Raw genomic sequence first — 82,372 nt, 5'->3', positions numbered from 1 at the left:
GTACGCATTGGCTGGAAAGATGTCAAAGACAATATTATTCATCTCAAAACAGAGAAAAGTAAATTCCAAACAGATGTTTTTCTTCCCATTTTACCGGAATTAGCTAAAACGCTTGAAACTGGTCCTATTGGAGAAGAAACATTTATCTGTAGTAAAGTGAATCAAAAATTCACCAAAGAAAGCTTTGGGAATGGATTTAGAGACGCTTGTAATGCGGCTGGCATTAAAAAATCGGCGCATGGATTAAGAAAATTAGCCGCAACACGTGCAGCTAATTCTGGAGCAACAGTATCACAACTCAAAGCAATTTTTGGCTGGACAGAAGATCAGATGGCATCCCTTTATACAAAGAGTGCAGATCGTAAAAGACTAGCTCTTGAAGCTATAAAAAAGCTCCAAAAAAGTTAGGGGCAGAGACAAAAAAACGTAATAGAATCAAAATTCATTAATTCCCTTATATTCTATATAATTCTTTGATTTTATTTACTCTATACCCGCCCCTTGGGCGTACCATGTTTCTTTTTTATATGTGTAATATATTCATTTTATTTGTGTTTTTAAAAATGAGGAATGCATAAATAAAAATGAGGGAATAAGATTTTAAAAGGTATCTCTTCGTAAAAAGGATACAAGAATCATTAGGTAACTAATTTCTTTGTTGCATTTCGAGGATAGTGCTTTACAGCACACAGTTAATAACAATAAGAATCGATAAAACATAAGAATTAGAAGATTCTAGCTCGCGATACGGTAATTTATAAGTCATATTTTCGCGTCTGCTGTTAATTTTTAAATTAAAACCAGCCGCATCATTTATACGTTTTTTCCAACCTTCAAAACTGAAGTTTATCCCAAACGCATTTTATATGAAGCATTTCTAATTACAGTGCCTTTGTTATCACATTAAACTTTTTATAAACAAACAGACCATAATCTTAGAATTGGAATAGCAATATAAAAATAGTTTCTTATTCACCTAACACAAAAAATCAAGAAACTATAATTCAGAATACGATCAACTTATTAAATGGAATCTCTGATAATAAAAATGCACAATCCCTGTCCCCCGGTGATCTAACTACCTTATCCATTAAACAGATTCTTCATCAATCATAGAATAATTATAGATTTGCAACACATCACTTCTTTTCAAAGATTAAACCCTCCACCAAAATTTTACACTCTATTGATAATATATTCTAAAAGCTCATATTTGAATGCTTTTTTCCCTTGTTTTTACTTTTCATTATAAACTTGAAAGTGTTATACAAGTAGTATTGCTTAAAAGAAAAAGGATTTCTAATGGTAAAGATCAAAGTAGAAAACCCCGTTGTTGAACTTGATGGGGATGAGATGACCCGCATCATCTGGAAATATATCAAAGATAAATTAATCCATCCCTACCTCGACATTGATCTAAAATATTATGATCTTTCCGTCGAAAATCGTGATGCAACCAATGATCAGGTAACTATAGATTCTGCCAATGCTATCAAAAAATATGGGGTTGGTATAAAATGCGCAACCATTACACCTGATGAGGCACGCGTTAAAGAATTTAACCTAAAAAAAATGTGGAAATCACCTAATGGTACAATCCGCAATATTTTAGGAGGAGTCATTTTTCGCGAACCCATTATCTGTAAAAATGTCCCTCGCCTTATTCCTAACTGGACAAAGCCAATTATTATCGGACGTCACGCTTTTGGCGATCAATACAAGGCAACAGATTTTAAATTTCCAGGCAAAGGGAAATTAAGTATTAAATTTGTAGGTGATGACAATCAAGTTATTGAACATGATGTTTTTGATGCTCCAAGCGCAGGGGTTGCCATGGCTATGTATAACCTTGATGAGTCAATTCGTGATTTTGCCCGCGCATCCTTTAATTATGGACTACAACGGAATGTTCCAGTTTATCTTTCAACAAAAAATACCATTCTAAAAACTTACGATGGTCGTTTTAAAGATATCTTTCAAGAAATATTCGATACGGAATTTAAAACTGAATTTGAAAACCGTAAATTATATTACGAACACCGTCTTATTGATGATATGGTTGCTTCTGCATTAAAGTGGTCAGGTGGATACGTATGGGCATGTAAAAACTATGATGGTGATGTCCAATCTGATATTGTTGCCCAAGGCTTTGGTTCTCTGGGTCTCATGACTTCTGTTCTCATGACACCTGACGGCAAAATTGTTGAAGCAGAGGCAGCACACGGCACCGTAACACGCCATTATCGTCAACATCAAAAGAATGAAGAAACATCAACGAACTCTATTGCATCTATTTTTGCATGGACGCGTGGACTAGCGCACCGTGCTAAACTAGATAACAATGAGAAGTTAAAAAACTTTTCCACGACATTGGAAGAAGTTTGTATTAAAACCGTCGAAGAAGGTTTTATGACCAAAGATCTCGCACTTTTGATTGGGCCTAAACAAAAGTGGCTTTCTACAACAGGTTTCCTCGATAAAATTGATGAGAATCTCAAAAAAGCAATGGGCAGTTAAGTTATTACTTAAATTAAAATTCAAAGCTCTAAACAGAGCTTTGAATTTCTCTTGGCAAATTCAAAGAAGTACCTTATAAGTAAAAAGAGGATAGATTTTTATTAAATAGCAAAAAACAGTGAAAAAACAGGGCTGGTCTGCGCTTTTATTGGGTAAAAATGGTCTTTGCTTTTTAACGTTTACAGGTGGAGTTGTGTTACACGCCACCAACGTTTATATTGTTATTACTATTTTACCCTCTCTTATGAATCATATTGGCAGTGAAATATATTATTCTTGGGTGGCTACTGTCTTTATTACAGCTTCACTCGTGGGTACTTCACTTGCAACAAAAATATTAGGGAAATTAGGTCCTCGCAATGCGTATGTTATTTCTGGACTTATCTTCACCCTAGGCACTTTTATGTGCAGCATTTCTTCATCTATGCCATTGTTTTTAATAGGACGCTTTATCCAAGGATTTGGAAGTGGTTCTTTGTTATCCCTATCCTATTCCATGGTACGGATTGTTTTCAGCCCATCTTTATGGTCACATGCATTAAGTATTATCTCTGGAATGTGGGGAATATCAACCTTGTTAGGACCAGCAATCGGGGGGCTTTCTGTATATTATGGGCTATGGCGAGCATCCTTTTTGATCATTGGCGTATTAGCTATATTTTTCTCACTCATCGCCTTTAAATTTTTACCAAAAAAGAATGAAAACGATGTTCCAACACCCCCTCTTCCTCTTCTCCAGCTTTTCACACTCTCCTTATTGATTTTTATTATTTCTGTTGGAGGGGCTATGGAGTCTACAATAGCAAAAATTTGCGGATTAGTTATCGGACTTAGTCTTCTCTTTGTTCTAGCAAAAATCGAATCATCTACCCCTCATCCTATGTTGCCCCGCAAATCCTTTTCTTTCTCTTCTGAAATCTTTTCTGTTTACGCATTGATACTTGTTATGACAACAGTCGTATACAGTATAGAACTTTATTTTCCACTTTTTCTTCAAGAGCTTCATGGGCAAGCTCCACTTGTTGCTGGTTATATAGCAGCACTTATGAGCATAGGGTGGACATGTGGAGCCATCTCAAGTGCTGGTGTCTCCACAAAAAAAATTCGCAACATCATTGTATACTCGCCCCTATTAAAACTGTTAGGCATAATGATTCTTTTATGGCTCATCCCAACAGAAGTTTCCGCGCTTGAATATATTTTTATTATTTGCTTAGCACTGTTTTCTATTGGAATCAGTGCGGGCATAGCATGGCCACATTTGCTCACAAGGATCTTACAATGTGCAAATGATGAAGATGCTCTCCGTGCCAGTGAATCCCTTACCTCTGTACAACTATTTTCAGCAGCCTTAAGTGCAACTCTAGCAGGAGTCATCACCAATCTTGCAGGCCTCTTTAATCCTGGAGGAACAATAGGAATGATCTTAGCAGCAAAAACTCTTCTTATAGTGCTCATGGGTCTTTTATTTTGTCTTGCTATTCCATTAGCACTGCGCATTTCTTACTTCATATTGAAAAACCCAACAGGACATTCCAATAACTAAAAATAAATATAAAAATTCCTTCTTCATTAAAAAAATGAAAAATATTAAGCATGCTTCTCCATATACCATGAGATGCAAAAAACCATTAATCCACACAAAGTTAGAACACTTCCTAAAACAGCTGTATATTCATAACTATAGCCCAATTTTAAAACTAATGCTCCAGATTCAGCACCAAGAGCGTTGGCAATATTAAAAGCAGACTGCATTAATGCTCCTGCCAAAATCTGTCCCTGTAGTGCAACATCCATAATTTTTGTTTGTATAGAAGGCATAGCAGCAAAAGAAGTTCCAACAAAAAAGCATCCTATTGCCGCTGTTAACGGAGCATAGGATAAAAAGAAAAAAAGAAAAAAAACAAATACGCTCCAAAGCATAGAGAAAAATATCATCGGTGAAATGCCAATTTTAACAGCTAATTTAGGCCCCAAGAGATTTCCTATCACCATTCCCAATCCAACTAACGGCATAATAAATGGTACCCACTCAAGTGAAACACCAGAAATATGCATTAATGTTGGCTTGATATAAGTGAAAACAGAAAATAATCCTGACGCTCCCACCGACACCATCAACAAAAGAAGCCACACCTGCTTTTGCTTTAATACACCCATTTCTTGCAAAGGATTCGTTTTTGGAAAACTTGAATCACAAGGAAAAAAATTCCAAACAAGCAAACAACATAATAAAGCGATCATCCCCACAAGGACAAAAGCAATCTGCCAACCAATAAGTTGACCAATCCAAGTAGCACTGGGTGCTCCCAAAACGGTTGCAATTGTTAAGCCAAGCATAACATATCCAACAGCTTTAGAACGTTCTTTCATTTCTACCATTGAAGAGGCAACCATAGCCGCAAGTCCAAAATAGATTCCATGAGGAAGTCCACTGAGAAAGCGTAATACTACTAATATGCTAAAATCAGAAACAAAGGCACTAGCAATATTTGCTAAGGCATAAAAAAGCATCAAGCCTATCAAAACAGTTTTGCGTGATACCTGAGCTGTTGCCACAGCTAAAAGAGGTGCTCCAATCACAACTCCTAATGCATAAGCAGAAATATATTGACCAGCGGTAGGAATATCAACATAGGAACTTCGTGCCATCTCTGGCAGTAGCCCCATTGCAACAAACTCTGCAGTACCAATAGCAAAACTGCCCACGGCAAGAGCTAAAATTATTAAACGTCGTATTCTCGAATCAATTCCCAATACAAGAACCTTTTGTTGATAAGAATCCCTCATATCATCACTTCTGAATAGGAGTTTTAACTGTAAATATCTGTAATACACACAAATAAAAATTCAAAACATTGTTATACGCATGCCCAATAGTCCCCAATAAAGTTTTAGAAATATTTTGATATATAAAGCATTTTATGGAGTTTTAAGTAAGATTCTTTAATGGAAAATCTTTGAAAACCTCAAGATCATAGACGTATTCACCTATTTCTATCAGATCTACCAGATAATAAACTTTGTCTCCTCTTTTCAGCCGTTGAAATTTACAGTGAAAACTTTATTTACAACGGTATACTATACCCTATAAATAATTCTAAAATTTGCCGAAGAATGCATTTCAAACAAGTGAATAATATCTCATCATTATCTTGATACAAAGATAAAACTTCTCCCCCAAAATTATTGTTGCTTTATTTTGCTACCTGAATACAGATCCCCCAAATCGATAAGCTATAATTTCAACTTTAGGCCATTCTTATAAATTATTATAGAGTCTTTTAAAAATTCTCATGATAATAGTGCTTGGTTTCTAGATTTATTAAATACCCTCTTTTAGACATCTTTACCCCTCCCTCATCTAACAGAGGAATCGCATCAAATATCTAACTCACTATCTGTAAATTAAAATATTCACGTAAATATATTATGATTATTTTCAGATAAATTCTATAAACAAAGCAAAAAACAAATATAATAAATTTTGTATAAGTATATTTATTTATATTTTATAAATATGACAATTACCGTGATTAATATTTAAATTTATATATAAAAACTTAAAAAATAAAATTATAACATTTTAAATGTTGTAATTTTATTTTAGTTTTATTTTAATTTTTCTAAAAATTTATCTGTTCGATTGTATATAATCCATTCTTTACCTTTAGTAATAAAAAACACAAAGTAGCTCATAAAAGTACAATTTTCATACTTCTTTAAGAGTTCGCTAACGCCTCATTAACATTGTTGCTGTAAACAGTCATCAGAAACAGAAAAACTGTTTTTCTCCGGATCAGGTAGCGCGTACCGGAGTAACAGTTTCTGTTTTATATAGTAATTAGAAAAGAATATGTACCCTATAAAACCGCACTGTTATATCTTAAGATAGTGGAATTTTATAATTTTGGAAGATGTTTCTAATTTCATATTTTTAGCTAAATTTGTAAGTGCGAGAATAAATTCAATAAAAAAATGAGGTGCTATATTACGATTAATATTTTAGCGTCCTTGTGCCCATAGAGCACGCGTTTCAGCGCAAAAATCGGCATAACAGCCTTCCTCAATGGCATCACGAATTCCCTGCATAAGTTGTTGATAATAAAAAAGATTATTCCACGTCAACAACATCCCCCCAAGAGATTCACCAGATTTAATCAAATGATGCAAATAAGCACAACTATAATCATGTGCTGCTGGACAAAGTGACTGTGGATCAAGAGAAAGTGGATCTTCTGCATAACGCGCATTACGCAAATTAATTCTACCAAAGCGGGTAAAAGCTAAACCATGACGTCCTGCACGCGTCGGCATAACACAATCAAACATATCAACACCACGAGCAACACTTTGTAAAATATCATCAGGTGTCCCTACTCCCATAAGATAGCGTGGTTTATCCTCTGGTAAAATCGGACAAGTAGTATCCAATACTGCTGTCATAACACTCTGCGGCTCACCAACAGCAAGCCCTCCAATAGCATAACCTTTTAAATCTATTTCTTTTAATGCTTGAGCAGAACGTTCACGCAGTTTCATATTATCACCACCTTGAACAATCCCAAACAATGCTTTATCTGGCTGATCTCCAAAAGCTGTTTTACAACGCAGCGCCCACCGCAATGAAAGTTCCATAGCTTCTTCCATTTCTTTTTCAGTTGCGGGTAATGCAATACATTGATCCAACTGCATCTGGATATCCGCACCAAGAAGTTCTTGAATTTCGATAGAACGCTCTGGACTCATTTCATAGTAGGCTCCATTAATGTAAGAACGAAAAATCACACCTTGTTCAGTAATTTTACGGATTCCCGCCAATGACATAACCTGAAAGCCACCAGAATCGGTTAAAATAGGTCCGCTCCAGCGTGAAAATTCATGTAATCCTCCTAAACGCGCAACACGTTCAGCTCCTGGACGTAACATTAAATGATAAGTATTCCCCAAAATGATATCTGCACCAAGATCACGAATTTGATCCATATACATAGCCTTAACGGTTCCTGCCGTCCCAACAGGCATAAATGCGGGTGTACGAACACATCCTCGCCCCGTTATAATTTCGCCTCGACGTGCATACCCATCTTGAGCAATTTTTCTATAATGAAATGTCTTTATCATAACTCTCGTCTTTTTGATTCCATCAATGCATATCTCTATAGAAAGAAAAAAGATATCCCCTTACGAGCATTGTCAAAAGCTTTATGAATTAATTTTTGATTCGCTCAATATTGTAATCAGCATCAAAAATTAAACGAGATAAAAGAACATTTCTTGTTAAGAAACCACCATAATAAAAGTGATAATCTAGCTCCCAAAAAATAGTAAAATCCTTGTAATACCATACCTCAAAATACCTACGCTTATCCTTAACAGAACTGCAAAATTATTATCACAATAATTTCATCTTCACATACTTCCATAAGCAGTAACTTTGTACCCATAGAAGAAAATTTTGAACGCATTGTACAGCTTACATATTCTTTAACTTTTACAGATAAAAATTTTTCATCTACTGGGCACAGCGATCCTCACGCTTAATAAAAGCGCAAATGAGCATAATCATTTATCCACTCACAATATTGAGATAGCTCTTGGCATTAGAGATAATTCACAAAAGAAATTAACGTGTAAATAAAAATACTTTAAAAAACTAAAAATGCTTTTTGTAAAGATTCTCAAATACCAAAGCTCTATCGTAACATTGGAGGCTGAAAAAGCGTATGATGGTACCCGTTTGCTCCTTCACAAGCTTTAAAGATGGTGGTGCATAATATTTTATACTATTTATAGCTTTAAAACTATACATGCCATGAATGTCATCGTGGAAGTGAATGTTGATATGTACTGAGAAATGCTTCTTAAAAAAACACGTAAATATGCAACACAAGTGTATTCTGTTTGGAGCGTTCCTCTATAAAAAAACGAGAAAAATAAAAGCGTAAGTCCATACATAATCTTCATTATTTAAAAGATATTGCGTTAGATACTTAAAAAAGTAAAGTTGAATTAAAAAGGAGATGGCAAGACTAGCCATTTATTTCACTTCTGCGCCTTTATTATATTCTTCTAAGATTAAACTGTCTTCTTATTTTAAAGATTACGCCAATATATATATAAATGCTGGTTTTCCACCTTGCTAAGAAAACTGGATGAGCGAGTAAAGCTCTTATCCGTCTTAATATGTGTTTCAAACATGCTTCTGCATTAGGATTGGATGTTGATTTACGAGCAGAAACAAAAGCACACGCTCTCTTAAGAAAGTAACATCATAAAACCATTAAGACCGACAATGGATTGAAGAGAAATGCCGAATTTTTTATAAAACACTTTGCCAAACAACAACCATAATACAACAGACTTTGCGTTTTCTTATTCTGACAGGTGTTTGTACAAATCCGTTGCGTTATATTCTTCAGGAAGATCCGATTGAAGAAAATATATGGACAATGCTTAGCTCGAAATTATAAAAGGTAAGCGTGATACTACAAAAGAGTTTCGTGTGCCTTTATTGATCAGAAAAGAGTATTTTTTCTTAGAAACTTACAATTGAAATCAGTATAGTTTATACTATTCTACATCCGCAGCAATAATGGCTTTGGTAATTGAATCTGGATCTGCAACAGGTTCACCACGTTTAATTTTATCAACATTTTCCATACCTTCAACAACCTGCCCCCATATGGAATATTGACGATCAAGCCACGGAGCATCTGCAAAACAAATAAAAAACTGAGAGTTAGCAGAATTTGGATTCTGACTCCGTGCCATAGAAACTGTACCACGCTTATGAGAAAGATTTGAAAACTCTGCTGTTAAATTTGGTTTTTCTGCCCCCCCCATACCAGCACGTGATAAATTGAATTTTTCACTATCCTTCTTTCCAAATTGCACATCCCCTGTTTGCGCCATAAAACCATCAATAACGCGATGGAAAATAACATTATCATAAGCACCTTCCCGTACCAGTTCTTTAATACGTGCAACATGACAAGGTGCCAAATCAGCAAAAAGCTCAATAACAACTCTGCCCTTTGTTGTTTCAAGAATTAAAGTATTCTCTGGATTTTTATTCTCAGCCATATGGAAAGCTCCCTTGATTCATTTCTCAACTTGTAAAATAGCAGCATTAATAACATCAGGATTTTTTACAGATCCATTATTACTTGTCGTACCTTTTTTTATTTTATCAACAACATCCATCCCCTTTATAACCTCTCCAACAACCGTATACTGACCGTTTAAAAAAGCAGCATCATCAAAACAAATGAAGAATTGAGAATTCGCGGAATCCGGATCTTGTGATCGTGCCATCCCAACTGTACCACGCTTAAACGGCTGTTTTGAAAACTCTGCCGGTATATTGGGATAATTTGAGCCACCCATACCAACGCGTTTCAGATCAAAATCTCTACTGCCTTTTTTTCCAAATTCTACATCACCAGTTTGTGCCATGAAATTAGGAATAACGCGATGAAACACAACATTATTATAGGCCCCCTCCTCTGTTAATCTTTTGATTTGCGCAACATGCTTTGGCGCCAAATCAGGACGCAGACGAATAATGACATCACCATCTTTGAGAGATAAAACAAGAAGGCTTGCATCGCTTGCTGGTCTAGGATTACCAGCGACAGCGGACAATGAAAAAAAACAAAACACACATATCAAAACAGCAAAAATTCTACGAGACACACTTATTCTCCCCTAAAAGATTGGTATTTCGAGCTTAAAGCTTGTGCAACATTGGGCGGTACAAATGGTGTCACATCACCTCCCATAGAGGCAATTTGACGTACCAATGTAGACGTTATCGCACGCCCAGAAACACTTGCCGGCAAAAAAACAGTTTGCAATTCAGGAGCCATAACACCATTCATTCCTGCCATTTGCATTTCATAATCAAGATCAGTACCATCACGCAATCCACGAACGAGAAATGAAGCACCAACTTCACGTGCCTTCTCAATGAGAAGGTTATTAAATGAAAGAACCTGCAATCGATTAGAATCTGCACCGAAAAAGTCTTTCCCTACCTGCGTAATGAAATCAACACGCTCTTCGAAGCTAAAGAGTGTTTTTTTGTCAGCCTGTATCCCTATAGCGACGACCACCTTATCAGCTAACACAAAACACCCTTTCAAAACATCAAGATGACCATTTGTAAGAGGATCAAAAGAACCCGCGTAAAGAGCAATTTTCATGACTTTACTCCTTCCTCTTAAAAATTATTTTTCTTCGCTCATATCAACTGTATCAGAATGCTTCTCACCTTCATCATCTAATGAACTCGTATCATCTTCAGGTTCAGAAATACGTTCAACCGATACGACTCTTTCACCTTTGGCTGTATTAAAAATTGTGACTCCCTTAGTTGAGCGCCCAGCAGTACGAATTCCCTCAACAGGGACACGAATAAGCTGCCCCCCATCTGATACCAACATAATTTGATCTTGCGCCTTCACCGGAAAAGCCGCTACTAATTTACCAATTTCAGCTGTTTTAGATGGATCTGTTGCGCGAATCCCCTTTCCGCCACGTCCCGAAATCCGGAACTCATAGGAAGAAGAACGTTTACCATAACCAAACTCACTCACTGTCAAAAGCATTTGTTCACGTGCATGAAGTTCTGCATAACGTTCATCTGTTAACTCTGTTTCAGCACCCCCATCTTCATCATCCAGAATGACAATATCTTCAACATCAGCATCTGCACCAGAAGCACGCCGTTCATTCATTACACGTTTAATATAAGCAGAACGCTCAATGGACGTCGCCTCGACATGCTCTAAAATTGTCATCGAAATGACTTTATCGCCTTTAGCTAAATTGATACCACGAACTCCCACAGAATTACGCCCAGCAAAGACCCGAACATCAACAACTGGAAAACGGATACACTGTCCATTCGCTGTTGTTAGAACGACATCGTGATGTTCTGTACAAGTTTCGACAGAAAGAATTTCATCTTCCTCATCAAGTTTCATTGCAATTTTACCATTACGGTTAACCTGAACAAAATCTGACAACTTATTACGACGTACAGTTCCACGTGTTGTCGCAAACATGACATCCAATGCGCTCCAGCTTGCTTCATCTTCAGGCAAAGGCATAATTGTTGTAATGCGCTCACCTTGTTGTAAGGGAAGCATATTGATCAAAGCCCGCCCACGCGATTGGGGTGTCCCCAGCGGCAGTCGCCAAACTTTTTCCTTATAAACAATCCCACGTGATGAAAAGAAAAGAACCGGAGTATGCGTATTAGCAACAAACAACCGCGTTACAAAATCCTCATCCTTCGTGGACATACCAGAACGCCCCTTACCACCACGTCGCTGTGCACGATAGGTATTAAGAGGCACACGCTTAATATAGCCACTATGGCTTACCGTTACCACCATATCCTCTGGTGCGATCAGATCTTCACTCTCCATCTCAGCGCTACCAAAACCAAATACGGTACGTCGCGGTGTTGCAAATTCCTCACGAAGAGCACTCAACTCATCCTTAACAATAGACATAATGCGTACGCGTGATGCCAAGATCTCAAGATAGTCAGCGATATCCACACCAATTTTATTCAATTCATCAGCGATTTCATCACGTCCAAGGGCTGTCAATCGTTGCAAACGCAATTCTAAAATAGCACGCGCCTGTTCTTCAGAGAGATTATAAGTACCATCCTCATGAATAATATGACGAGGATCATCAATAAGTTTAATCAAAGGCGCGACATCCATCGCTGGCCAGCGTCGCTCCATTAATTGTGTACGTGCTGTCTGTGGATCAGGAGCTTTGCGAATAAGCGCTATAATTTCATCAATATTGGCAACAGCAAGGGCAAGGCCAACCAAAACATGTGCTCGCTCACGCGCTTTACGCAAAAGATATTTTGTTCGCCGACTGACAACTTCTTCCCGAAAAGAAACAAATGCACGAAGCATATCAAGCAACGTCATCTGTTCGGGTTTTCCCCCATTCAAAGCAACCATATTACAACCAAAGGAAGTTTGTAGCGGCGTATACCGATATAATTGGTTTAAAACAATTTCCGCAACAACATCTTTCTTCAGCTCAATAACAACCCGATATCCATCACGATCAGATTCGTCACGCAAATCAGAGATTCCCTCAATGCGTTTATCGCGCACCAATTCGGCCATCTTCTCAATCATTGTGGCCTTATTAACTTGATAAGGGATCTCACTCACAATAATTGCCTGCCGACCACTACGAATTTCTTCAATATCAACTTTAGCACGCATAATAATTGAACCCCGCCCTGTTTCATAAGCTGAACGGACACCAGAGTGGCCAAGGATAATACCCCCTGTAGGAAAATCCGGACCAGGAATAATTTCAATTATTTTATCGAGTGTGATATCGGGATTATCAATCAAAGCGATACAACCATCAACGACTTCACCAAGATTATGGGGAGGAATATTGGTTGCCATTCCCACAGCAATCCCCCCTGACCCATTAACCAAAAGATTGGGAAAACGCGCTGGCAAGACAACCGGTTCACGCTCACGCCCATCGTAATTATCCTGAAAATCAACAGTATCTTTATCAATATCAGCTAAAAGTTCTTCTGAAACTTTTTCTAAACGACACTCAGTATAGCGCATAGCCGCGGGTGGATCACCATCAACGGAACCAAAATTTCCCTGACCATCAATTAATGGATTTCTTAAAGAAAAGTCCTGCGCCATACGCACTAATGCATCGTAAATTGAAGCATCACCATGGGGATGAAATTTCCCCATAACCTCACCAACAACACCAGCAGATTTACGATACGACTTATTGAAAGAAAGCCCCATCTCATTCATAGCATGAAGGATACGTCGATGAACAGGCTTAAGACCATCACGGACATCAGGGAGTGCACGTGAAACAATCACGCTCATCGCATAATCGAGATAGGAGCGTTGCATTTCATCAATAATACTGATTGGTTCAATACCGGTCAGCACATCACGTTCTGGGTGTGGAGTAAGATCGGTCACAATTTAAAAACTTTCAAAAAAGAATCATTTCACTTTATTTATATCGGTTTATATCGAAAAATACACAAAAATGCTAATTTCTCTCCCATAACAAAAAAGAAATTTAACAATATTTTTCAAGATGTTATTAATTTATATTTTAAATTACCAATAATAATTAACAACTTTCACTTTGCTAAACTTCAAAAATCTAAAACAAACAAACCATAAAGCAATCATAATACTGCAACTTTAAAGCCTCTTAAAAAGGAACATCATCATCTAATTTGTGTGAAAAACTTTCTCCTAATTGGTTATTATTTTGACCAAAAGTATTTCTTTGATTTGAACTACTATTAGCAAAGTCACCACTGTAACTCCCCCCTTGACTTGCTCCCTGCTCTCCACCCGCTGCTCCGCGCCCATCAAGCATTTGTAATTCACCACGGTATTTTTGCAAAACAACCTCTGTCGTATAACGGTCATTTCCATTTTGATCTTGCCATTTTCGTGTCTGTAACTGCCCCTCAATATAAATTTTGCTCCCCTTTTTTAAATATTGCTCTGCAACTTTGACAAGGTTTTCATTAAAAATAACAATACTATGCCACTCAGTGCGTTCTTTTCGCTCATTTGTATTCCGATCGCGCCAACTTTCTGAAGTAGCAATACGCAGATTTGCCACTTGATCACCAGAATTCAAACGGCGGATTTCAGGATCCGCACCAAGATTACCAATTAAAATAACTTTATTAAGGCTACCAGCCATCGCATAAACTCCAAAATTTTAATTTGTAAAATACTCTGTTCTATAACAGTTATAACCATCTTGACCTTCAATTTACATGTCGCAATTGACCATCAATATAGGTATTGCTATCCTTTACCAATATTGTATTCAGTGTAATTATAACAAAAGATGATAAAAACGCATAGTTTATTCCACCACGAGAGAATAAAAAGCTACTCATTTGTATTTTTTTCACAAAACTTATACCTTCCTTTTGCATTAAAGCAGTTAAACACATTGTAATTCTAAAAAAACAGTTTTATTCCATTTTAGGTGCTCAATTTTTGCCACATATGCCAAGGATAAAGTATGACTCATCAAAAATATATCTCCATTCGCGGTGCACGTGAGCATAACCTTAAAAATATTGATCTCGATCTGCCTCGTGATAAACTCATTGTTATAACAGGACTTTCTGGATCAGGGAAATCATCCTTAGCGTTTGATACAATTTACGCTGAAGGACAACGTCGCTATGTCGAAAGCCTTTCAGCCTATGCACGCCAATTTTTGGAAGTCATGCAAAAACCCGATGTCGACCGCATAGACGGTCTCTCTCCCGCTATCTCCATTGAACAAAAAACAACCAGTCGCAATCCTCGTTCAACGGTAGGGACCGTTACTGAAATCCACGACTACATGCGCCTTCTCTTTGCCCGTATTGGCATTCCTCATTCTCCTGTGACAGGACTTCCTATTGAAAGCCAGACAGTAAGCCAAATGGTGGATCAAATTATGTCCTTACCAGAAGGAACGCGAATTTTTATTATGGCCCCTTTGGTGCGAGGACGAAAGGGAGAATATAAAAAAGAGCTAACAGATCTTTTAAAAAGAGGATTTCAACGCGCTAAAGTTGATGGAAAATTCTATGAAATCGCTGATATTCCACCTCTTGATAAAAAATATAAACACGACATCGATGTCGTGGTAGACCGCATTGTTGTACAAAAGGATATCACCTCTCGCTTGGCTGATAGTATAGAAACCTGTTTACAGCTAGCAAATGGGCTTGCCATTGCTGAAATGGCAGACCAACCCTTAGCACAAAAAGAAACGACAAAGGAATCTGCTCATAAATCAAAAAATGATACACATAAACGGCTCATTTTTTCAGAAAAGTTTTCCTGCCCTGTATCGGGTTTTTCTATTCCTGAAATTGAACCACGCCTTTTTTCGTTCAATAATCCTTTTGGCGCCTGTCCTCTCTGCGATGGACTGGGCATAAAAAAAGCAATGGATCCACTGAAAATTGTGCCCAATAAAAATATTACCCTCAAGAATGGCGCCATTGCCCCTTGGGCTAAGTCAGATTCACTTTACTATAAACAAACCTTAGAAGCATTAGGAAAAGCTTACGGTTTCAAACTCACAGATCAATGGTGTGAACTCTCTAATGAAGCACAACAGGCTATTCTTTACGGTACAAAAAGAGATGAAATTTCTTTTATCTATAAAAATAATTCTGGTTCGCATAAAACGGCCCAACCTTTTGAAGGAATCATCCCTAATATGGAGAGACGCTGGAAAGAAACCGATTCTGCTTGGTCTCGAGAAGAAATCGAACGTTATATGTCTTCTTCGCCCTGTTCGGCTTGTCACGGTTATCGTTTAAAACCAGAGGCACTTGCTGTAAAAATAAACGGAATGCATATTGGGCAAATATCAGATCTTTCTATTCTAAAGGCAGATGATTGGTTTGCCAATGTTCATCAATATCTCACAAAAAAACAACGTAATATCGCCGTACGTATTTTAAAAGAAATTCGTGAACGCTTGGCTTTTTTAAATCATGTAGGATTGGAATATCTTACCTTGTCTCGAAATTCAGGAACGCTTTCAGGGGGAGAAAGCCAACGCATTCGGTTGGCATCCCAAATTGGTTCTGGTCTTACAGGCGTTCTTTATATTTTAGATGAACCATCTATCGGTTTACACCAACGCGATAATGAACGCCTGTTGGAAATGCTGCGCCACTTGCGTAATCTTGGCAATACAGTTATTGTTGTTGAACATGATGAAGATGCTATTCTCACAGCAGACTATGTTGTCGATATGGGGCCTGCCGCAGGCGTTCATGGTGGAGAAATCATAGCGCAAGGAACACCGCAGGAAATTATAGAAAATTCAGCCTCTCTCACAGGCCAATACCTTTCAGGAAAAATGGCTGTTAAAATGCCTACAGAGCGACGCAAAATATCAAAAACGAAAACACTTAAAATCATCGGCGCCAAAGGCAATAACCTCAAAAATATCAATGCGAATATTCCTCTTGGAACCTTCACATGCATAACTGGTGTTTCTGGAGGAGGAAAATCAACATTTCTTATTGAAACGCTTTTCAAAGCAGCATCACATCATATCATGGGCTCTCATCACAGCCCTGCCAGCTATGACAAAATTGAAGGATTAGAATTTCTTGATAAAGTCATCGATATCAACCAGTCTCCTATTGGACGCACCCCACGCTCTAATCCCGCAACCTATACAGGTGCTTTTACACCGATTCGTGAGTGGTTTGCCGATCTTCCAGAATCAAAAGCCCGCGGTTACAAAGCTGGGCGTTTTTCATTTAATGTTAAAGGAGGACGGTGCGAAGCATGTCAAGGTGATGGAGTCATCAAAATTGAAATGCACTTTTTACCTGATGTCTATGTTACTTGCGATGTCTGTAAAGGAAAACGCTATAACCGAGAAACACTAGAAATAAAATTCAAAGGACAGTCTATAGCCGATATTTTGGATATGACAATTGAAAAGGCAGAGGAATTTTTCCAAGCTATTCCCGCTATTCATAATAAAATGGAAACTCTCATTAAAGTAGGATTGGGTTACATAAAAGTAGGACAGCAAGCAACCACACTTTCTGGTGGGGAAGCACAACGTGTAAAACTTGCGAAAGAACTTTCTCGTAAAACAACGGGACGTACACTCTATATTTTGGATGAACCGACAACAGGTTTACATTTTCATGATATTTCCAAACTTCTTGAAGTGCTTCACGAACTAGTCGAGCAAGGCAACACAGTTATAGTCATTGAACATAACCTTGATGTTATAAAGACAGCCGACTGGATTATTGATTTAGGACCAGAAGGTGGAGATCGCGGTGGTAAAATTGTTGCAATTGGACGCCCTGAAGACATCATTAAGGTTCCCGCTTCCTATACGGGAAAATTTCTAAAAGATGTTTTACTGCGCCCATCTCTCTATAATTCCAATTCTTAGAAACGCTTTCTATTGTAAAATACAGCATACTAACAAAGCCTGTACTTTTATTATTACCTGTAAACCAACACCTAATTCCAGTGGTGCAACACGTTTGAAGCAAAGACTAAAAACAATTTAGCGCTTTATAAGCTGTTTCAGTTGTCGTATTGCCAAATAGGAACGCGCACATAATTGCGTATTTATTCTCTGTTTTGTTTATACCTGAAACGACCAGACAACCTAAACTGGGAAGAATATGAAGTTTTAAGGGTATAAATAAATTTCTATATTTCCATTTCCTTTTAATTTATCTTTATGATTTTCCAAGGCATCCACAGCAATATCTTATAATGAAGATTGCCATTGCTTCACACTTTTATTTATCGTGTTCCTTAATGAAGATCACATTCCTCACGAAGGAACAAAACGCCCCAAACGGAATATATTTGCGTTGCCAATTCCCACATCTGTTTTAAAGAAACATTTCTCAATGCTCTCAAGCCCATTTCACGACGGCTCCTATGAATGCTATAATGATAAACTCATTATTGTACACCACCATCTTTACATTTATGAATCGGCATCATCACACTCTTTTCCAATATTTGTCTTCCCTACTCCCTAATATTGTAAAGCCTTTAATTATCGAAAGCTTTCATAAAAAGCATTTTATTTCTTTTTTCAAATGTTGTTATCCACACACTCATAACTATTTATGATATATAAAGGTATCGTTTTGATTGGTTGACGATAAAAGGATCTAAAATGAGAAAATCTTACGCTATTAGAGTTTCTCATTCAATGTGGAGAGCGTCTAATTATCCTTATAAGTCAAGATATTATCTAATAAAAAAGAAACAAAACTCTTTTATTATATTATTTGAATTCTTGTATAAGAATTGTAAGTTTTTTTCTCAAAAAACAGTATTTGGCTGTATTCTACAAAAGAAACTCTCCTAACAGAGCATAGAGTGTCATTATTTTCGACTTTTTGTGCACAAAGTATCTGTTGGACATCTTACAGTTGTCAATATAATGTGATGCAGTCTAAAAAGACAAAATAACGTTGGAGATAATTTCAGCATGAAAAAAATTGAAGCCATTATAAAACCTTTCAAACTTGATGAAGTGAAAGAAGCGCTTCAAAAAATTGGGTTACATGGTATTACAGTAACAGAAGCGAAAGGTTTTGGTCGTCAAAGGGAACATACAGAACTTTATCGTGGTACGAAATATGTTGTTGACTTTCTACCTAAAGTAAAGATTGAAATTGTTGTGTCCGATGAAAAACTGGAACAAACTGTTGATGCAATACGTAAAGCAGCTCAAACCAAACATATAGGGGATGGAAAGATATTTGTCTTTTCCATTGATGATGCAATTCGTATAGGCACGGACGAAACCGGTATCGATGCCCTTTAATAAATAACGAGAAAATTCACTTTTTTATCCACCTCAACGCCATATTAAGGAAATTGAATATGACAACCGCATCAGATATTATCAAACAGATTACAGACAACGAAATCCGTTTTGTTGATTTACGTTTTACTGATCCACGAGGAAAATTGCATCACATTACAATGGATATCGCAGAGATCAGCGAGGATACTTTTAGTGATGGTGTCATGTTTGATGGTTCTTCAATTGCTGGTTGGAAAACAATTAATGAATCTGACATGGTTTTAATGCCAGATCCAGCAACAGCACATATTGATCCTTTTTTTGCTCAATCTACTTTGGTCATATTTTGTGATGTACTTGATCCTGTCTCTGGTGAGTTTTATCGTAGAGATCCTCGTTCTATCGCCAAAAGGGCTGAGGTGTATATGAAATCTTTAAACATTGGAGATACAATCAATGTGGGTCCAGAAGCAGAGTTTTTTATCTTTGATGATGTGCGCTATAAAACGGACCCTTACAACACAGGGTTTAAACTCGATTCAAGTGAACTTCCCTCTAATGATGATACGGAATATGAAACAGGAAATCTAGGGCATCGCCCACGAATAAAGGGAGGCTACCTTCCTGTTCCGCCGATTGATTCCTGCCAAGATATGCGTTCTGAAATGCTCACAGCACTCAAGGATATGGGCGTACAGGTCGAAAAACACCATCACGAAGTAGCAGCAGGCCAACATGAATTGGGTATTCGTTTTGATACACTTGTTCGCGAGGCTGACAAGATGCAAATTTTTAAATATGTTGTACATCAAATAGCAAATAGTTATGGGAAAACAGCAACCTTCATGCCAAAACCAGTTTTTGGTGATAACGGCTCTGGAATGCATGTCCACATTTCCATTTGGAAAGATGGCAAACCCATTTTTGCAGGAAATGAATATGCTGGACTATCAGAAACCTGTCTGTTTTTTATCGGTGGTGTTATTAAGCACGCAAAAGCAATAAATGCTTTTACAAACCCATCCACAAACTCCTATAAACGTTTGGTTCCTGGTTATGAAGCTCCTGTTCTTCTTGCCTATTCAGCACGTAATCGTTCTGCATCTTGCCGTATTCCTATGAGCTCCTCACCAAATTCAAAACGCGTAGAAGTTCGTTTTCCAGACCCAACAGCAAATCCCTATTTGGCATTTGCAGCCCTTTTAATGGCTGGTCTTGACGGTATTAAAAACAAAATTCATCCCGGACATGCTATGGATAAAGATCTTTATGATCTTCCCTTAAAGGAACTTAAAGAAATCCCTACTGTTTCAGGAAGCCTGCGTGAAGCGCTTGAAGCACTTGACAAAGATCGTGGCTTTCTTAAAGCTGGCGACGTTTTTGATGATGATCAGATTAATTCCTTCATTCAAGTAAAGATGCAAGAAGTCTTGCGTTACGAAACAACACCCCATCCTGTTGAATTTGATATGTACTATTCTGTTTAAACAATCAATACGCATTCTTTTGATTTTTAAAGTGGAGGCAAAAGCCTCCATTTTTGTGGATATTCTTCTCATGCAAAAGCGCAAGAGGCTTTTTGCTCGTCCGCTTTTCCTTTATAATGTATTGAATCTCTTCAAATGAATTAACAAAGGTTTCTAATGCCGCGAATTTGTTTTCTCGTTCCCGTTCTTTTATGCATTGTCTTTATCACATCAACAACTAAAGCACATACAATAACCAACCAAAAACTTACAACTCTTGAGAAAGCAACATCTGCTTATAGTAAAGCACTTAAAAATGCCGATGCAAATGCCATCTTAAATGCTATTCCTCCCCAAGTCATCAACCGCTTAACCGCCAAAAAAAATCTTAATCAATCACAATTTCTACAAATCATGAAAAGCCAAATAGAACGGTTGGCAGAAAGTTACAAGATTGAAACGATCAACATTGATCAAAAACAAAAACGTGAAGGTACTCTTGATAATGGTACCCCTTATTTTGTTATACCCGTGGAGCTTGTAACCACAACAAATGCTGGGAAAAAATGCTCTATTCAAACTGAAATTATTGCCCTACTTCACGATAACCAATGGTATTTTATCCGTGGCAATGACGAAGCGCTCTTAACCATAACTAATGAACTATTTCCTGGACTTGATAAAGTAAAAACCAATCCTCAAAAAGTCACAAAAATACTCTGAGCCAAAAGAATGCACGTAAATAAAAGATTTTCCCCTATAAACAAGTTGTAACAATTGTAGCAGCAGCATTAAATTCAACTTTTTTATGAGCACGGCGTGCTATTGTTTCTTTATCTATTCCCCATTGTTCCATCATCCAATCTTCATCTAAATGGGCAATAGACCAAGCATGATCAGCATCAATGTTTCCCGCAGCAACGGCAAGAGCAATGAGAGCAGATCCCGTTAAGGTTGTCATCATATGAAGTGCAGCAAGCATATAAGCAGACTCAACGCTTCGTAAATAATGACTCACAGCTTGAAGTGCTTCTGGTGATTGTTCCACATGCATCAGCCCTTCTGTCAAATAAAACCTTGCACCCAGTTTTTTTTCTGCCCAATCTAATAAAGGATCCCATTGCTCAGATTGTTTTTGCACCAACTCTTTAGGTGTCTGTGCACGATAAAAGATCATATCACATGCAACGAAACGCAATAAATCTTCAAAAACCACCTGCATATCATCAGCGATACCATCAATAACAGTATTAACCAAACGCGTCATCGGCATTTTTGCAGGATCAACAACGTGCTTTTGGTTCTCAAATTCCTGAGCAACATATTCAGCAAACACTTCTGATGGCACATGAAAATGACGCCTTGCGGGCGTTTTTACGGGACGTTCATCCAACAAAATCGTAAAGCCGACCTCCTCACAAGCGATCTTCACTTGCTTATAAAACCGTTTTGGGTGTGATTGGCATGAAAGATTTTGAATCTTTTGAACAGAACTCTTCTTATTCAATGGCATATCAAAATGATCCAAAATCTCACGCATATTTGTTTACCTCTGATCTTTTCAAAAAAACGACTGTTTCTTTAGGTTCTGTAGCTTCAATAAGGTTTAATCTGACCTTCTTAACAATTCCAAAGAAGAAAAAAATCTTGCCAATCTCAATCTGATTTAAGAGTTATATTTCATGTTTCTTTTACAAACAAGACAATGATGATTGCCTTTTATATATTTAATACAATCATAATAGTAAAACAATTTCTAAAAGTATTATCTTAATTAAGAAGTTAAATATATTGAGTTTTATGGCAAAGATGTTCACGCCTTACCAATTTGCTTATTATTCACCTATAATAGTATTATCAATATGAACAGATTCAAAAACGCTGCTCATCCAAAAAATGATAGAGCAGTGCGGTTTACGTGTCATTCACCTTCGCTTAACCATTCCAATAATTCTCTAACATATCCAATAAATACCCTGCATAGAATTTTTCCTGCTCAATTACTCCCCTAAACGACGATGTTTTACGGCATGATAGAATAATGAACAGACAAAATTATAATTGTAAATTTTCTTTCATATATACATTATTTTATAAAGCACTAAATTATTTAACGCATTGTGCTTGATATACTCTACATATTACACTATTTTAAATTTAGGCATATTTTTATAAAGAATAGAGATCATGCAATCTGAAAATAATGCTTTTATCTATACACTTGGCCCTGCAGATACTAACTGTGCAGCAGCAGAACAATAGTGGCTTAACAATCACAATAAAAATATTTTGTCCACTGACTCGAGATCCCGTATTATCTTATACGCAACTCTTGAAGAAGCATTTAATGAACTTGCTCAAAAAAAAGATGCTTATCTCTTAAGTTGTGCCGCTTCCCCTGATTTGCATACACTCATATTTACCCGTTTAGGTGATATGCAATTATTTGACAGCTTTATCATGCCTACTCACTCTATGGTTTTAGCTAAACGCAATAACATTGATGAAATTAAAACCATAGCGCCTCATCCTGCCCCGCAATCTCTGGTAGCTCATCAATATGACAAAGTATTTGCCAACAGCAATGCTGATGCAGCCGTTCTTTGTAAGGCTGAAAAAGCCGATGCTTGTATCACAACATCGGTTGCGGCAAATCGCTATAAGCTGAATATTATCGAAAATTTTGAACAAATGCCAATGACCTTTTTGCTCCACTCACTAAAGTCAACTAATCATGAAAAAATCTGAAGTGCTTCTTTCCATTGTTAACTTAGTTGACAAATTCCGTATGCGCCAAGAACGAAATGGGAGCATTAAGGAACCAACTTCAGCAGATAGTAATATGATCAATGAATTGATCACTCTGCTGAACCACCATGCTAATATTCTTGATGGATTATCTCCAAAACTTTTAGCGATCATTTCTGATGATCTTCTTCAGTGGATGCTCAGCGGTTTAACGCCCCCTCCTCAATTTGATAACACTTTGGCTGCTTTCAAAGCCCCATTACCAGATGCTCCCTTGTTTTTCTTGGCTCCAATGCGTGCAACAAATGGACCTGATCCAGAAGGATTCCAGCTGGAATTAGTTACAGGATATCGTCATGAAACAGCCTATCTTTCTGACGCCTCGAAATATACAAAGAATTATCTATCACCATTTCAATGTATAAAAATGGGAATAGCATCAAAGGGATTTTTAGAAGGCAAGTTCTATTCCCAGAATCTGTAGCGGCTGCTCAAAAAATTGATAAGCAAGCATTTGCTTTGTTTTTTTTCAGTAAATTCTTTGATATTTACAACAAGCAAACAATTGTGGAAGCTGAACGTTTACTCGGTCGAGATAGTAAATTCCTGTTCGGTCAATTGCATAGTCGTAACTTATCTAAAGAAGACATTTACGATGCTCGCTGTTTGTGGGGCTATTATCATGACTATGCACATCATACCGGACCGCGGCCATTGGATAAAAATCTGTATATAAAATTAAATTGGTTTACAGGTCTTCTAGAAGAAACTAAAGTTGATTTAATTACAGTGCGTATTATGCTACAAAATCATCCAAAATTTTGGAAAGAAATAACTGAATTTGTCCTATTAGAACGCATATTCCGTTATCCACAAGATTCTGATCAGCATATGACATTCGATGCTGGTACAGGGATCTTGCTTTTTGAAATATTGATGCGGAACAAAGCATTGATTGAAACAAATCAAAGTTATCTTCAATTTGATTTGGAGCGTCTTGAAAAAGTAATAGTATTGATGATAGCAGATATAGAAGCACTTGAAGCATTAGATGATGACGCTTATTTGGCAGGAGCTAAGGATTATATCCAAAATAATCTTGGTAAGCCGCAAACTTCACAGTCACGATTTAATTTTTCAACATCATATTATGCACAGCGAGTGATTAGAGGATTAAATCATTGAGTTTCATAAAAGGACGGTTATTATTATTTACTTTTACTATTCTAGCATTGTTTTCCATAAGTTGGTTATTATCTAAGAATTTGGTTAGCAATATACCCGTCATGCATGCGGTTGGACTTAGGTTGTTTGCCACCGCTGCCACCTTATGGCTGATTGCAGTATTTCGTGAGAAAGCTGTTTTCAGATCCATACCATTACTTTCCATGATACCTTCTTTTTTAATTCTCTCAGTGTTAGGATTCTCGTTATATTTTGTATGCAGCTTTGGTGCATTAAAATCACTCAAAGCCAGTGATTTAACCATGGTGCTCGCTACTATTCCAGGAATTACTTATATATTAGGTGCATTGACAAATATCCTTAAATTCTCATGGCTGAAGCTTAGTGGAGTGATAATTGTCAGTGTAGCAGCTGTAGCATTCAATATAAACAGTGGAGAAAGTGGATACAACCTAATAGGAATAGCTCTTGCTTTAACAGCAGCCCTTTCTTACTCTGCTTATGGCTTATTGTCTAAACGTTATCTTAAAAATTTACCTTTGCTCACCTCACTGGCTTGGATCACGACAATTTCTGCAGCATCATTTATGCCATTATTTATTTTTGATCCTGCCCCACTCTTATATCTTAAGTTAGAAGATATATTTAAAATATTGATTTTAGGAACTGTTTGCTCGGCACCAGTTTACGTATTATACCAAAAAGTTTTAGCCGAAGGAGGCGTATTATACGCCAACACTATCGGCGTATTATCCCCTTTTGCAGTGGTTGTATGTGAATGGATAATCGGCTCGAGCCCTTCTCTCAATATGATCAAAATAATTGCTATGATTGTAGTTGTTATAGGGATGACACTCTTATTTATAGATGCATCAAAGGTATCTACATGGCAACATAAACGCCATTCTCAAAACTCCAAATTTAATGAGGAAACAAAATGAAAAAACTCGCGTTAGTTTGCCAGCGCAATGCAAAATTACCATTTATATTTGAAGCAGCACAAGCAGCTAATATCGAATTAGTAATGATCTATGATACCGCTGAAAGCGTTCCCTCTCAACACCCCGCAGCAGTCACTTCAACTTGGCAACTTCCTGTTTTTGATAACCCAGAGGCAGCTCTAGACACTTTTGCAACAGGAGCAAAAGAACGCAATATTGCTGGGGTTATGACCCTTCGCGAAGAAGCCATCCTATGGACAGCTTTGGCTGCAAAAAAAATCAATACTCCAAGTATTGAACCAGAAGTAGCAGCATTAACCAGAAATAAATATCTCATGCGTCAAACTTTCGCTAAAGCAGGCTTAAGAACACCAGGATTCTTTTATATAGATCATCCAGAAGACCTATCAAAAACACAAGCCTTGGATTATCCAGTCGTTATTAAACCCGTCTCTGGATGGGCAAGTGCAGGCGTCATGTTAGCTAAAAATTCCGCTGAACTTCCTGATCTCATTAAAGCCGTATGGAATGTTCAGCATAAAGACATGGCACGTTTTAATGATAAAAGTAAACCTGTAGGCTTAGTCGTAGAACAGTATTTGCCAGGAAAAGAGTTTGTCGTAGAATGCTTTGTTGATACAGCAGGTGTACACGTTCTATCCGTTGGAGACAAGGGACAGCCTGAGGGACCATGGTTTGAAGAAACAATTTATCGTCAACGATGTGATATAGATGATCCTTTAATTATTGCTTTATGTGAGGCTGCATGCTCTGGAGTTAAAGCTCTTGGTATAAATATGGGTGCTGCCCATGTAGAGCTACGCCTAGATGCTAATAATTTACCTTATATCATTGAGATAGGCGCTCGTATAGGTGGATCAGGTGTTTCCCATTTTATTGTTGAGCAAGGCACAGGAATTTCATTTGCAAAACTATGTATGAATGCCGCTTTAGCTGAAAAAAACTTAGACCTTCCCGATATACTCCCAGCTAAAAAAGTGGCGGCAAATTATATTATTCCTCTTCATGGGTATGGACGGTTTTCTGGATTTTCAGGTCTAGATAAGGTTGCACAGCATCCTCAAACCGCCAGAACTATCATTTTCTTTGAAACCAATCACATTTCACCACCTCCACCAGCATTTGGTGGATATCCTGGTTTTATTTTCTCTGTTCATAACTCAAACGAAGAAGCACGCAATTACCACAAATGGCTCGATGACACCTTAAGCATCATATGGAAACACCATGTTTATCAATAGTCCGATAAAGATATTTTTACTGCCCCTGAACTTTAATATAAATCTTATCGATACAAACGAACTCACAATGCGAATGCGATTGCCTAAAACTTTGCAAACATCTTCCATTAAAGGTACATATTTCAAAAAACAGGAATTGAGGAAGATATAATCTACTTTTACACCCCATTTTAATAAAAGCTCTTCAATGTTTCTATATTTGAAACAATAATAAAAACTTCTAAACGACTTTTTTGATACGATCAACCTCTTCTCCCCACGTCTTAAAAGAAGAAAAAAAGATCTTACCTCCCCCACTTTGATTTAAAACTTATATTTCATATCTATTTAACAAAGAAGACATGATCTTGTTCATATATTCAATACAGCCATTAGAACAATTTTTTTAAAGGATTTATCTTTATTAAGAACTGAAGATATTGAATTTGATGTTAAAAGTGTTCAAGCTTTACCACTTTTCTCATTATCCATCGACAATAATGCGATCGATACGAACAGCTTCAAAAACGCTTTTTGCAAAATTTTAAAGCATAAAAATACGCATCATCCACGAAACGATCGAGCTGTATATTGTACATATCTCCTCCTTTGCTTAACAGCAAAAGCTTTTAATCAACAGTCAATATCTCCCTACCTTTCATGATTGATATCAGCGACCTCAAACGCCAGTACTTTACAGCATGATCGGATAATAAGGCTACTATTTTAAAAAGCTGATGACAAACACATCCCCAATATTTATAGCCAAAATAACACAAATAGATTTACAGTCTCATTATCATTTTTTTTGAAGCATTTAAGCTCCCCTATCAATCAGATAAAAAATAAATCAACGTGATCCTTCCATACCTATTAAAACACATGATACCATTATTAAAAGAAGCAATTAAAATTCTGCATCATCAATGGTTTAAATCACGACAATAAAACAAAACTTTAAAAATCACATTTATTATTTTTAAAAAGATTTATTAAAAATGATAGCGCAAACCACCAGAAAAATGAACTCCAGAAAAACCAGCCTTGGTTAACCTATGCTGATAGCTAAGATCACTGTGAAGTGTAACTTTAGAAGAAAACTGCGCATTGATACCCAAACCTGTTTCTAAGGAAGAACCGAAAGAACCCAACTGGAAAACATCTTTAAAATGAACAAATTGTTCTTTATCAAAACAATGAGCAAAATGAATATTGCCATAAAAAGAAGTGATCCAATCCTTATCAGAGGCTGTAAATGTTTTACTTAAACGCCCACCAACACGCACAAACCATTGATCTATTTTTTTCATCTCAACATCAAATCCATCAATATCACGAAACTTATCAAATTGAAGATGTTGATAAATAAGCTGAAGTTGTGGATCAAAAATAAGATCTTTATATCCTGTCATAGACACTTTACCAGCAGAAAACGACACGTTCAAAGGATTTGCTTTGAATGTCGCCGTCTTACCCCAAACACGGCTACGCACATCCCCTTTAAACAAACCATAAGATAAAAGACCGTCTACGTAAAAATCAGTGTAATGTTTCACACTAGCATATGCCGTAAATGACCATTTATTAAATGTACTCTTTTGACTTTGTTCCACGTTATGAGGTTGTAAGGAAAGCTTTCCATAGGTTCCCATAATCCCAAAAGATGTCGTACTATATGCACCCTCTATTGTTTTGAGCAAAATATCTGTTTTTATAGCGTTATAATCAACATGACCATCGTACCCATATTTAAGTGTAGAAAAATCTGAGACATAACGATAACTCCCACCATAACCGTGGACAGATAAAGCAAAGTTCCCTTCAACTTTTAATAATTTACGAGGAATAGACCGCCTAACTTGCAACTGCTTTTGTTGATGACTAATATCCATGAGCCCAACATGAAACAAAGCATTTGGTACCAGAAGGTAAGTGGGAACCTGTGGAACAACCTCCCTGATCTTTAACTCAGAAGGGGGAATAGCAGACACCTCTAAAACAGGCTGAATATATTTACTTTCAAGGCGAAAATCCCAAAAATCTCCATCTCCTTCAACCAATCTTTGAGAAGTTTGTGCATTTCCAAGAGCAGAAGCTGGACCATACGCATGAAGATAATATTGGTAAGGCAAACCCTCTAATGCGATATAAGCACGATTTAACTGAAAAGAATCCTCTGCCGCTTTTCCAGAAACCTGAATAAGTGAAATACTATGAGCATTTTCACCGGTTGCTATCTCACCCTGATTTCCTGCAACAAATTGCACATAAACTGTTGTTTTTCCAGAAACATCACCATGTATTAAAAGCCGATCAGTTTTTGTATTATCGAGCAAACCATCACTACTGAGATACGTATTGAGATAAATATCTGCCCTATCTTGCGCACTATAAACTTCTTTTTCTCCCTTCCCAATATGAAGTGTCTGATACTCCTGAAACATTGGAGTCTCAAAAGCAATAAAACTATCAGAAACTTTCACAAATGAAATAGACGAACTTGTACGGTTTGCAACTTGCAAATCGATCTCTCTTCTTTTTGTCAAAAACCATTTTGATCCCCTTGTTAAATAAAGCTCAGCAATAGAATCACCGGCAACACGAGTCCCTCCTATCAATGAAGAAGAATTAGCCAAAATCGCTACACTTCCCCCTTTTTCAGCTGTTAATAATAAGTCACCAAAAATTTTTGTACCTTCTGTTACTCCAATATAAATACGACTGTTATGGCTATGAACAGCTGTCCCATCTGGAACCTCAAAAATCGTCCTTTTCAAAAAGACAAGCCCCTGTTCATACGCATCATTTTCCCCATCCCTCTCAAAATACATACCTTGTTTGTTACCTATTGCTTTAATTGTTGAATCTTCAATATTAACCCGCGAAATTAAAATATTTCCTTCCCTGCCGTTATTGGATGGCGTGTTAGAATCTTGTCCAACTGTTAAAATATGAACATCCGTAGAAATAATATTCGTATTTTTTACATAAACAGAACCCTGATGTTTTACATTGAAAACTGTATGTATAATTTTTTCATTTGTATTTTCTTTGTCTTCTGTTTTTTGATATTTTGAAGCAATGGTAACACCATCTAAAGTCGCACTCCCCCCTCTCCCCACATAAAGTGCAGCAGCATCATTCACATCAATAAATCCACTTTTCATCTGAATACCCGCATCAGCACTAACGAAAAGAGCACTCTCTTGACCGATACCCAAACCTTCCACTTTAATTTTTGTATTCGTTAACGTAACAGATGCTCCTCGCTTCTCTGCATAAGCAGCAATCTGAGAAGCCTCAATTGTTCCACGATTAACCTCAATCATTCCACTATCAGCTTTAAGACCTATTGATACATTTTTAAAAGCTGAATCGCTCAAAACAATTTTTCCCCCTTGTGATACAAAAACACCATAAATATCTTCTATACTTGCAGTCCCTTCAACCTCTACACGCATTGCCTCAATAACTGTATTTGGCTCCTGTACTACTATAGCAGCAGGTAACATGAGAGAACGATCCTCCCCATTCTTTTTTTTAACAGGCGCCGTGAATTTATATACTTTATCACTAATTGTATGCTTTGAACCATCACTGCATTCATAAGGTAATTTGTTTTTGTCACATGACAGTGATGTATATGAATGAGAATGTGCCTCAATATTTATATTTAACAAAAAAGAAAAAATAGCTGCTGTAAAAACGCACGAATACAAGTGATTGTTAGATACCTTGACTATCATTGTTTTTCAAAACTTTCTTTTTTCAACAAAAACAAAAAATGCTGGCAAAAAAATAAACCACAAATTAAACACAACAAGAATAAAACGAACAAAATTATTTTATTTTTATGATAAATTACAGCATTCAATAATATGTTTTGTGTTTTATGTAAAGAAAGAACAAAAAGTTTAAAAATACCATTTAGGAGGACAATCCCTCTAAAGAAGGCATCTCAAAAACCGCTGAAAACTGCAATTACAAAAGGCCCAAAAACCAATCTTAAAAAAACGTGAAAAAATGCGAATTTTGAAGAGATATAATATTCAATTTATCTCACCACCGAAAAATAAAAATACAACAAAATGAGAATAACTTCTAAGATTAAACGATTAAAACGTTTTAATAAAACACAGCACAAAAAGATACAGTATACGAAATCTATAACCGCATCATCTCTTCAACTACAACAAAAAAACAAGAAATTGCACACTAATGTATAAGCTGATGTACACAATTTCTATATTAAAAATGCTAGATATCTAACAAAGAAATTTGAATAAATAAAAAACTTCTCCTAATACCCTATCATCAATGATTTGAATTAATAAATGTAATATTTTAGATCTTTTGATAAAATCTAAAACACAGTAAAACACTCACCATTCTGAACTTAAAAAACACCAAAATAAAATTTCATCAAAATTAGCTCTATGAAAGCTATCTGTTTATTATCGTTAAGGAAGATATTTTAGCAAAGCTATTATTTGCCATTCTTTATATTGAATAAATTTCTCTAAACAACAACTCACTCTCCTCCGCTAGCATCATCTGACAACAACACTATTGCCAATCTCGTAGCTGATGAATATAACTACATTAGAGACAAAAGAGCTATATTTCTCTCTTCTCCCGTTTAATATGTTTATTTAATTATTGCTTTAAAAATTAACGTTCTACTGTTGATGATCACTTGTGCAAAGCTTTGTTTATTTTCTGGCGCTTTTTATCATTTTCAAAACGTAACATCAAATCTCGCTCTTGTTTTGTCGAATTGGTTACACCAAAAGTATCATTGTCCATAACCTGCTGATACCCTGCTACCATTAAATTGACTAAAAATGAATCACTTCGCGGCGTTGATAAAAAATAGATTCCCTTTGAATCTTGTAATTTGTACCGATAACCTGCTTTAGTCATGCACTCATAAACTGCTGCAAAATCACTTGCACGCGAATCCATATTTTTAGAAGAAGCGTAGATTGGTTTCCAACCACATTTTGACAGTGCTTGTTGGACCATAGACTTACTGACACCAGACTTTTCCCATAATTCTAACGTCGATGGGGGAGGTTTGCTAATACACCCAGCAGAGCTTAATAAAATTATAGCAATCAATAATTTCAATGTTTTTTTCATTTCCCCCTCCGTCAATATTTACGATAGAAAGACTGATAAGTCTTCTAATATTTTCTCACACGCAAGATGACTTCTGTTAGCATATAGATATTGAAGAAACAATCCCACCCCCCATGCAAAAACAAGAATGGAAGGATTTTTGATTACAGCAGCCTCAATACTTAAGGTTGACATTCAGGTTGTTCTTTATGCTCTTCACAATGAGGACTATTCAAACGCCTCTCTACACTTCGCTGAGGAATAACTGCATCAGGCTGACAAATTGGAAGATTTTTATATTTCTCACACCACTTCATTCTTCCCAATTTATCTTGGAAACCTGCTTGGATCATACATGCATTCACAGACTCCTCAGCATTGAATTTCTCATCAGTACTTGTTTCTGTATCAAGACGACCATCAAGATGCTGTATTCCACATTCTAACAGAGCTTTTTTGATCTCAAGCTGATCAGCACCGGATTTTTCCCATGCATCTACAGCTGTTCGAGAAGGCTGCTCAGGGTAGCATCCAGCCATAACAAATAAGGTTATCCCGCTTAATAATTTTAAAATCTGCTTCATTTTCCTATCCTTGAGTAATTTTGATATTACGAAACAATCTATAAATTATTTTACATACTGTTTTTTATTTCCAAAACAATGATGAACATTATCAACCTATATTATTTTATCTTTCCGAAGATTATGCCATAATTATTATATCAAAAATACGGTAAAATTATTACTAAAATCATCTATCTATCAACGATATGCTTATAATTATTATCAATATTTTGATTACAACCAAAATAGATATTTTATATTATTGCGCCAACAGTTGTGGTACCCATAAATAAATAGCATTGACATGCTGAATTAAGCCCCCCCGCGTACGGGTATGAGAAACATGAAGGTAGGGATTGTGATCGTCACAAACAGCAAGACTTAAGGTTTGCATTCAGGTGCATTTTTATATTTTTTACAAAAAGGGCTGTTCAAGCGCTTCTTGACACTGCGCCTCGGGATGACAGCGCCTGAACGACAAATCGGGAGATCTTCGGCTTTATGATTCTCGCACCAAGTCCCTCCCCCCACTTTATCACGAAATCCCGATTGAACCATACAGGCATCAATAGTTGCCCATGCATTGTAGCTGAGTTTTCTGTTTTCTGGATCGGCATCAATAAGGCTTGGCATACCACATTCTAACAAAGCTTTTCCTACCTCAGTAAAATCAGTAACACCATTTTTCTCCCACGTAGCCACCTCTCCTGGAGGAGGTTTATTAAACTGGCACCCAGCTATACCCAATAGAATTATCGCACTTAATAATTTTAAAGTTTGTTTCATTTTTTACTCCATGATTTAATTCAAGGCTTTTGTTCTAAATGAAATGTGCCATAAAACTTTTGGCATTTATAATCCACATCTCCAAGACAGGTATGGGAATTTATGGGATTTGTAGCCACTCTCTACCATTCTATCAAAAAGTTACTACCAGCAGGTATTGTCTCGTAGGTATAGCCATTACCGCCAATCCATCGGCTTACAAAGTCATATCTATACCCATCAAAAACCTGTTTCATGCGTCTGTGAATGGCTGCTATGATGGTCTGTCATGCCAACAATCGTCATACTTTCCCCCATTACATTGATATCTTGACCAGAAATCATATGAGAAGCAATAATCGTAGCATCTCATTGTACATCCATATCAAATTTGCCTGTTACCTCAAGGATAAACGGAATCGTTGTTGTGTGTGTTTCAGAGCTATTGGAAGACTTCTCGTGTAAAAAGCCACTTTCCGATGATTGTTTTTTCTGGTCGTAGTGTTCTTGAGCGCCTTTTATGATAATATTGAATAATTTTGCACCGAAATACAGTTGCAGAATGCATTTTGTCCGCCTCCACTTGTAATAAAAACTACTCTCGTATCGATATTATAAAAAATAAGTTTAATCCTTCCTCTTGTGAGAGCAATAACAATAAGAATCGTAAAACTTTCACACGTTCATTGTTCTTTTTAATTTACTCTTCTATGAGATTTTATTGTGATACCTTGCTGCTGTTTATTAAAGTTTTTATAAAAACAATGATACAATGCCTCATGTAACTTTGTTATCCACTATTTTCTACCAACGCCAATCCTCTTTGAGAAAAAATACATAAAGAACTTTATCTTCGCTTCTAAAAGCAATAGTAATTTTCTAAACAACAAAATTTAAGCAACCAATTTTTTAAAGAGCTTAAAAAACAATTCTTACAATAACTTCTCTTGTAAAACAGAACTTCATTAATACGTTTAGAAAAAGATATCTGCCTATAATCTTGTATCTGGTAAAATCTATTTGCGCTGTTAGGCATTTTAACCTGAAAGACTTATATTGATGGCACAGCTCACCATCAAAAAACGTCTAATATTTATATGATTTGGTCGTTACCGTAAGCAATGGCTCACAAAAACTTCCAAAGCAAAATAATAACGAGCAGATTTTTTCAATCTAGATTGTTCTAATCTTTAGAGAAAACAATCAAACACCTGTTCTCCTGATGACATCAGCTATTTGTTTTGAGTTTTTTCTCTATTCACATTTTATTCAGCTTCTTTTGCTTAAAATTATAAAGTTTAAGTGCATAGAAACAAATAACAAGCCAAGCAATCCAAATAACACCTATAATTAAAACTGGTCGTGTCTCATCAAAATACCATAGGAGAATAAAAATAAAAACCATAAATAAAATAGAAAAAATCGATCCTATTGGCCAAAATGGAATGGGAAATTTTAAACCATTCTGAGCTTCTTTAGGCATCTTAATTCGCATAAAAAATTGTGACAGTAGAATCATCATCCAAACAAAAACTGTCGCAAATGTTGCCATTGCGGCAATAAGAAAAAAAAGCTTTTCATGATAAAAATAATTAAGGACAGCACCAAGAAGAAAGATACCGAAGATCATCAAAATAACAAAAACTGGTATACCATTTTTTGATAAATATTGAAACTTTTTTAAAGCATAACCTTCCTGCGATAAACCATGGATCATACGACAAGCACCATACATTCCACTATTCATTGCTGAAATAGCCGCTGTAACAACAACAATATTTAAAATATTTGCTGCATACGAAATCCCAAGATTTTCAAAAATGGATACAAAAGGGCTATCCATAAGACCAATCTCATTCCAAGGATAAAGAGACATTAAAATAGCTAACGTCATGACATAAAAAAGCAAAATACGAACTGGAGTAGAATTAATTGCCTTTGAAATCGTTTGATGAGGGTTTTGAACTTCCATAACTGCCATGCCAATGATTTCTATGCCACCAAAAGCAAAAACAACAACACTAAAGCAAGCTAAAAAACCAAACCAACCATTGGGAAAAAGTCCACCATTTTTCCATAAATTATGAACAGTAACAGTAGAAAAATCTGCACCTTCACCCCACCCCCAAAAAATAATTGCTATTCCTAAAATAATCATCGCAATGATAGCGATAACTTTAATAGAAGATAGCCAAAACTCTAGTTCACCATAGACTTCTACAGCCGCTAAATTAATACCTGTGATGATTAATGTAATACTCAGTGCCCATACCCAAGGAGCAACATCAGGATACCAAAACCCCATATAAGTCGCAAAAGCTGTAATATCAGCCAAACCAACAAGAATCATCTCAAATACATATGTCCATCCCGTTAAAAAACCTGCTAATGGTGATATGTAATTTGCCGCATAACGAGCAAAAGAACCAGGCAATGGATTATGAAGTATCATCTCTCCTAGAGCCCGCATAACCATAAAAATAGCTAAACCAGCAATACAATAGGCAATCAAAACACTGGGACCCGCAAGCTTAATTGCCTGTGCAGACCCATAAAAAAGACCTGTTCCAATAGCAGAACCAAGAGCTAAAAAAATAACTTGGCGCTTACTCATACCCCGTTTCAGTTCATTTATTGCCATTTCTTTCCTTACTTTTTGAAATGCTGACAATCCACACCACGATAACAGCCCTATGATAAATAAAGCCTCATGTTTCTTTCACAAATATATTTCAAAAAACATCGAAGACCAGCCAGTCCAACACTTTGCTCTAAACAATGAAAAAATACTTTTATTGCGAATTATTCAGCTTTTATAGCCTACAATTTCGTATTATTTTATTCAAATAAAGTGATAATGAATTTTTTCACAATTGTCATTTAATTCATTTCGTATTCTATAGTTTTTTACAGAGAAAATTAACCTTAATGTAAGCTAAACTTTTAGGCTTCTATTTCGGTGCACTGAAATAGAAGCCTAAAAATTCATAACAAACACATTAACTACGCATAAAATTAATTTTTTGTTACTTTAAGCAAACTTTCTTTAAGCCCATAAAACAAACTTTTTATGCCAATTGAATAGCTCAATCAATGATAATACGAATCTCGCAATTCTTCAAAAGCATGAGAAAATTTATCTACAACCCATCTTTTAAGGACTCCAGCTGCCTTAACGACAAGCTTTCCAATGAAAAAAAAATATACGATAAAAAGAGCATCTTTGATTGTTGGTCCGATGATAGCGTTCTCATTACCTCTGGGAATTTGCCCTGAGATAGCAATAAAATCTTTGTTTTTCGCTGAAATAAGAGGCTCTTTCTCTTGAGCCACTATCATAATGAAAACTTCCTCTGGAAAGCTAGCTCTCCTAAAATTTGCATGAATCTCAAGAATTTGAGAGAAAAAAAGAACTGTTATTGAAACACATAATTTAGCACTTTTAAACATTCTTTTCTCCTTTTTTATTTTAAATATCAAAAATGAACTATAAAATTCATAAAGTATTAAAAATAAGAAGAATATAAAATAAAAATTTTATTTTTACTTGATACAATACATATATCATAATTTATATTTATAAAAATACAATATCACGAATATATAATTCGTATATATTATTTAACTTATATTAAAATTTCTGATATAAATCAGAAAATATAGGTGCTTTAATTTTATAGTTTCTATAAAATAACAAAATATCTAGTTAACTACAAAAATCAGATATATACAGTAATAAATATATAATTTATTAAATAATTCAAATATAGTATTGCTCCTCTATATTTTCATATGAGGAAGTTTCAAAATTCAATATCCTCCCTTCAGCATTGACCTTAAAACAAATACTATTGAAAACTTAATGAAGGAAAAATTGTTTCTGGTAAAACAGATAATAAGTGCCCTTCACGCACAAGTATATGTCCTTGATGAAGATCTGGAGCCAGATAGCGATCTTCCTTAAGAGAAGCAACATTTTTTCGTAAACATTCCATAACAGATTGCAAAAAAGTACTTGTTTTTAAAGGTGCACGATATTCAATTCCTTGTGCCGCAACAAGCGTTTCAATGCCAATAAGTGTAAAAAGGTTTTCACTCATGACCAATAACCGACGCGCTCCATGGCAAGCCATTGAAACATGATCTTCTTGATTAGCTGAAGTAGGTGTTGAATCAACGGAAGCAGGATAGGCCATTTGCTTATTTTCAGACATTAAAGCTGCTGCTGTTACTTCAGCGATCATAAAACCTGAATGAAGACCTGGATTATGCGCTAAAAAAGCTGGAAGTCCATAAGAAACTGCTGGATCAACCATAAGAGCAATACGCCGCTGAGAAATAGATCCTATTTCACATAAAGCAAGAGCGATCTGATCAGCAGCAAATGCTACAGGTTCTGCATGGAAATTCCCACCTGATACAACTTCACCATTCCTTAAAATCAAAGGATTATCTGTAACAGCATTTGCTTCAATAATCAGTGTTTTTGCTGCTGCCAGCAAAATATCAAAACATGCCCCCATCACCTGTGGCTGGCAACGTATACAGTAAGGATCTTGTACACGCTCATCACCCCGTAGATGTGCTGCACGAATTTCTGAATTCTCTACAAGTTTTTCTAATGTTTTCGATACGGCAATCTGCCCATAATGTCCTCGTAAAATATGGATATCAGGATGAAATGGCGCCGTTGACCCCATGAGGGCATCTGTTGTCAAAGCTCCTGCCAGCAATCCACCACACAATGCCCGATAACCTCGAAAAAGACCGGCAAGTGCAAGGGCTGTTGAGGTTTGAGTCCCATTAATAAGAGCGAGACCTTCCTTTGCCTTTAAAATAATAGGGGACAATCCCGCTTTTTCTAACGCAGCTGCTCCACTCATACGAATATTTTTAAAAAATGCTTCTCCCTCTCCCATCATAACAGCCGCCATGTGAGCAAGTGGGGCGAGATCACCGGAAGCGCCAACAGACCCTTTTTCAGGGATGACAGGAATGACGCCTTTTGCAAGCATATTTTCCAGCAAATTTACCAATTCTAGACGAACTCCTGAAGCCCCTCTTCCTAAAGAGATAAGCTTTAAGCTCATTATCAAACGCACAATATTTTCAGCTAAAGGCTCTCCTACCCCACAACAATGGGACAAAATAAGGTTTCTCTGTAAAACAGCGACATCGTCCGCATCAATTTTAATGGAAGCCAACTTCCCAAAACCAGTATTAATACCGTACACAGGCTCACTTCCAGCAGCAATTTCAGCAATGCGCTGAGCCCCTTTCTCGATAGCTAAATGCGTGTCATTATGAAGTTTACTTACTTCACCATTAAAATAAATAGCTGCAAGCTCACTAAGCGTCACCTCGCTCGGTTTCAGTATAATAGTCATAATTTACTTTCTTTTTTTTTATCAAAGTATAACGTTTAGCATTATTGATCCTTCTATAAAACAAAAAAAACTATAACGACTCTTTAAAGCGAGAATGCTTTCTTAAAGGTATTCCTTACAATGGAGTTATTATCCAAAAGTAGAATAGTTGACGATAAATGAAAATGAAATATTGACAAACACAACCAAGGTCATGGATTTTAAAAATAGATAACGCATTAATTTATAATTATAATCTAGCATGATTCATATTAAATGAGAGAGCGGAATATCTTTAGACTCTCTCATTCCAAATCTGTGTATGTTGAATCAATCAAAACCATTCGCTTGCACGTCATAAGCGAAATTGGCGTATGGATAAACTGTACAAAAAAGGACTACTCCTCTTATGAGCCGTGTCAAGAGCTGTCACAACATTGGGAAATGACAAAGTGTGTGATGGTGCAGGCTTATTCTTTTATGAAGCGTAAAGATGGAGAACTCAATGGATTTATCATCAAGCTATTCCTACTAAACTTATAAAAATCTTAAATAGATAGCTGTCACAATCTATCATGATTGCAAAAATTAAACTCTATAGAAAATTAAAAAAACTTATTCAACACATCACAACAGAGAAGAAATTGAGCTTATTTGCCACTTCTAAAATTGTATTTAAAGCGCCAGATTAAATCTTGAAAAACACATCTTCAATAAAACCACATAAGAATCGGCCTAACCCGTTATTTAAAATAGAAAATAAAAGAAGTTTTCTTATATCAAAAAAAATAATTAATATATTGTTTTATATTATATCTTTTAAACAGAGAAATGCTTCATATAGCATATTTATATTTTACTTTTTTGTTATACTGAATCTAAATTTAGAGATAATTTCAAAATGAGTTGTTTTTTTAAGGTTCTTCCAAGCCATTACCTTTTTTACTACAAATTTCTGATTATGATAATTTTTTGTACTTTTTCAGTTATTTTTGTCAAAATTTATTAAAAACACTCTCATTTAATAATAAAAAGCAATCATAAAAACAAAGAATTATCAAACATTTCTATTCAATCTACCTCTTTCCATTTTATAAAATAATCTGTTGTTAAACTGCAGTAAAAAAAGCGCTTCGATGCTATAATGCAGAGCATAAGTTTTCTATTTAAACTCTCTCATATTAAATGAACAATGAAAATCAGCGGTAATAAGATGTCAATGTGAATGCTGAAGAAGAAAAAACCTTTCTCTCTCAAAGTCTGACTTAATAAGGCGTTAATTTTCTGAATACCGCCCACTCTGATGTGTTAAAAGAGCAAAAGCAATCATCGATATCGGATTATCCTGCATACATATAGAGCTCACTTTGATACAAAAGCTCCAAATTGCCTTGCACTTCATATTTCTTTATCAATGCGACCAATTGCCGCAAATATTCTTCCCCATAGCAAGCAATAGCGCGTTGCACTTGCGTTGAAGAGCGGCTCATTCCAATAAAAGCTTCAGATGGGATCATCATCGTCCAATTGTGCGTATGAAAAGAAATCTTTTCTGGATCTACCCCAAAGCCATCACTCATTTCCTGTAAAAAATCAAAATTACGATAATAACGGGAATAATTTGGACTCATCTTCTCTAACAATGTCTCATAAGCCTCTAGAAATTCGCTATGCTTGAAATCACGATTATTTTGAATAACCGCCATGACACCATTGACCCGAAGTTGATCTGAAATAACGCAAAGCAATTTAGGGCGATCCATCCATTGAAATGCCTGCGCTGCAACGATAAGATCTACCTTGCCTATTTGAGGCAATAGATCTTCGGCTCGGCCCTGATACCACCGCACGTTCGGAAATTTTCTTCGTCCCTGCTTAATCATATCTTCCGATACATCAATAGCATGATATTGGTGCTCGTTGCCTAAAAATTTAACAATCCCCTCTAATGCGATGCCTGTCCCAGCGCCTATATCCACGATGGACAAATTCTTTTTGTTCTTAAAAGGAAAGAGCATGGTTTTAAATAAAGTAAGGGGATAGCGAGGACGATAACGATCATAATCATTAGCCAATCCATCAAACTTTTCACTTTGCCGCTGAACACTTTCTATCATAGGACTTTGTCTCTCCTTACAGTTGCTGATATACATAATTAAAAAGTCTTTTTATCCAATACGTTAAGCATAACTTCTAAAGGAAGAAAATAGGAACTGCCCTTACCTTCTATTTTTCTATAAAATTGATCCTTACATTTTTCTCTTTTCCAGTTATTATCTGCACATTTTGAAACCCAAAACTCCTACGAAAATAATATAATTTTCTGTAATAATAAATAATATTAATATTATTGATCTTTTATAAGATGACATCTATATTACTATTATTATTTTAATATCAACAAGTCACTTAAGCGTACCTAAAACGCAGAGAGATATCAATTTATTGATAAATACGCCTGTTTATAAATTTCAAAATACTTTCCACCAAGAAAAAAAACTCTATATAATACATAAAATATCTGTGGAGACATCTTTATGTTAAATGTACAAACTTCTTCAATGTTTAGAATATTAAAACGATTTTCAATTATTATTTTTTTGGTATGGTTAGTGCCATTTTTAAGTGGGTGCGGATTTAATACGATACCAACAAATGAAGAAAAAGCACATGCAGCATGGAGTGAAGTGCTCAATCAATATCAACGTCGTATAGATCTCATCCCCAATCTTGTAGAAACAGTTAAAGCTTACGCAGCTCATGAACAAAGTGTTTTCACAAATGTAATTGAAGCACGTGCTAAAGCAACACAAGTCAACATTAATGCAGATATGTTGAATAATCCAGAAATTATGCAGCAATATCTCAAAAATCAAGCAAATTTATCAAGTGCACTTTCGCGACTTATGGCTGTTGTTGAAAACTATCCGGATCTTAAAGCAAACCAAAACTTTCTTGCTCTTCAATCACAATTAGAAGGAACAGAAAACCGTATTTCCGTTGCGCGCCGCGATTATATTGAAACAGTACGTGCCTACAATACTGCACTCAAAACAATGCCGACGATGATTTGGGCAAAGTTATGGTTTCGCGATGCTAAACCCATGCCAACTTTTACCATCGATACAGATAGCCAACAAACACCAAAGGTTAATTTTAATTAATGAAATCATTTCGATACTCTTTGCAACGTATTGTATTTCCAAAATTATGGGCTTTTATCTGCTCTCTGTATTTAGTTGCTGCATTGGGAAGTATCGCTTGTTCGCAAATAAAATTTCCTCATTTAACAGGTTATGTTAATGATGTGGCTCATTTGCTCGATAATGCAACCAAGGAAGACTTAACAAAAAAACTGGCAGCACTCGAAGAGAAAACGGGAGATCAAATTGTTCTTGTAACACTCCCTACTCTTTCGGGCAACGATATAGAAACGTACAGCAATTCTCTTTTTCGTACATGGGGATTAGGCCAAAAGAAGATCAATAATGGTGTATTACTGGTCATTGCACCGAATGAACGCACAGCACGTATCGAAGTTGGATATGGTTTGGAAGGAGAGCTAACAGATGCCATTTCTTCTGTCATTATTAATAGCTTCATGATTCCTAATTTTCGCGAAGGAAATTATCAAAAAGGAATTGCTGAAGCAGTTGATGCAATTATCAAAGTTATTACAGAAAGTGATTCTGATTTTACTTTTCGCATCACAGAAAAAGCTAAAATCGTTGAAGAACAACGTAAACAAGCTGAAAAAGAAGAAATAGTAATCAATGCAATTATGTTTTTAGCCTTTTCTATAATGTTTGGTCTTCCTATTCTTGCAATGATTTTTGGTAAAAAAGTGGGTCCACAAAAGTATCTCTGGCTGGGGATCATCTTCACACCTTGGTTTCTTAACTTAAGTGCCGGTGGCAGATATCTTGGTGGAAGGTTCGGTGGTCCTCGAGGTGGAGGGGGATTTAGGGGTGGTGGTGGATCATCTGGTGGTGGTGGTGCAACAGGAAGATGGTAAAAGGAACGTGGATTTTTAAGCGTAGCAAATCTTCTTAAGATAAAATTTATGAACGTATTCTCTTTTATTCAACAATTCTATACCTTACTCTGTAACCACTTTTATTGATTACAAAATAAACTCAAACATCAAGATAAATATTACCCATGACATGTGAATTGAAACATACAGATCGTAATCACTTATCACATCATTTTAATGCAATTCTAGAAAATCCACCCGTCGAATGGAAAATAAGCGATCATCTGATTGAGTATCCTGAAGCTCTGCGTTATATGCAAGAACGTGTAGAAAAAATTCTTGCAAAAACCGCGCATGAACAAGTTTGGCTTCTTGAACACCCTTCCCTTTATACAGCGGGAACGAGTGCAAATAAAAAAGATCTTTTGGCACCTAATTTATTCCCTGTTTATGAAGCAGGACGTGGAGGTGAATTTACATATCACGGTCCAGGACAGCGTATTGCTTATATCATGCTTGATCTTAAACGCCGAAAACAAGACATTCGTGCTTTCATTAGTGCATTAGAAGAATGGATCATACAGATGCTTGCAAATTTTAATATTAAAGGCGAACGACGAGAAGATCGCGTTGGTGTCTGGATTAAACAGCCTCATTGCCCATCAAAACAAAATGATCTTTCTTCTGAAAATAAAATTGCAGCTATTGGCATTCGAGTGCGCAAATGGATAAGTTTTCATGGAGTTTCTATCAATGTTAATCCTAATTTAGCCCATTATTCAGGAATTGTTCCTTGTGGAATTACAAACCACGGTGTAACAAGCTTTCTTGATCTAGGGTACTCTGTAGCAATGCATGATATTGATATTGCTCTCAAACACGCTTTTGAAAAAATTTTTGGTCCAACAATCGATGTTTCCTAAGTGCATTGATTTTTAAATAAAAAACAGGCATAAAATTTATTTTAATGAAATATTTTATGAGGTGGATAGTTAAACGCTATGAGCGATAACAAAAAGGATCTTTTTAGTGTTTTAAATAAAGCCCAATCTCGGGTAAATACAAAAGAAAACACTCTGCAGTCTCCAATGAAATCAAACGCGATGATTTCAAGAAAAAGTGCAAAAGATACGCAAGAAGATGACTATAATGCTCTCTCTATTCGAGTTCTTGAGGGGTTAGAGCCCGTACGTTTACGCCCTGGAATGTATATTGGTGGAACAGACAGTAAAGCGCTTCATCATTTATTTGCCGAAATTATTGATAACGCGATGGATGAAGCTGTTGCGGGTTACGCAGATTCTATTGAGGTCTCATTAGATAGGAACGGTTATATAACCGTTACAGATAATGGACGCGGTATTCCTGTCGAAAATCATCCTCAAATGCCCGAGAAATCTACTCTTGAAGTTATTATGACACAACTCCACTCAGGCGGAAAATTTGATGGAAAAGCTTATCAAACTGCTGGTGGACTTCATGGAGTAGGAATTTCTGTCGTCAATGCTCTTTCTGATGATATGGAAGTTGAAGTTGCACGAGAACGAAAACTGTACCGCCAACGTTTCTCACGCGGTATTCCTCAATCTGGATTGGAAGATCTGGGAGATGTTTATAATCGTCGTGGTACGCGCGTTCGTTTTCATCCTGATCATGAAATTTTTGGTGAAAAAGCAACTTTTGATCCAGAAAAAATCTATAAGATGACATGCTCCAAAGCCTATCTTTTTGGTGGCGTAAAAATTCGCTGGTCTTGTGATCCCGTCATACTTGAAGGCGCAAAAAATATTCCTGAAAAAGCTGTTTTTCATTTTCCCGATGGGCTTAAAGACTATTTACTTTCGTCACTAAAAGATGAATATCGAGTAACGTCAGAAATTTTTTCTGGCAAAACACAACACAATAATGGCCATGGCTCCGTTGAGTGGGCTATCGCTTGGCATGGTGGTGATTCTTGTGTGCAATCTTACTGCAATACGATTCCTACAGGAGAAGGCGGAACACATGAAATAGGATTACGTCAAGCTCTTTTGCGTGGATTGAAATCCTACGCTGAGTTAATAGGAAACAAGCGCGCAACGATTATTACGTCTGACGATATTATGATTTCAACAGCCGCAATACTTTCAGTCTTTATCAGTAACCCTGAATTTGTTGGACAAACAAAAGATCGATTAGCAACCATTGAAGCACAGCGTATCGTTGAGAATGCAATCCGCGATCCTTTTGATCATTGGTTAGCAAATTCCCCACAAGAAGCAACAAAACTTCTCGATTGGGTTATCGAACGTGCTGAAGAACGTGTTAGACGACGCCAAGATAGAGAAATAAGTCGAAAAACTGCTGTCCGTAAATTACGTCTGCCCGGTAAACTTGCAGATTGTAGCCAGAACCATGCTTTGGGTGCTGAACTATTCATTGTTGAAGGGGATTCTGCAGGAGGATCTGCTAAACAAGCAAGAAATAGAGCAAACCAAGCAATTTTACCTCTTCGTGGTAAAATCTTAAATGTCGCCAGTGCTGCACATGAAAAAATGAACTCAAGCCAAACAATTAGCGATCTTATCCTTGCTCTTGGATGTGGAACACGCTCCAAGTATCGTGAAAAAGATCTCAGATATGAACGTATTATCATCATGACAGATGCTGATGTTGATGGTGCTCATATTGCGTCACTGCTCATTACCTTCTTCTTTCAAGAAATGCCTGACCTTATTCATCAGGGACATTTATATCTTGCCGTCCCTCCCCTTTATAGAATATCGCAAGGAGGAAAAGTTGCTTATGCTCGTGACGACATTCATAAGGATGAATTGCTCAAAACTGAATTTACTGGAAAAGCTAAAATCGAAATCGGGCGTTTTAAAGGGCTGGGTGAAATGCGCGCAGAACAACTTAAAGAAACGACTATGCATCCTCAAAAACGTACATTGCTTCGTGTTTCTATTGATGCCGTGGAAATGCAAGAAACAAAAAAGACTGTAGAAAGTCTCATGGGAACAAAACCAGAAGCACGATTTCGTTTCATACAAGAAAACTCTACTTTTGCTTCTAATCTAGACATCTAATATAAAAAATATCCCTTTCAAACCACTGCAGCTGCGTCAATCACGCGCAGTTGCGGATTGATCGTTCCATTCCAATAATTCAAACTAAGATGACCAGCTAAATGAATCATTTCACCAATATTTTCAAAAAGAAAATCACCTAGCGATGTCCCTACAGCACGAAAAGCTATTCCTTGTAGTTTTTTTCCTTCAACATTAGATACAATGAGGCGAAGATGTCCTTTACCAACTTCAGATAGATTCACCAGTCGATGAGAGGGAAGAACAAAAACAGGTGTTGCATTCCCTGCCCCAAATGGCCCTGCTTTTTCAAGCAATTCAAACAGCGCTTCATTAACACCAGAAGCAGAAAGAGAACCATCTATACTAAGAGATTTTTTTGCACGCAACTGTGAAACCATTAAAGAAACTTTTTCTTCTAGCCATTTTCGAAAAATTTCAATTTTTGTTGATTGAATTGTAATTCCTGCTGCCATACTATGTCCCCCTCCTTTTTCTAATAAATTTAATATAACAGCTTCACGAACGAGTGCTCCTAAATCTATACCATTAATTGAGCGTCCCGACCCTACGCCATTTCCATCTTCTTTCAAAGCAATAGCAAAAACAGGACAAAAAAAACGCTCTTTGAGACGGGAAGCAAGAATACCAATAATTCCCGGATGCCATTCTTTATGAGAAATTACAAGCGACAATGGTATTTCTTGATCTTGATAAAGAGAAGTAATATAAGATTCCGCTTGTGCTAATTGAATGTTCTCCATTTCTTGGCGTTCTTGATTAAGCCGATCTAATTGTTCTGCTATTCTGTCCGCTTCATCTTTATTCTCACAGCTAAGCAAACGTGCTCCCAAAGCTTGATCACCAATGCGCCCTCCTGCATTAATTCTAGGACCTAATAAAAAGCCTAAATGAAAACTATTAAGCGGCTCCCCTATTCGTGCAACCTTTGTTAAAGCTGTTATTCCTAGATTATGCATAGAACGAGCAACTTGAAGCCCTTTTAACACAAAAGCACGGTTAACCCCCTGTAATGGAACGACATCACATATGGTTGCCAATGCAACAAGATCAAGCATACTTAAAAGATCAGGCAGCGGTCCTTGGAATTGTTTTTTCCGCAGCAAATGATGAACCCAAGCTAACGTAACAAAAACAACGCCAGCTGCACATAAATGCCCCTGTTTAGAAAAATCATCAGGACGATTAGGATTGACAAGAGCAACAGCTTCTTGATGAATCTCTGACATTTGATGATGATCTAAAATCACAACATCAGCACCAGCAAGCCTCGCTGCTTTTACGGCATCAGGACTGTTTGCACCACAATCAACAGTGATGATTAACCGAGCGCCTTCTTGCACAAGCATCCTCATTGCTTGTTCATTCGGACCATAACCTTCAACAATACGATCAGGAATATAAATTTTGACTTCAATACCAAAATAACGAAAAAAACGTGCTATGAGTGCCGATGAACAAGCACCATCAACATCATAATCACCAAACACAGCAACCTGTTCTTGATTGAGAAGAGCCTTAACAATGCGCTCTGCAGCGCATTGCATATCCCTAAAACTTTCTGGATCAGGCATAAGCGTACGTAATGTTGGATTAATAAAAGCAACAGCCTCAGCTTCATCCACATCTCTTGCTGAAAGTACTCGAGCTAACTGATCTGGAAAGCCAAATTTTTGAGAAATAGCGCGCGCGTTATTTATCCCTTGAACATCAAGGGCATCTAACCAAGCTTGACCACAAGCAGAAGATTCAACATTGAGAAAATAACGAGACCACTGCATTATTTCTTATTTTATAATGAAGAACGATAAAATACAATCATGCGTTAAAGATAAAATAGTCTTTTGCAACATTCATTTTAAGTTTAAATGGTCTACAAACTTCTTTTAATGGGGTATTATAATACCTTTCTTGTAACATATTGTTTTATAAAGTTTTTATTTTCTCTTGACGTCAATCAAAAGACATTATATCAGAGTAAGTAGTATGCGTTAAATATTTCGCTATGGTAACAATTTTCAACGCAAAACAGTAAAAATTCCCTTATATTAAAAGGGTTCGAATAAAGGATACTTCTATGGCAACTTTTTCACAAAAGCCAACTGAAGTGGTGAAAAAATGGGTTATTATTGACGCAGAAAACCTTGTTTTAGGTCGTCTTGCCACATTTGTTGCTAACCGCTTACGTGGCAAACATAAAGCTACATTTACTCCACATGTTGATGATGGTGACAACGTTATTGTCATTAATGCAGATAAAATAGCTCTCACTGGCAAAAAATATACGGATAAAAAATATTATTGGCATACCGGCTATATTGGTGGAATCAAACAACGTACAGCACGTCAACTTCTTGAGGGGCGTTTTCCCGAACGCGTTATTGAAAAAGCGGTAGAGCGTATGATTCCTCGAGGGCCCCTTGGTCGCCGTCAATTGAAGAATCTACGTGTTTACGCTGGAAGCCAACATCCACATGAAGCACAACAGCCTGAATCTCTTGACGTTGGTGCTTTAAACCGCAAAAACAAAAGGATTGCTTGATTATGGCTGAAATTAATTCTCTTTCTGAGCTTAGCATAGTAACAAGTATTACAGAAACACATGAAAATGTTGTTCCTGTTCACATGCAGAAGCTTGATTCACAAGGACGTGCTTACGCAACAGGAAAGCGTAAAGACGCTGTTGCGCGTGTATGGATTAAACCAGGTTCTGGAAAAATCACGATCAACAATAAGGAATTTGACAAATATTTTGCTCGTCCTGTTCTTAGAATGATTCTTCGTCAACCAATTGTTGCAACAAATAGGGATACCCAATTTGATATTATTGCAACCGTTGCAGGCGGTGGTCTTTCTGGACAAGCCGGCGCAGTACGCCATGGCATTTCCAAAGCTTTAACCTATTACGAACCAGAACTTCGCTCAATCTTGAAAAAAGGTGGGTTTCTTACCCGTGATAGTCGTGTTGTTGAACGTAAAAAATACGGTAAAGCAAAAGCACGTCGTTCTTTCCAATTCTCAAAGCGTTAATTTCAATTTTTGCAATGCATAAAGCCTCGGACAAAAACGGGGCTTTTTTAAACTGCTAAAACAGACTTTTAGATGAATGTAGGAACAAATCTATACCGATTAGAAAAAACAAGAATGCAAAACAACCTCTTCTCTTAAGATAAAAGGCAAAAAAAATAGACCGAAAAAATTCAAAACTTCAGTTTCAATTTTTTAAATCTGTTTTACTAACTTGTAATATATCGACGTGCTAAAGCACAAAAATATTTACGCGACGACTTTAGCAATCTTATAAGCTTTTCAATATTTTTGCTATCATTACTTAACAAGCTTTAGTCCAAGAAATGCTTTACCATTGTGATAAAATGAGGGACAGAAATAGGCTTTGACATATATTCTTCACACCCACTGGCACGAATTCGCTCCTCATCGCCTTTCATAGCAAAAGCTGTTACAGCAACAACGGGGATTGATCGAAGTTCTTCATCTTCTTTTAATTGTTTAATAACATCTATTCCAGAGACCTCTGGCAACTGGATATCCACAAGGATAAGAGATGGCATTGATGAACGCGCCAAATCTAATGCCATAAGACCATTACGCGTTTCAACGGTTTCATAACCACTCGCTTCTACAAGATCGCGAAACAACTTCATATTAAGCTCATTATCTTCCACGATCATGACTTTTTTTGACATTCGTATAACTCCACCCTTCTCAGATAAAATAGAGAAATAGAAATGAATCCACATTCTCTTTGCTTAAGATAAAATGATAAAATGAATTGTAAACCACAAAGAGATTAAAAGATTCCAATAAAAGCATTTTTGCAAATATTTGTAAGACGCATCGCTATACTTATTCAGTTCATCAACATAAAACCCACAAATAGTCGTAAGATTGTGTGACCTTGTATTTTTTGAGTTGATATACAAAGTTTATGGATATCTCAATTAATGCATTCGCGTTTTCATCATAAAAAAATATCAACCACAAACTTAGCTCAAACGCGTATTTTGAAGAGGAAAAAATTTAAGTAAATTTAAAAAGCAACTGATTAGCTGAATTTAATGCGCCATATACTGGCATCCACAAAACAATATCTTGATGATATAAAAAGATAAACTTATCAATGTCATTAAGAGTAAAAAATAAATAAACCGTGATTAAATAACACGGTTTATTTAATATAAACATTCAATAACAGAATAATTCAAAGTTTATCAAGGATAATATCTTTTAATTCAAAGCCCATGAACTATGAGCAAAAGCATCGAATGTTCTTCCACCTGTCTCTCTGTTAGGACTCGGCGGCTTTCTAGTAAAGAAATATACAAAATATGCGATTAAAGCAAAAATCGCTGTCTCCATCCCCATTAAACCCGCGACTTTTTGGACATTTTTCTCACCCCCTTGTCCTCCAAACTGGCTAATAACCATATCAACAGCTTTAATAACTCTATTTTCCTGTGTCATTACAGAAATAAAACCAGCATTTTGAAATCTACCATTTAAAGAATCAGCATTGGCTCTTAAAATCTGTGAAAAGAAAATCGCTACTGCAACAAAACATACTATACAATACTTGAATATTTTCATCATAACCACCTAATTACAATATTTAGTAAAATAAATTTTCTTTACCGCCCCCTCTAAATAGAAAACATTCCGTTATCTATATATAAAGTATATTTATCTTCTTATAATAAAAATATAATACAAAATTCAATTAATAATTTTATTTTAATTGTTATTTTTATATTATATTACACCTACAATATATCCGTTACATGTTTATTTAAGGATTGTCAATTATTTTATTTGTAATTTACATTGAGTAATTTAAAGATAAAAATATATTAAAAAAAGTTATTTTATTGTTTTTATTATAAATTTAGCTTTATTGTCATAACTATTATTATGATTTTATAATATAAAAAATATCAATATGTTGTTTTTTTAGTTACATGCAATGTTTTTATTTTTTTGTATAATATATTAAAATAAATATTTTTCTTTAGTATAGATTGAGAAAAAATATTTGCCCCAGCTACAATTAGCGTAAGAACCAGCTTAACTCTTTGATTGAAAAAGCTAAATTAGATAAGATAAGGGATAACTTTGGTGAATGCGCTAAATCTAATACCATAAGCTATTACACATTTCAACGTTTTCACAGCCATGCGTTTCTACCAGAACATGGAATAATTTTAATAAAGTTCATTGTCTTCCACAATTATAACTTTCTAACATTAATATAATTCCACGATTTTAAGATAAAATAGAGAAATAAAAATGAGTCCACCTTCTTTCTAACCAAGATAAAATGATTAAAATATAAATCATAAAAAATTTAATAATGTCCAATAAAAGCATTTTTGCACAAACCTTTGTAATGCTAATCGTTATACTTCTTCAGTTTATCAAAATGATAATCTAGAATAGCCATAAAATTATATGATCGTATATTTTTTGAGTTGATACGAAAAATTTATCGATATTCAAATCAGCTCATGCCCCTTTTCATCTTAGAAAAGATATCAATCACGAAAATTAGCGTAGATATATATTTTGAAAAAAATTTAAATAACGTTGATATGGATAGATTATTTGCTAGCAAACAATCTTCTCTATTAAATCAGAGTGTTCACTATTGTGATATTTTAATCTCAATCACTACAACACTTCAATAACAGAAAAAAATATAGATTCACTATAAGCTTAAAATAAAAATTTTGGAATTGATCATATATACAATGAATGAACCGTAAAATACAAAAGTAATCATAACACTAGAAAATGAAAAAGCTTATCACTCTTGTTCACTATTCCTTCCTCTCTCATTTTTTCTGTGTTATTTTTAAAGTCTTGTAAAAGATATGAATTACATGAAAAAAATTTAGCCCTTTGTAATCTCTACGCCATCAATCACATTAGTTTTATTAATGATAAGAAATAACATCTGTATAGCTCTAAGCTTAAAGAGTAACACAAGATTAAAGTATCATTTTTATTTATTGTAAAAGAGGATGTAAAACTTCATTTTTCTCTTATCCTTGTTAAGAAAAATTGAAAAATGATCTTATTAATAATTAAAAAATAGAAAATATTTTTTTACAAAATAATATATTATTTAATTACTTTTTAAAATAACCTATTTAAAATAATATAAATATATTATGTTTATATTGTATATATTTAAATTGTATATTTTCAATTAAATAATAATGTTTATAATAATAATAAAAATATTACATAATAATTATCTTTCTATTAAATAAAATCATAACATGAAATAAGAAATTCATAATAAAATTAAGTATAATTTTATTGGTTTATAAGTGCAACAAAGAAATATATTTAATTATGTTATTGAGCTCAGTTGCGTTGCCATCGTTTTTGCCTGCTTGGATTGGTGAATCCTTTTATTTCCAAGCAATTATTAACTGAACTTTGACTGCTCAGCATGCTGAAAAATCTCTATGTGATTGTTTTCTTGATAATTGCTATTATGTTGTTTAGCGCAGCTCTTAGCTTTCTATCAGGCAACTTAAAAGCTTTATTCTGTCAATTTTCTTATTGTTTAAGCAAAAACTCATCCACGTAATAATATATTGAATGCACCAACAAAATCCGCACGAATAACCACATTCTACACATCTAAAAATTACCCATCTTTGACAGTTTTTTAGCACTATAAACGCAACAAAAGTAAATTTTGCTCGGAGGAAAAAGCACTACTAATATTGTATACCATCTTACAATTGGCTTGTGTCATCAAGCAGCCATCCAAACTCAAACTAAAACTGATCTAAAACCAAGAAATTTAACTCTATGATTTCTGTTGTAAATTCTTTGCTCATAGCTATAGAAATACAACCGATTTTATGCATGAATATGTCTAATAAAAATCCTCATGTGTAAATTTTACATACCCTATACCGCCAGCATAAATAACGATATTTTACAGTACGATAGAATTTTCACTCAATTTTTTATTTTTATAATCATGCTGACTTTCATCTCATCCCCCTAATCCATTAAATTTACGCATTGTTTTCTTATAACTTATGAAAGTCATGACCATGGAAAGAAAAGCGCTCAACAGAAGATATCCAATATTCCATTCGCCTTTACCAAGCAACAATGACACAGGCAAGGAAGCAGAAAAAGCCATAGGAAGCATAAACAAAAGCCATTTTACGATGCTTAAAGGATAAATTCCTATTGGTACAAATGAAAGCTCGTAAATCATTTCATGAAAATATTCGACAGGCATCTTACGGCTAATAATAAATGTTATAAAATTGAACATCAGAAAAAAACAAATATTGACAATAAAAACACAAAATATTGCAACAACAAAAGAGATCCATCTGAGCTTAAGATCAGAAATATCCGGTAATGATACAAATAAATAGGCACTAACATAAAGAACAAAGAGCTTGATCAAATTAAGAGATTTACACCAACCAAACAACATCAACAACCAGCTTGAAACAGGCTTTATCAAGTATGGTTCAATTTTACCATCCGCTACTTTTTCAAAAAACGTTTCAATAGAATTAGTAAAAATATTCAAAAATATTCCAAGTAGAACAAAGACAACAAAGATAAAATGGATTTCATCTCTGCTATAGTTACCGATCTTTCCTGAAAAAGAAGATATTCTATCAATAAATATGAATTGAATAAAATAATAGCATAGAGAAAGAATAAACTCCCCAGCCAAATTCTTACCATAAACAATCTGTCGGCGGATATTCAAAATGATAAAATGAAGGATTATTTTCATCTCAACCACCTGCTCCATTATATGCTTTCATCCCTTTATTCCAAGCAATATAAATTAAGAATAAAAAACACAAAATAGAAGTAAAACTTCCGAAAATAAACTGCTGAAACAACGCTAAATTTTGCGTCGCGAAAAACTCGGCAGGAGCTGATATCATGAAACGATAGGGATTAAATTGCATAAGCGGAATAAGCCACACCGGCCAAAAAGATGGTGGTAAAAGAACACCCCCAAGAAGCGTTGAACTGAGAATACTGAAAGAGAGTAATATATTGTACTCAATCACCCAAAAGCTTAATAAGGCAATTCCAAAAGAGAGTAAAAAACAAAGCAATTGTGATAGAATAACAACCAGAAAAAAGAACAGAAAAGCGATGACCAATCCCAGAATATTTTCATAGGATAAAACAAGCTTAACAACAAAAAAAGCCAATAACGGGATGCTATATAATACACTCTCCCCTAAAAAAGTAAAAAGCATTTGTGTCATATAACTAAAGGGCTTTGTAAGATATACTTCTAATTGACCTTCTTTAACATGATGAGAGAAAAACTTAATCACATTATAACCATTATTTAAGCGACCTAGGACTAAAGCAAAAGCATAATAATACATCATATCATAAAAGCTAAAGCCATTGATGGTGTTGCCCGTATCAGAGAAAAGTGCATTCCATAATAGAAATTGAATAACAAATGGCGAAAGTGTCCCAATGATAATATCGGTAAAAAACATAGCTCTATCACTTAGAACAGTGAGTAATCCATTCTTGGCAAAAAGAAACATACCAAAGCAGTGGTTAGATAAATTCTTTAAATTTAACACGGAGCATCTCTTCAAGCGAGGGAGTGGATACAGAGAACGTACAGTTCAATTCGGTTGTAATTTCGCGTACAAAACGCACAAAATCCTCACGGGGCAGCGAAACCTCCAGCGAGCATTCTTCAGCGTTAAAGTGCTTATCTTTTAAAGGAGTAGATAATTTCAACGCAATCTCATCAATTTTTTCTACAACAGCTGAAGGTGCAGCCATATGTTCACAAAAAAGTGTCATTCTCACCAAAGAAGGAATGACACTTTTAAGCGCATGAAGATTACCATGAAACTGTTTCTTTCCTTTATGCAAAAGAATAATATCATCGACGTATCCATCAATATCTCCCATATCATGACTTGTGATGATATACCCAGTGCCACGCTCCTTTTTCAGTTTTTTAAGAAGCTCCCTGATTTCATGCTTAGATGTAATATCAAGACCAATACTTGGCTCATCGAGAAACAACAGTTTAGGTTTAAAGGAGAGATTAAATGCCAATTCACTTTTCACTCTCTCACCCAGACTAAGCATCCGCACTGGCTTATCCATAATATGCTCAAGACCCAGCAACTCAGCGATCTCTTTAAGATCACGGGTAAAAGAGGCGCGTTCAAGACCATATAATGGTTGAACCATATCCAAACTGTAGCGTAAGGGCAAATCCCACCATAAACAATTCTTGTGACCAAAGACCACACCCAAAGACTTGAACAGATTTTTCTTCGCTTTATAAGGATCAACACCAAGGACTTTAACACACCCCTCATCAGCGTATTGTATACCAGAAAGTATTTTAATCAGTGTCGATTTACCCGCTCCGTTAGGGCCAAGAATTGCTAACGATTGCCCTGAAAAGAGGGTAAAACTCATATCTTTTAACACATGATGATTTGTATAAACCGGCTTGAAGAGAGAAAAGACCTTGTTTTTAAAACCAATTCCTCTGTCAATGTTGCGATATATTTTTGAGACGTTATTAACGTCAATCAATAATGATCCCATCAGTCACTCCTCATTTCAACTTATCCCCCCTTTGAATGTTTCCATAATAAATATCTGTTTTTGTTCACTAGAAAAAACAAAAGTGTTCAAGCCCTCCCTAGAGCAATAAAACGCGCCTGACGTTTTATCTCCAATTTTTTGTCTAGATATTTTTTCAATGTGATGAGTTCACTTCAATGCAGCATTAAGATACTAAAAACTTATTTCTTCTTTTATGAACGATAGTCTTTTGGATAAACTAAGTAAGTAGAAAAATAATTGCTCATTGAAAGGAGAACTTTGCTAAGAAAGCTTCATTGTGTAAGCAAAGATACAAAGCATAAATCTATACTATAAGCATATCAAACCACATTGATAATAAAACAAACTTCCTTGACAACAGGAATTTTTGAGAGGCTACTTTTCCTCAGCATTACTATAAAATGCCTCCATTATTCCCCATAAAAAAACTAAAATCGCTTTCTCTATTTTAGTAAATATCTTTCAGATTTTATCTAACTCATCTCCCTCAACAGACACGCCTTCCCAATATATGACCTCTATAGATAATTCAAAGAATCTGCTTCATAAACTCAGATTATTAAATGATACACCATATCCAAAAATAACAATACAATCAATTATGGATAAAGAACTGTAGAAAGAAAGCCATGATATTCGAAAATTTCATCACTCAAAAACACAATTTTCTCATAGCGATTGACTTATCAAAAACTTTCTTCAAATAGATGCCCTATTCATCTTATCAAATTTATAGACAAAATTTGTATCAATCAAAAAGAACAAATGAAGTTTGTTTAGTCGGTTTCAGCATCACTCTCATTAAAAGATAAAAGATTAAAACTTTGGACCATATGAGGTGGTAAAGGTGCAACAATGTCCAATATTCCTCCTGAAGGATGCGGAATACGAATACGACGTGCATGAAGATGAAGACGATTTTGAATTCCTCCTGGTAATGTCCAATTACTATCAGAAAAAAAATACTTTGTATCGCCAATGATAGGATGATCCATATGGGCTGCATGCACACGAAGCTGATGTGTTCTCCCTGTATAGGGTTCCATTTCAAGCCACGAAAGAGCCCGCCCTCGCGTATCTAAAACGCGATAGTAGGAAACCGCATGATGTGAATCTGGCTCCCCATGTTCACAAACACGCATTTTGTCACCTTGTGCAGTCATTTCCTTAACCATCCACGTTGAAATTTTGTCTTGCTTTTTTTTAGGCACACCCCGAACCAACGCCCAATAAGTCTTTTTTGTTTCTCGCGCTCTAAAAGCAGCAGTTAAGAACTGAGCAGCTCCCCTTGATCGCGCAACAATAAGCACACCCGACGTCTCACGATCAAGACGATGAACCAAACGCGGCTTTTCACCTTTTTTATTGCGCCATACCTCAAGCATACTATCCATATGACGAGTTAAACCAGAGCCTCCTTGTACAGCCAACCCAGCTGGTTTATTAAAAACAAATACCTTTGGATCTTCATAAAGCAGCATTTTTTTCAAAACGGTCCCATCATCCTGCCCACGAAGTGTTTTATCCGTTATTGAAAGACTTTCCTTGTCATTAATAGGGAGAGGTGGAATACGAACAGCCTGTCCTATACAAAGACGCGTATCGGCTTTAACACGTCCACTATCAACCCGTATCTGACCAGAACGCAACAATTTTTGCAAAGCTCCAAAACCAAGTCCTGGATAATGCACTTTAAACCAGCGATCTAAGCGCATTCCATTTTCATCTGCCTCAACTTTTTTTATTTCTATGCCTGCCATGAAAATTCCCTTACCTGATAATTTTATTGATCTATTTTTGCGCCTTTATAAACACAAAAATTCATATTTTAGTTGGTTTTATCACACCATATTACAGTTAGTATCCAAAATTGCCTTTTCTTAACGTCCAAATTTTATTAGCTAAAAACTAAGCGTTGTAAAAAACAACAGCCTTTACGCTTAATAGCGAATGGAGATAATTAACCGTGTCCTTATTTAAAACCTATGCACGTGTTCTCACTTACCTAAATAGAGAAAAAAATGCATCCCTTTTAATCTGTACCGCTAATGTTATGTTAGCTATTATCACTATTGCAGAACCTATTTTATTCGGACGTGTTATTGATTCTATTTCAGAAAAATCAGCTATCATTCCTACTCTTACCATTTGGGTTTGTTTTGGACTTTCACATATTATTGCTTATGTCCTTGTTGCTCGCGGTGCTGACCGCTTAGCCCATAGACGCCGCTTAACGGTTTTAACGGAATCTTTCGAACGTATCATTGCTATGCCTTTAATTTGGCATCAACAACGTGGAACTTCCAACGCACTCCATACACTTTTGCGCGCAATAGATTCCATGTCAACCATATGGCTTGATTTTATGCGCCAACATCTCTCAACGCTTGTCGCCTTATTGGTTCTCATCCCCATAGCGTTTAATATGAATTGGCGTCTTTCAATAGTCTTGGTTGTGCTTGCCATCACCTATGTATTAATTGCACGTTTAGTGATGCGAAAAACAAAAGACGGACAAGCCGCTGTAGAATGCTATCATCATAACCTTTTTAAACATGTCAGTGATTCAATCTCTAATGTTTCCATTGTACAAAGTTATAACCGAATAAAAGAAGAAGCTTCTACACTACATCAACATACAAATGCTCTGCTTAAAGCACAAAATCCTGTTCTCAATTGGTGGGCGCTCGCCAGTGGCTTAAATCGAATGGCTTCAACAATTTCAATCGTTTGTGTTCTTCTCCTTGGAGCTTTTTTTGTTGCAAAAGATCAATTACGAGTAGGTGAAGTCGTTGCTTTTGTTGGATTTGCACAACTCATGATTAGCCGCCTAGACCAAATGAGCAATTTTATTAATTGTGCAATATCCTCACAAGCAAAACTGCAAGAATTTTTTGAAATGGAAGACTCAACCTTTCATATTAACGAACCGCAAAATCTTCCTTCCCTCCAAAATGTTAAAGGCGCCATACAATTTCATCACGTGACCTATCAATTCCCAAATTCTTCTCAAGGTGTTTTTGATATTTCCTTTGAGGTTAAAGCAGGACAAACTGTTGCAATTGTAGGACCAACAGGAGCTGGAAAAACAACATTGATCAATCTGTTACAGCGCGTATACGACCCTACCCTTGGGCATATCTCCATTGATGGAATAAATATATGCTCAATCAATCGCGAATCTTTACGCAAATCTCTAGCAACAGTATTTCAAGACTCGGGTCTTTTTAACCGTACTATTCATGACAATATTTCAATAGGAAAAGCGAGCGCAACGAATGAAGAACTTTATGAAGCAGCAAAAATAGCAGAAGCTCACGATTTTATTCTAAAAAAAGCTGATTGTTATAACACAATGGTGGGCGAACGAGGATCTCAATTATCCGGTGGAGAAAAACAGCGACTAGCAATTGCACGCGCTGTTTTAAAAAATGCCCCTATTCTCATTCTAGATGAAGCAACAAGCGCTCTTGATGTTGAAACAGAAGCACGTGTCAAAGATGCTCTCGATTGCATAAGCCATAACCGTACTACTTTTATTATAGCACATCGCCTCTCAACAGTACGCAATGCTGATGTGATACTCTTTCTGGATCATGGTCACTTAATGGAAAAAGGAAACTTTCAAGAATTGATCGATAAAGGGGGACGTTTCTCTAATTTTTTAAAGGCAAGTGGTTTAACAATCAAACCACCAGAAAGAGAAGGAGAAAATGTTATTCCCTTACATGAAGCCATAGCTTCATAAAAACGATACTCTTCATAGATCTTATGCAAAAAATGCCTCTTCAATACAATAAGAGTTCTTATATATGATACAAGTAAAAAGATTTCTAAAAATGCCACAATCCATTTTAGGTATTTAAGAAAAATATTAAAACAGTTTAGTCTTTTCTCTGCTATTGCAATTTTACTAGATTAGAACAAAAATATTTTCCTATATCTGTGCATACTGACGAGTATACATTCTCATTTAGGGAAAATGTAAAGATGTAAAGGTAAAAACAATTTCCAGTTTTACCGTCTTCCTTTCACTCAGCTTTACGAATTTCAAAACGAACTAAAGTAATATCTTTTAAATAATGAATATTATGTATTGCGTTGCACTTTTGTTTATCACTTTCTTTATAGTCCTCTCATAAAGAACAGAACATCATTGTTTTGCACATTCATATAACTTTTTTTAAGAAACATTTCTCAATGCTCTTAAGCCCATTTCACAACGACATTCGTGAGTGGTTTTGATTAATTTAACATACACAGAATTTGAAATAATAAAACCCTACGAATATTCGTAGCTCTTATTCAAAAGATAAAACGATAAATTATCATTATAATTCAATATATTAAAGCAATTTTATCATAAATAAATTAGATGTTAATCTAAATCTTTAGATTTATGTGATATTCATTTGATTTATATTGATAATTCATTACTTTATAACTTGAAATAAAGATTTATAAAGATAGGAGAATATTCTTTTCCAAACCTTTTAATAATAAACCAAAAAACTGTTTTCTTGTACATAACAAGCAAAATAAAAACAACACAATAGCTCTAAGATACAACAACTCTTTTATAAGCCTTTTCAAGAAAAGAGATTTTATTCATTTGAAAACTAATAGAATAATGATAGCTTATAACTTTATAAGGATAATCGTATGCAATAAATCTTGTATTTTTCCTTTCATAAAAAGAGATGTTTCTTCAAAAAATCTATAAGAGCAACACAATAACTAGTCTTCCTAGTAAAAGAATACACAGTAAAGCATGAAGTGCTGCATAATCTATCTTATCTTAAAAAGGTGACTCCTGAAACGCTTGGAAGCTATAAAGCCAAATGATAAAGTGGTGATAAAGACAAACACTGTCTTTATCTTTACAATTGTATTTTCCCCAATTACGCTGTATCTGCATTTCAGAAATACACCAGACAGATATTCATGATACATAGATGCCAACCAAATATAACAATGTGAAAAATACCTATGCAGAATAATTTCATTCTTTAATTTTTTTCAAGAAAATCTTTTAGTGCCGCAAATGCCTCATCAGCTTTGTTCCCCTCAGGACCACCAGCCTGCGCCATATCAGGACGGCCACCTCCACCTTTACCACCAAGCATCGCTGAAAGAATACGAACGAGATCTACAGCATTTAATTTATCCGTTAAATCATCCGTAACACCGACAACAGCACTCCCTTTTCCATCCTCCGAGACACTAATAAAAGCAACCACTCCAGATCCAATTTGTTTTTTCTCAGAATCGACGAGCGCCTTAAGATCCCGTGGTAAAATATTTTTAACAACGCGTCCGGTAAAAGAAAACCCATTGATGATGATAATATCATCTTGGCTCCTTTCTGTTACTCCACCACTCAACATCATTTTCTTGCGTACATCATTCAATTCTTTTTCAAGTTTACGACGATCATCAAGCAAAATTCGCACCCGTTCTTCCACACCAGCAGAAGAAGTTTTTAAAAGATCAGCGATTTCATGAATACGTTCATCTTGGCGGCTAAGATAAAGACGTGCTTCTTTGCCTGTTAAAGCTTCAATACGCCGCACTCCAGCTGAAACAGAACTTTCAGAAACAATATGAATTAAACCAATATCACCTGTTCGCTCCACATGTGTCCCTCCACAAAGCTCAATTGACCAACGCTTTTTTAATCTTTCCTGTTCAAGTGGCTCCCCCATAGAAACAACGCGAACTTCATCACCATATTTTTCACCAAACAATGCCATGGCTCCTTCAGAAATGGCATCATCTACAGCCATGAGGCGCGTTATTACTTTACTATTTTGCAAAATAATCTCATTTGCTAAATCTTCTATTTTTTTCAACTCTTTTGGTGAAACGGATTTTGGATGGGAAAAATCAAAACGCAACCGATCTGGCGATACAAGAGAACCCTTTTGAGTAACATGATCCCCCAATGTTTGGCGTAAAGCTTCGTGTAACAAATGAGTAGCAGAGTGATTCGCGCGAATTTTCTTACGACGAACAATATCAACCGTTAATTCTACACAATCAGACCTCGATGCCTGACCAGATTTCACCTCCCCAATATGGATAAAAACACCATCACCCTTTCTTTGGGTATCATGCACCTTAAAAATAAAATTTTCACCAGAAATGATACCGCTATCACCAATTTGCCCACCAGATTCACCATAAAAAGGTGTCTGATTAACAACAAGCATAGCTTTCTGATCTGAAGAAATATGATCAACAATTTTACCATCACATACAAGAGCTGTAAGAATACCTTTCGCTGTCTCAGTTTCATAACCTAAAAACTCTGTGGCCCCCACTTGATCACGAACAGAAAACCAGATTTTCTCTGCTACAGCTTCTCCAGAACCAGACCAATTGGCACGTGCTTCCTCTTTTTGGCGTTCCATCGCTTTATCAAAAGCACCAACGTCAACAGATATTCCGCGACGACGAAGAACATCTTGCGTCAAATCAAGCGGAAAACCATAGGTATCATAAAGTTTGAAAGCAACTTCACCATTCAAATAGTCTCCTTCTTTAAGATCGGTACTTGCTTCGTTCAACAAACCAAGTCCTCGTTCAAGCGTTTTACGAAAACGTATTTCTTCTAACCTTAAAGTTTCTGAAATCAAAGATTCAGCACGTGTCAACTCAGGATAAGCTTGTCCCATTTCGCGAATTAAAGCAGTCAAAAGTCGCCACATTAAGGGCTCTTTAGCACCAAGAAGATGCGCATGACGCATAGCACGACGCATAATACGACGTAAAACATATCCTCTTCCTTCATTAGAAGGAAGCACACCATCAGCAATCAAAAATGCAGATGAGCGAAGATGATCAGCAATGACACGATGGCTGGCAATAAAATCACCCTTTGCCTCAATCCCTGTAATTTCTTCTGATGCAGCAATTAATGCACGAAAAAGATCAATGTCATAATTATCATGAACGCCCTGTAAAACAGCAGCAATACGCTCTAATCCCATGCCTGTATCAATAGAAGGGTGAGGTAAGTTAACACGTTCTTCCTTGGAAACTTGCTCATACTGCATAAAAACAAGATTCCAAATCTCAATAAAGCGATCCCCATCTTCATTAGCACTTCCAGGAGGACCGCCCCATATTTCATCACCATGATCATAAAAAATCTCCGAACAAGGCCCACAAGGTCCTGTTTCTCCCATCGACCAAAAATTATCAGCCGTCGCAATACGAACAATTTTTTCATCTGGAAGACCTGAAATTTTACGCCACAGTTCAGCAGCAACATCATCACTCTGATAAACTGTCACCAACAATTTATCTTTTGGCAGGCAAAATTCCTTTGTTAAAAGATTCCATGATAAAAAAATGGCTTCTTCTTTGAAATAATCACCGAAAGAAAAATTACCCAACATTTCAAAAAATGTATGATGGCGCGCCGTATAACCAACATTATCAAGATCATTATGCTTTCCACCCGCACGAACACATTTTTGTGCCGTTGTTGCCTGCGTATAAGAAGGTTGTTCAAGTCCAGTAAAAACATTTTTAAACTGCACCATCCCTGCATTTGTAAACATAAGTGTAGGATCATTCCGCGGAACAAGCGGACTAGAAGAAAGAACTTTATGCCCATTACGATGAAAATAATCCAAAAATGTTGACCGAATATTATTAACACTATTCATGTTGACACCTGCTCAATACAGCACAAAACCATAAAAGAAAAATCCCCCTCATTAAATCCTCTTCGCCACGCATGGAGTCAATTTAATCAAAAATGGAATATTTGTTTTAAAAAATTGAGAAAAAAATGACTGCGTATTTAAAAACTCAAACAAAAAAACAGGAAAATCTTAAAGAAAAAAAATTATAGACGAAAAAAACGCCCCATCAAATGGCTTCATCACTTTCTATATTTTCTGACCCTGCATTTTCTAACAATTCAATCGCAATCAAACCAGCATTTTGGCGCAAAGCTGCTTCAATCTCTGTAGCTATTTCCACATGTTCACGTAAAAACTGCTTTGCATTCTCACGCCCCTGCCCTAAACGCTGAGAATTATAAGAAAACCATGCACCAGATTTTTCCACAACACCAACCTTGACACCCAAATCAATCAACTCACCTACTTTGGAAATACCTTCACCATAAATAATATCAAACTCAACCTGTTTGAATGGAGGTGCCAATTTATTTTTCACCACTTTAACGCGCGTCTGATTACCAACGATTGAATCCCTATCTTTAATGGATCCAATGCGACGAATATCTAAACGAACAGAAGCATAAAACTTTAAAGCGTTTCCACCCGTTGTCGTTTCAGGAGAACCAAACATCACACCAATTTTCATGCGAATTTGATTAATAAAAACAACCATACAGTTAGAGCGAAAAATTGCTGCGGTTAATTTTCGTAACGCTTTACTCATTAACCGAGCTTGCAATCCGGGCAAAGCATCACCCATTTCACCGTCAATTTCTGCTCGCGGTGTTAAAGCTGCAACAGAATCCACAACAAGCACATCAACGGCACCAGAACGAACCAACGTTTCTGTAATTTCCAATGCCTGTTCACCGGTATCTGGCTGAGAAATGAACAAGTTTTCTAAATCAACACCAAGCTTACGCGCATAAATAGGATCAAGCGCATGCTCTGCATCAATAAAAGCACAAATCCCACCACCTTTCTGTGCCTCAGCAATAGCATGGAGAGCCAATGTTGTTTTCCCAGAACTTTCTGGTCCATAAATCTCAACAATACGCCCCTTCGGTAATCCACCAATCCCTAAAGCAATATCCAAGGATAACGATCCTGTTGGAATTGTTTCAATTTCAACAACTTGCTCTTTTTGCCCAAGACGCATAATCGAGCCTTTACCAAAAGAACGTTCAATTTGTGAGAGAGCAGCATCGAGAGCTTTTGTTTTATCCACGATTATATCCTTGACCGAATTCATAATAACCTAAAACTTTAGTGTACACTGTACTTTTAATTTAACTAAAGGTTTGAGTTTAGAGTTTCACAGACTATTTCCATTCCTATCTCCACATTATGTCCATAAACATTCATGACCATCACAATAAAGAATTGGCATTGCTTATCTTATGACACATAATAAACTCCAATAAAGTAATATCTCTATGGGAGCATAGTTAACATATTTATATCTCTCTAGAAAAGGAACAATTTAATTTTAAACACAATGTTCTACAACCCTTCTGCTTATCCCTTTGATTAAATACTTGAGAGACTAAGAATTCTCCCGCTATTGATCACACAAAAAACGCATCATCAATCAACCTCATACCCTATTGCATCGAAGAACAAAACGCTATTGTGTTGCATATTCATGCACTTGATTTAAGAAACATCTCTCAAAACTTCCAAGCTCATTTTGTGACAACACCTATGAATGTGGTATACTGCAAAACCCTTTAGGCACCACCATCTTTACTCTATAGAAGGAGCAAGCCGGCACCATCACACTATTTATCATCCTCCAATATTGCAACAACTCTCGGCACTTGAGACAATTCATAAGAGGGATTTTTAGTCTTTTCTTGTACAGTTTTTATCACACGCTAATCCTGCTTGTAACATGCAAGCGAATAACTTGATTGCTTCAACAAATAACAGACTTGGGATGAGAGAAATTTACGGTATTTGAAACTTTCATTCAACTTACGAAACAGTCAATCATCATTATAAGTCAATATATTATTTAATAAAAACCAAAAAAAATACAGCAGCTTAAAAGTTGAATGACATATTTAAATTTGAAAAAACATGCACTTTTGAAAATATCAAAAAAAATCTCTACAAGCAATGCAATAAATGTTTAAAATATAAGCTAAATTTCTCATACAATAACATAAGAGATAAAATAATAAATCCAAGATCAATAAAAAACGTATTTCAACTCAAATTTTATTTTGATCTTTACGTTTTTTGCGCAACTGTTGCCACCACTCAAGACGTTTCACAATTTCACGCTCAAAACCACGCTCAACTGGTTTATAATAACTCTGACGCCCAAGTTTTTCGGGAAAATATTCTTGTCCTGAAAAAGCGTCTGGTTCATCATGGTCATAACAATAACCACTTCCATACCCTTCTTCCTTCATAAATTTCGTAGGCGCATTAAGAATATGCTTAGGAGGTGGTAAAGAGCCATTTTTGCGCGCACAACGCAGTGCTGCTTTATACGCAAGATATGCTGCATTTGACTTTGGCGCAGTTGCAACATAAAGACATGCTTGCGCCAAGGCCAATTCTCCTTCTGGTGATCCTAAATAATCATAGGCATCTTTTGCTGCATTACAAATGACAAGAGCTTGAGGATCCGCCAAACCAACATCTTCAACGGCCATACGAACCAATCTTCGCCCAATATAGAGAGGATCTTCACCAGCATCCAACATACGTGCCAAATAATAAAGCGCAGCATCAGGATCAGATCCACGAACGGATTTATGCAACGCTGAAATGAGATTATAATGCCCATCTCGTCCTTTATCATAAATAGGCGCACGACGCTGAATAACTTTTTGCAAAGCAACAACATCAAGAATCTCTCCCAATGGTGCAATAGACCAAACTTCCTCTGCCAATGTTAACGCAACCCGCGCATCACCATCAGACATCTCTATCAAAACGTCTCTGGCATCATTATCCAAGGGAAGAGTTTTTCCCTCCACTTCTTCAGCACGCCTCAAAAGCATGTCCAAACTTTCATGATCATGAGAAAGAAATGTTAAAACACGTGCACGCGAAAGAAGGGCAGCATTCAGCTCAAAAGAAGGATTTTCGGTTGTTGCACCTATAAGTACCACAGTACCCTCTTCCATTACAGAAAGAAAACTATCCTGCTGTGCACGATTAAACCGATGAATTTCATCAACAAAGAGAAGTGTTTTATCCCCAGATATAAAACGCCTCTGCGCAACTTCAAAAATCTTTTTAAGTTCAGAAACTCCTGTAAAAATAGCAGAAACCTGTTCAAACACGAAATTTGTTTCAAGGGCTAACAAACGTGCAACAGTCGTTTTTCCCGTCCCTGGAGGTCCCCAAAAAATCATCGATCCAATTGAGCCTGTTGCCGCCATACGTGAAAGCAAACCATCCTCTCCAATCAAATGCTTTTGTCCCACAACATCATTGAGAGAACAAGGACGCATTCTTTCTGCAAGTGGCTGATTTTTATTAACTTGAAAATCAAACGACGAAGTAAAAAAATCTTTCTTCAAAAAAAACCTCAACGAATAAATTGGCGAATATACATACCATCACGTTCATATTCCAATTGCCACATATTTGAGCGACCTTGCATAAGAACCTTTTTCAACTGATGAACTGTTTGAATTTTATGGCCATTTACAACACGTAGAATATCTCCTGACTGAAAAATTCCAGCTGCATTGCTCATTTTATCAAGATTGGTAATCACAACCCCTTTTGCAGATATAGGAAGATGAAAACGTCGACTATTTTGCGGTGTCAAATCTAACACTTCAGCACCAGCAAGAGGACTGTCACCCGTAATTTTTTCAGATTTTAAAAATGCAGTTTCTGATATCGATGAAACTGTTATTTGTGTTTTTAAAGTTTTTCCACTTCGTAAATATTCCAAAGCAAGACTATGCTCAACGTCAGCTGTCATCAAACGATAACCAAGACTATCTGGACTGTCAACGCGTACCCCCTGCACACTCAAAATAACATCACCTACTTTCAATCCAGCTTTTTCAGCAGGACTATCTTTGATAACTTCAATAATCAGAGCACCATAGGGACGTTCTAAACCTAAACCACCAGCAATATCAGCTGTAACATTTTGAAAAGAAGCCCCAATATAAGGCGGCACAAAATATTTTCCACCGCGTTTAACAGTATCAAGCATCACTTTTACAAGATTAACTGGAATAGCAAAACCAATCCCTACAGAACCACCGGAACGCGAATAAATAGCCGTATTAATTCCGATTAACTGACCTTTCATATCAATTAAAGCGCCACCAGAATTCCCTGGATTAATGGCTGCGTCTGTTTGAATAAAAAAGTCAAAATCAGAAACCCCAACACGTGTACGCGCTTGCGCTGAAACAATACCACTTGTAACTGTTTGACCAACACCAAAAGGATTACCAATAGCAAGAACAAGATCACCAACTTCAACAGCATCAGAATTTCCCAAAGAAAGAACCGGAAATTGAGCATCTTTTTCCTTAACTTCAAGAATGGCAATATCAGTTGCTTCATCTTTGAGCACGACCTTACTCTCAAACTCCCGTCCATCAGAAAAAGCCACTTTAATTTCGCTTGCATCTTTAATGACGTGGTAATTTGTAACGATCAAACCACGTGCATCAACAATCACCCCTGATCCTAATGACGATTGCTTACGAACAGGAAATTTATTTTGAAAACGACCAAAAAATTGCTCAAAAAATGGATCGCCTTCAAAAGGTGATCGAGCTCTAATTTGTCGAGCTGCATAAATATTTACAACAGATGGAACTGTCTTTTTAACTAAAGGAGCAAATGAAAGAGTGATTTCTGTTTGTGTTTGAGGAACATGAGCATATACATGATCAAATGATATCTGCATCATAATTGCAAAAAAAATCCGCACCCAAAAAGAATACCTCATAATCCACTCCTTATAAAATCAGCACATTCTGTTGAAGATTAATAGAATAAAAAAACGTATCCCCGCAAATTAAGGACCTCTATTAATATTTCATAATAGAGAATAAAAACAACCTATTTGAACAATAAATATTATAAAAATAAGATAATTCAATATTCTATAATTTTCTCTCTGCACCTATTTCTCAACTAAAACAAACTTAAAAATGCTCACAAAAAAACCGCCCAAGACAAGGCGGCCTTTAAAAACCCAACAGAATAAAAAACTCTACGAAGATGTTCCCTTTTCATTCTCAGAAGCTTCCATGCGAGCACGATCCCCAGCACCCTTCGCTTCAACATCACGATCAACAAATTCTATAACAGCCATGGGCGCATTATCACCGGTACGAAACCCCGCTTTCATAATACGCAAATACCCACCGTTGCGTGATGCATAACGTGGCGCAAGCGTATCAAATAATTTTGCAACCTTTCCTGCATCACGAAGTGCTGCAATAGCTTGCCGACGCGCATGCAAACCACCACGCTTACCAAGAGTAACGAGTTTTTCAACAATAGGACGAATTTCTTTAGCCTTTGGAAGCGTTGTCACAATCTGCTCATGCTCGATCAACGAAGTTGCCATATTTGCAAACATCGCTTTACGGTGACTGGCAGTACGGTTCAACTTGCGTCCTGACTTACTATGGCGCATAAGCCCTCTCCTTAAATTCTAATTTTAATATTGATCTTCATAACGTTTTGCAAGATCATCAATGTTTTCAGGCGGCCACGCAGGAATCTCCATCCCAAGATGTAAACCCATACACGCCAAAACTTCTTTAATCTCATTCAACGATTTGCGACCAAAATTCGGTGTCCGAAGCATTTCAGATTCTGTTTTTTGAATCAGATCACCAATATAAACAATATTATCATTCTTAAGACAGTTTGCCGAACGAACTGAAAGTTCTAATTCATCCACTTTTTTGAGAAGTGCAGGATTAAAAGAAAGCTCAGAATCAGCCTCTTCAACAGGCTCCTTCTGTGGCTCTTCAAAGTTAATAAATAACGATAATTGATCCTGAAGAATGCGTGCTGCAAAAGCAACAGCATCCTCACCATTAACAGCACCGTTTGTTTCAATCGTGAGCGTTAATTTATCATAATCGAGAACTTGACCTTCGCGTGTATTTTCTACTTTATAAGATACCTTACGGATCGGTGAATAAAGACTATCAATTGGAATAAGCCCTATACGTGCATCATCAACACAATTACGATCAGATGGAACATACCCCTTTCCTGTGTTGACAATAAATTCCATACGAATTTCAGCTTCTTCATCAAGAGTACAAATAACATGATCTGGATTTAGAATTTCCATATCTCCAACTGTACTGATATCTCCCGCTTTCACGACACCAGGCCCCTCTTTATAAACGACGACACGTTTAGGCCCTTCTTCTTCCATACGAAGCGCAATTTCTTTTATATTCAGAATAATATCCGTAACATCCTCACGCACACCTGGAATCGATGAAAATTCATGCAAGACACCGTCAATCTGCACAGCAGTAATAGCAGCACCACGAAGCGAAGATAACAAAACGCGACGAAGCGCATTTCCTAACGTTAAACCAAAACCACGCTCAAGAGGTTCAGCAATCACACTTATAATATTTGGATTATCATGTGCACATGATTCAACCTTATTGGGTTTAATAAGTTCCTGCCAGTTTTTCTGGATCATATTTTTATTCCCGTTCTTTAGTTCCGTTACCATTCAATCGTAACGACCAATGTGAACATCAGAGAAATCTCCGACAACAAAAAACAACACCCAATTAAACACGCCGCCTTTTCCGCGGACGACATCCATTATGAGGAATTGGTGTTACATCGCGAATAGAAGTAATGACAAAACCAACAGATTGCAATGCACGTAAAGCAGATTCACGCCCTGATCCAGGTCCACAAACTTCAACTTCCAAAGAACGCATACCATGCTCTTGCGCTTTTCTTGCACAATCCTCCGCAGCAACTTGAGCAGCAAAAGGTGTCGATTTACGCGCACCTTTAAACCCCTGAGCTCCCGCAGATGACCAAGCAATTGCATTACCCTGAGCATCAGTAATAGTAATCATTGTGTTATTAAATGTTGAATTAATATGCACAACACCCGATGAAATATTTTTACGTTCGCGACGACGAACACGTGTGGCTTCCTTGGCCATAATTTCCCTTTCAACGATCTCATCACTGCCGTAACATCAGCAGCTCCACCTTTTTTCCTTGTCAAAAAAATCAAACAAGAAAAAGAATATATAAAAAACCTTCCACAAAGGCCCTTATTTCTTCTTACCGGCGATTGCCTTAGCCGGACCTTTACGTGTACGGGCATTCGTATGTGTACGCTGTCCTCGGACAGGCAAAGACCGGCGATGACGCAATCCTCGATAACAACCAAGATCCATCAAACGCTTAACATTCATAGCAACCTCACGACGAAGATCACCTTCAACTTGATACCCCTGATCTATTGCCTCACGAATCTGCAGCACCTCAGCATCTGAAAGCTCATGCACACGACGCCCCAAAGGAATGCCAACTCTTTCAATAATTTCTTGAGCAAATTTTGGTCCAATCCCGTGGATATATTGAAGCGCAATAATTACACGCTTATTTGTCGGGATATTGACGCCAGCAATACGAGCCACGCCTACTCTCCTTAGTTATTTTGACAAATTGTTATAAAATACCTGATATACCTTACAGAAAAAAATAGACTCAGAAAAAAATTCTTCCGAATCCTATTATTTCACTAAAATAAATTAAATTCACTTTTGATAGATTTCATCTCAAAAGTCAACTCTTTTCATTTATTTCTAAAAAAAAATCTCATGAAAGAAACCCTCTAATCATACGTGTCACTTCAGCAACACCAATCATTCCATCAATAACCTTCAACATTCCCCTCTCTGAATAAAATTTTGATAAGGGAGCTGTTTTTTCACGATATTCTACTAATCTTTTTGCAAAAGCAACAGGATTGTCATCTAAACGAACCTGTCCACCAATCGCTATTGTTTCCTCAACGCGCTTCTTCATACGTTCAATCAACACGTCTTCATCAACACACAATTCAATAACAGCATTAAGCCGCATATTTTTTGAATCCAGTATCTGTTGCAACGCTTCTGCTTGCCCCACAGTTCGCGGATATCCATCCAAAACAAAACCGTTTACACAATCAGCTTCATCAATCCGATCTGATACGATTTGATTAACAATACTATCAGGTACCAAAGTACCAGAACTTATAATAGCTTTAGCTTTTTTACCAATCTCCGTTTCTTTGGCAATCACCTCACGCAACATATCCCCTGTTGATAAATGAGGAATGTTATATTCCTCAGTCAACATTTTTGCTTGCGTACCTTTTCCCGCTCCAGGAGGACCTAAAAGAATAACTCTCATCGATTCCTTTTACCTCCACGAAGTTTTGATTTTTTTATCAACCCTTCATATTGGTGGGCAACAAGATGCCCCTGAATTTGAGCAACCGTATCAAGTGTAACAGTAACAACAATCAACAAGGATGTTCCCCCAAGATAAAAAGGAACCTGTAATGCAGATATCATAAATTCAGGTAACAAACAAACCAAGATAATATAAATAGCGCCCACAACAGTAATACGCGTCAAAACGTAATCAATATATTCGGCTGTACGCTCACCTGGACGAATCCCTGGAATAAAACCAGAATGTTTTTTCAACTGATCTGCAGTATCACTTGGATTAAACACAATAGCTGTATAAAAAAAGCAAAAAAACGCCATTAAAAATGCATAAACAATCATATAAAGTGGCTGTCCATGACCAAGAGCATAAGAAATCTCCTGAACCCATTGTGGCATTTTATCAGAAAAATTATTAATAGTGGCAGGTAATAATAATAAAGATGAAGCAAAAATAGGTGGAATAACACCAGCAGTATTCAACTTTAAAGGAAGATGCGACATATCTCCTTGAAACATTTGATTACCGACCTGACGTTTCGGGTATTGGATAAGAATTCGCCGTTGCGCACGCTCTATAAAAACAATAAGCCCAATAACCAAAACAGCAATAAGAACGATTCCTATTAAAAGAAAAGTTGATAAATCAGCCTGACTATGAGCTGTCAAAAGCTGAGCAAAAGTAGAAGGAAAGTTGGCTACAATCCCTGTAAAAATGATAAGAGAAACCCCATTACCAATACCACGTGACGTAATTTGCTCGCCAAGCCACATAAGAAACATCGTTCCGCCAACAAGCGTAATAACAGAAGAAATACGAAACATAAGACCTGGTTCTAAAACAATTTGAAGCCCCGACCCTATACCGCTTTCAAGCGCAACCGCAATACCAAAAGCTTGTAGAATTGCCAATACGACTGTTACATAACGCGTATATTGATTGATAATCTTACGACCTAAATCCCCTTCTTTTTTAAGAGTTTCCAAAGAAGGAATAATAGATGTTAACAATTGCACAATAATAGATGCCGATATATAAGGCATGATACCCAGCGCAAAAATAGCCATACGCCCAACGGCACCTCCAGCAAACATATTAAAGAGTCCTAATACACCCGACGCGTGATGTTCAAATGTTTGCCGCAAAGCATCGATATTGATACCTGGAAGAGAGATGTAAGTGCCAAAACGATATACAAGAAGCGCCAACAGAGTAAACCAGATGCGTTTCTTTAATTCAGTTGCACGCGAAAAAGTGCCGAAATTTATATTGGAAGCAAATTGCTCTGCTGCTGATGCCATAAAACGTCTCCACTTTACACTTCAGTTCTTCAAATCACAGAAGTATAATCCTAAAATTCATATATGCATACACAAACAAATGCAGAACTTAAACAATTCTCCACAAAAGATCCCACAAAACAGATATTATTCTTCTTTAGGTCTCTATTCATATTAAAAAATTATCGAGCAATATCAGGAAGAATAACCTGACCACCCACTTTTTCAATCTTAACACAAGCAGCTTGTGAAGCACCAGAAACATGAAAGGTAATCTTAGCCTTCAAATCACCATCAGAAAGAAGACGAACCCCATCTTTTTCACGACGAATAATACCAGCCTCTTTCAAAGAAACCATATCAACAGGCTTTTCAATATTCAACTTACCTGCATCAACTGCCAACTGAATACGTCCTAGTGAAACTTCATTGTAGGTTTTAGCAAAGAAATTCCTAAATCCACGTTTTGGCAAACGACGATAGATGGGCATTTGCCCACCTTCAAAACCATTAAGGGAAACACCAGAACGTGACTTTTGCCCTTTTACACCACGACCACCAGTCTTACCCGTACCGGAACCAATACCACGCCCAACACGCTTACGATTTTTTGTTGCGCCTTCGCAATCACGTAGTTCATTGAGTTTCATATCTAATACTCCCGCAACCCTTAACCTTCATCTATAACGCGAACAAGATGCCGAACCCGAGCAATCATACCCCGCACACAAAGTGTATCATCTAAAACGCGCCGACGACGCATTTTATTTAGTCCAAGCCCCTTTAAGGTTGCACGCTGAATCTGTGAGTTTCGAATAGGGCTTCCAATTTGTTCCACCGTCACAGTTTTACTACTCTGAGATTTTTTCTGAACCATTTCCTAATTCCTTTTCTGATAATCTCAGAAACTACCCTTCTAGGTCGACTAAATGGCGACGACGCGCCTGCAAAGTCGAATACTTTATACCACGTTGAGCAGCAATATCTCTAGGATGCATTTGATGTTTCAATGCATCAAATGTTGCACGAACCATGTTATAAGGATTCGACGATCCTAGTGATTTTGCAACGACATCCTGCATACCAAGAGCTTCAAAAATAGCACGCATCGGCCCCCCAGCAATAATACCAGTACCAGCAGAAGCCGAGCGTAGCAAAACACGCCCAGCTCCGTGACGACCTTCAAGATCATGATGCAATGTACGCCCAGACCGAAGTGGAACATAAATCATCCCACGCTTTGCAGATTCCGTTGCTTTACGAACGGCTTCTGGAACTTCACGGGCTTTACCATGTCCAAAACCCACACGCCCTTTTTGATCTCCAACGACAACAAGAGCAGCAAAACCAAAACGCCGACCACCCTTTACAACTTTAGCAACACGATTGATATGAACGAGCCTATCGACAAATTCATTATCGCGTTCTTCTCTCTCACCACGTTCTTTTTGTGCCATTCCTCATTCCTTTTTCTTTTCCGGAAGCACGATAACAAAGTCCCTCATCAAACTGGAAGAACTTAAACGAAATACTCTAAACTCTCCTTACTCATTCATAAATAAGAAATTTTAGAAATTCAAACCACCTTCACGAGCAGCTTCAGCTAAAGCTTTGACGCGACCATGGTACACATACGCTCCACGATCAAAAACCACCTCATTAACACCCGCTTTCTTCGCACGCTCAGCAATTAACTTACCAACAGCAAAGGCCGCCTTTTTATCAGCACCACTCTTTAACGATTTTTTCAAATCACTTTCAAGAGTAGAGGCTGAAACAAGTGTACATCCCCGCAAATCATCGATAACTTGAGCATAAATGTTCTGATTTGAACGATAAACACTAAGGCGAGGACGATCATGAGAAACCATTTTAATTCTACGACGAACGCGCCTTGCACGACGTTGGATAATGTCCTTAGATGAAACCATAATACAAAATCCTTATTTCTTTTTACCTTCTTTACGGAAGATACGTTCATCTGCATGCTTAACACCTTTACCTTTATAAGGCTCAGGCTTACGATACTCACGAATCTCCGCTGCAACTTGTCCAACTTGCTGTTTATCAATTCCAGAAACAACAATTTCCGTTGGCTTAGGAACAGTCACAGTAACACCCGACGGAACTTTATAAACCACATCATGCGAAAAGCCCAGAGATAGTTGAACATCCTTACCCTGCAAAGCAGCACGATAACCAACCCCATTAATCTCCAACCTCTTTTCAAAACCATCTTTCACACCACAAAAAATGTTCTCAATCATTGAGCGCGACATACCCCATTTAGAACGCGCATCTTTTGACTGATCCCGCGGCATAACTGATATGATATTCTCCTCAAGTTTGACTAAGACTTCATCATTGACGACGTAACTCAGCTCACCTTTTGGACCTTTTGCCTTAACCAGCTGTCCTTCAACAGTAGCAGTAACTCCAGAAGGAATTGAAATGGGTTTCTTTCCAATACGAGACATTGTTCTAACCTACTTTTTCTTCCGTTTTCTTGACATAACTTAGAAAACACGACAAAGGAGTTCTCCACCAACATTCTGTTCACGCGCCTCATGATCTGCCATGACGCCTTTAGGAGTCGATAAAATCGAAATACCAAGGCCATTTGCCACCTGAGGAAGTGACTTAGCAGAAACATACACACGACGCCCTGGCTTTGATACACGTGAAATCTCACGAATAGCAGCCAGCCCTTCAAAATACTTCAATTCGATTTCAATCTCCGCTTTCCCATCACCTAAATCAATTCGATTATATCCGCGAATATAACCCTCCGACTGAAGAACATCAAGAACGTGCGCACGAAGCTTCGAATCTGGAGTAACTACTTTACCTTTTTTACGACCAAGTGCATTACGAATACGTGTTAACATATCACCAAGAGGATCTGACATAGACATTAAATAATCTCCTCTTACCAACTAGACTTTACAATACCAGGAATATAGCCAATAGAGCCAAGCTCACGCAACGCAATTCGCGACATTTTTAATTTACGATAATAAGCCCGCGGACGACCTGAAACCTCACAGCGATTACGAATACGAACTTTCGAAGAATTACGCGGCAACTCTGCCAACTGAACAGAAGCTTTAAAACGTTCCTCAAGAGAAACCTTCTGATCCATAACTATTGCTTTCAAACGTGCACGACGGGCAGCATAGCGCTTTACCATCACCTCACGACGCTTATTTTTTTCAACGGCACTTACTTTGGCCATAATTTCACCTCACTACGTTTGCCGTTACGAACGAAAAGGAAAATTAAAAGCGCGCAATAACTCACGAGCTTCATCATCCGTTTTTGCTGTCGTACAAACGATAATATCCATGCCCCAAATTTGATCAACTTTATCATAGTTGATTTCTGGAAACACAATGTGTTCTTTAATACCCATAGCAAAATTGCCACGACCATCAAAACTCTTTGGATTTAAACCACGAAAGTCACGAACCCGCGGAAGAGCAATCGTCACAAGACGATCTAAAAACTCAAACATACGATCTTTACGTAATGTAACTTTAGCCCCAAGAGGCATTCCTTCACGAACCTTAAAGGTCGCAATAGAATTACGCGCACGCGTAACAACAGCCTTCTGACCCGTTATTAGCCCTAAATCCTCAGCGGCAAGGGAAGGCTTCTTCGAATCAGCAGTTGCTTCACCTATCCCCATATTTATTACAACTTTATCAATCCGCGGAATTTGCATCGCATTTCTGTAATTAAACTTCTCTTGAAGCACTTTACGAATCACTTCAAAATAATGCGCTTTCATACGCGGTATTTGTCTTTCCTCAGCCATTAATCAACTCTCCCGAACGCTTGGCAAAACGAACTTTATTACCATCTGCATTCATACGAAAGCCTACACGTGTAGGCTTACCATCTTTAGGATCAGCAATCGCCAAATTAGACAGATGAATCGGAGCTTCTTTAGAAATAATTCCAGCTTCTTGCTTCTGCGTTTGACGTTGATGACGTTTAATCATATTAATCCCACGAACAAAAGCCTTATTCTCTTTTGGATTAACCTTAATTACTTCACCACTACATCCTTTATCCTTACCGGACAAAACAACAACTTTATCACCTTTTCGAATCTTTTGCATAACATTTACTCCTTACAGAACTTCAGGAGCAAGCGAGATGATCTTCATATGATTCCTACCACGCAATTCACGGGGAACAGGTCCAAAGATACGAGTACCGATCGGCTCTTTTTTGTTATCCACTAAAACCGCAGCATTACTATCAAAACGAATGACACTACCATCTGCGCGACGAATATCCTTAGCAGTACGAACCACAACAGCTTTCATAACATCACCTTTTTTAACACGGCCACGAGGAATTGCATCCTTAACCGAAACAACAATAATGTCACCGACCGAAGCATATTTCCGCTTTGAACCGCCTAACACTTTGATGCACATGACACGACGCGCTCCAGAATTATCAGCAACGTCGAGGTTTGTTTGCATCTGAATCATGACTGGCCACCTTCTCTTAATACATATATCCGATTGTATCTTTTACACACTCGGATTTGCCTGCCAAATAACGATAAAGTTATCGTCTTCAAATTTATCAATGATAACCACACTGTTAAATTCTAAAACAATAAGCTTAACTCTTTACGCTACATTGTCTTTTACAACAATCCAACATTTATCTTTCGAAATTGGTCTAGATTCTTGAATAGAAACTTGATCCCCAATCTTGAATTGGTTGTTTTCGTCATGCGCTTTATAATTTTTAGACTGCCGAACAGTCTTCTTAAGAAGCGGATGAGAATAACGGCGTTCAACTTTGACAACAACAGTCTTATCACTTTTGTCGCTAATAACAACACCCTGCAAAACGCGTTTAGGCATCTCTTATTTCCTTAAACCTTACTTTCACTTATCTTTTGACGAAGAAAAGTTTTAATACGCGCAATATCACGACGAACTTGTCTAACGCGCGCTGTCTTTTCTAATTGACCTGTTGCTTTTTGAAAACGCAAATTAAATTGCTCTTTCTTTAACTTAGCCAATTCATCTTTCATTTGGTCGAGCGTTTGCGCCCGTAATTCTGTGGCTCTCATCGCTTAACCTCATTATTCAGCAATACGCTGGATGAAACGCGTTTTTATAGGCAACTTTGCAGCACCCAATCTTAGTGCTTCACGTGCAACATCCTCCGGAACTCCATCAAGCTCAAACATGACGCGACCAGGAGCAACACGTGCAGCCCAATAATCAACACTTCCCTTACCTTTACCCATACGAACTTCAGTCGGTTTAGATGTAACCGGAAGATCTGGAAAAATGCGAATCCACACACGACCAGAACGCTTCATATAACGTGTAATCGCACGACGCGCCGCTTCAATTTGACGAGCAGTAACCCGCTCCGGCTCAACAGCCTTCAAACCGTAGGCACCGAAATTCAAATCCGTACCACCCTTCGCAAAACCGTGAATACGGCCTTTGAACTGTTTACGGAACTTTGTGCGCTTTGGCTGCAACATTGTTCTCTACTCCAAATTTTAGTTCAATCTCAAAAACTAAGCATTTTCGCGGCGACGATTCGATGAAGAACCAGATTGATCAGCTTCCGTAGCACGACGTTCTGAAGCCATCGGATCATGCTCAAGAATCTCACCCTTAAAGACCCAAACTTTAATACCACAAATACCATAAGCGGTCTTAGCTTCTGCTGTACCGTAATCAACATCAGAACGCAAGGTATGAAGTGGAACACGACCTTCACGATACCATTCCATACGAGCAATTTCAGCACCACCAAGACGGCCAGAACAATTGATACGAATACCTTCCGCACCAAGACGCATAGCAGACTGAACAGCACGCTTCATTGCACGACGAAAAGCAACACGACGCTCTAACTGTTGAGCAATTGATTGCGCAATAATTGTCGCATCAATCTCCGGTTTACGAATCTCCACAATATTCAATGAAGTTTCAGCATCCGTCATTTCTGAGAGCTTACGACGAAGCTTTTCGATATCAGCACCTTTTTTACCAATAATCAAACCAGGACGTGCAGAATGAATTGTAATACGACACTTTTTATGAGGACGCTCAATAACAACCTTAGAAATAGCCGCCTGTTTAAGCTCCTCAAGCACATATGAACGAATTTTCAAATCTTCATGAAGAAGGCGCCCATATTCACCACTATCAGCATACCAACGAGAGTCCCAAGTCCGATTAACACCAAGACGAAGCCCTATTGGATTGATCTTCTGCCCCATTACGCGGCCTCCACTTTTTCGGTAATTTCACGAACAATAACAGTAAGATGCGAAAATGGACGTTCAATTCTACTAGCACGCCCTCGACCACGAACATGAAAGCGCTTCATCACTATCGACTTACCAACATAAGCTTCCGCCACAACAAGCGAATCAATATCAAGATCGTGGTTATTTTCTGCATTTGCAATTGCTGATTCAAGCGTTTTTTTCACAGTAGCAGCAATACGCTTGCGTGAAAACATCAAATCAGCGAGCGCTACATTAACTCTTTTACCACGAATCATTGCAGCAACTAAATTAAGCTTCTGCGGACTAACACGAATTGTCCGCGTGACAGCTCTTGCTTCATTATCTTTAAGCTGGCGCGAAACTTTAGCTTTTCCCATTCCTACTTCCTCTTCGCTTTCTTATCGGCACCATGACCATAATAAGTCCGGGTAGGAGCGAACTCACCAAACTTATGCCCAACCATCTCTTCAGAAACAGAAACAGGAATATGCTTATTACCGTTGTAAACACCAAAAGTTAAACCAACAAATTGCGGTAAAATAGTAGAGCGACGACTCCATATTTTTATAACTTCATTGCGCCCACTTGCACGTACCTTCTCTGCTTTACCAAGAAGATAGCCGTCAACAAACGGACCTTTCCACACTGAACGAACCACCTCAGACTACCTTTCTCATTTCTTGCGTTGATGACGCGTACGCATAATAAATTTATCAGTGGCTTTATTGGAGCGCGTACGCTTACCTTTCGTAGGTTTACCCCAGGGAGAAACTGGATGGCGCCCCCCCGATGTACGACCTTCACCACCACCGTGTGGATGATCAACGGGGTTCATAGCAACACCACGAACATGTGGACGTTTACCACGCCAACGTGACCGACCCGCCTTACCATCATTAATATTCCCATGATCAGGATTTGAAACAGCGCCAACAGTTGCAAAACAGCTACTCGGAACCAAACGCTGTTCACCAGAATTTAAACGAAGAATAGCCATACCATGATCTCGTCCAACCAACTGCGCATAAGCACCTGCTGAACGTGCAATCTGCCCTCCTTTTCCTGGCTTCATCTCAACATTATGAATAATTGTGCCTACAGGCATATTACCAAGAGGCATAGCATTACCTGGTTTAACATCCACATTTAAACCAGCCATAACAGAATCACCAACACCAAGACGCTGTGGCGCAAGAATATAACTCAATTGCCCATCCTCATAGCGGATTAAAGCAATAAAAGCGGTACGATTAGGATCGTATTCTAAACGCTCAACCTTTGCTGAAACATCACGTTTAAGACGCTTAAAGTCGACAAACCGATAACTACGTTTATGTCCACCACCCTGAAAACGAGCAGTAACACGACCGCGATTATTACGCCCACCCTTTGAAGACAAACCTTCAGTTAACATCTTTATAGGTTTTCCCTTATAAAGACAAGAACGTTCCACAATAACAAGCTGACGCTGCCCAGGTGTAGTTGGATTAAATTGCTTAAGTGCCATTATTCCTATCTCCGAGCCTCTTAAAGACCTGTCGAAACGTCGATAGTCTGACCACTGGCCAGAGTTACGATCGCTTTTTTGACATCACTCTGCCGACCAACTATACCTTTGAAACGCTTCACTTTACCCTTACGGACTATCGTGTTAACTGCTTTAACTTTTACGCTAAAAAGCGCTTCAACAGCAGCCTTAATCTCAGGCTTCGTCGCTTTCGGCGCGACATTAAAAGCAACTTGATTATATTCAGAAATCATAGTCGCCTTTTCAGTAATAACTGGACTAATAATTATATCATAATGGCGAAGATCTGTCATTTAAAACGCTCCTCAAGAGCCTCAACAGCTGCTTTTGATAAAACAAGTTTGCTGCGACGCAAAATATCATAAACATTAATTCCCTGAATAGGCAAAATGTCAATATTCGGGATATTAGAGGCTGCACGAAAAAAGTTAATATCAATCTCTTTACCACCAATCAAGAGAGCGTTATTAAATCCAAGCTTAGAAAAATGAGAAACAAGCATCCTCGTTTTAGCATCCTTAACAGCCAACTCATCCACAATAATCAAATCTTTTGCTTTTAATTTTGCAGATAAAGCAAGACGCAACCCAAGAGCACGAATTTTTTTAGGAAGATCATGCGCATGGCTGCGAACCACCGGTCCATGTGCCTTACCCCCACCTCTAAACTGCGGTGCACGTGCAGATGAATGTCGAGCACGCCCAGTTCCTTTCTGTTTAAACATTTTTGCCCCTGTTCGCGACACATCAGAACGACCTTGGGATTGATGACTTCCCTGCTGACGACGTGCAAGCTGCCAACGAACAACACGTTGCAAAATATCCTCACGCGGAACAAGATCAAAAATAGCTTCAGAAACCTTTAATTTGCCAGCTTCATTACCATCAAGAGTTTTAATTACAAGATCCATTATTAGGCTCCCTCAACCTCAGAGGTTTCCGTCACCGGAGTAACCATTTCCGCTTTCTCTTTCACAAGACGGCGAATACCAGCAGGCTTTGGAGCATTATCAGGAAGACGCTTCTTCACAGCATCCCGTATCAAAATCCAAGAACCTTTAGAACCAGAAACAGCACCACGCACTAAAATTAAACCACGCTCACTATCAGTGGAAATAACTTCAATATTCTGTGTTGTTACACGCACTTGCCCCATATGGCCAGCCATTTTTTTACCTTTAAAAACTTTACCAGGATCTTGGCACTGCCCTGTAGAACCATGAGCACGATGTGTAATCGAATTACCATGAGAAGCACGATGCCCACCAAAGTTATGTCGTTTCATAACACCAGCAAACCCCTTACCAATACTGGTACCAGTCACATCAACTCTTTGTCCTGGAACAAAATGTTCCACTGTAATCTCAGTACCAACATCAAGAAGATTGTCGGGACTCACACGAAACTCTGCTATTTTGGCTTTAGGCTCAACAGAAGCCTTAGCAAAATGTCCACGAAGAGCTTGTGAAGTATTCTTAACCTTAGCAAAGCCTACACCTAATTGAACAGCAGTATAACCATTCTTTTCAACTGTACGCTGAGCAACGACTTGACAATTCTCCAAACGAAGTACCGTCACCGGCACATGCTCACCAGCATCATTATAAATACGGGTCATGCCCAGCTTCTGTGCTATTACACCTGAACGCATCGGGTCTGTTCCTTCTGTCCTCAAACCTCAGAGCTTAATTTCTACATCCACACCAGCAGAAAGATCGAGCTTCATAAGCGCATCCACTGTTTGCGGCGTTGGATCAACAATGTCAAGAAGACGCTTATGTGTTCGCATCTCAAACTGCTCACGACTTTTCTTATCGATATGCGGTCCACGATTGACCGTAAACTTCTCAATCCGCGTCGGAAGCGGAATGGGACCACGGACATTTGCACCGGTACGTTTAGCAGTCGATACAATCTCACGCGTCGACGTATCAAGAATTCTATGATCAAACGCTTTCAAGCGAATGCGAATATTCTGACTGTTCATGCTCTTTATTTCCCTGTTATACAAAGTGCCTTCAATAATCAAAGCACTCAACAAGCATTATTTATTCAATGATCTTAGAGACGATACCGGCACCAACAGTACGACCACCTTCACGAATAGCAAAAC

74 protein-coding genes and 2 pseudogenes are annotated in these 82,372 nt (G+C 37.0%); 19 read left to right on the top strand and 57 right to left on the bottom strand.

Annotated features, from left to right (window positions below):
• The 3 genes from ACFING_RS05540 to ACFING_RS05530 all read left to right on the top strand — a co-directional run.
• Nucleotides 1-408, top strand: a 408-nt coding sequence (locus ACFING_RS05540) for a tyrosine-type recombinase/integrase (protein ID WP_375630136.1), incomplete at its 5' end; no start/stop codon positions are given.
• A gap of 894 nt (nt 409-1,302) precedes the next feature.
• Nucleotides 1,303-2,517, top strand: a complete 1,215-nt coding sequence (locus ACFING_RS05535; protein WP_375621398.1) for an NADP-dependent isocitrate dehydrogenase — start codon at nt 1,303-1,305, stop codon at nt 2,515-2,517.
• A 118-nt stretch (nt 2,518-2,635) separates the two neighbouring features.
• On the top strand, nt 2,636-4,063 hold the full coding sequence (locus ACFING_RS05530; RefSeq protein ID WP_375630135.1) for an MFS transporter: 1,428 nt from the start codon (nt 2,636-2,638) through the stop codon (nt 4,061-4,063).
• A 44-nt stretch (nt 4,064-4,107) separates the two neighbouring features.
• Here ACFING_RS05530 and ACFING_RS05525 read toward each other — a convergent pair whose 3' ends face one another.
• The 7 genes from ACFING_RS05525 to ssb form a co-directional block, all read right to left on the bottom strand.
• Nucleotides 4,108-5,307 carry an MFS transporter gene (locus ACFING_RS05525; protein WP_375630134.1) on the bottom strand — a complete coding sequence of 400 codons (1,200 nt, stop codon included), beginning with the start codon at nt 5,305-5,307 and terminating at the stop codon, nt 4,108-4,110.
• Nucleotides 5,308-6,522: 1,215 nt separating this feature from the next.
• On the bottom strand, nt 6,523-7,641 hold the full coding sequence (gene tgt / locus ACFING_RS05520; protein ID WP_375630133.1) for a tRNA guanosine(34) transglycosylase Tgt: 1,119 nt from the start codon (nt 7,639-7,641) through the stop codon (nt 6,523-6,525).
• Nucleotides 7,642-9,090: 1,449 nt separating this feature from the next.
• Nucleotides 9,091-9,603 (bottom strand): peptidylprolyl isomerase, encoded by a 513-nt coding sequence (locus ACFING_RS05515; RefSeq protein WP_375611520.1) that lies wholly within the window; start codon nt 9,601-9,603, stop codon nt 9,091-9,093.
• 18 nt (nt 9,604-9,621) lie between these two features.
• On the bottom strand, nt 9,622-10,215 hold the full coding sequence (locus ACFING_RS05510; protein ID WP_375630132.1) for a peptidylprolyl isomerase: 594 nt from the start codon (nt 10,213-10,215) through the stop codon (nt 9,622-9,624).
• Between the two features lie 2 nt (nt 10,216-10,217).
• A complete protein-coding gene (gene coaD, locus ACFING_RS05505) occupies nt 10,218-10,724 on the bottom strand; it encodes a pantetheine-phosphate adenylyltransferase (protein ID WP_375630131.1) in 507 nt (168 codons plus the stop codon).
• A gap of 24 nt (nt 10,725-10,748) precedes the next feature.
• Entirely contained in the window at nt 10,749-13,532 is a 2,784-nt protein-coding gene (gyrA, locus tag ACFING_RS05500; protein ID WP_375630130.1) for a DNA gyrase subunit A, read from the bottom strand.
• A 241-nt stretch (nt 13,533-13,773) separates the two neighbouring features.
• Nucleotides 13,774-14,280: a single-stranded DNA-binding protein gene (gene ssb / locus ACFING_RS05495; RefSeq protein WP_375606669.1), complete on the bottom strand. Its 507-nt coding sequence runs from the start codon at nt 14,278-14,280 to the stop codon at nt 13,774-13,776.
• A 330-nt stretch (nt 14,281-14,610) separates the two neighbouring features.
• Between ssb and uvrA the strand changes: the two genes are divergently transcribed.
• The 4 genes from uvrA (at nt 14,611) to ACFING_RS05475 (ending at nt 21,101) form a co-directional block, all read left to right on the top strand.
• On the top strand, nt 14,611-17,526 hold the full coding sequence (gene uvrA / locus ACFING_RS05490; RefSeq protein ID WP_375630129.1) for an excinuclease ABC subunit UvrA: 2,916 nt from the start codon (nt 14,611-14,613) through the stop codon (nt 17,524-17,526).
• A gap of 1,065 nt (nt 17,527-18,591) precedes the next feature.
• On the top strand, nt 18,592-18,930 hold the full coding sequence (locus tag ACFING_RS05485) for a P-II family nitrogen regulator (RefSeq protein WP_015856528.1): 339 nt from the start codon (nt 18,592-18,594) through the stop codon (nt 18,928-18,930).
• Nucleotides 18,931-18,989: 59 nt separating this feature from the next.
• Nucleotides 18,990-20,399: a type I glutamate--ammonia ligase gene (glnA, locus tag ACFING_RS05480; protein WP_375611514.1), complete on the top strand. Its 1,410-nt coding sequence runs from the start codon at nt 18,990-18,992 to the stop codon at nt 20,397-20,399.
• A gap of 156 nt (nt 20,400-20,555) precedes the next feature.
• Complete coding sequence (locus ACFING_RS05475; protein ID WP_375621407.1) at nt 20,556-21,101, top strand: hypothetical protein; 546 nt, start codon at nt 20,556-20,558, stop codon at nt 21,099-21,101.
• 34 nt (nt 21,102-21,135) lie between these two features.
• On the opposite strand, the gene ACFING_RS05470 is transcribed toward ACFING_RS05475, so the two are convergent.
• Nucleotides 21,136-21,918, bottom strand: a complete 783-nt coding sequence (locus ACFING_RS05470) for an ATP12 family chaperone protein (RefSeq protein ID WP_375630128.1) — start codon at nt 21,916-21,918, stop codon at nt 21,136-21,138.
• Nucleotides 21,919-22,667: 749 nt separating this feature from the next.
• Here ACFING_RS05470 and ACFING_RS05465 point away from each other — a divergent pair.
• From ACFING_RS05465 to ACFING_RS05445, 5 genes are read left to right on the top strand one after another with little or no spacing between them, the layout of a single operon-like run.
• The gene (locus ACFING_RS05465) at nt 22,668-23,126 is read left to right on the top strand and encodes a prephenate dehydratase domain-containing protein (protein WP_375621409.1); all 459 of its coding nucleotides are present in this window, start codon (nt 22,668-22,670) and stop codon (nt 23,124-23,126) included.
• Nucleotides 23,113-23,610: a hypothetical protein gene (locus ACFING_RS05460; RefSeq protein WP_375621410.1), complete on the top strand. Its 498-nt coding sequence runs from the start codon at nt 23,113-23,115 to the stop codon at nt 23,608-23,610. Before ACFING_RS05465 ends, ACFING_RS05460 begins: the two co-directional genes overlap by 14 nt.
• Complete coding sequence (locus tag ACFING_RS05455) at nt 23,544-24,311, top strand: DUF6421 family protein (protein ID WP_375630127.1); 768 nt, start codon at nt 23,544-23,546, stop codon at nt 24,309-24,311. The genes ACFING_RS05460 and ACFING_RS05455 overlap by 67 nt, the downstream gene beginning before the upstream one ends.
• Nucleotides 24,308-25,252 carry a DMT family transporter gene (locus ACFING_RS05450; protein WP_375630126.1) on the top strand — a complete coding sequence of 315 codons (945 nt, stop codon included), beginning with the start codon at nt 24,308-24,310 and terminating at the stop codon, nt 25,250-25,252. Before ACFING_RS05455 ends, ACFING_RS05450 begins: the two co-directional genes overlap by 4 nt.
• Nucleotides 25,249-26,514, top strand: coding sequence for an acetyl-CoA carboxylase biotin carboxylase subunit family protein (locus ACFING_RS05445; RefSeq protein WP_375630125.1), 1,266 nt, complete (start codon nt 25,249-25,251; stop codon nt 26,512-26,514). Before ACFING_RS05450 ends, ACFING_RS05445 begins: the two co-directional genes overlap by 4 nt.
• Nucleotides 26,515-27,485: 971 nt before the next feature.
• Here the strand turns inward: ACFING_RS05445 and ACFING_RS05440 are convergent.
• From ACFING_RS05440 to ACFING_RS05395, 10 genes and pseudogenes are all read right to left on the bottom strand, one after another.
• On the bottom strand, nt 27,486-30,239 hold the full coding sequence (locus tag ACFING_RS05440; RefSeq protein ID WP_375630124.1) for an autotransporter outer membrane beta-barrel domain-containing protein: 2,754 nt from the start codon (nt 30,237-30,239) through the stop codon (nt 27,486-27,488).
• Nucleotides 30,240-31,185: 946 nt separating this feature from the next.
• On the bottom strand, nt 31,186-31,635 hold the full coding sequence (locus tag ACFING_RS05435; RefSeq protein WP_375630123.1) for a hypothetical protein: 450 nt from the start codon (nt 31,633-31,635) through the stop codon (nt 31,186-31,188).
• A 161-nt stretch (nt 31,636-31,796) separates the two neighbouring features.
• The gene (locus ACFING_RS05430; RefSeq protein ID WP_375613121.1) at nt 31,797-32,198 is read right to left on the bottom strand and encodes a hypothetical protein; all 402 of its coding nucleotides are present in this window, start codon (nt 32,196-32,198) and stop codon (nt 31,797-31,799) included.
• A 241-nt stretch (nt 32,199-32,439) separates the two neighbouring features.
• On the bottom strand, nt 32,440-32,574 hold the full coding sequence (locus tag ACFING_RS05425) for a hypothetical protein (RefSeq protein WP_375629036.1): 135 nt from the start codon (nt 32,572-32,574) through the stop codon (nt 32,440-32,442).
• Complete coding sequence (locus ACFING_RS05420) at nt 32,562-32,966, bottom strand: hypothetical protein (protein ID WP_375630122.1); 405 nt, start codon at nt 32,964-32,966, stop codon at nt 32,562-32,564. Before ACFING_RS05420 ends, ACFING_RS05425 begins: the two co-directional genes overlap by 13 nt.
• 222 nt (nt 32,967-33,188) lie before the next feature.
• Nucleotides 33,189-33,476: pseudogene (locus ACFING_RS05415) on the bottom strand (hypothetical protein); the annotation flags it as partial.
• 727 nt (nt 33,477-34,203) lie between these two features.
• Nucleotides 34,204-35,586 carry an amino acid permease gene (locus tag ACFING_RS05410; protein WP_375613124.1) on the bottom strand — a complete coding sequence of 461 codons (1,383 nt, stop codon included), beginning with the start codon at nt 35,584-35,586 and terminating at the stop codon, nt 34,204-34,206.
• Between the two features lie 449 nt (nt 35,587-36,035).
• A complete protein-coding gene (locus ACFING_RS05405; protein WP_375630121.1) occupies nt 36,036-36,395 on the bottom strand; it encodes a hypothetical protein in 360 nt (119 codons plus the stop codon).
• 398 nt (nt 36,396-36,793) lie between these two features.
• Entirely contained in the window at nt 36,794-38,332 is a 1,539-nt protein-coding gene (hutH, locus tag ACFING_RS05400; RefSeq protein ID WP_375630120.1) for a histidine ammonia-lyase, read from the bottom strand.
• 1,319 nt (nt 38,333-39,651) lie between these two features.
• On the bottom strand, nt 39,652-40,428 hold the full coding sequence (locus ACFING_RS05395; protein ID WP_375621419.1) for a class I SAM-dependent methyltransferase: 777 nt from the start codon (nt 40,426-40,428) through the stop codon (nt 39,652-39,654).
• A gap of 420 nt (nt 40,429-40,848) precedes the next feature.
• Here ACFING_RS05395 and ACFING_RS05390 point away from each other — a divergent pair, with 420 nt between their 5' ends.
• From ACFING_RS05390 to parE, 4 genes are all read left to right on the top strand, one after another.
• A complete protein-coding gene (locus ACFING_RS05390; protein WP_375630119.1) occupies nt 40,849-41,475 on the top strand; it encodes a LemA family protein in 627 nt (208 codons plus the stop codon).
• The gene (locus ACFING_RS05385) at nt 41,475-42,326 is read left to right on the top strand and encodes a TPM domain-containing protein (protein WP_375630118.1); all 852 of its coding nucleotides are present in this window, start codon (nt 41,475-41,477) and stop codon (nt 42,324-42,326) included. The genes ACFING_RS05390 and ACFING_RS05385 overlap by 1 nt, the downstream gene beginning before the upstream one ends.
• Before the next feature lie 146 nt (nt 42,327-42,472).
• On the top strand, nt 42,473-43,210 hold the full coding sequence (gene lipB / locus ACFING_RS05380; RefSeq protein WP_375630117.1) for a lipoyl(octanoyl) transferase LipB: 738 nt from the start codon (nt 42,473-42,475) through the stop codon (nt 43,208-43,210).
• A gap of 78 nt (nt 43,211-43,288) precedes the next feature.
• Nucleotides 43,289-45,355, top strand: coding sequence for a DNA topoisomerase IV subunit B (parE, locus tag ACFING_RS05375; protein ID WP_375630116.1), 2,067 nt, complete (start codon nt 43,289-43,291; stop codon nt 45,353-45,355).
• A gap of 17 nt (nt 45,356-45,372) precedes the next feature.
• On the opposite strand, the gene recJ is transcribed toward parE, so the two are convergent.
• On the bottom strand, nt 45,373-47,157 hold the full coding sequence (recJ, locus tag ACFING_RS05370; protein ID WP_375630115.1) for a single-stranded-DNA-specific exonuclease RecJ: 1,785 nt from the start codon (nt 47,155-47,157) through the stop codon (nt 45,373-45,375).
• Nucleotides 47,158-47,453: 296 nt separating this feature from the next.
• Here recJ and rplM point away from each other — a divergent pair, with 296 nt between their 5' ends.
• Nucleotides 47,454-47,918, top strand: coding sequence for a 50S ribosomal protein L13 (gene rplM, locus ACFING_RS05365; RefSeq protein WP_015856544.1), 465 nt, complete (start codon nt 47,454-47,456; stop codon nt 47,916-47,918).
• A 2-nt stretch (nt 47,919-47,920) separates the two neighbouring features.
• Nucleotides 47,921-48,406 carry a 30S ribosomal protein S9 gene (gene rpsI, locus ACFING_RS05360; RefSeq protein ID WP_375630114.1) on the top strand — a complete coding sequence of 162 codons (486 nt, stop codon included), beginning with the start codon at nt 47,921-47,923 and terminating at the stop codon, nt 48,404-48,406.
• Nucleotides 48,407-48,717: 311 nt separating this feature from the next.
• On the opposite strand, the gene ACFING_RS05355 is transcribed toward rpsI, so the two are convergent.
• The 6 genes from ACFING_RS05355 to ACFING_RS05330 form a co-directional block, all read right to left on the bottom strand.
• On the bottom strand, nt 48,718-49,083 hold the full coding sequence (locus tag ACFING_RS05355; RefSeq protein WP_273724078.1) for a response regulator: 366 nt from the start codon (nt 49,081-49,083) through the stop codon (nt 48,718-48,720).
• A gap of 541 nt (nt 49,084-49,624) precedes the next feature.
• On the bottom strand, nt 49,625-49,984 hold the full coding sequence (locus tag ACFING_RS05350) for a hypothetical protein (protein ID WP_375630137.1): 360 nt from the start codon (nt 49,982-49,984) through the stop codon (nt 49,625-49,627).
• 2,425 nt (nt 49,985-52,409) lie between these two features.
• Complete coding sequence (locus tag ACFING_RS05345) at nt 52,410-53,198, bottom strand: ABC-2 family transporter protein (protein ID WP_375630113.1); 789 nt, start codon at nt 53,196-53,198, stop codon at nt 52,410-52,412.
• Nucleotides 53,182-54,006, bottom strand: coding sequence for an ABC-2 family transporter protein (locus tag ACFING_RS05340; RefSeq protein WP_375630112.1), 825 nt, complete (start codon nt 54,004-54,006; stop codon nt 53,182-53,184). The genes ACFING_RS05345 and ACFING_RS05340 overlap by 17 nt, the downstream gene beginning before the upstream one ends.
• Nucleotides 53,981-55,000, bottom strand: coding sequence for an ATP-binding cassette domain-containing protein (locus tag ACFING_RS05335; protein ID WP_375621427.1), 1,020 nt, complete (start codon nt 54,998-55,000; stop codon nt 53,981-53,983). The genes ACFING_RS05340 and ACFING_RS05335 overlap by 26 nt, the downstream gene beginning before the upstream one ends.
• A gap of 797 nt (nt 55,001-55,797) precedes the next feature.
• On the bottom strand, nt 55,798-56,781 hold the full coding sequence (locus ACFING_RS05330) for an RluA family pseudouridine synthase (RefSeq protein ID WP_375621428.1): 984 nt from the start codon (nt 56,779-56,781) through the stop codon (nt 55,798-55,800).
• Between the two features lie 206 nt (nt 56,782-56,987).
• On the opposite strand from ACFING_RS05330, the gene ACFING_RS05325 reads away from it, so the two are divergent.
• Nucleotides 56,988-58,769, top strand: coding sequence for a glucan ABC transporter ATP-binding protein/ permease (locus ACFING_RS05325; RefSeq protein ID WP_375621429.1), 1,782 nt, complete (start codon nt 56,988-56,990; stop codon nt 58,767-58,769).
• Between the two features lie 1,261 nt (nt 58,770-60,030).
• Here ACFING_RS05325 and alaS read toward each other — a convergent pair.
• The 32 genes and pseudogenes from alaS to ACFING_RS05165 all read right to left on the bottom strand — a co-directional run.
• A complete protein-coding gene (gene alaS / locus ACFING_RS05320; RefSeq protein ID WP_375630111.1) occupies nt 60,031-62,697 on the bottom strand; it encodes an alanine--tRNA ligase in 2,667 nt (888 codons plus the stop codon).
• 205 nt (nt 62,698-62,902) lie between these two features.
• Nucleotides 62,903-63,946: a recombinase RecA gene (gene recA, locus ACFING_RS05315; RefSeq protein ID WP_273791424.1), complete on the bottom strand. Its 1,044-nt coding sequence runs from the start codon at nt 63,944-63,946 to the stop codon at nt 62,903-62,905.
• Between the two features lie 988 nt (nt 63,947-64,934).
• Complete coding sequence (locus ACFING_RS05310; RefSeq protein WP_375630110.1) at nt 64,935-66,260, bottom strand: replication-associated recombination protein A; 1,326 nt, start codon at nt 66,258-66,260, stop codon at nt 64,935-64,937.
• A gap of 8 nt (nt 66,261-66,268) precedes the next feature.
• On the bottom strand, nt 66,269-67,663 hold the full coding sequence (locus tag ACFING_RS05305; RefSeq protein ID WP_375621432.1) for a DegQ family serine endoprotease: 1,395 nt from the start codon (nt 67,661-67,663) through the stop codon (nt 66,269-66,271).
• A gap of 267 nt (nt 67,664-67,930) precedes the next feature.
• Nucleotides 67,931-68,359, bottom strand: coding sequence for a 50S ribosomal protein L17 (rplQ, locus tag ACFING_RS05300; protein WP_273791421.1), 429 nt, complete (start codon nt 68,357-68,359; stop codon nt 67,931-67,933).
• Between the two features lie 24 nt (nt 68,360-68,383).
• A complete protein-coding gene (locus ACFING_RS05295; RefSeq protein WP_375611485.1) occupies nt 68,384-69,397 on the bottom strand; it encodes a DNA-directed RNA polymerase subunit alpha in 1,014 nt (337 codons plus the stop codon).
• A gap of 94 nt (nt 69,398-69,491) precedes the next feature.
• Nucleotides 69,492-69,881 carry a 30S ribosomal protein S11 gene (rpsK, locus tag ACFING_RS05290; protein WP_007347762.1) on the bottom strand — a complete coding sequence of 130 codons (390 nt, stop codon included), beginning with the start codon at nt 69,879-69,881 and terminating at the stop codon, nt 69,492-69,494.
• Between the two features lie 114 nt (nt 69,882-69,995).
• Nucleotides 69,996-70,364, bottom strand: coding sequence for a 30S ribosomal protein S13 (gene rpsM, locus ACFING_RS05285; protein WP_026500557.1), 369 nt, complete (start codon nt 70,362-70,364; stop codon nt 69,996-69,998).
• A 181-nt stretch (nt 70,365-70,545) separates the two neighbouring features.
• Nucleotides 70,546-71,124: an adenylate kinase gene (locus tag ACFING_RS05280; RefSeq protein ID WP_375630109.1), complete on the bottom strand. Its 579-nt coding sequence runs from the start codon at nt 71,122-71,124 to the stop codon at nt 70,546-70,548.
• Nucleotides 71,121-72,467, bottom strand: coding sequence for a preprotein translocase subunit SecY (gene secY / locus ACFING_RS05275; protein WP_375621434.1), 1,347 nt, complete (start codon nt 72,465-72,467; stop codon nt 71,121-71,123). Before secY ends, ACFING_RS05280 begins: the two co-directional genes overlap by 4 nt.
• 161 nt (nt 72,468-72,628) lie before the next feature.
• On the bottom strand, nt 72,629-73,096 hold the full coding sequence (rplO, locus tag ACFING_RS05270; protein WP_375621435.1) for a 50S ribosomal protein L15: 468 nt from the start codon (nt 73,094-73,096) through the stop codon (nt 72,629-72,631).
• Between the two features lie 20 nt (nt 73,097-73,116).
• A complete protein-coding gene (gene rpmD, locus ACFING_RS05265; RefSeq protein ID WP_375630108.1) occupies nt 73,117-73,323 on the bottom strand; it encodes a 50S ribosomal protein L30 in 207 nt (68 codons plus the stop codon).
• A 31-nt stretch (nt 73,324-73,354) separates the two neighbouring features.
• Entirely contained in the window at nt 73,355-73,903 is a 549-nt protein-coding gene (gene rpsE / locus ACFING_RS05260) for a 30S ribosomal protein S5 (RefSeq protein ID WP_015856574.1), read from the bottom strand.
• A gap of 111 nt (nt 73,904-74,014) precedes the next feature.
• Nucleotides 74,015-74,377 carry a 50S ribosomal protein L18 gene (gene rplR, locus ACFING_RS05255; protein ID WP_273791414.1) on the bottom strand — a complete coding sequence of 121 codons (363 nt, stop codon included), beginning with the start codon at nt 74,375-74,377 and terminating at the stop codon, nt 74,015-74,017.
• Between the two features lie 12 nt (nt 74,378-74,389).
• Nucleotides 74,390-74,923: a 50S ribosomal protein L6 gene (gene rplF, locus ACFING_RS05250; RefSeq protein ID WP_375621436.1), complete on the bottom strand. Its 534-nt coding sequence runs from the start codon at nt 74,921-74,923 to the stop codon at nt 74,390-74,392.
• 39 nt (nt 74,924-74,962) lie between these two features.
• Nucleotides 74,963-75,361 carry a 30S ribosomal protein S8 gene (rpsH, locus tag ACFING_RS05245; RefSeq protein ID WP_375611478.1) on the bottom strand — a complete coding sequence of 133 codons (399 nt, stop codon included), beginning with the start codon at nt 75,359-75,361 and terminating at the stop codon, nt 74,963-74,965.
• A 14-nt stretch (nt 75,362-75,375) separates the two neighbouring features.
• The gene (gene rpsN / locus ACFING_RS05240) at nt 75,376-75,681 is read right to left on the bottom strand and encodes a 30S ribosomal protein S14 (protein ID WP_273791412.1); all 306 of its coding nucleotides are present in this window, start codon (nt 75,679-75,681) and stop codon (nt 75,376-75,378) included.
• Between the two features lie 24 nt (nt 75,682-75,705).
• Nucleotides 75,706-76,263, bottom strand: a complete 558-nt coding sequence (gene rplE, locus ACFING_RS05235) for a 50S ribosomal protein L5 (protein ID WP_375611477.1) — start codon at nt 76,261-76,263, stop codon at nt 75,706-75,708.
• Entirely contained in the window at nt 76,256-76,570 is a 315-nt protein-coding gene (gene rplX / locus ACFING_RS05230; RefSeq protein WP_375611476.1) for a 50S ribosomal protein L24, read from the bottom strand. Before rplX ends, rplE begins: the two co-directional genes overlap by 8 nt.
• Nucleotides 76,571-76,582: 12 nt before the next feature.
• The gene (gene rplN / locus ACFING_RS05225) at nt 76,583-76,951 is read right to left on the bottom strand and encodes a 50S ribosomal protein L14 (protein ID WP_004855715.1); all 369 of its coding nucleotides are present in this window, start codon (nt 76,949-76,951) and stop codon (nt 76,583-76,585) included.
• A gap of 144 nt (nt 76,952-77,095) precedes the next feature.
• On the bottom strand, nt 77,096-77,335 hold the full coding sequence (rpsQ, locus tag ACFING_RS05220; protein ID WP_012231991.1) for a 30S ribosomal protein S17: 240 nt from the start codon (nt 77,333-77,335) through the stop codon (nt 77,096-77,098).
• Nucleotides 77,336-77,346: 11 nt separating this feature from the next.
• Complete coding sequence (gene rpmC, locus ACFING_RS05215) at nt 77,347-77,547, bottom strand: 50S ribosomal protein L29 (RefSeq protein WP_375606714.1); 201 nt, start codon at nt 77,545-77,547, stop codon at nt 77,347-77,349.
• A gap of 12 nt (nt 77,548-77,559) precedes the next feature.
• Nucleotides 77,560-77,973: a 50S ribosomal protein L16 gene (gene rplP, locus ACFING_RS05210; RefSeq protein ID WP_375611475.1), complete on the bottom strand. Its 414-nt coding sequence runs from the start codon at nt 77,971-77,973 to the stop codon at nt 77,560-77,562.
• 36 nt (nt 77,974-78,009) lie between these two features.
• Complete coding sequence (gene rpsC / locus ACFING_RS05205; protein WP_273791408.1) at nt 78,010-78,720, bottom strand: 30S ribosomal protein S3; 711 nt, start codon at nt 78,718-78,720, stop codon at nt 78,010-78,012.
• Nucleotides 78,720-79,109 (bottom strand): 50S ribosomal protein L22, encoded by a 390-nt coding sequence (gene rplV, locus ACFING_RS05200; RefSeq protein WP_375621437.1) that lies wholly within the window; start codon nt 79,107-79,109, stop codon nt 78,720-78,722. Before rplV ends, rpsC begins: the two co-directional genes overlap by 1 nt.
• 2 nt (nt 79,110-79,111) lie before the next feature.
• Nucleotides 79,112-79,390, bottom strand: a complete 279-nt coding sequence (gene rpsS, locus ACFING_RS05195) for a 30S ribosomal protein S19 (RefSeq protein ID WP_004855734.1) — start codon at nt 79,388-79,390, stop codon at nt 79,112-79,114.
• Between the two features lie 15 nt (nt 79,391-79,405).
• Nucleotides 79,406-80,239, bottom strand: a complete 834-nt coding sequence (rplB, locus tag ACFING_RS05190; RefSeq protein WP_273791406.1) for a 50S ribosomal protein L2 — start codon at nt 80,237-80,239, stop codon at nt 79,406-79,408.
• A 20-nt stretch (nt 80,240-80,259) separates the two neighbouring features.
• Nucleotides 80,260-80,553, bottom strand: a complete 294-nt coding sequence (locus ACFING_RS05185; RefSeq protein ID WP_375606718.1) for a 50S ribosomal protein L23 — start codon at nt 80,551-80,553, stop codon at nt 80,260-80,262.
• Entirely contained in the window at nt 80,550-81,170 is a 621-nt protein-coding gene (gene rplD / locus ACFING_RS05180) for a 50S ribosomal protein L4 (protein WP_375630107.1), read from the bottom strand. Before rplD ends, ACFING_RS05185 begins: the two co-directional genes overlap by 4 nt.
• Nucleotides 81,171-81,172: 2 nt before the next feature.
• Nucleotides 81,173-81,910 (bottom strand): 50S ribosomal protein L3, encoded by a 738-nt coding sequence (gene rplC / locus ACFING_RS05175; protein ID WP_273791404.1) that lies wholly within the window; start codon nt 81,908-81,910, stop codon nt 81,173-81,175.
• Between the two features lie 27 nt (nt 81,911-81,937).
• Entirely contained in the window at nt 81,938-82,246 is a 309-nt protein-coding gene (gene rpsJ, locus ACFING_RS05170; protein ID WP_005773267.1) for a 30S ribosomal protein S10, read from the bottom strand.
• Nucleotides 82,247-82,307: 61 nt separating this feature from the next.
• Nucleotides 82,308-82,372: pseudogene (locus tag ACFING_RS05165) on the bottom strand (elongation factor Tu); the annotation flags it as partial.

Origin of the sequence: Bartonella sp. AP150HLJHH (assembly GCF_042196385.1) — a bacterium.
In the GTDB taxonomy this organism is placed as follows: domain Bacteria; phylum Pseudomonadota; class Alphaproteobacteria; order Rhizobiales; family Rhizobiaceae; genus Bartonella.
This window is presented reverse-complemented; position numbering and strand designations above follow the sequence as displayed.

Excerpts from the sequence above, each read along its gene's own strand:
- ACFING_RS05535 (WP_375621398.1), top strand. The coding sequence starts at position 1,303 with ATGGTAAAGATCAAAGTAGAAAACCCCGTTGTTGAACTTGATGGGGAT.
- ACFING_RS05525 (WP_375630134.1), bottom strand. The coding sequence starts at position 5,307 with ATGAGGGATTCTTATCAACAAAAGGTTCTTGTATTGGGAATTGATTCG.
- tgt (WP_375630133.1), bottom strand. The coding sequence starts at position 7,641 with ATGATAAAGACATTTCATTATAGAAAAATTGCTCAAGATGGGTATGCA.
- ACFING_RS05515 (WP_375611520.1), bottom strand. The coding sequence starts at position 9,603 with ATGGCTGAGAATAAAAATCCAGAGAATACTTTAATTCTTGAAACAACA.
- coaD (WP_375630131.1), bottom strand. The coding sequence starts at position 10,724 with ATGAAAATTGCTCTTTACGCGGGTTCTTTTGATCCTCTTACAAATGGT.
- ssb (WP_375606669.1), bottom strand. The coding sequence starts at position 14,280 with ATGGCTGGTAGCCTTAATAAAGTTATTTTAATTGGTAATCTTGGTGCG.
- uvrA (WP_375630129.1), top strand. The coding sequence starts at position 14,611 with ATGACTCATCAAAAATATATCTCCATTCGCGGTGCACGTGAGCATAAC.
- ACFING_RS05485 (WP_015856528.1), top strand. The coding sequence starts at position 18,592 with ATGAAAAAAATTGAAGCCATTATAAAACCTTTCAAACTTGATGAAGTG.
- glnA (WP_375611514.1), top strand. The coding sequence starts at position 18,990 with ATGACAACCGCATCAGATATTATCAAACAGATTACAGACAACGAAATC.
- ACFING_RS05475 (WP_375621407.1), top strand. The coding sequence starts at position 20,556 with ATGCCGCGAATTTGTTTTCTCGTTCCCGTTCTTTTATGCATTGTCTTT.
- ACFING_RS05470 (WP_375630128.1), bottom strand. The coding sequence starts at position 21,918 with ATGCGTGAGATTTTGGATCATTTTGATATGCCATTGAATAAGAAGAGT.
- ACFING_RS05460 (WP_375621410.1), top strand. The coding sequence starts at position 23,113 with ATGAAAAAATCTGAAGTGCTTCTTTCCATTGTTAACTTAGTTGACAAA.
- ACFING_RS05455 (WP_375630127.1), top strand. The coding sequence starts at position 23,544 with ATGTATAAAAATGGGAATAGCATCAAAGGGATTTTTAGAAGGCAAGTT.
- ACFING_RS05445 (WP_375630125.1), top strand. The coding sequence starts at position 25,249 with ATGAAAAAACTCGCGTTAGTTTGCCAGCGCAATGCAAAATTACCATTT.
- ACFING_RS05440 (WP_375630124.1), bottom strand. The coding sequence starts at position 30,239 with ATGATAGTCAAGGTATCTAACAATCACTTGTATTCGTGCGTTTTTACA.
- ACFING_RS05435 (WP_375630123.1), bottom strand. The coding sequence starts at position 31,635 with ATGAAAAAAACATTGAAATTATTGATTGCTATAATTTTATTAAGCTCT.
- ACFING_RS05430 (WP_375613121.1), bottom strand. The coding sequence starts at position 32,198 with ATGAAGCAGATTTTAAAATTATTAAGCGGGATAACCTTATTTGTTATG.
- ACFING_RS05425 (WP_375629036.1), bottom strand. The coding sequence starts at position 32,574 with ATGCAAACCTTAAGTCTTGCTGTTTGTGACGATCACAATCCCTACCTT.
- ACFING_RS05420 (WP_375630122.1), bottom strand. The coding sequence starts at position 32,966 with ATGAAACAAACTTTAAAATTATTAAGTGCGATAATTCTATTGGGTATA.
- ACFING_RS05410 (WP_375613124.1), bottom strand. The coding sequence starts at position 35,586 with ATGGCAATAAATGAACTGAAACGGGGTATGAGTAAGCGCCAAGTTATT.
- ACFING_RS05405 (WP_375630121.1), bottom strand. The coding sequence starts at position 36,395 with ATGTTTAAAAGTGCTAAATTATGTGTTTCAATAACAGTTCTTTTTTTC.
- hutH (WP_375630120.1), bottom strand. The coding sequence starts at position 38,332 with ATGACTATTATACTGAAACCGAGCGAGGTGACGCTTAGTGAGCTTGCA.
- ACFING_RS05395 (WP_375621419.1), bottom strand. The coding sequence starts at position 40,428 with ATGATAGAAAGTGTTCAGCGGCAAAGTGAAAAGTTTGATGGATTGGCT.
- ACFING_RS05390 (WP_375630119.1), top strand. The coding sequence starts at position 40,849 with ATGTTAAATGTACAAACTTCTTCAATGTTTAGAATATTAAAACGATTT.
- ACFING_RS05385 (WP_375630118.1), top strand. The coding sequence starts at position 41,475 with ATGAAATCATTTCGATACTCTTTGCAACGTATTGTATTTCCAAAATTA.
- lipB (WP_375630117.1), top strand. The coding sequence starts at position 42,473 with ATGACATGTGAATTGAAACATACAGATCGTAATCACTTATCACATCAT.
- parE (WP_375630116.1), top strand. The coding sequence starts at position 43,289 with ATGAGCGATAACAAAAAGGATCTTTTTAGTGTTTTAAATAAAGCCCAA.
- recJ (WP_375630115.1), bottom strand. The coding sequence starts at position 47,157 with ATGCAGTGGTCTCGTTATTTTCTCAATGTTGAATCTTCTGCTTGTGGT.
- rplM (WP_015856544.1), top strand. The coding sequence starts at position 47,454 with ATGGCAACTTTTTCACAAAAGCCAACTGAAGTGGTGAAAAAATGGGTT.
- rpsI (WP_375630114.1), top strand. The coding sequence starts at position 47,921 with ATGGCTGAAATTAATTCTCTTTCTGAGCTTAGCATAGTAACAAGTATT.
- ACFING_RS05355 (WP_273724078.1), bottom strand. The coding sequence starts at position 49,083 with ATGTCAAAAAAAGTCATGATCGTGGAAGATAATGAGCTTAATATGAAG.
- ACFING_RS05350 (WP_375630137.1), bottom strand. The coding sequence starts at position 49,984 with ATGAAAATATTCAAGTATTGTATAGTATGTTTTGTTGCAGTAGCGATT.
- ACFING_RS05345 (WP_375630113.1), bottom strand. The coding sequence starts at position 53,198 with ATGGAGCAGGTGGTTGAGATGAAAATAATCCTTCATTTTATCATTTTG.
- ACFING_RS05335 (WP_375621427.1), bottom strand. The coding sequence starts at position 55,000 with ATGGGATCATTATTGATTGACGTTAATAACGTCTCAAAAATATATCGC.
- ACFING_RS05330 (WP_375621428.1), bottom strand. The coding sequence starts at position 56,781 with ATGGCAGGCATAGAAATAAAAAAAGTTGAGGCAGATGAAAATGGAATG.
- alaS (WP_375630111.1), bottom strand. The coding sequence starts at position 62,697 with ATGAATAGTGTTAATAATATTCGGTCAACATTTTTGGATTATTTTCAT.
- ACFING_RS05305 (WP_375621432.1), bottom strand. The coding sequence starts at position 67,663 with ATGAGGTATTCTTTTTGGGTGCGGATTTTTTTTGCAATTATGATGCAG.
- rplQ (WP_273791421.1), bottom strand. The coding sequence starts at position 68,359 with ATGCGCCATAGTAAGTCAGGACGCAAGTTGAACCGTACTGCCAGTCAC.
- ACFING_RS05295 (WP_375611485.1), bottom strand. The coding sequence starts at position 69,397 with ATGATCCAGAAAAACTGGCAGGAACTTATTAAACCCAATAAGGTTGAA.
- rpsK (WP_007347762.1), bottom strand. The coding sequence starts at position 69,881 with ATGGCCAAGGAAGCCACACGTGTTCGTCGTCGCGAACGTAAAAATATT.
- ACFING_RS05280 (WP_375630109.1), bottom strand. The coding sequence starts at position 71,124 with ATGAGAGTTATTCTTTTAGGTCCTCCTGGAGCGGGAAAAGGTACGCAA.
- secY (WP_375621434.1), bottom strand. The coding sequence starts at position 72,467 with ATGGCATCAGCAGCAGAGCAATTTGCTTCCAATATAAATTTCGGCACT.
- rplO (WP_375621435.1), bottom strand. The coding sequence starts at position 73,096 with ATGAAACTCAATGAACTACGTGATTGCGAAGGCGCAACAAAAAATCGT.
- rpmD (WP_375630108.1), bottom strand. The coding sequence starts at position 73,323 with ATGGTTCAGAAAAAATCTCAGAGTAGTAAAACTGTGACGGTGGAACAA.
- rpsE (WP_015856574.1), bottom strand. The coding sequence starts at position 73,903 with ATGGCACAAAAAGAACGTGGTGAGAGAGAAGAACGCGATAATGAATTT.
- rplR (WP_273791414.1), bottom strand. The coding sequence starts at position 74,377 with ATGGTTTCATCTAAGGACATTATCCAACGTCGTGCAAGGCGCGTTCGT.
- rplF (WP_375621436.1), bottom strand. The coding sequence starts at position 74,923 with ATGTCTCGTATTGGAAAGAAACCCATTTCAATTCCTTCTGGAGTTACT.
- rpsH (WP_375611478.1), bottom strand. The coding sequence starts at position 75,361 with ATGTCTATGTCAGATCCTCTTGGTGATATGTTAACACGTATTCGTAAT.
- rpsN (WP_273791412.1), bottom strand. The coding sequence starts at position 75,681 with ATGGCCAAAGTAAGTGCCGTTGAAAAAAATAAGCGTCGTGAGGTGATG.
- rplE (WP_375611477.1), bottom strand. The coding sequence starts at position 76,263 with ATGGCTGAGGAAAGACAAATACCGCGTATGAAAGCGCATTATTTTGAA.
- rplX (WP_375611476.1), bottom strand. The coding sequence starts at position 76,570 with ATGCAAAAGATTCGAAAAGGTGATAAAGTTGTTGTTTTGTCCGGTAAG.
- rplN (WP_004855715.1), bottom strand. The coding sequence starts at position 76,951 with ATGATTCAGATGCAAACAAACCTCGACGTTGCTGATAATTCTGGAGCG.
- rpsQ (WP_012231991.1), bottom strand. The coding sequence starts at position 77,335 with ATGCCTAAACGCGTTTTGCAGGGTGTTGTTATTAGCGACAAAAGTGAT.
- rpmC (WP_375606714.1), bottom strand. The coding sequence starts at position 77,547 with ATGAGAGCCACAGAATTACGGGCGCAAACGCTCGACCAAATGAAAGAT.
- rplP (WP_375611475.1), bottom strand. The coding sequence starts at position 77,973 with ATGTTGCAGCCAAAGCGCACAAAGTTCCGTAAACAGTTCAAAGGCCGT.
- rpsC (WP_273791408.1), bottom strand. The coding sequence starts at position 78,720 with ATGGGGCAGAAGATCAATCCAATAGGGCTTCGTCTTGGTGTTAATCGG.
- rplV (WP_375621437.1), bottom strand. The coding sequence starts at position 79,109 with ATGGGAAAAGCTAAAGTTTCGCGCCAGCTTAAAGATAATGAAGCAAGA.
- rplB (WP_273791406.1), bottom strand. The coding sequence starts at position 80,239 with ATGGCACTTAAGCAATTTAATCCAACTACACCTGGGCAGCGTCAGCTT.
- ACFING_RS05185 (WP_375606718.1), bottom strand. The coding sequence starts at position 80,553 with ATGACAGATCTTCGCCATTATGATATAATTATTAGTCCAGTTATTACT.
- rplD (WP_375630107.1), bottom strand. The coding sequence starts at position 81,170 with ATGGATCTTGTAATTAAAACTCTTGATGGTAATGAAGCTGGCAAATTA.
- rplC (WP_273791404.1), bottom strand. The coding sequence starts at position 81,910 with ATGCGTTCAGGTGTAATAGCACAGAAGCTGGGCATGACCCGTATTTAT.
- rpsJ (WP_005773267.1), bottom strand. The coding sequence starts at position 82,246 with ATGAACAGTCAGAATATTCGCATTCGCTTGAAAGCGTTTGATCATAGA.